Here is a 113,648-nt window from a genome sequence, read left to right as displayed (position 1 = left end):
CCGTCGCCTTGGAGTCGATTTGTCGATATCGCACGCGGTGTTGATCGTGCATTCCGACGACGTCTCCCGGCGGCGGCTGGCCATGGCCGCCGCTCGGCACGCGGCTCTGGTCGGCGTCCACGCCGACGAGGTCGTCCTGCTGGTCCGAGGAGTGGATGCCGGGGCGCTGGCCAGGTCGGTCGCTGCCGAACTGACGTCCACAGTGGACTGTCCGGTGACGGTGGGCGCGGCGGGCCCGGCGACTTCCCCGCGGGCGCTGGCCGAAGCGCACGCCGAAGCGGCGCGATGTGTCGCGTCGTTGCTGGCCCTCGGCCGGGCGGGCGAAGGCGCGAGCATGGCCGACCTCGGGTTCGTCGGGCTGCTTCTCGGCGAACACGCCGATCTCGACGCGTACGTGACGGCCACGATCGGTCCGGTGCTCGACTACGACGAACGGCGCGGCACGGATCTGATCGGCACCCTTCGGGCGTATTTCGCCTGTGGCGGTAACTTGACGCGGGCCAAGGACCTGCTTCACGTGCACGTCAACACCGTCGTGCAGCGACTGGACCGCATCGCGTCGCTGCTGGGCGAGGCGTGGCAGTCGCCCGAGCGCGCGCTGGAACTCCAGCTCGCGCTCAGGCTGCACCGTCTCACCAATGACCGAAGCGGATGACCTCGGAGAAGTCGCGGCGCCGTACCGTTGTCGCCGACGAGCCGGGCGACGGACCGGGTTCGTCACCGTGGCCGAGCGCGATGACGCCGATCGGGTCGTGATCCTCGGGCACCCCGAACTCGCTGTGGACACGCTCGACGCTTTCCGGTGCGAGCCCGAAGAACACCGCGCCAAGTCCCTCGTCCACCGCGGTCTGGAGGATCAGCATCGCCGCCATCCCGGTGTCGACGTCCCAGTAGGGTACGCGCCACCACGAGTCGTCTCCCGCGGTGAAACCCTTGTCCGGCTTGGCATAGCGGTCGAGGTAGGCGTTTTTGACCGACAGGGGCACGATCGCGACCGGGTGCCGTCGTCACCGACGAGGGCGCCCAGCTGGCCGCGAACTCCCAAAATCGCTTGAGTTCTTCCCCGGTGAGGACAAGAAATCCTTGCCCCTGCGAGAAACCGGCTGACGGTCCGCGAAGCGCGTTGCGCAGGATGCGCCGCAGGCTCTCGTCCGCGACGGGTTCGTCGGTGAACTTCCGGACCATGCGACGGCGTCGTACGACGTCCTGGAATTCCATACGATCAGCTTAGTGCGCAAGTGGTCACGAGGTCACCGTTCGTCGAACCAGCTTTCGAGTGCGGTGAAAGCAGTGCGGAACAAGGCCCGACGGGGCGTAGCTTGTCCGAATGGAGGTCGTACAGGCCGTCGACGTGGTTGCCGTCCAGGATCCGGTAGTAGCGCCGCGTTCAGGCCTGGCCCCGCTCGGCGATCCGCGAATTCCACTCGGTGAGCGCTTCACCGTCGGCGAGGACCTGTTCGCCGATCGCGCGGTCGTTCGCGTACTGGCGTCGTGGTTCCAGCCGTGTGCGGTGTTGGCCGTCGACGTGTTGGGGAAGTAGCCGCCGATCTGGACGCGGTGCCGGTGGCGGTCAGTTCGTCCAAACAGGACAGTCGTTGTTTCGCGGCCATGGGAACGCGCACGTTCGCGCATCCGCTCGCCGCCGCTTCGGCGGGGTTCGGTATCCGGTGTGACCACAGAAGACGCGCCACCGCTGTGGTGGCCGCCCACGTGGGGACCCGGCCGACGCGGTTTTAGTCTGAGGTGATGCGAAACTCCTGATCTGTGCGGTAATTTCGACAGTGTTCTTCTCTCTTCGGCTCCGGCACAGGCGGCGACGATCCGTCCCGTGACCGGGTTCGGGAGCAATCCCGGTGCGTTGCAGATGTTCGAAGTTGCGGTTCAAACTCGTTCTGCCGCAACAGGTTTCGGTGAACACATTCAGCAATGTTTCGACTGGTTCCAGGCGGGCGACAGGGAGCGCGGGGCCGGGGAGGCGGAATCGATCGCGCAGATGGTGCGGTACGCGACCGGAAGCCGGACCTGCGTGACCGGTCTGTCGGCAGGCGGCGTAACCGGAACTGTTCGCGGGCGGCGGGGTCGTCGCCGGCCTGCCGTATGGGTGCGCGGCTTCGATGGTCGACGCGTACTCGTGCATGAATCCCGGCAAGGATCTGACGCCGAAGCAGTGGGGTGACAAGGTCCGGGCCGTGAGCACGGGTTCGCGTTCGCCGGTCAGCGTCTGGCACGGGACCGCGGACTACACGGTCGCTCCCATGAACATGCGCGAGCTTTCCGAGCAGCGGACCGACGTCGGCGTGTGCGCCGCGGGAGAACTCGCGGCGAAGTGGCGGCTAGGCGAGGACGGCGTCCAGTAGTCCAGGGAACCGCTCGTGGATGTCCTCGGTCCGTAGCTCGACCCAGCGGGTCCGGCCTTCGACGAACGTCGTCGTCAGGCCGGCCTCGCGCAGGACCTTCCAGTGGTGGGAGAGCGTCGGCGCGCTGATCTCGACGTCGTACTCGGTGATGGCGCAGCTTCGCGGCGAAGGGTTGCTTCGCAGGGCGCGGATCAGCTCCAGGCGCACGGGATCCGCGAGCGCCTGGAGCACCGGCACGATCTCGATCTCGCCGGTCGCCGGTTGTGGCAGCGTGCTGCTCACTTCGCTCCAACTGTTTGACAGTCATCGAATAGACCGGCCACTATACCTCCCGTGACGATTCGACGATCATCAAATGATCGGCTCGCTCTGGGGGCTCTGCTGGTACTCGCCGTCGGGACGTTCACCGTCGGCACCGACGGATTCGTCCTGAACGGGCTGCTGTCCACCATCGCCGCCGACCTGCGCGTTTCCGAGGCCGTCGCAGGCCAGCTGACCACCGTTTTCGCAGTGACCTACGCGGTCTCGTCGCCACTCATCGCCGCTTTCACCGGACGGCTCGACCGGCGCTGGGTGCTCGGTGCCGGGATGGTGCTGTTCACGATCGGCATGGCCGGTCAGGCGATCGGCGAGTCCTTCGCCGTGGTCGCCGTCGCTCGCGTGCTGGCCGCGCTGGGCGCCGCCGCGTTCCAGTCCAACGCCTATGTCCTCGCCGGTGCCCTGGCGTCGGACGAGCGGCGCGGCCGCGCTCTGGCCACCGTTTCCGCCGGGATGAGTGTGTCGATGGTGCTCGGTGTGCCGATCGGGGTGCTAGCCGGGAACTGGTTCGGCTGGCGCGCGGTGATGTGGGGGATCGGTGCGGTGGCGGTGATCGTGACGTTGCTCGTGCCGCTGCTGCCCGCGATCCGGATGCCGACGGCGACCTTGCGCGACAGGCTCGCCATCGTCGTGCGACCGCCGATCGCGCGCGTGCTGGGCGTGAGCGTTCTCGGTACCGCAGCGGGCTTCGCGGCCTTCGTGTACCTACCGGTTTTAGTCGCTCCGGTTGCCGCGGGCGCGATGATTTCATGGCTGTCGTCGGTTTCGGGATCGGGCAGATCGTGGGCAACGCCTTCGCGGGCAGGGCGACCGACACCCTCGGCTCCGCACGGGTCCGGTCGATCTCGCTCGCCGGGTCGACGGTGACGCTCGCGCTGGTGGACGTCGCCGTGCTGAGCTTGCCCGGCGCGCTGGTCCTCGCGCTGGCTTCGGGGGTGTTCGGCGGGATGCTGATGGTGCCGCAGCAGCACCGGTTGTTCTCGCTGGCACCCGACGCGCCGACGGTCGCTTTGGGGCTCAACGGTTCCGCGATCTACGGCGGTGGTGCCCTCGGGGCCGCGCTGGGTGGCGTCGTCCTGTCCTCGGCGGGTATCTGGTGGGTCGGTCCCGTTGCCGCCTTCGTCGCTCTGCTCGCCTTCGCGCTTTCGCTGCCTTCGCGCGCCCAGGCGCCCCGGCCCGCCTGATCCAAAGCGGTAGCAAGGGACCTTTGCTATCGTTCGCTTAGGTATGCTAAGTAAGTGATAGTAGAGGCCCCTTGCTCTCTTTTCACAGGTCAGAGGACTACTTGACGGGGATTCGGGCCGACCAGCGCTCCTTGATACGCGCGAAGCACCATACGAGGAGCGCGAGGGCCCACGTGAGCACGAAGAGCGCTACGACCGCGTAGCCGACGTAGTCCAGGCTCAGCACGGTGGATCCCGATCAGGTACAGGAACACCGTCAAACGGACGTCCCGATCAACCCGGCCGCCTCGTGCTACGACGGTGAGTCGTCCTTGACGGCGCCGGCAAGCGCACGGACCCGAGCGACAACAGCAGGCACAGGACGAGGACGAGAGAGAACCAGAAACCTACCGAGAGCACGAAAGCGGTGACGCCGAGGCCGATGCCGAAAACGCCCGTGGCGCCGAACGGGGCTGTCCGCCGGTGCTCGTGACAACCCGACCTCTCAGTCGCGAATACCCGAGAGCCTCAGCAGATGAGCAGGTGACGGGCAATCGGTGATTTTCAGCTCGCGCGCACCCGCAGGGAGTCGAGAGCCTTGCGGACGTGGCCGTCACTGGCCGCCAGCGCCTTCGCCGCGTTCGCGACGTCTTCGCCGGACAGCAGATGGACCAGCGCGACCTTGAGGTCGCCTTCGGCCTCGGTGAGCGCGTCGGAGCAGTCCGCCATGCTCATCCCGGTGGCCTCGCGCAGGATTCTGATGGTCCGTCCGCGCAGCTTCGCGTTGGTCGCGCGCATGCTGACCATCAGGTTCGAGTACGTCCGGCCCAACTTGATCATCGTCGCGGTGGAGAACGCGGTGAGGATGATCTTCTGCGCCGTGCCCGCCTTCATCCGCGTCGAGCCGGCGATCGCCTCGGGGCCGGTGTCCACCGCGATGAGGACATCGACACCGGGTGGCAGCACCGCGGCCGGATTGCCCGAGACCAAAGCGGTCCTGGCGCCGCGACGGCTCGCCGCGGCCAGCGCGCCGAGAACGTAGGGCGTCCGGCCGGAGGCCGTCAGCCCGAGCACGAAGTCGCCGGGTGCGACGGCCTCGGCAACTTCGGCGGCTCCGGCCTTCGCGTCGTCCTCGGCGTCTTCGACGGCTTGGCGCAGAGCGCGCGTGCCGCCCGCGTGATGCGCGATGAACCAGTCGGAGGGCACGTTGAACGTCGGCACGAGTTCCGCCGCGTCCAACGTCGCCAGCCTGCCGGAGGTGCCTGCCCCGAAGTAATGCACGCGATGCCCCGACCGCAGCGCCTCCACGGCGAAGTCGACCGCTCGCGCCACCTGCGGCAGGACCGCGGCGACGGCTTCGGGGACCCGGCGGTCCTCGGCGTTGATGGCGCCGAGGATGCCCATGGTCGACATCAGGTCGATGTCGGTCGTCCGTGGATTGCGCTGTTCGGTTGGCGAATCGACGTGCACCACCTGGCGTGGGACGGTCATCATGCGCCTCACTTTTTCGCTCATTTGCCGGTTTCCCGCGGCCGTCGCCTGCCATCGGGCCGTACGCCCAGCCGGTGCGAACCAACCGCGTCCCTGGTCGCGTCGAGTGCGTTGACCGACGCGTCCATGTGCCGCTGCGCGACACCGATGAACAGGCAGTCGATGACGGTCAGCTGCGCGATGCGGCTCGCCGTCGCACCGGAGCGGAACGTCGTTTCCCGTGCCGCCGTGGTCAGCACGTGGTCGGAGACCTCGGTGATCGGCGAACGCGGGAAGTTCGTCACGGCGACGGTGATCGCGCCGTGCTCACGGGCCACCCGTAACGCCTCCACGGTGTCCGTGGTCGCGCCCGTGTGGGAGATGCCGATGGCGACGTCGCCAGGGCTCAGCACGGCGGCCGACGTCAGCATGATGTGCGTGTCGGACCAGGCGAAGCTGACCCGCCCGATGCGGTGCAACTTCTGCTGCAGGTCAGCGGCCACGAACGCGCTGGCGCCCACGCCGTAGACGTCCACCCGGCCCGCGTCGGCCAAGACGTCGATTACGCGCTGTAGCGATGGGACGTCGAGCTGGTCGGCGGTCTCCTCGACGGCACGGGCGTCGGCGAAGCTGACCTTGCCGATGACCGCGGCCAGGTCGTCCTCCGGCCCGATCTCGCCGCCGAGATTACGGCTCGACCGTGCCTCGGAGCGGGCGGTGTCGGCCGCCAAAGCGATCCTGAGCTGCGGATATCCGCCGACGCCGACCGCCTTGCAGAACCGCGTGACGGTGGTTTCGCTGGTGTTCGCCGCGAGCGCGACCTCGGTGATGCTGCGCCGTGCGACCGTCGCGGGGTCTTCGAGAACGACTTTCGCGACACGCTGTTCGGCCCGGGCGAGCCCAGGCAGCAGTGAGCGGATCCGGACCAGCGGGCTCGCGTCAGCGTCCCTTGTCGGCTGCGCCGACAAGGCCTCGGACGGTGCGCCCGCGATCACGGATTCGGTATCGCTCACCGTGGGAAAGTTACTAACCGTTGGCATTTGCGACAAGGCTACCCACACCCTTCGGGAAGATCGCAACCTATCCGTGTCTGCGGATTCGATTTGCGATTAATCGTTGACCAGAAAGTCGCTAACCAGGTCGAGGCCGTTAACGAGGTCGAGCTAACGACTTGGCAACTTAGTGTCGCGACGCAAGCGGCTGCGTCCCGGTCAACGGGGCAGACAGGCAGCGCAACGGAACGAGCCGGTTACCTAGCGCTCAAAACCCACCCGGACGCACTAAAAGCGGCGGGCTCTTGCTCACCGTCCAGCAGTGAACGGCCGCGTTCAGTGACTTTCACACTGTCCAAAGAAATTCCGCGTCCGGTGTAGCGGGCATCAGTCGTGTAACGCCATCGAAGGGCGATTTGTGAGCTTTGTAACACCTTGGCGGCGACTCGCCACCAAGCCCGATGACCATGCCCGCCGAGGCCGGTCTGGTCACCCGCGGGGGCGCCTGGTCCGCTTGCACGCAGAGTAATCGTTTTCCACGTGGCGCCGCCGTCGGTACTTATTTCCAGGAAAAGCGAATCAGTGGGTCCCTCGGTGTCCACGAAGGTGTCGAAGGAGACCTTCAGCGGGCCACCGCGGGTCCGTAGCGGCGGTGTCGTGAGCGTGGCCGTGGAGACGTCTCTGGCGCCGCTGAACCAGGCGTCCTGGCCGCGTACGGAACGGACCGCCATCGCCTTCGCGAGTGAGGTCGCCCAAGTCTCCCTGGCGAGGTTGATCGAGCCCCAGTTCCGCGTCGGATGCACGCGGTTGGTGAGCAGGATCGCGAACGACCTCGACAGCGGGTCGATCACCAGCGAGGTCCCGGTGAAGCCGGTGTGACCGGCGGTCGAGGGCGCCGACAGTGCGCCCATGTACCAGGGCTGGTCGAGTTCGTAGCCGAGCCCGTGGGAGTTGTCGGGGAACTTGTGGTTGTAGTTCGTCAGCATCGACCGCACGGTCTCCGGCCGCAGGATCCGCTGACCGCGGTACGCGCCGCCGTTGAGGATCGTCTGCGCCAGCACGGCCATGTCGGAGGCGGTGGAGAACACGCCAGCGTGCCCGGCGACGCCGCCCAGCGACCACGCGTTCTCGTCGTGGACCACTCCGCGTACGAGCCCTCGCGGCGGCTTCGCGGCGTACTCGGTCGCCGCGACCCTGGCGAGCTTCGACGCCGGCGGGTTGTACCCGGTGTCGATCAGGCCCAGCGGAGCCGCGATGCGGTCCTGGACCACCTTGTCCAGCGGAGCCCCGGCCAGCTTCTCGACCAGGAGGCCGAGCGTCAGCAGGTTGATGTCGGAGTAGAGGTACGTACTGCCCGGTGGGTTCTTCAGCGGGCTGTCCAGGACGGCCTTCCGGCGCGATGCGATGTCCGGATAGCCCTCCCACAGCGACGGGAGCGGCGACGCGGCGAAGCCCGACACGTGCGTGAGCAGCTGCTGGACGGTGACGGCCTCCTTGTCCTTCACCCCGAACTCCGGCAGATACCGCGCCACCGGCGCCGAGATGTCCAGTTTCCCGGCCTCGGCCAGCTGCATCACCGTGATGGAGGTGAACAGCTTCGAGATCGAGGCCAGGTCGAAGATCGTGTCCGCGCGCATCGGGACCCGCTGCTCCGGCGGCAGTTCGGTGCCGTTCGCGTCGGCGTAACGGACGGCGCCGCCGACGGCATGGCGCTCGACGACCACGCCGTCGTGCGCCAGCAGGCCGACCGCTCCGGAGAAGTGCGGATGCCCGGTGGCGTCCGGCTTCGTCCAGCTCTCGATGAACCGCTCGGCCGCCTTGATCGGCTCCGGGTCGAGACCGACGTCTGCCGGCGCTCCGTTCCGCAGGACGGTGGAGGCGGGTGCGAAGCCTTCGCGCGGCTTGTCGAACCGGCCGACCGCGTGGTCCCGCTGTTGTTCGGTACCCGGAATCGCCTGTGCTCCCGCCGTCGACAGCGTGCCCGCCGCGACCAGGACGGAAACAGCGGCGATCAGGATCTTCCTAGCATGCAAGGCCGTTCCCTTCAGCGGTAAAGGAGATGGCGACGGCGTTTCCGGTCGAACTCGGCCAGTTCCGCCTGCCAGGACCCGACGATCTCGTCGACTCCGGCACCCTTGTCGATCATCAGGCGCAGCCTGTCGGAACCCGAGAGCTTGTCGAGGAAGTTGTCGGGCCGCCACTTGAACTTGTCCGGATGCACCTGCTTCGCGGTGACGAACATGGTGACCGCGGTGCGGATGGCGTCGAACCCCCGCGGGTCCGTGATCGTCACCTGCACGCCGCCGCAAGGTTCGTTGACGAACTTGCCGAACGTCGGCACGAAGTACGCCTCACGGAACTTCACCCCGGGAAGCCGTAGTTCGCCGAGCTTCTCGCGCCAGCGCCAATCGAGGCCCGGCGCGCCGATGATCTCGAACGGCCTCGTCGTGCCGCGGCCTTCGGAGAACACGGTGCCCTCGAACATCCCGGTGCCGGGATAGACGAGCGCGGTGTCCGGCGTCGGCATGTTCGGGCTCGGCGGCACCCAGGTCAGCCCGGTGCGGTCGAAGAGCTGATCACGCCGCCAGGCACGGACTTCGACGATCTCGAGCTTGCCCGGCGTGACCCCTTCGACGGGCAGGAACTCGGCCGCGAAGAACCGCGCCAGCTCCCCCACGGTCATGCCGTGCTGCTGCACGATCGGCTTCCGGCCGATACCCGAGGCGTACGCCGGATTCAGCATCGGCCCGGCCGCCTCGCCGCCCAGCGGGTTCGGCCGGTCCAGCACGACCACCGCCGCGCCGGCCTTCGCCGCCGCGACCATCGCCGTGTACAGCGACCAGATGTAGGTGTAGAAGCGCGCGCCGACGTCCGCGATGTCGAAGACGATCGTGTCGACGCCCGCCTTCGTGAACATTCCCGCGAGCTTCGCCGCGTCGGCGCCGTACGCGTCGTACACCGGTACGCCGGTGCGGGGATCGGTGTAGTCGCCTTCGGAGCCTCCGGCCTGCGCACTACCGCGGAAGCCGTGTTCCGGGCCGAACGCGGCGAGCGGGCGGACTCCGGCGGCGACCATCGAATCGACGATGTGGTCGCCGTTCGCCAGGACGCCGGTCGGATTCGACAGCACGCCGAGCTTGCGGCCGGACAGCGGCGCCCAGCCACGGGCGGCGAGCACGTCCGCTCCGGTGCGGGTGAGCGGGGGACCTTTGCTCTCGCCGGGTGCCTCGGCCTGGGGCTGGGCCCGCGCGACCGAGGACCCCGCCGTCAGGGTGGGGACCGCGAGCGCGCCGGCGGCGAGGAAGTGGCGGCGGTTGAGACTCACCAGGTCAGCCCGTGGCCGAAGGGGTACTTCACCGTGCCCACGTCCTTGCCCGCCGGGACGTCCACCGGCAGCTTGCCTCGCGGCTGCACCTTGCCGAGGATCACCTTGGCCAGCGCCTCGACCGACGGCGTGATGTAGCCGTAGGTCGCGAGCCAGGTCTTGACCGGGTTTTCATAGCCGGCGTCGTAAGGGATCTGCGCGGCGACCGCGACGACAGGCTTCCCGGTGTCCGTCAGCGCCTTCAAAAGCTTGCCCTGCAACGGATACGTGCCGATGTTGTTGGTCAGCACCACGACGAGGTCGACGTTCTCCGCCGCCGCGACGGCCTGCGCGATCCGCGCGTCGGTCGGGGTCTGGCCGGTCTGCAGCGCGGTCGCCTGCGTGCCGTGCGCGGTGAGCTTCGAGGCCAGCATCGTCGTCGTGCTCACGCCCCAGCCGGTCACGAGCGTCTTCGCGGGCTGCTGCTTGAGCGGCAGAAGGCCGTCGTCGTTGCGGATCGCGGTGACCGACCGGTCGGCGATGCCCTGCGCGGTCGCGAGGTTGGCCGGGGTGCCGACCTTCGAAGCGACCTTGGCCGGGTCGACGAACGGCGAGGTCAGGATGCCCCGGTTCAACTTGAGCTTGAGCACCCGCAGGACGCTCTCGTCGATGCGCCGCTCGGTCAGTTCACCCTTGCGCACCGCGTCGAGCACCGAGTTGATCGCGAGGTCGAGGTTCACCGGCATGAGCAGCTGGTCGATGCCCGCCTTGAGCGCCAGTACCGGGATCTCCGCGTCGGTGTGCATCTCGCGCACGGCGTCCATCGAGAGCGAGTCGGTGACGACGACACCCCGGTAACCCAGTTCGCCGCGCAGCTTGCCGGTGAGGATCGGCTTCGACAGCGTGGCGGGCTCGCCCGACGGGTCGAGGCTGGGGAACTGGATGTGCGCGCTCATGATCGAGTCGACACCCGCCTTGATGGCGGCCTTGAACGGCGGCACGTCGGTCTCGCGCCAGCTGGCCTCGGTCCGGTCGATCCTGGGCAGTTCGAGGTGACTGTCGGTGGCCGCGTCGCCGTGCCCGGGGAAGTGCTTCGCGGCGGCGGACACCGTCTCACTGCGACGCCCGGAGTCCTGGAAGCCCTTGACCTGTGCCCCGACGAACTGACTCGCCAGCTCCGGGCGGCCCGAGAAGGAACGGACGCCGATCACCGGGTTCGCCGGGTTGGAGTTCACGTCGGCGTCGGGGGCGAAGTCCTGGTTGATGCCGACGGCGCGCAGTTCGTGGCCCAGGATCCGGGCGGCCTCCTGCGCGGCCTTGGCGTCACGGCCCGCCGAGATCGCCATCGCGTTCGGCAGTTCGGTGGCGGGAGCACCCATGCGGGTGACCGTGCCGCCCTCCTGGTCGGTCGCGATCTGCAACGGGATGTGGGCACCGCTGCGGACGGCCGCCCGCTGGAGCCCGTTCGACAGCTTGGCGACCTGCACCGGGTCGTCGAAGTTGTCGCGGCTGTCGTTGTTGAAGTAGATGACGCCGCCCAAGTGGTACTTCTCGATCACCTGCGCGGGAGTGTCCACTCCGAAATCGGCCTTGTTCTTGGTGTTGACCTCGTCGGCGGACTTCCCGTTCACCCACGTGACGAACAGCTGGCCGACCTTCTCCTCCAGGCTCAGCCCGCGCAGTGCCTTCTGTGCCTCGGCGTCCGCGGTCACCGGCTGCGCGGCGGCCGGAACGCCTGCGACGGCGAGGGTGAGCAGGCCCGCGAGGGGCAGGGCGAGCGCATGGATCCTCCGATGACGGGCGTGCGCGGTTCGGGTCGTCACCTCAAGCCTCCCAGATTCGTGCCTGACTCTCAGGTGGAAAGAAGTCCACCTGGAAGCACTGATATTCGGAAGCTACCCACGAGCACTTTGCTTGTCCATCGGCCACCCCCGCGATCGGTCCGTTCATACACAAAGGGACGCGAACGGGCCGGTCACGCCGGAGAGCGGGGGCAAAACACTGGTGGCGCCCGTCGGCCTGAAGCAGGCGGGCGCCACCAGTCGGTGCGGGCCACTCGGGCGACCAAGCGTGCAACTCTGGTCGTACCTTCATGGACTCGGCGTCCGGCGTCCCGGTACGCAGTCCCTAGACGACGAGCCTCCCGCGGCGCGCTGCGCGTGGGTACCCGGTGTCCGCACACGGAGATTCGCCGGGGTGGAACAGGCTTCTCTTCTACCTGTTCCCTGGCCGACCGAACGTCCGCACCTACTTTCTACGCCGTGAGCCGGGTCACTTCAAGTACGCAGACGGGTGCACCGGTACAGAGGCTCGATCTGGTGACACGGGCACCCTCCGCGACGGACAATTCGCCGCCCTGGCTGCGAAAACCGGTTCGGCACCGCCGTGTGGGTGCGTGCTCAGCGGGTGCGCTTGCGCCGGTTGTAGCCGTACCAGGTGGCCCCCGCGGCGACGGCGCCGAGCGCGACCAGCCCGGCCGACTTCGCCGGGATCCGGGTCCGCAGGGACATCGGGTGCTCGAACGTGAGGATCTCCCAGCCCTGTTCGGTCGCGTGCTTGCGCAGGAAGCGGTCGGGGTTGACCGCGTGCGGCCTTCCGACGACCTCGAGGAGCGGGATGTCGGTGCTCGAGTCGGTGTACGCGTGGCACTGAGTGAGGTCGTAGCCGTAGGTGGCTGCGAGTTGCTTCGCGGCGACGGCCTTGTTCTCGCCGTAGCAATAGAAATCGACTTCGCCGGAGTATCGGCCGTCCACGATCTTCATCCGCGTGGCCACGCTGCGCGTCGCGCCGAGCATTTCGGCTACCGGGGCGACGACCTCCTCACCGGTCGCCGAAAGCACCACGACGTCATGACCGTCCGCTCGGTGCGCGGTGATCAGTTCCGCGGCCTCCGCGTAGACGAGCGGGTCGACCACGTCGTGCAGTGTTTCGCGGACGATCGCGGACACCTGTGCGACGTCCCATCCGGTGCACAGCGCGGAAACCTCGGCTCGCATCCGCTCCGTTTTCGCCGCGTCCGCACCCGCGAGCGAGAAGACGAGCTGGGCATACGCGCTGCGAAGCGCGGCTCGGCGATTGATAAGGCCTTCGCGCAAAAGAGGCTTGCTGAAGGCCAGCGCGCTCGAGGACGCGATGATCGTCTTGTCGAGATCGAAGAACGCCGCGACCGGGCTCGGTGTCGTGCTGGATTGGGCCACCCGCCAAGGATAGGAGAGCCGGACGGCGGCTCGCCCGTCGGTCGACCACGATCGGGATACGGCGATGGAAAATTCATGACCGCGCACCGGATTCGGCGCGTCGTGCCGTTATCGAATTGTGGGTACCGGCGCCGACCGCAGCGGGCCGGTATCGGAGTTACAGTGAGATTGTCCGGTGTCGCACCGGGCCAGGTTCAGTCCGACCCCCCGGGGCTGAACCCCAGGCGGCCCCCGTCCCTCCCCCCTGGCGGGGGCCGCCCTTTAACTTCCCGCCCCGCCAATGGTTCAGACCTTGTCGGCTGCGGAAACCTCGCCAGGACAAGGCCGATCCGGCAGGTATTGGGAAATTTCTTTACCCTCAACCCTTTTCGTTACCGGTCGGACCGAAACGGAGAGGGCGTGTTCGTTGTGGAAAAGCTGGGGAGTGTGCCAGAGGGGGCCGACAGAAACGGCGGGGAACAGGTTTCCCGAGGCTGAGTTGTCCACAACACCCCGGTTGTCCACAGGTGGGGCGGAATGGCGTTGTGCGCGGACGGAACCGGGGCGACCGTGGAGGCACAGATCCGAGCCCGACCGAAACCAGGGGGAGACATGACCGAGGAACATCCTCTCGTCGTCGCGGGAGACGACATCCTGCTCGACGAGATCCTTCGCGTGGCCGCGGCCGCGGGCTGCGAGGTCGAACGCGCACCCGATCTGGACGCCGCTCGCGGGCGGTGGGCCCGCGCGCCGCTCGTTGTGCTTGACGAAGAGGCCGCGAGCACGCCGAACCGCCTGCTGCGGCGGAACAAGGTCCTGCTCGTCTGCAAGGGCGCGCCGACGCCGGTGACATGGGAGCGCGCCTTCAACACCGGTTCGGAGAAGGTCCTTTCGCTGCCGGACGAGGAAGGCGACCTCATCGGCGCGTTCGCCGACGTCGTGGACGGGCCGGCGCGTGACGACGGTGTCGTCATCGGGGTCATCGGCGGGCGGGGCGGCGCCGGGGCCTCCGTGCTGGCGGCCGCCGTCGCGTACCAGGCCGAGAAGTCCGGGAGCGGCGGGCTGCTCGTCGACTGCGATCCGCTCGGCGGCGGCATCGACGTCCTCCTCGCCGCCGAACGCGATCGAGGACCGCGCTGGCCGGAACTCGACCTCGGCGGCAGGGTGTCGATGACGGCGTTGAGCGAAGCCCTGCCGCGAAAACGGTGCGCGACCGGCTCACTGTCCTTTGTGTCCTATGGCAGGGAAGGCCGTGGTCCCGGGCCGGACGCGATCGAGGGCGTCTTGGGCGCCGGGAGGCGGGCGGGGCGGACGGTCGTCTGCGATCTGCCGAGATATTTCGGCGCCGAAACGTCCGCCGTCGTCGGGCTTGCCGATCTGGTCGTGGTCGTCGTCCCCGCGGAACTCCGTGCCTGCTCGGCGGCGAAACAGGTCCTCGCCAGGCTCGAACCCCACGCGGCCCGGATCGGCGTCGCCGTCCGGGGGCCGTCGCCCGCCGGGCTGGTCCCGCAGGAGATCGCCGACGCCGTCGGCGCCCCGCTCATCACGTCGATGGGCCGCGAGCGGTACCTGTCGGCTGCCCTCGACCGCGGCGAGTTCGTCCTGAAGCATCGCGGGCACCTGGCGACGGCCGCCGCCGAGGTCCTCGCGGCAGCGCGCGGGAATCTGGCCGGTGCCGCGCGATGACCGACGATCTGGTCGAGCGGGTCCGGCGGCGGCTGGCCGGATCGGCGGTTCCGGCGGATCCGGTGAGCGTGGCGCGGGCCGTCCGCGCCGAAGCCGGCGGCGCGCTCGGTCAGGACGCCGTCCTCGGCGCGGTCCGGCTGGCGCGCGACGAGTTCGTCGGTGCCGGTCCGCTCGCGCGGCTGCTCGAGAAGCCCGGCGTCACCGACGTTCTCGTCACCGCTCCGGACGAGGTCTGGACCGACAAGGGCGAGGGCCTCGAAAAGGCGGACGTCCGTTTCGCGGACGAGGAAGCCGTCCGCAGGCTGGCCCAGCGGCTCGCCCTCGCCGGCGGGCGGCGGCTGGACGACTCCCAACCGTTCGCCGACTGCTGGCTTCCCGGCGTCGGACCGCACGGCCGGATCCGGATGCACGCGGTTCTCCCGCCGATCGCGCCGGCCGGGACCTCCCTCTCGCTCCGCGTTCTGAGGCCGGCCACCCATGACCTCGCCGCGTTGCGTTTGCGTGGGGTGTTCGGCGCCGGCGGCGCGGACCTGCTCGATTCGGTCATCCGTCGACGGCTCGCGTTCCTGGTGTCCGGCGGAACCGGAGCAGGCAAGACGACCCTGCTCTCCGCGCTGCTCGGTGCGGTGCCCCCGGCCGAACGCATCATCTGCGTCGAGGACGCCGGCGAACTGCAACCGGACCATCCACAGTTCGTCAGCCTGATCGCCCGCCCGGCCAACGTCGAAGGCGCGGGCGAGATCGGGCTCGGTGACTTGGTGCGGCAGGCGTTGCGCATGCGCCCGGACCGCCTGGTCGTCGGCGAAGTGCGTGGCGCCGAGGTGTGCGCGTTGCTCAACGCGATGAACACCGGGCACGAGGGCGGAGCCTGCACCGTGCACGCGAATTCGCCGTCGGAGGTCCCGGCGCGGATGGAGGCGCTGGCCGCGCTCGGCGGGCTGAAACGGGACGCGTTGCACAGCCAGCTGACGGCGGCGGTGCGGGTGGTCCTGCACATGCGCCGCCTGCCGAGCGGGATCCGGCGGCTGGACGAGGTCGGCGTGCTGCGGTCACTGCGTGGCGAGGCCAAAGTCGTCCCGGTCTGGAGCAAGGGTCACTGGATCGGCGACGAGACACCGTTCGAGGAGATGGCGGCATGAGCCCTTGGTTCCTCTTCTCCGTCGGCGCCGGGCTGGCTTGCTGGCCGAGATCGGTAGCGGGCACTCCGAACGTCTGGCGCCTTCCTCAGGCCGCTCGTGCGGGGTGGTGGCCGCTGCCAGCGTTGCTCGTCGTGCCGGTTTTCGGGATCGGTTGGGGACTGGCGACGCTGGTGCTCACCTTGACGGTCCGCCAGGAGCACCGGTGGCGGACACGGGCGAAGGCGGCGTTGGCCGAAGCCGAACTCGCCGCGTCCGTGCTGCGGACGATGATCGGCGAACTCCGGGCGGGCGCCCATCCGGTGACGGCGGCCGAAGCCGCCGCGGAAGCGTTGCCCGCGGCGTCCGGACGGCTGCGCGGGCTGATCGCGGCGGCCAGGCTCGGTGGTGAGACGGCCGATCCGGACGCGCCACCGGCATTGGTGAACGCGTGGGCGCTCGCGAGCAGGTTCGGGCTTCCGATGGCCGACGTGCTCGACGCCGCGCGACGGGACGCCGAGGCGGAGATCGGCTTCCGCCGTCGTCTCAAAGCCAAGATGGCCGGTCCCCGGGCGAGCGCCGCCGTGCTCGCCGTTCTCCCGCTGGTGTGCCTGCTGCTCGGCGAGGCGATGGGGGCGAGCCCGCTTCGTGTCCTCACGGGGACGGGCGCCGGTCAGTTGCTGCTCGTCGTGGGCAGCGGGCTGATCTGGGCGGGAACGGCCTGGTGCCGGGCCCTCACCGGGCGGGTGGCGCCGTGCTGACCGGAGCGGCGCTGATCCTCCTGGGTGGTGCCGTCTTCTGTTGGCCACGCGTCGGTCCTGGGGCTGCCGCCCGGCCGGGACGTCTTCTCACGTGGCTTCGGGAACGGGCGGCCCAGGACAAAGGCGTCTCTGAGCTCCTCCGGTCCGCGGCCACTCTCGATCTCCTTGCCGCGTGCCTGGCAGGCGGGTTGCCGGTGCCCGTCGCGCTCGAGGCCGTCGTGCCGTCCGCGTCACCGAAGACCGCGGAGGCTCTGCGTTCGGTGGCGTCACACCTCGCCCTGGGCGTCGAACCCGCCGAAGCCTGGACGCCGGTCCGAGATCGGCCCGGTCTGACAGAACTTTCCGTCGCCGCCGTCCGCACGGCGAGGGCGGGCACCGCGCTCGCGACTCACGCGAAGGACCTCTCGCGCCGGTTGCGTGAATCGCTCTCCACCGAGGCCGAGGAACGTGCCGAACGGGCCGGAGTGCTGCTGGCCGCGCCGATCGGCCTCTGCTTCCTCCCCGCGTTCCTGTGCCTCGGCGTCCTGCCCGTCGTGCTCGGCCTGGCCGGTCGTCTCGACGGCATCCTCTGATCGAAAGGCGATCCCATGAACAAGTTCCCCCCTTTCCGCGGCGACGACGGCATGGCGACGGTCGAATACGCCATCGCCACCTTGGCCGCCGCCGCGCTGGCAGGCGTCCTTTACCTGATCGTCAACAGTGAGGCCGTCGTCGCCGGGCTCACCGCGCTCATCGAGCGGGCCTTGTCGGTGAAGTTCTGATGCCCGGCGGTGACCGCGGGTCCGTCACGGTGGAAGCCGCGCTCGGCATCGTCGCGCTGACCTTCGTCTCGGCACTGCTGCTGGCCGGGATCGGGGTCGCCGCCGATCAGCTCCGCTGCACCGACGCGGCCCGCGAGGCCGCCCGGCTCCTCGCCCGCGGCCAGCCCGCCCGCGCCGAACAGGCGGTGCGGGAGATCGCGCCGTCCGGCGCACGGCTGGACGTCGTCCGCGAAGGCGACTCCATCACCGCCGGCGTCGAGGTCGAACCGGTGGCCGGACTGCTGCCGGGCATCCGGCTGCGTTCTCACGCCTTCGCGATAGCCGAGCCAGGAGCAGGGCTGTGAGTGGGGACGATCGCGGCGTCGCGACCGTGTGGACCGCCTCGATCGTCGCCCTCCTGGTCTGCGCGGCGGCGTTCACCTTCTGGATCGGCGCCGCCGTCACGACCCGGCACCACACCGAAGCCGCGGCCGATCTGGCGGCGCTCGCCGCGGCCTCGTACGCGACGGACGGTCCCGGTGCGGCCTGCGAGCGGGCCCGCCAGGTCGCCGTCCGGATGTCGGTCACGCTGCTGACCTGCCGGTGGGAGCGAGGCGACGCCCTGGTCGAGGTCCGGTCAGAGAAGTCCGGACACCTGGCGGCCGCCGGGCGGGCGGAGGCACGGGCCAGAGCGGGGCCGGCCGACAGGCCACCGTGACGGACGTCGCACGGTGAACGGTCGTCCCGTCGGTGACCGGCCGGTACTACGCGCGGGTACCGCCGGGCGCGAGCAGCGGTCGTTGACGTGCGGCGAGCGGTCGAAGGCATGATCAGCGCTCCGCCGAACGGTCCCGCGCCGCTGGTTGTGAGCGTGGTCACCAGGGCGGGATGCCCTGTTCGGCTGCGCCGAACGGCGCCGTACCGGTCGTCGAGGCCCGTTAACCGGGCATACGCGTTCGGTCCGTCGAGTCGGACTACCGCACGTTCATCGCTGAGTAACCGCCGGTTGTCGCGTGAGGTCTTCTCCCGATGTGCAACTTGCCGTTTATTGAGATGTGCGCCACTTCGAGAAGGTCGCCGGGTGGCCACACACAGGACAGAGTTGACCTGAGGCAGGGACAGTAATGTTGGACGCGAATTGGCCGGACAGCTGGCGGGGTGCCTTCCGCATCGAGATGCGGGCGGAGGCGATCGGCCTCGCATGGCGTGGGTGGCCGGTGCTCCCGGGTGCCGAGCCCGCCGCGATCACCGCGGACGGCGACGACCTTGCCTGGCGGCGTCCCGTCCCGGCGCAGGACAACTGGCGTGAACTGACCGAAACCCACCCACACCAGGTCGCCACCTGGTTCGGCGACGACACGCACAGCCTCCTCGTGGCCACCGGCACCGTGCTAGACGCCATCGAGGTCGACGACGAGCTCGGCAAGGCGGCCGCCCGCTTGCTGCGCGCCACCGGTCACCCGGCCCCGATCGTCGCGATGCCGAACGGCCGCTGGCTGTTCCTCACCACCGTCGCCGCGAGCATCCCGCGGGAGCTGGCCGACCACGCCTCGATCCAGTGGCACGGCGCGAACGACTACATCCCGCTGCCCCCGTCGCCGTTCCAGCACGGTGTCGTGCACTGGCGGGTCAAGCCCGAGGTCTGGGGCTGGCAGCTGCCCGAGGCCGCCGACGTGCACGACGTGCTCGTTCGCGCGCTGACCGGTGACAAGGCCGCCACCCCCGTGGCGACCCTGACCACCGCCGCCTGATCAACCACAATTTCAAGCCACATCGATGTCAAACCACCAAGTGGCCTGACTGCGACCCGTGCTGACGCATCGCTCCGAGCACGGTGTCCAGAACGGCCACAGCCCCCGCCTTGTCCAGCGGATCGTTGCCGTTCCCGCACTTCGGCGACTGGACGCAGGACGGGCAGCCGGCCGGGCACTCGCAGGAAACGATCGCCTCCCGCGTTGCGGCCAGCCAAGGGACAATTGCGGCAAACCCGCGATCGGCGAATCCCGCACCCCCGGGATGGCCATCGTGCACGAACACCGTCGCCTCCCCGGTGTCCTCGTGCCACGCGGTAGAAACCCCGCCAATGTCCCAGCGGTCGCAAGTAGCGAACAGCGGTAGCAGGCCGATCGCCGCGTGCTCGGCGGCATGCAGGGCACCGGGGACGCGCGCCGGATCCAACTCGGCGCCCGTCCCCGGTGCCCCGCCAAATTCGCCGGTCCCCACCCAGGAGCCTCCGGTCCCCACCGGCTCCAGAACCCCGGCCCCCGGCCGATGGCCCCCGGTCCCCGCCACACCATCAGCAACCCCGGGGTCCCCGGAACCGCCGAGCAGCTCCGCCGAGATCGTGTACCAGACGGCACGGGTGTGCAGGCTCTGCTCCGGCAGGTCCAGCGGAGTCTGGTCCAGCACCTCGCCCGAAAGGCGTCTTCGCAGGTAGCCGACCACTTGCGAACTCACCGACACTTCGCCGAGGTTCACCGTGACCCCGCCGTGCACCCGGATCTCTTCGGTGCGCAGCACGCTGATGTCGACGATCTCGCGCGGTGACGTCGTCCAGTCCGGATCCTCCGCGTGCACCATGGCGAGCCCGGTCTCCAGATCCAGTTCGTCGACCACGTAGGACGAACCCTGGTGCAGGTACACCGCGCCGGGATGCACCGCGTAGCAGGCCGAGCTCGGATCGACCGTACCGAGCATCCGCCCGGAATCGGCCTCCACCACGGCGATCTGCTCACCGCCGGAGCCGCGGATGCCGACGTCGGCGTGCGGCCGGTCGCGTGAAGTCCAGTACCAGCCGCTCGTGCGGCGCCGGACGATCTTCTCCTTGACCAGATCGGCGAGCACGGCACGCGCCGCGTCACCGCCGAAGGCCGCGACCTCCGGTTCGGTCAGCGGGAGTTCGGCGATGGCGCAGGCCAGTTGCGGCGCCAGTACATACGGGTTCGACGGGTCGAGGACGGCGGCCTCCACCGGCCGGTCCAGGATCGCGGCCGGATGGTGCACGAGATAGGTGTCCAGCGGATCGTCGCGGGCCACGAAGACGACCAGTGCCGCGTCGCCCGCGCGCCCCGCCCTGCCCGCTTGCTGCCAGAACGACGCGAGCGTTCCCGGATAACCGGCCAGCACCACCGCGTCCAGCCCGGCGATGTCGACGCCGAGTTCCAGCGCGTTCGTCGTCGCCACACCGAGCAGCCGTCCGGACAGCAACGCCGCTTCGAGCGCGCGGCGCTCCTCTGGCAGGTATCCGGATCGATACGCGGCAACGGATTCCGCCAGTGCGCCGTCCACTTCGGACAGAATGCGCCGAGCGCCGAGCGCCGTCAGTTCGGCGCCGCGCCGCGACCGGACGAACGCCAGCGAGCGGGCGCCCTCGATGACCAGTTCGGCGAGGATCCGCGAAGCCTCCGCGCCGGCCGAGCGCCGCACCGGTGCCCCGTTCTCGCCGGAGATTTCCGACAGCAGCGGGGGTTCCCACAACGCGACCGTGCGGGCGCCACGCGGCGAGCCGTCCTCGGTGACCGGGACACAGTCCTGCCCGGACAGCTTCGAAGCGAACGCCGCCGGGTCGGCCGTCGTCGCGGACGCCAGAACGAAGACCGGCGAAGCGCCGTAGTACGCCGCGACCCGCCGCAGCCTGCGCAGCAGCAGCGCCACATGGGAACCGAAGACGCCGCGATAGCTGTGGCATTCGTCGACGACGACGAACGAGAGCCGGCGGAAGAACCGGGACCAGCGCGCGTGCGACGAGAGGATCCCGCGGTGCAGCATGTCCGGGTTCGTGAACACCCAGTTCGCGTGCGCGCGGACCCAGTCCCGCTCCTCCATCGGAGTGTCACCGTCGAATGACGCGGCCCGCGCCTTCTTGATGTCCAAAGAGGACACGGCACGCAACTGGTCGGCGCCGAGCGCCTTGGTCGGGGACAGGTACAGCGCGGAGACCCGCTCGTCCTCGACCAAGGTCGAGAGCACCGGCAACTGGTACGCGAGCGACTTGCCCGACGCGGTGCCGGTGGAGATCACGACGTGTTTGCCTTCGCGGACCAGCGACGCGGCTTCGGCCTGATGTCGCCACGGCGCCTTGACACCGCTCGCCGTCAGCGCCTCGACGACCGGAGCGGCCGCCCACTCCGGCCAGTCCACCGAATCCGCCGAACGAGCGGGCAGTTCGGCCACATGGGTGACCGGGTACAGCGAAGCCGGGATCCCCGCCGTCGCGCGGTCGAGAAGCCGCCGCCCCTTACCGAATTCCGCCGTGCCGTCCACCTTCCGAGCTTCGCACAGCACCCCGACAGAAACCGGCCGCCGTCGCACGGGCCTGCCGCCGGAAGGGGGAGCGGATGATCGATACAGTGATCAGGCTCACAAGGTAACGGAACGTGCGGTGGCGGGGACGCCTTGCCGTCCTCCATCCCTCTACCAATACACTCCCGCAATCCACACCGTCTGTGGCGAGCGTCATGTGAGACGTGCCTTGCAGTGCGACTAGCGTGACGTTCGGTTCAGATCCCCATGCCAGCGCGCGAGCCGCCGGTTCCTTCGGCGGATCGTCGTTGGTCAACGGCGACGTCTCCAGGAGGACGAATGTCCCGGCAGTTCCTCGCGGAGGGCGAACTCACGCTCTCCGGAGGTGGTTACACCATCGTCGGTGTAATCGCCGTGGTCGCCCTTGCCGCACTGGTCATCGGCTACGTTCTGCTCAAGGAGGTGCTGGCCGCGGGCCAGGGCACCACCAAGATGCAGGACATCGCGAAGGCAGTGCAGGAAGGTGCGGCTGCCTATCTGAAACGGCAGCGCAACACCCTCGTGATTTTCGGGGGAATCGTGTTCGTGCTGCTCTTCGCTTTGCCTGCCGATGACTGGAACGAGAAGATCGGCAGGTCGATCTTCTTCCTGGTCGGCGCGGGATTCTCCTTCGCGATCGGCTATCTCGGCATGTGGCTGGCGACGCAGGCGAACCTGCGGGTCGCGGCCGCTTCGCGTGAGCCCGGCGGTCGTGAGAAGGCGATGCGCCTGGCGTTCCGCACCGGTGGCGTCGTCGGCATGATCACCGTCGGCCTCGGCCTCTTCGGTGCCGCGGTGGTCGTCCTGGTCTACACCGGACAGGCCCCGAAGGTGTTGGAGGGCTTCGGTTTCGGTGCCGCGCTGATCGCGATGTTCATGCGTGTCGGCGGCGGTATCTTCACCAAGGCCGCCGACGTCGGCGCGGACCTGGTCGGCAAGGTCGAGCAGGGCATCCCCGAGGACGACCCGCGCAACGCGGCCACCATCGCCGACAACGTCGGTGACAACGTGGGTGACTGCGCCGGTATGGCGGCCGACCTCTTCGAGTCGTACGCGGTCATGCTCGTGGCGGCGCTGATCCTGGGTAGCACCGCCTTCGGCGTGCACGGCCTGATCTTCCCGCTCATCGTCCCCGCCATCGGCGTGATCACCGCGGTCATCGGCGTCTACATCACCAAGGCCAAGGTGGGCGAAGGCGGCCTGGTCACGATCAACCGCTCGTTCTACATCTCCGCGGGCATTTCCGCGGTGCTCTCGACGATCGCGGCGTTCGTCTACCTTCCCGGTTCGTTCTCCGAGTTCGGCGAGGCCTTCGCTGGCAAGTCGGGTAACCCCGCGGTCATCGCGACCCTCTCGGTGATCATCGGCATCGTGCTCGCCGCGATCATCCTCAAGCTCACCGGCTACTACACCGGCACCGAGTACAAGCCGGTCAAGGAGGTCGGCAAGTCGTCGGAAACCGGTGCCGCGACGGTGATCTTGGCCGGTATCTCAGTCGGTTTCGAATCCGCTGTGTACACCGCGCTGGTCATCGGCGCGGCCGTGTTCGGAGCCTTCCTCGTCGGTGGCGGTGTCGCGCTGTTCGCCGTGGCGCTGGCCGGTACCGGTCTGCTCACCACCGTCGGTGTCATCGTCGCCATGGACACCTTCGGCCCGATTTCGGACAACGCGCAGGGCATCGCCGAAATGTCGGGCGACGTCGACGAGGACGCGGCGCGGATCCTCACCGAGCTCGACGCGGTCGGCAACACCACCAAGGCCATCACCAAGGGCATCGCGATCGCCACGGCGGTCCTCGCGGCGACGGCGTTGTTCGGGTCCTATCAGGACGCGATCACCAAGGCGGTCGGCGACGGCAAGGAGTTCGTCGCGAACATCGTCGGCCCGGAGACGCTCGTCGGTGTGATCATCGGCGCGGCGGTCGTGTTCCTGTTCTCCGGTCTCGCGGTCAACGCGGTGTCCCGTGCCGCCGGCGCGGTCGTCTACGAAGTGCGCCGCCAGTTCCGCGACATCCCGGGGATCATGGAGGGCACCACGCGGCCCGAGTACGGCCGTGTCGTCGACATCGTCACGCGCGACTCGCTGCGTGAGCTGACCACTCCCGGTCTGCTCGCGGTCTTCGCCCCGATCGCGGTCGGTTTCGGTCTCGGCACCGGCGCGCTCGCCGGTTACCTGGGCGGTGCGATCGCGACCGGCACCCTGATGGCGATCTTCCTCGCCAACTCCGGTGGCGCCTGGGACAACGCGAAGAAGCTCGTGGAGGACGGAAGCCACGGCGGCAAGGGTTCGGACGCGCACGAGGCCACCATCATCGGTGACACCGTGGGTGACCCGTTCAAGGACACCGCCGGTCCGGCGATCAACCCGCTGATCAAGGTGATGAACCTGGTGTCGGTGCTGATCGCCCCGGCGGTCGTGCAGTTCTCGATCGGCCCGGACGCCAACGTCGGCGTCCGGATCGGGATCTCGCTGGTCGCCGTCGCGATCATCGTGGCAGCGATCGTCGTTTCCAAGCGCCGCGAGTCGGTTCTCTCCGACACGCCCGCGGAAGCGAAGGCGTAACGCCGAAAAGTATCGCGCGCCGGGCCCGTCACGGATTCTCCGTGGCGGGCCCGGCGGCTGTCCGGGGCAGGCTAATCTCTGCGCGTCACACTGAAATCCCGATCCGGGGGAGTCCCTGCCATGAGGCGTTCGATCGCCCTGCTCGCCGTCGCTTTCCTGCTGGCGGGCTGCGCCGGGACGCCGGCCGCCGCGCCTCCTTCTCCTGTGCCCGCCGCCGGAGGCTCGTGGATGGACGGCTTCTGCGGTTCGCTGATCGACTTCGCCAAGATCGGCGAATTCCGGATGCCCGACTTCGAGCAGGGTGACGTCGCGAACGCCCGGAACGCGATGGACGAAGCCTTCCGTGTGTTCGCCCCGGGTTTCGACAACGCCGTGACCGGACTGAACGGACTCGGCCCGGCGCCGAGTGCGGAAGCCGAGGCCGCGCGCGAGAGCATCGTCGACGCGCTGACGCCGATCCGGGACCAGGTCGTCGCGGCGAAGACCGAATTGGACGCCGCGCCGAAGGACGACAAAGCGGCCACGGCGCAGGCTGGGCTAGCGTTCCGGCGGATCGGGTCGGACATCAACGACATGCCCGACCCGTTCCAGCAGCTGGAAACGAACGCTTCACTGAAGGCGATGGCCGGGCAGGCACCGAACTGCAAGAAGCTGCCTTCCTGACCTTCTTGTCGTCACATTGATTTGCAATGCCCCCCGGTATCGGTACCGTCGGGGGCCAGCTGGGAAGTCGTCAGGTCGGGAGGTGTTTTCGTGCGGCCGCGGTTCACCGTTCTTGCCGCGCTGGCAACAGGTTTCGGGCTCGGCCTCGCCGGGTGCGGGCAGCAGCTCGCGGTGACTTCCCATGCCGGGCAAGAAGGCCTCGCGACGGTCAGCGCGTCGCAGGCCGACCCCGTCTCTGCCTGGGCGGAGGGATACTGCGGCGCGGCCGGAGGATTCGTGCGGACGCTGGCGACGTTGCCCAGCGTCGATCCGAGCACGCCCCAGCAGGCATCCCGGACCTCCAGTGAGCTGATGGCCTCGGTGGTCGAAGGACTGAACCGCACCTTGGCCGCGCTCGAGAACCTCGGTCCGTCTCCGGTCGCCGGTGGCGACGCCTCGCGAACGGCCGCCGTCGCCCAGCTCGACAGCATCCGCGTCCGCGCCGACGACGTCCGCCACCGTCTTGACTCCTCAACCGACGCCGAAGCGACGAAGACGGCGCTTCGCGACGCGAGGACCTCGCTCGACGAACTCGACCGTCTCGACCTCCTGAGGGGCCTTAACGACGTGCCTCAGCTCGCTTCGGCGAGCAGTCGGATCCAAGGTTGTCAGGAATTGGTCAAGCAACCTCGCTGAGTCACCGCGCTGTCACTGGCCATGACTCGAACCTGTGTTCTATTGTGTCGGGGTGGACGGGACGATCTCGCTCTTCTCGGCGGAGGCGAGCGGGCCTGGGCTCGCCGACCTCGCCGGTGTGCTGTGCGGGCCCGGGCGGATGACGGGCTTCGGGCGGACGGCCGCGCGGCTGTCCGCCGTGGTCGACGAGCCGTGGCGGGCGCGTGCCCTCGCCCGTGAATGCCGTCGGCGTGGTGCCGAGGCGCAGGTTTCGGCCGCCGAATGCGGGCGGCCACTCGTGAGAACGCCGTTCCGGGTCGATCTGCTGCCGCTGGAGCGGCGGTGGAGCCGGGGCGAGGTGAAGGTCCTGCCGGACGGGTTCCGGCTCGATGGAGCGATGCTGAGGATGTGGGCGCTGGCCGGCGGGAGCCCCCAGGGCAACGGTTACCTGCTCGCGCTTGATCCGGAGGCGCCGGAGACGCACGAGCGGCTGATCGCGGCGCTGGCCCAGCTGGGCGTGCCGGCGAAAGCGTCGAAGGGTGAAGAGGCGTTGCTGCGGGTCACCGGACGGCGGCGACTGGCGCACGTGCTGGAGCTGATCGGGGACGCGCCCGCCGGGGCGGAACCCGCTTGGCCGAGCCTGGTGCCCGTCGTGCGCGCCGGTTGAAGCTTCAAGAGGGGATGAACGGGACTTTCATTGCACTCTTGAGATAAAAGTCCCGTTCATCTCATCCGGGAGGCCACCGGTCAGGGCTTCGGCGCCTTGCAGTCCGGGTTCGTCAGGTTCAGCTCACTACGCGAAAGGCAGGAGGTCAGCTGATAGGTCTGCTCCCCGTAATTGATGCCCTTCCGTACGGTCACCTTCCCGGCCGCGTCGACCTCGCACGGGTTGTTCATCGTGCATCGCTGACCGCTTTCGTTGCCGGTGTTGTTGACGCCGACGACCTTGCCGGTCGAGGTCTCGATGATCGGCGACCCCGAGGTCCCGCCGATCGTCTTGCACGCCGGGGTGTACCTGATCGAGTCCTTCCAGACCCAGTCCGCCTCGTGCAGCTCGTGGACGAAGCCGTCGATGTCGCAGGAGTAGATTTTCTTCCAGTAGCCGGAGACCACGTCCATCGCGACACCGGCCGACGGACGAGTCGAGGAGAGCGTCAGCGGGGCGATACCGTAGGTCGTCTGGATCTTGGCGTAGCTGGTGTTGAGCTGGTAGAGCGAGACGTCCGTGTCGGTCATCGTCGCGTAGAGCAGCTTCTTCGCCTTTAGCGTGCCGAGCGACGAACGGCCGTCCTTGGACAGAAGGCTGAAGGTCCGTGACGAAGGTTGATTGACGATTACTTCTCCAGGGTCAGGAAAACCTTCTTGGAGGCAATGCCCGTTCGAAAGGACGAGGGCGGGGTCGTCGAGGCTGGCTTCGGGCGGCTTGACCACCGACCCGGAGCAGTTCGACAGCGCCACGGTTCCGGCGAACGTCGTCGCGGCCGCTTCCGCCGGGGCGGCTCCGACCAGGGCGGAGGCGGTCAGCATGGCGAACAGTGTGCCGAGGAGTCGTCGGGTCACGTGGAGTCCTTTCGGGTCGGCGTGGATATCAAGTGAAGCGTTGGCGGAAGGGGGCCACCACCGTCGAACGGAGGGTGTTCACGTCGTCACGCGGTACCCCGGGCGGACGTGTCGGACATCACGTGCTAGGTCTTGAAAGGAAACATCGGCGAGGTCAGCGGCGATGCGCTGGACACACGATCGGCGGCGTGTTGCACCACCTAGACGTGGTCCGGGTGGTGCGAGCGTGCACACTGACGGGTCGAGAGGCGGCGCGAAAGCGCCGAAGATGAGCGGAGAGCAGGACAGCGTGGCAGGAGCACGGACGAAGAAGACCGCGGCGTCGGACGACGGCGCGGGCCGTCGTCGGCTGGTGATCGTCGAGTCGCCGACCAAGGCCCGCAAAATCGCCCCGTACCTCGGCGTCAACTACGTCGTGGAGTCCTCCGTCGGACACATCCGCGACCTTCCCCGTGGCGCGGCCGACGTGCCCGCCCAGTACAAGGGCGAGTCGTGGGCGCGGCTGGGTGTCGACGTCGACAACGACTTCAAGGCGCTGTATGTCGTCACGCCGGACAAGAAGTCCAAGGTCACCGAGCTGAAGAGCCTCCTGAAGGACGTCGACGAGCTCTACCTCGCCACGGACCCCGACCGCGAGGGCGAGGCCATCGCGTGGCATCTGCTGGAGACCCTCAAGCCGAAGGTCCCGGTCCGCCGGATGGTCTTCCACGAGGTCACCGAGCAGGCGATCCGCGCCGCGGCCGACAGCACCCGTGAGCTCGACGGCGACCTGGTCGACGCGCAGGAAACCCGCCGCATCCTCGACCGGCTCTACGGCTACGAGGTCTCGCCCGTGCTGTGGAAGAAGGTCATGCCGAAGCTTTCGGCGGGCCGAGTGCAGTCCGTGGCGACCCGGATCGTGGTCGAGCGGGAGCGTGAGCGCATGCGCTTCACCTCGGCGTCGTACTGGGACATCTCGGCGACGATGGACGCCGGCGCCGAGGCATCGCCGCGGAACTTCCCGGCGCGGATGATCGCCGTCGACGGCGCGCGCCTGGCCACCGGCCGTGACTTCGGCTCGGACGGGCGGCTCAAGGCCTCGAACAACGAGATCCGCGTGCTGGCCGAGGTCGACGCGGTCCGGCTCGCCGAGGCGTTGAAGAACCGCGACTTCAAGGTCGCGAGTGTCGAAGAGAAGCCGTACACGCGGAAGCCGTACGCACCCTTCATGACCTCGACCCTGCAGCAGGAGGCGGGCCGCAAGCTGCGGTTCACCTCCGAGCGCACCATGCGGATCGCGCAGAAGCTGTACGAGAACGGTTACATCACTTATATGCGTACCGACTCCACGACGCTGTCGGAGTCGGCGATCTCGGCGGCGCGCAGCCAGGCGACGCAGCTGTACGGCAAGGAATACGTCTCGCCGTCGCCGCGCCAGTACACCCGCAAGGTGAAGAACGCGCAGGAAGCTCACGAGGCGATCCGTCCCTCCGGTGAGGTCTTCCGCACGCCGGGCCAGGTCGCGAAGGATCTGGACACCGACGAGTACCGCCTCTACGAGATGATCTGGCAGCGCACGATCGCGTCGCAGATGGCGGACGCGAAGGGCACCACGATGTCGGTGCGCATCGTCGGCACCGCCACCAGCGGTGAGGAGTGCACCTTCGCCTCTTCGGGCCGCACGATCACCTTCGCCGGGTTCCTCAAGGCGTACGTCGAGGCCGTCGACACCGAAAGCGGCGGCGAAGCGGACGACAAGCAAAGCCGACTGCCACAGCTGGTCAAGGACCAGGCGCTGACCGCGGGCGACCTGAGCCCGGACGGGCACACCACGTCGCCGCCGGCCCGCTACTCGGAGCCGAGCCTGGTCAGCAAGCTCGAAGAGCTGGGCATCGGCCGCCCGTCGACGTACGCGTCGATCATCAAGACCATCCAGGACCGCGGCTACGTGTGGAAGAAGGGTTCCGCGCTGGTGCCCTCCTGGGTCGCGTTCGCCGTGATCGGGTTGATGGAGCGGCACTTCGAGCGGCTGGTCGACTACGACTTCACCGCCGGCATGGAGGACGAACTCGACCGCATCGCCGCCGGTGACGAGCACCGCACGCAGTGGCTGTCGAAGTTCTACTTCGGCGGTGACATGGGCGTCGACGGTTCCGTCGGTCGCCTCGGCGGGCTGAAGAAGCTGGTCGGCTCGGGTGTCGAGGACATCGACGCCCGCGAGATCAACTCGATCCCGCTGTTCAGCGACCCCGACGGCCACACCGTCGTCGTGCGCGTCGGCCGCTACGGCCCGTACCTCGAGCGTGAGGTCGACGGCACGTCGCAACGGGCGAACCTGCCCGAGGACCTGCCGCCGGACGAGCTGACCCTGGAACTCGCCGAGAAGCTGTTCGCGACGCCGCAGGAAGGCCGCGTGCTCGGCACCGACCCGGTCAGCGGACATGAGATCGTGGCGAAGGAAGGCCGCTTCGGGCCGTACGTCACCGAGCTCCTGCCCGAGCCGGAGCCGCTTCCCGAGACCGCGACGGCCGCGCAGAAGAAGGCCGCGAAGGCGAAGCAGCCGAAGCCGCGTACGGGTTCGCTGTTCAAGTCCATGTCGATCGAGACGATGAACCTCGAAGACGCGCTGAAGCTGCTCTCGCTTCCGCGTGTGGTCGGCAAGGACCCGGAATCCGGCGACGAGATCACCGCCCAGAACGGGCGCTACGGGCCGTACCTGAAGAAGGGCACGGACTCACGTTCGCTCACGACCGAGGACCAGCTCTTCGAGATCACGCTCGAAGAGGCACTGAAGATCTACTCGGAGCCGAAGCAACGTGGCCGGTCCGCGACCGCGAAGCCGCCGCTCAAGGAATTGGGCGACGACCCGGTGTCGGGTAAGCCGATGGTGGTCAAGGACGGCCGCTTCGGTCCGTACGTGACCGATGGCGAGTACAACGCGACGCTGCGGAAGTCGGACAGCATCGAGGAACTGACCGCCGAGCGCGGTGCCGAACTGCTGGCGGAGAAGCGCGCGAAGGGCCCCGCGCCCAAGCGTAAGGCTCCGGCGCGGAAGCCCGCGGCCGCCAAGACGACCGCGGCCAAGAAGACCACCGCGACCAAGAAGACCACCGCGACCAAGTCGACGGCGGCGAAGACGACAGCGGCCAAGAAGCCCGCTTCGCGTTCGACGGCCACGAAGACGAAGTAGTCCCTTCGAGCGCTATGAACGGTCCGTTACTTGCAGAATTTGCAAGTAACGGACCGTTCATGGCATCCGGGGGGGTCGGTCAGGAACGAAGGCTCGCCCAGAAGCCGCACCGATGATCGGCGTTGTGGTCGACGGGCCGGATCGCGTCCGACGCCTGGCTCAGCCGAGCGAATCCGTCGGCCGGACACCGCTCACCGACCGCTCGCCGACCGGCCTCGCCCGTTCGAACAAAAGTTCTAAAAATTGTCGGTACCAGGGTGTTCAATGGTCAGGTGAGCACTTCAACGACCGCTGTCTTCGACGTCATCGACGAGGTCATCGCCCCGCTGGCCGCCGAGGTTCCGGAGCGTCCCTCGGTGATGGAGTTCTACGATCCGGAACTCGCCGTGCCACCCGTGCTGGCCGACGAGGAGCCGACTCCAGGGCTCACCCTTGCCGAGGAGGTGGAGCAGTACACCCGGTTCGTCAGCGGAATGGCGGCGATCGGACTCGCCCCCGGCGGTGAGGTCACGCCCGAGGCCGTCGGGCTTTATCGCGCGCTGCGCGGCGGGTTCATCCGCGGCGTGGTGACCGGGGTCTTCCCGGCGCGCCCGGAGCCGTGGGAGGTCCGGTTCTTCGGCGACGAGGACTACACCACGGTGCTGAACAAGCTCGGCAGGCGAGCGCGGCTGCGGTCCGGTTTCCTCAGCGCGCTGCCGGGCTGGGTGTTCGACGGGCTGCCCGACCACCCGACTGGCCCCGGCGAGACCGTGCGCATCCGGACGGACGCGGGCGGGCTGATCCCGCTGGGGGCCCGTGAGGCCGTCGAGGTGATCCGTGAGGGTGCTTCGCGGCCGCGTCACGGCACCGTCCTGGTCGATCTCGCGGTGCGGAACTCGATTCTCGCCGAGTACCCGCACGGCGCGTTCGGCCTGGTGGACAACGACCTCGGCCGGTACCAGTTCAGCGCGGCGATGGACGCCGACGGCAGCTGGACGCTCACCTGGGGTCCGGCCAGCCGGTCGATGGCCGAACAGTGGATCGTGAAGGCGGTGCAGAACCATGCGTGAGGCGACGACGGTGAAGGAACTGATGAAGCGCGCCGCCGAGCCGGTGCTGCGCGCGGTGCCCGAGCGCCGGAGTGTGTACCTGGGGTACGACCCGGAGATCACCGACGACGAGATCCGCCGCCTGTGCCCGTCCTACGACGGGCCGGCGGATCTCGTCACCCAGGCCGAGCGGTACGCGGCCAAGGCGGCGATGCTCGAAGAGGCCGGGCTGATGGAGAACGGCGAGATCCATCCCGCCGCGATCCAGATGCACGGCGTGATGCTGCGGGGTTCGGTGCGAGGCGTCCTCACCGGCGTCTTCGCGTCCGCGCCCCGCGCGGTACGGGTCGATTGCTACGGCGACGGGCACCAGGCGGTCGTCTGGCGGATGCGGTCGGGACGGCGGACCACGTTCAGCCTGAGCGACTTCGGCGAACTGGGCTCCCGCGTGTTCGGCGGGCTCCCGCACGTCCCGGCAGGTGAAGTGGCCCCGATGCGCATCCGGATCGACGAGCACGGTGTGCCGCTGCCCGGCCAGGACGAAGAAGTCGGCTTGGTCGGCGACACACTGATTAGGCCGCGAACCGGGACGGCGATCCTCGATCTGGTCGCCTTCGGCGGGCTGAACGCCGAGTACCCGGACTACGGATTCGTGATCGTCGACAACGATCTGGGGAGGTTCGTGTTGTACGCCGCCCCTTCCGAAGGGTGGCTGATGTTCGGTGGAATGGACCGCCCGGCACTGGCGGGCTGGCTGCACGAGGCGGTGGACTTGAGCCGGACGTAGCCGCAATTCATGCGATGACTCGGGGGAGGGCGGGCGATGGACCTGGACCGGCGCGCGGCGGACGCGTGGTTCCGGCGGCGAGGGCTGCCGATGGTCATCCACCGGCGAAGGCGCGGCGCGGGCATGTTGCGCCGGTCGACGCCGGGACTGGTCTTCCTGTGCCTGCTCGACCTGCTGCTGGCCGGGTTGCTGAAGCTCCTCGACGTGCCCCAGGACGTGCTCGAAGCCAGGATGCGTGACAGCGGCCTCGCCTACGTCCTCGGCGTACTGGCGTTGACGTTCGCCGTGGTCGTGGTGCCGGTGGTCGGCGGGCGCCTGATGGCGAAGCTGCTCCGGGCGCTGCACCGCACCCGGGTTCGGCTGGCCGTCATGGTCGCGACGATCGGGTTCTGGGTGTCAATGCTGCCGCTCGGCGAGCGGCTCACCGGACTGGTGCCGTGGAGCGACCCGCTATGGCGCGCCGTGCTCACCAACCTGGCCGCGCTGGCCGTGCTGATGCTGCTGGTGCGGATCGGGGTCGGCTCGATCCTGACCTGGGCGGCGCGGAGCGCGGTCGCGCAGGTCAGGGCCATCGGCACGCTCGCGTCGCGGGCGTTGCCGCTGCTCCTGCTGGTGGTGATGTTCAGCTTCTTCACCGCCGAGCTGTGGCAGGCCGTGGAACGCCTGAGCCCGGGACGGTTGTGGCTGGTGGTCGGCTTCCTCGTCGTGATCGGAGCGGTGTTCCTGGCGTCGATGCTGTCCGACGAGATGAAGGAGCTGATGTCCTGGACCCTGGAACCCGGGGCGGCCGTCCTGCGCGGCACGCCGTTCGACGACGACACTCCGCCGCCCGGCCGTCGTGTGCCGGCGAAAGCCACTCTTACGAAGACAGAGCGGCTGAACATCGGCCTGGTGCTGTTCTTCGCCCAGGCGGTGCAGATCGTGGCGTTCGGGGTACTGGTGTTCGCCTTCTTCATCGTGTTCGGGGTGCTGATCCTCCGGCCGGAGGTCGTGACGGAGTTCGCAGGCCGTGAATCGGCGCCCGGAACACTGCTGGGTGTCCCCCTCCCGGTGAGTTCCGCCCTCATCAATGTCTCCCTTTTCCTTGCGGTTTTCTCCGGTTTGTACTTTGCCGCTTCAACCGCGACAGATGCCCGGTACCGGCGTTCTTTCTTCGAACCTTTGCTGGAGGATGTGAAGATCAGCCTTGCCGCGCGTGACATTTATCTGGCCCATTGGGCGGATGTGCGCCGAACCGAGGTGGTTACCCTGGAAGCAGAGGACATTCCCTAGTGAGGTGGTCACCATGAGCGGGAAGGGCGAAGCCCCCTTCTTCGATGCCCCCGAGTTCGTGAAAGGCGACGGCACTCAGGCAGATCCTCCAGGCGACACCTTCACCGACCCGATGTCCGGGCTGGTCACGACCAATACAGTGCCGCCATCGGACCCCTCGGCCGAGGCCGGGGACGATCGCCTGCCCATCCCCGGACCGGTCCAGCACGACCCCGAAGTCGTGAGCCGGATGGTCAACGCGGCGATGCTGGCGGACGAACAACCCGCCAGGACACCCGGCGGTGAGCAGTCCGCCCTCCTTCCGCCCGTGGGGATCGTCAGCACGGTCGGTGAGCAAGGCGTTACGCCGATCGGGATCCTGCCCCAGCAGCGCACGTGGCCGTCGAGGCCGCCGCAGCTGCTTCGTCAGCCTCGCCGGATAAGGCAGGAAGAGCCGGTCGAGGTCGATGAAGAGGCCGAGGTCGAAATCCGGCGAGCCAAGCGTTCGATGCAGCTTCCGAGGCTCGGCAAGCCGTCGTCGAACACCACCGGTGTGATGATCGCGATCGCGCTCATGATCGTCTTCGCGGTCCTCGCTATTCAGCTGCTGGCCAGCCTGTTCAACAGCATCGCGGGGATCTTCGGGTAACCCGTCCGGCGGTAGCGCCGGACGGGGCCGTCCATCTCGACGTCACCCATCGGGATACCCTGGCCATACGGTCGGGGGACTCGGCGTACACCCGGGTTGTTCGGCGCCGCGTGACTAGTGGGGTGGGCGTATCAGCGAGGGCGTGCAGTCAGTGCCCGAAGCGGGCACGGGTGGATCTTCGGGCCGTGACGCCTCCACCATCCACCGCGCGCGGCGGGTGCTGGCGATCAAGCCGTTCCGCCGGCTTTGGGGTGTCAGCTATCTGTGCAGTGTCGCGGACTGGCTGAACCTGCTCACGCTGACCGGTCTGGTCACCAAGCTGACCGACAGCTATGCCGCGCAGAACTTCGCGTTCGTCGGTGTCGTGCTGACGTCGCTGCTGCCGGGCCTGCTGTTCGCCCCGCTGGGGGGGCTGCTCGCCGACCGGTTCGACCGGCGCAAGGTGATGGTGCTCTGCGACCTCGGCCGGTGCGGATTCCTGCTGTCGATCGCGTTCGTCGGCACGCCGTGGTGGGTGTTCGCCGGGAACTTCCTGGTCGGCTGCTGCGCGATGATGTGGATCCCGTCGAAGGACGCGGCGGTGCCGAACCTGCTGCGCCGCCCGGACCAGGTCGAGACGGCCAACCAGCTCGGCATGGTGATGACCTACGGCCTCGCGGTGATCACCGCGGCCGGGGCGAACGCCCTGCTCACCGGTAGCAACACCACGTTCCACTTCTTCCAGGGCGATGCCCAGCTCGGCATCGCGAAGGTCGCCGTCGTCATCACCGGCCTGCTGTACCTGACCAGCGCGATCGTGATCGCCACCCGGATTCCCGAGCTCTCGCTGCGCAACGTCCACACGGTCGAGAAACCCAAGGTCAAGGCGGCGGACGAGGAGAAGTTCGGCTTCCGCCAGATGATCTCCGACGGCGCCCGCTTCGTGCGGACGACGCCGTTGGTGCGCGGGCTGATGATCGGCGCGTTCGGCGCGTTCGCCGCCGGTGGCGCGGTGATCGGTTCGGCCAAGCCGTACTCGTCCAGCCTGCTCGGCGGTGACGCGGCGTTCAACCTCCTCGTCCTCGCCGTCTTCCTCGGGCTCGCCACCGGGATGGCCGTTGCTCCGAAGCTCGCCCGGCGGCTCGCGCACGACCGGTTGTTCGGGATCTCGATCGTCGCCGCGGGCCTGTGTCTCATCGTCGTCGCGCTGTCGCCGCACCTCGCCGTTTCGCTGGTCGCGGTCGCCGCCGTCGGGGTGTGGGCTGGGACGGCGTTCCTGACCGGTGTCACGATCATCGGTTCGCGGATCGAGGACGACATCCGTGGCCGGATCAACGCGATCTACCAGTCGTTGATGAAGATCGTGCTGTTCGGCTCGACGGTGCTGGTGCCGGTGCTGATCAGCGCGGTCCAGCAGACCGAGCTCACCTTGTGGGGCGGCACGATCACGATCGACGGCACCCGGCCGGTGATGATCGGCGGTGGTGTCCTGGCGTTGATCGCGGGCCTCGTCGCCTACCGGCAGATGGACGACAGGCGTGCCGAGCCGATCCTCGCCGATCTCCGCAACGCCTTGCGGCGCAGCCCGCGCCGCGTCAACGGGCTGCTGATCGCGCTCGAGGGCACCCGGGCCATCAACACCGAGACCCAGGCCGCGCGGCTGGCCGAATGGCTGCGCACGGGGACGCGTCCCGTTGTGCTGGCCGCCGACCCGGCCCTGGACGACCAGCGGCTCGCGAAGCTGCTCTCCGGCGCTTCGCTGACCGGTGCGCGGGCGCAGGCGCTCGCCGCCGCCGCGGTGCGGGCGGACATCGTGGAACGGGACATCCAGCCCGCGCTCGACGCCGGTTCCGTCGTGGTGATGGAACGGTTCGTGGACTCGCCGCTGGCGCATCTGTCCGCGGTCGCCGGGTTGGACAGCCAGGAACTCGAAGGGCTCGCCGACTGGGCGACCAACCGGCTGCGGCCGGACATCACCGTCCTGCTCGACGCCGATCCCGGCACGGTGATGCGGAAGTCGGAGTCGCTGGACGCGCAGTGGCGGGTGCAGCATCTGCTCACGGAAATGGCCGCCGCGGACCCGGACCGGTATGTGGTGGTCGACGCGGACGGTACCGAGGACGAAGTGAGCGACCGGGTGCGGACCGCGGTTCGCGCGGTGCTCGTCGGCAGGCTCGCCGGGCTCGCTCCGGTGGAGGAAAAGGTCGAGGCGAGATGACGGAAACCCCTGTGCTGATCGGTGTCTGGAAGCAACTCGTCGGCCAGGAACCCGCCGCGCGCATCCTTTCTTCGGCGTCGACGGCGGCCGCGCGGATCATCGAGAACCAGCCTGTCGCGCCAGGGGCGATGACCCACGCGTGGCTGGTGACCGGTCCGCCGGGTTCGGGTCGCTCAACCGCCGCGAGAGTGTTCGCGGCGGCGTTGCAGTGCAGCACCGGCCTCGGTTGCGGCGAATGCCCCGGTTGTCGCACCGTGCTCGCCGGCACGCACGCCGACGTCAAGCTCGTCGCGCCGGAAGGCCTTTCGATCTCCGTCGCCGAAATGCGTTCGCTGGTGCAGTCCGCCGCTCGCCTCCCGACCACCGGGCGGTGGCAAGTGGTGGTCATCGAGGACGCCGACAGGTTGACCGAAGGCGCGTCGAACGCGTTGCTGAAGGCCGTCGAGGAGCCGCCGGAACGCACGGTGTTCCTGCTGTGCGCGCCGTCCGATCACCCGGACGACGTCTCGGTGACGATCCGCTCGCGGTGCCGCCTGGTCACCCTGCGGACTCCGCCCGCCGAGGCGATCGCGCGGGTGCTCGTGGAACGGGACGGCATCGATCCCGAACGCGCGCGGTGGGCCGCGTCCGTCTCGAGTGGACATGTCGGCCGTGCGCGGCGGCTCGCCACCGATGAGGCGGCCCGGCAGCGGCGGGCGACGGTGCTGCGGATCCCGCTCGGCCTGCGTCGTCCGTCCGATGTGTTCACTTGTGCCGATCAGCTGATCAGCGCGGCCGAGGCCGACGCGGGTGAGGAGAGCAAGGTCCGCGACGAGGCCGAACGGTCCGAACTCCGCACCGCGATGGGCGGTGACGGCATCGGAAAGGGTGTCTCGGGCGCGAAACGTGCCGCCGAAGCCGCGGTGAAGCAGCTCGAGAAGCGCCAGAAGTCACGCGCGACCCGAACCCAGCGGGACACCCTCGACCTCGCGCTGGTGGACCTCGCCGCGTTCTATCGGGACGTGCTGGTGACCGCGAGCGGCGCGGGCGCGACGCTGAACCACCCCGACCACTCGTCGGAAATCGCGCAGGCCGCCTCCGCCTGGGCGCCGGACTCGATCCTGCGCCGACTCGAAGCCGTGCTGGAATGCCGCGACGCCATCGACCTGAACGTGAAACCGCGGATCGCCGTCGAAGCCATGGTCACCACCCTGCGCCAAGGCTGATGCGCCTACCCCACCCCCCGCCCGTCCCAAGGGGGGCGACCCCGAGTCCAGTCTACCGGGGTGGAGGGCGGAAAAGTGCTGGTGGCGGGAGTTGTCCACAGGTTGGGGTGGTTGTGGACAAGCGCTGTGGGTAAGTGAAGGAGATTCGGGTGGGGCGTGATGGGAGCCTTCGCCGCATAGGACGCGGTGAAGGGAGCTTTCGCCGCGTCGCATGCGGGGAAAGTCCCCTTCAGCCAGCATCGTGACCGCGCGCGAATGCCGAGTTTGGGACGCTCAGCGTCTCCAATGAGGCATTGGGGACATGGCCGACCTGGTCGAAGCGAAGGGGACCTTCACCGCAGCAAAGCGGCGAAGGTCCCCGTCAGCTACAGGCGCGACTGAAGGCGGTACGAACGGGCCTCCCACGCGGGGGCAAGGCGCGAAAGGACCGTTCATCGCGTTTAGTCCTCCGAGCGCGGCCGCGGCGAAGGCTTGAAGCCCGGCGAGCCCTTCGGAGAGACAGGAACCACCGAAAGCCGCCGCCGTCCCGGCATGGCCGCCACGAGGACGACACCGATCAGCAGCATCGCGGTACCCGCCCAGAACATCGGCACCGTGTCGTACGCGCCGTTGGTGTAGGCCAGGTTCTTGACCGGGCCCTTCGGCGCCGCGCCACCGTTGTTGCCCGCGGGCGGCGGGGTCACGGTGCCGCATTCGACGCCGCCGGCCGGTGCGTGCGCACGGGCGATCTGCTCGCCGAGCGAGATCTGTGCCAGCGACGACGGCAGGTTCTTCGCGGCCTCCGGCGGCAGCGCCTTCTGCAGCGCGGTGGTCGGCAGGATCTGCAGATCCAGCAGCCGCGCCGAGGCGCCCAGCTGGTAACCCTTGAACGGCGAGGTCGTGTCGCTCGACTTCTGGTTCAGCCCGGCGATCGACAGCTTCAGCACCCCGAGGTCGAGGGTGAGCCCGTTCCCGGCCTCGCCGCCCGGAAGCTGCTTCGTGGCACCGTTCAGCATCTCGGCGAGACCGCCGATGACCGGCACGTTCTTCAGCTGTTCGAAGCCCGGCACCTGCTTGAGCGACGGCAGCGGGATCCCGACCGGGATGTCCTTGGTCGGGTTGTTCGCGTCGAGGGTGAACAGCACCTTGTCGCCGCGCACGATCTGCAGCACCGGCGCGGTGTACTCGACCTTCGACGTCTTCTTGTCGCCGGTCGAGGTGACCCGCAGCGTCGGCTGGCTGGCGACCTTGATCGTCAGGCCGAGCGGTGTGCCCTTCAACAGTTCGATACTGGCCGCCTGCAGGGTCGACGTCGATTCGACGGCCTTGTTCTTCGTACCGGGAATGTCGACCAGCCGCACGGTCGACCGCGACGACAGCGTGTTCGGCAGGCTCAGCACGGCGCCCTTGCCGTCGCTGCTGGCGCTGGTTCCCGAAAGGAGCCCGCCCAGATTCGCAAGCGGGCCCGGAAGCCCCTTGAGACCGGCTTGGAGCTGCTCGCTCGCCTGGGTCAGCTGCTCGGCGCCCGGGATGTTCGGGATGGTCGGCAGCAGCGCGAGGTTCGCGATCGACGTGCTCGAGTCGGCGATCGTGCCGACGCACGGCCCGAGCGTCGGGCTCCAGCGCGCGTGCGCCTCGCCGTTCAGCAGGCCGAGGTTGAACAGCGGGTTCTTCGGCGCGTTGAGGCCGCCGCTGATCGGTTTCGGGTTGTCCGGCAGCGCCGTCTGCACGAGGCTGCCCGGCGTCTGCGGCGCGTTGCCCGCGGCCGACAGGCCGAACGGCGACGACTGCGCGATCGACTTCTCGTAGCTCAGGTAGGCCTCGGAGTTGGCCTGCGCGCTGGAAAGCCCCATCCCGGCTTCGAGCGCGGACTGCTTCGGCAGCAGCTTGTCCGCTCCGGGCAGGATGGCGCTCGTCGGCACCGCGTTGGGCAGCAGCCGGAGCACACCGAGCGCCGCACCCGCGTCACCCACCGCCTTCCCGAGCGGCTGCGGGCCGATGGGCGCCGACATCGGCGGCTGCCCTGGATGGGCCGGATCGGGGATCGGCGTGGTCGGGATGTCCTGGGCGATCGCCGGAGCCGCGGTCAGCAGAAGCAGAGCCGCGGCGGCCGGGAGCGCCAGCACACGGGGCAGTCGTCGCCGCATGAACAGGTCCTCCAGTGGGGAAGGCCGATCTTGGGGGACTGAGACCGGCGTCATAGGACCTAACGACGGTGGCCCCGGAAGGTGACGTTCAACCCCTCCGCTACACTGGTCATCGTCATCGGGTGCGAGCCCGATGTCTGCCGCCTTAGCTCAGTCGGCCAGAGCGATTCACTCGTAATGAATAGGTCAGGGGTTCGATTCCCCTAGGCGGCTCCGCAGGTCAGGGCCCCATTCGGACACTCCGGATGGGGCCCTGACCCGTTTCCGGGACAAGCCTCGAACCCGAAACGAAAATTCACCCGTTGGTGTCGTCCGCGAGGAACATCCGTGACAGCGAAGTGCCCACTCCGGTGAGGTGCTCGACGAGCGTGTCCGCGTCGGCGTCGAGAGCGCCGGAGCGCCACGCGAGCATGATCTCGACGAAGCCCCCGATGCCCAGCAGGACGTTGACCCGGAACTCCAGCCCGTTCACGTCGGGCTTCAGATGCGGCCGGGCGAGTTCGATCAGCAGATCGGTGGTCTCCTGGACGGTTTGCCGCCGTAGTTGCTCCAGCACCGCGCTGCCCGCGTGGTCGCCGAACAGGATCTGCGCTCGGGCCGGTTCCTCCTGCACGTGATGGACGACAACGTCCAGCGCGGCGCGAAGCTGTTCCAAGGCGGGTTGCTCGATCCGGGAGGCGACAGCGTCGAGGATCATGCGAAGGGTCTCGTCGCGGACCTGTTCCCAGGCGGTGGCGAGCAACGCGTCGCGGTTGGCGAAGCTCTCGTAGAAGTACCGATCGGTCAGGTTCGCCCGCGCGCAGACGCCTCGCATGGTGACCGCCGGCCAGCCCTGTTCCTGCCAGATGTCCAGTGCGGCGCCGAGCAGGGCGAGCCGTCGTTCGGCTCGGCGCTCGTCGGCGGTTTTGCCGCTGTAGCGGCGGGACGCGGTCACTTCTCCATCTTGACAGCAGGTGCCCTCGGATTCATTCTGAGGGCATGCGACCGCAGAATGGCCTGCGACCTGCCATGGCCGCCGCGCTGACGTCCGCTTTCGTGCGGCCGATCGCCAACGCGATCCCGGCCAACCGGGCCGGGATCAGGTTCTCCCGCGCCTTCATCGCCACGAGTTTGTGGCTGGCATCGCCGCCCTTGAAGGGGAGCCGCGTCGAGCCCGGTGTCCACGGCGAGTGGGTTCGTGGCCCCGAAGTGACCGACGCCGACAGCGTGGTCCTCTACCTCCACGGCAGTGGCTACGCGCTCTGCTCGGCCCGCACGCATCGCGGGCTGACCACGCGGGTTTCCGCGGGCACCGGGCTGCCGGTCTTCGCCTGCGAGTACCGGCTCGCGCCCCGGCATCGCTTCCCTGGCGCCGCAGACGACGTCCGTGCGGCGTACGACCGGCTCGTCGGCCAGGGGTATCGGCGGATCCTCGTCGCGGGCGACTCCGCGGGCGGGCATCTCGCGGTCGACCTCGCCGCGCAGCTGATCAGGGAGAACCGTGAACCGCCCGCCGCGCTGGCGCTCTTCTCGCCGCTGTTCGACGTGACGTTCTCCATGGCCGCCGAGCGGGAACGCATGCGGCGCGACCCGATGATCTCCGCCGCCGCGGCCGCTCGGCTGGTCGGTCTGTACACAGTGGACGCCGATCTCGCGTCCGCGCGGCTGCGGTTCGCTTTCGACGACCTCAACGGGTTCCCGCCGACGATCATCCAGGCCGGTGGCCTCGAAATGCTCGCGGCCGACGCCATCGAGCTGGCCAGAGCCCTGCGCCGCACCGGGGCGGACTGCGAACTGGACGTGGTCCCCGGCCAGATGCACGTCTTCCAGGCATTGACCCGGTTCATCCCGGAAGCGGCACCGGCGATGGAGCGGGCCTGCCGGTTCCTGACCGAAAATCTTCCAACGACCCTGAGGAAGGCATCGTGACGAAGCGGACTCACGGAGCGCACGCCGTCGTCACCGGAGCGGGCAGCGGGATCGGGAAGGCGATCGCGACGGAACTCGTCCGGCGGGGAAGCCGCGTCGTCTGTGCCGACATCGACCTCGCGTCCGCCGAGGAGACCGTGGGGGAGCTCAAAAGCAAGGGCGAGGCGGTCGCTGTCGCCTGCGATGTGTCCACTGTGGACGAGGTCGCCGAACTCGCGAGCCAGGCCCGCTCCTGGCTCGGCCGGGACCCGAACCTCGTCGTCAACAACGCCGGGATCGGCGCCGGCGGCAAACTCGTGGGGGAGAGCCCGCTGTCCGACTGGCAGCGGACCCTCGGCGTGAACCTCTGGGGCGTGATCCACGGCTGCCACACCTTCGTTCCCGCCATGCGGGCGGCGAAGGCGGGCGGTGTCATCAACGTCGCCTCGGCCGCGGGCTTCACCGCCGCGCCGAGAATGGCGGCCTACAACGTGAGCAAGGCCGGGGTCGTCAGTCTGTCGGAGACCCTGGCCGCAGAGTTGTCCGGCACCGGCGTCGCGGTCACGGTGCTGTGCCCGACTTTCGTCCGTACCAACATCTTCGGTGGCGAACTCATCGACCCCGGAGCGCGCGGCCTCGCGCAGCGGGTCTCCGATCTGGTCGGCTTCTCGCCGGAACGCGTCGCGCGGACGACACTCGACGCCCACGATCGCGGGCGGCTATACGTGGTGCCTCAGCCCGACGCTCAGCTTCTCTGGCACGCCAAGCGTTTCATGCCCGTCCCGTACACGCGGATCACCGGTCTCCTTGGCCGGTTCCTGCCAGCCGAAAAGGAGAAGTGATGGCCTACGACTTCGCCGCGATGCTCCAGACCATCAAGGACAAGCAGTGGTCGCTGGCCGACATCGACTGGGACGCGCCCGGCGCGGAGACGATGACCGACGAACTGCGCGCCAAGATGCGGCCGTTCATGGCCGACCTCGTGTGGATCGAGCACGTCGGCGCCCGCGGGTTCGCCTCGCTGGCCAAGAAGGCGCCGACGCCGGTGATCCAGGAGATCTATCGATATTTCCACGCTGAGGAACAGAAGCACGCCAACGCGGAACTGGCGTTGATGAAGCGCTGGGGCATGCTCGACGAGGACGGGTCGATGCCCGAGCCGAACATCAACGTCAAGCTGGCCATCAAGGTCCTCGACGACTACGGCGACTCGCTGCCGTTGACGGCGCTGGCCACCCTCATTCCGCTGCTGGAGTGCGCGTTGGACGGCGCGCTGGTGAAGTTCCTGCTGGACGAGGTCTCCGATCCGGTGTGCCATCAGGTGTTCCGGCACATCAACTCCGACGAGTCGCGGCATATCACCGCCGATTTCGAGGTGCTGGAACTGATCGGCGCCGGACCGACGCACAAACTGCTCACCGAATCCATCGGCTCGCTCAAACCCCAGATCGTGCTGGGCCTGATCGTGGTGTTCGTCCCGCTGATCAACAAGATGCGGGACAACATCGTCGCGATGGGGTTGCCGGAGAAGAAGCTGTACAACGCCGTGAAGCGGTTCTCCACCATCGGCGGCCGCGGCGAGTTCACCAAGCGCGTCCCGGCGTACCACGTGCTCAAGGCGCAGGCGGCGATGATCGTCGACCGCTCGCACGTCTACCACCGGCTGCTGGCCGACCCGATGGTGAAGGTGACCCGCCTGATCCCCGCCCGGCTGCTGGGAAAGCCGCAGTCGTGGACCGAGGAGATCACCCACGAACCGGTCGCGTCATGACGTTGGGCGCGTTCCGGGGCGAGGTCCTGCGCGGCACCGAATGGTTCGGGCACGACTTCGCCGGGCAGCGGGTCGCCGTCGTCGCTCCCGGCCGCGAGGCGGCGCAGATCGTGCCCGAGGTGGCGGCCACCGCGCGTTCGGTGAAGGTGTTCCAGGAGGAACCGGACTGGGTGGTGCCGATGGCGGTCCCCGGGCCGGACGTCCTCGGCATCGCCGTCGCCCGCGTCTTCCTGCGCTGGCAGGTGAAAGACCCCTGGATCCGCAGACTGCTGACGCCGGACCGCCGATTCGGCTCGCGGCGCGCGGCGCCGGGCCTCGGCTACTACGGGGCGCTGCGGCGGCCTGGCTGCAAGCTCATCACCTGGCCGGTCTACGCCTTCGCGCCCCACGGAATCCGCACCGCTGAAGGCATCGAGCACCAGGCCGACGTCGTCGTGCTCGGTGCCAGTTCGCTTTTCGCTCTGGAAGGAAGTCCTGGATGACCCCCGACCACGAGATCGCGATCATCGGCGGCGGCTTCTCCGGTATCGGCGCCGCGATCCTGCTTCACAAGGCCGGCTTCGACGACTTCCTGATGCTGGAAGAGGGCGACGGCGTCGGCGGCGCGTGGCACTGGAACACCTATCCCGGTGTCGCCGTCGACATCCCGTCGTTCAGCTATCAGTTCTCGTTCGAGCAGATCTCCGGCTGGTCGCGGGTCTACGCGCCGGGCCGCGAACTGAAGGCCTACGCCGACTTCTGCGTCGACAAGTACGACATCCGCCGCCGCACCCGCCTCGGGTCGAAGGTCGTCGCCGCGACCTTCGACGACGAAACGCACTTGTGGCGCCTCGAAACCGCCGACGGCTGGTCGATGACGGCGCGGTTCGTCGTGGGTGCCACCGGCGTGCTCACCCAGCCGAAACCGCCGGACATCGACGGGCTCGCCGACTTCCGCGGCACGGTCATGCACACCGCCCGTTGGGACCACACCGTCGACCTGCGCGGGAAACGCGTCGCCGTCGTCGGGACCGGGGCTTCGGCCGTGCAGGTCATCCCGTCCATCGCGCCGGAAGCCGGGCATCTGACGGTGTTCCAGCGGACGCCGATCTGGTGCCTGCCCAAACTGGACGCCGCGCTGCCGGGGCCGGTGCGGCTCGCGATGCGACGGCTGCCCGGGGCGAAACGGCTGTCCCGGCTGGCCAGCCAGACGCTGGTCGAGCTGACCTTCCCGCTGGCCGCGCACTTCCACAAGCTCCTGCCGACGGCCGGGGCAGGCGAGCGGATCGGGCTCGCGCACCTGCGCCGTGCCGTGAAAGACCCGGTGATCCGCGAGAAGCTCACCCCGCGTTATGCCCTGGGCTGCAAGCGCCCGAGCTTCTCCAACGAGTACCTGCAGACGTTCGACCGCGACGACGTCACGCTGGAGACCACGAGCATCGACGCGATCACCGAATCCGGCGTGCGCACCGCCGACGGCACCGTGCATCCGGTCGACGTCCTGGTGCTGGCGACCGGGTTCAAGGTGTTCGAGAAGGGCAACATGCCGGCCTTCCCCGTGCGCGGGGCGGGCGGGACCGACCTGGAGAAGTTCTGGGAGGAGAACCGGTTCCAGGCCTATCAGGGCGTGAGTGTCCCTGGCTTCCCGAACTACTTCACCATTCTCGGGCCGTATGGCTACAACGGTTCCTCGTACTTCAACCTGATCGAGACCCAGACCGCGCACATCGTGCGGTGCCTGCGCAACGCGCGCAAGACCGGCGCGACGCGGGTGGAGGTCACGAACGAGGCCAACGACCGGTACTTCCAGCGCATGCTGGACCGCCGCAAGCACCAGGTGTTCTTCCAGGACAGCTGTTCGCGCGCCAACAGCTACTACTTCGACGCGAACGGGGATGTGCCCTTCCGCGCGTCGCCGACGCTGGAAACGATGGTGACGAGCCGGTTCTTCGACCTCGACGACTACGCCTTCGCGGACGGCCGGTGAACACTGGCTGAAGTCCGCCTTCCCCGGCCTGGCCGAGCCTTAAGTTCGGTTCCCCGAACCGACGGAGGCTGGTCTTGGAAGGCTTTCCCTGGGACGTCCTGCTCGCGGTGATCGGGATCGCCGTCCCTGCCGCCGCGTTCTTGTGGGAGTTCGTGCTGGTCGGCCGCAAACGGCTCGGCTATCGCGTGCAGATGGACACCCCGACGGCGTCCGAGCGTGGCTTCGCGCCGACCGCCGACGCGCTGGCGCAGTTGCAGCACGAGAACGGCGAGCGGCTCGTCGACCCGTCGTTCGTGCTGCTGCGCATCGAGAACAGCGGCACCACCGACATCGACACCGACGACTACGCGGTCAACGAGAACGACCGTGTCGGCGTCCGCGTTAAATTCCCCGGCCGCACCGTCGCCGGGATGGTGGTGACCGAACTCAGCTCGCCGCATCTGCACGAATGTTTCGGCGACGACTCCGGTTTCGGCGCACGCGACGAGAATCCCGAACGGCCGGTCGGGGTGATCGACCTGCCGAGGGTGCCGTTGAACCGCGGCGCGCACTACAAGATCCTCGCCGTGCTCGACCGGATCCCGAACGGCTCGACCGACGATTTCGACGACCCCCAGGTCGTCGGCGAGATCAAGGGCGGCACCCTCCGCGAGACCAAGAGCCGTACGGGGCCGACGGGTTCGGTGATGGCGTTGATCCTTTTCCTCGTGGTGGTCAGCATCTTCCAGCTGACCCGGTCGCTGGTCTTCGACGAGAAGCCACCGCCGCTGGACTGCGCGTCCGGGAAGCTCGTGATCACCGGATCGACGGCGTTCGCGCCGGTGCTGAAGGAAGCGACGGCGTCATACGCGAAGACGTGCCCCGGAGCGTCCTTTTCGTTCGACAGCAGGGGAAGCGCGGAAGGGCTCGGCAGCCTGAACCAGGCCGGGAACGACGGAACGCTGGCGTTCTCCGACGGCGCCAAGGGGGAGGGCTTCCCGCAACTGCTGCCGCGTCCGGTCGCGTTCTCCCTGTTCACCCTCGTGATCAACTCCGAAGCCGGCGTCCAGGACCTTTCGCTCGCACAGATCCGCGACGTCTACGACGGCAAGATCGCGAACTGGAAGGAGATCGGCGGCAAGGACCGGCCGGTCCGGCTCGTCGACCGGCATTCCGACTCCGGCACGCGGCGGACGTTCGAGGTCCGGATCCTGGACGGAAAGCGTGAGCCGGGCGACAACTCCGATGACTGCCTCAAGCAGGCGCCGGGCACCCAACCGGGTGTGGTGCGCTGCGCGAAGCCGTCCACGAACGACGTCCTCGACGCGATCGCGCGGGTGCCGGGCGCGCTCGGTTACAGCGAACTGGGCGCGGCGACGAAACGTGAGGACGTGCTGCCGGTCCGGATCGACGGCCATCAGGCGACCCTGGAGGGCGCGATCCACGCGGCGTACCCCTTCTGGGAGACGGAGTACGCGTACACGTTCGGCGAGCCGAAGGCCGACTCGCTCGTCGCGAGCTTCCTGCGGTACCTGACCAACCAGGTCGGCAAGGACGTCGTCCGGTCACACGGGCACCGGCCGTGCGCCGAACTGGCGAACCCGGTGCTCTGCCGTCCGGGCGCGTGACGAGCCCCCTGTCCTGGCGTCGCGAAAGCCACTTTCGGGACATCAGACGTCGCGAAAGTGGCTTTCGCGACACGTTCGACGGGGGCGGAGGCCGGCCGTTTACGGTGCTCGTCCGCCGAGGTAAGTGAAGGCCCCCTTCATGTACCTGGAAGGGGGCCTTCACGCGCGAGCAGGGTCAGGCGGGCGGCCTCAGGGTGACGACCGTGGCGCTGGTCTCGCCGCGCGGCGTCCGGTACTTGATCTCGTCGCCCTCCTTGGCGCCCACGAGCGCGAGGCCGAGCGGGCTGTCCGAGGTGACCGTGGCGGCGTCGGCGTCCTCGCCCGGGATCGTGACGATGTGAAGCTCGTCTTCGTCGCCGTCGGAGAACCTGAGGGTGACGGTGGTGCCGTCGGGGAGCAAGCCCTTGCTGTTGCGGCCGCCGTGCTCGAGCTTCGCGGCGACGTCGGCGATGCGCCGGTCGAGGTAGGCGGCGGCCTCCGCGCGGTCCAGCACCTCCGCCTGGTCGGCCGCGTCGCCGGTTCGTTCCTGTTCGCCGACGAGCGGCGCCATCGCGTCGCGCTGCGCACGCAGATCGGCGAGTTCCTTTTCCAGCTGCCGGCGTGCCGCCGGGCTGAACCCGTTGTCCCCTGTGGTCACCATGCCGCGCATTGTCCGCTACAGATCGGCCGCTAGCCACCTCGATTTTTCACCCGCTGTGACCGGTCAGGACGATTGCCCTAAGATTCAGGGCTCCCGTCCTGACTACTTGGTGTAAGGAACTTCGTGACCGCCGTTCCCGGCCGCAGCGCGCGGCTCTCCCCCAATCAGCTGCAAAAACAGGAGCAGATCGTCGAAGCGGCGCGTGTCGTGCTCGCCAGGGACGGGCTCGCCGGTTGCACCGTCCGCGCGATCGCGGAGGCCGGGCCGCTCACGAAGAGTGCGATTCATTACTACTTCGCGGACATCGACGTCCTGATCGACCGCGCGATGGCGGCGCACATCACAACGTTCACCGCCGATTTGCGCAAAATTTCGGAGAAACACGATCACCCGGACGAGCGGCTCTTCGCGGCGCTGGAGGCCTTCCTCGCCGAGTTCTCCGGCCGCTCGAACGCGGCCTTCCTCTGGTTCGAGTACTGGATCGCCGCGGGCCGCGCGCAGCATCCGCAGGCCATCGACGTCATGCTGACGTCGATCACCGAACTGCTCGCGGAACTGCTCACGCCGCTCGACGTCGAGGACCCCCGCGCGCGGGCTCGGGCGCTGCTGTCCTACCTGCTCGGCGCGATCGTCCAGCAGCGCGTCCGGCGGCGGCCGTTCGCCGCATTGCGCGGCGACATCGAGGCTCTCTGTTTCGCGAACTACGGTTAGAAATACGCATTAGATCCGTACCGTTACGGATTGTTCGGGCTGTCCGCTCCGGCCATGGTGAGGTTCCCTTCCCTTGCCTGAGAGCTAGGAGACGACGATGCGCATAAGACGGTGCATGGCCGTGGCGATCGCGGCCGTCGCGGCGTTCACCATCCCGGTCGCCGCGAGTCCGGCGACCGCCGACCAGCAGGCCGAAGACGCGCAGGTCCAGATCTACGAGGTCTTCGGCACCGGCACGGCACAGCAGCGCACCCAGATCTCCCGGCTGGGCGTCGACGTCCTCGGCACCTCCGGCTCCACGACCACGGTGATCGGCGAAGCGCGCGACGCGGCGAAGATCCGCTCGCTCGGCTTCCGCGTCGAGCAGCGCGGCGTCGTCGACCGCTCGGAGAAAGTCGGCACGAACGCGATCAACGACTTCCCGCCGTCCGACTCCGGCTACCACAACTACGCCGAGGTCACGACGGAACTGCGCAACGCCCAGTCGAACTTCGGGTCCATCGCGCGGCTGAGCAGCGTCGGCAACTCGTACCAGAACCGCGCGCTGAACATGCTCAAGATCAGCGACAACGTCGCGACCGACGAGAACGAGCCCGAAGTCCTCTTCACCTGCAACCAGCACGCCCGCGAGCACCTCACCACCGAGATGTGCCTGCGGATCGTGAACCGGTTCACCCAGGGCTACGCGTCCGACCCGGCGATCAAGCGGTTCGTCGACAGCACCGAGATCTACCTGATCCCGAACGTCAACCCGGACGGCTCGGAGTACGACATCTCCGGCGGCAGCTACAAGTACTGGCGCAAGAACCGGCAGGGCAACGGCACCGACCCCAACCGCAACTGGGCCTACAACTGGGGCTGCTGTGGCGGTTCGTCGGGCTCGACGACCAGCGAGACCTATCGCGGTCCCTCGGCGTTCTCCGCCCCGGAAACCAGGGCGGTGTCCAACTTCGTGAACTCGCGCAAGATCGGCGGCGTCCAGCAGATCAAGGCGAGCATCGACTTCCACACCTACTCGGAACTCGTCCTGTGGCCGTTCGGCTTCACGTACAACGACACGGCGCCGGGTATGACCGCGGCCGAGGCGCAGCGTTTCCAGCAGCTGGGCAGGCAGCTGGCGGCGACCAACGGCTACACGCCGCAGCAGTCGAGCGACCTGTACATCACGGACGGGACGATCGACGACTGGATGTGGGGCACCCACAAGATCCTGAGCTTCACCTTCGAGATGTACCCGCGGGGTTCGAACCCCGGCTTCTACCCGCCCGACGAGGTGATCGTCCGGGAGACCACGCGTAACGACCGCGCCGTGGACCTCCTGCTGAACACCGCCATCGGCTGACCGACTGGAGCTGAAGGGGCCCTTCGCCGCATCTCACGCGGTGAAGGGCCCTTTCGTCGCATGAGATGCGGGCATGGTCCCCTTCGGCTCCCGCGCATAGGGTGCGGGCATGCCGCTGTTCGAATTCGAGGGGCACCGTCCCCAGGTGGATCCCGAAGCGTGGATCGCCCCCACCGCGACCCTGATCGGCGACGTCGTCGTCGAGAAGGGCGCTTCCGTCTGGTACGGCGCCGTGCTGCGCGCGGACTTCGGGAAGATCGTCATCCGTGAAGGCGCCAACATCCAGGACAACTCGGTCATCCACGTCAACGACGGGGTCACCGAGGTCGGCAAGAACGTCACCGTCGGGCACCAGTGCCTCGTGCACGACTGCACGATCGGCGAGCAGGCGCTGATCGGGAACGGCTCGACCGTGCTCGACAAGGCGCAGATCGGGGCGAAGTCCCTGGTCGCCGCCGGTGCCACGGTGACGCCGGGGATGATCGTCCCGCCCGAGACCGTCGCCATGGGCAGCCCCGCGAAGAAGCACGTCCCGCTCGACGGCAACGCGAAGCTGTGGGTCGAGCACAACGCCGCGATCTATCAGGAACTGGCGCGCCGGCACGCGGAAGGCATCAAGCCGATCGATTGACTCTCCAGTAGCTGGAGACCCTAGCTTCGGTCGTATGGCACCGAAGTCGAAGAAGAAGACGCACGAGGCGACGCTCGAGCTGACCGCCGGCAGCGCGCCGGTGGTCGTCCTCGGCAAGACGCTCGGACAGACCGGCGTGAACCTCGTCGAGGTCAAGAAGGCCTACGACGCGGCGACGGCGGCGCAGCGGGGCGAGATCATCCCGGTGGTCGTGTCGGTGTTCGAGGACCGCTCCTTCGAACTCCGGCTGAAGACCCCGCCGACGTCGTTCCTCATCAAGAAGGCCGTGGGCGGCAAGGGTTCCGGCCGTCCGGGGCATGAAGTCGCGGGAAAACTCACCCAGGACCAGCTGCGGGGGATCGCCGAGCGGAAGCTGCCGGATCTCAACACCGGGGACCTCGGCGCGGCCATGCGCACGATCGCGGGCACGGCCCGTTCCATGGGTGTCGCGATCGAAGAACCGTGACGCGCAAGCACGTGATCGTCCCGCCTTTCCGCGACCTCGACCCGGCCCTCGAGGTCGCGGAAAGGCTACTCGCGCAAGGGAATTCTCGGCTCGCCGGAGTGGCCGAGGCGTTGCCGGACGAACACGCGGCCGCCGACCGGCTCAACCGGATCCTGGCAGGCAACGGCGCCGCACCGCGTTTGGTCGAGGCCGGAAACGGTTGGCGCCTGGTAAATGTGGCGTCGTGGCCCGGTTGCGGCGACCTGGTCGCGGGCGCCTCCGGGCTGGCGGAACTGGTCGCGTTCGGCGGCTGGCGGCGGATCAAGCGGTGTGCCGTCTGCGCACGGCCGTTCTGTGATCGCACATCGGGGTGCAGCCGCCGATGGTGCGGCGAGCATCGTCCGTACGCCGAGTCCCGCTCCGGCGGAGTGCACTAGGCTCCGGGGGCACCAGCGACTGGCGCAGTTGAGGTGGAGCACCACCGGGAAGCGAAGTCAGGCCGGCACCGCGCGCCTGGGTGCAGGCCACTCCTGAGCCGGAGTACGCCATGACACACCAGCCAGAACTGTCCGCACTGGCCGCCGCCGACCCGCGGATCGCCGAGCTCGTCGAGGAAGAGGCGAAGCGCCAGCACGACAAGATCCGCCTGATCGCGTCCGAGAACTACGTCTCCCGGGCGGTGCTCGAAGCGACCGGCACCGTCCTCACCAACAAGTACTCCGAGGGCTACGCCGGCAAGCGGTACTACGAAGGCCAGCAGCTCATCGACCAGGTCGAGAACCTCGCCATCGAGCGGGCGAAGGCCGTCTTCGGCGCCGACCACGCCAACGTCCAGCCGTACTCCGGCTCCCCGGCGAACCTGGCCGTGTACCTCGCCTTCGCGCAGCCGGGTGACACCGTGCTCGGCATGGCGCTGCCCGACGGCGGTCACCTGACGCACGGCTGGAGCGTGTCCGCGACCGGCAAATGGTTCACGCCGGTCCGCTACGGCGTCCGCAAGGAGACCGGCAGGGTCGATCTCGACCAGGTGCGTGAACTCGCGCTGCAGCACCGGCCGAAGCTGATCTTCGCGGGCGGTACCGCGATCCCGCGCACCATCGACTTCCCGGCGTTCGCGGAGATCGCCCGCGAGGTCGACGCCGTCCTGGTCGCCGACATCGCGCATATCGCCGGTCTCGTCGCCGGTGGCGCGCACCCGTCGCCGGTCGGGCACGCGCAGGTCATCACCACGACCACGCACAAGACGCTCCGCGGCCCGCGCGGCGCGATGATCCTTTCCGACGCCGACCACGCGAAGGCCGTCGACAAGGCGGTGTTCCCCGGTCTGCAGGGCGGGCCGCACAACCACACGACAGCAGCGATCGCCGTCGCGCTGGGCGAGGCTCAGAAGCCGGAGTTCCGCGACTACGCGCACGCGATCGTGGCCAACGCCAAGGCGCTGGCGGAGGCTTTGGTGGAACGCGGGTACGACCTCGTGTCCGGCGGCACCGACAACCACCTGCTGCTGATCGATCTGACGAACAAGAACGTGCCGGGCAAGCCCGCCGCGCAGGCGCTGGACCGGGCAGGCATCGAACTGAACTACAACACCGTGCCGTTCGACCCGCGCAAGCCGTTCGACCCGTCCGGCATCCGGCTCGGCACCTCCGCGATCACCACCCGCGGGCTCAAGCCGGAGCACCAGGTCAAGGTGGCGGAGTGGATCGACCGCACGATCACCGCCGCGGCGGCCGAGGAACAGGCCGCTTTGGACACCATCGCCGCCGAGATCCGCGAATTCCTGGCGCCGTTCCCGATCCCGGGCTACTCGGCCTGACTTCTGGACGGTTCGCAAGTAGTCGACTACTTGCGAACCGTGACGAAGGGGCCCTTCACCGCATCGTGTGCGGGGAAGGGCCCCTTCGTCTTCGCTAAGCGACTAGTGAGCCGCGGGACCGTCGACGGCCTCTTTGGCCAGCCGGTCGGTCTCACGCTCGTACGAACGCTTGATCTCGGCCTCGGCCTCGGTCCGCCCGACCCAGCTCGAACCCTCGACGCTCTTGCCCGGCTCCAGATCCTTGTACACCTGGAAGAAGTGCTGGATCTCGAGCTTGTGGAACTCGTTCAGGTGGTGGATGTCGCGCAGGTGCTCGAGACGCGGATCGTTCGTCGGGACCGCGAGGACCTTGTCGTCCGGGCCCTTCTCATCGGTCATCCGGAACATGCCGATCGCGCGGCAGCGGATCAGGCAGCCCGGGAAGGTCGGCTCCTGGACGAGCACCAGCACGTCGAGCGGGTCGCCGTCCTGGCCGAGGGTGTCGTCGATGAAGCCGTAGTCGGCGGGGTACTGGGTGGCGGTGAACAGCGTCCGATCGAGCTTGATCCGACCGGTCTTGTGGTCCACCTCGTACTTGTTGCGCTCCCCCTTGGGGATTTCGATAGTGACGTCGAATTCCACGCCGGCCTCGCTGCTCTCGTCTTTGGTACGCCCCGCCGTCGCGGACGGCTCACCGAAATCATCGTCTTGTCTTCACTAGTGTGGACCACGGGGGCTCGGGCGGTCGCATCGATGTGGTCGTATGTGAGCTTGGCCCCTTCCCCGGACGGTGGATGAAGGAGCGTTACGTGCCGGAAAACGATGACCCGAGGTGGCCGTCGGACGACAAGGACACCTCATCCGCCGAGCCCAAGGGCACCAAGGGGGACGGCGAGGCCACCGTCTGGCTGCCCATGTCGGGTTCGGCGAACGGTAAGACCGAAGAGCTGTCAGTGCCGAAGGTCACACCTGAAAGTGGCTCCTGGTTCGAGCCGGTCGTCGAGGTCGAGGACGAACCGGACGTCCGGGAGACCCCCACTCCGCAGTGGTCCGCCTTCGCCCCGGTGACGCCGGTCGAGCCTGAGAAGGCGGAGGAGCTACCGGAGCCGAAGACGGTCTTCGTCAAACCCGTCCAGCCTCAGCACGGAGGCGGACCGGACTGGGACCAGTTCGACCGGGGCGCTCCCACCCCGTCGCGTGACGCTGGGCCGTCGAGGCCGGAGCCGCGGCAGGAACTTCTGGACCAGGAGCCGCCCCGCGAGCAGCGGCCGCGCCGTCCCGAGCAGAACCGGGTCGAGCCGCCGCGTCCCGCGCCGGTCCCTTCCGCGACCATGCACGCGCGGCCGGTCCGTATCGAGCCGACCGAAGAGCGCTTCGACACCGAGGCCACCGCCGGGGTCCAGCAGTCCGAACCGCCCTCCGAGGAGCCCCCGGCCGCGCCCGCGCCGAAGCCGAAGAGGCGCAAACGCAAGATCCTGGTGATCACGGCCGTGGTCGTCCTCCTGCTGCTCGCCGGGATGGGCGGCGCCTCCGCGATGCCGAAGGTGTCGAACCGGCTCGGCCTGCCTTGGGCGCCGAACGCACCGAAGGCCGACATCCCCAAGCCGGCTGGCATCTCCCGTGTCCTGCACGGGCCGGACATCAACGGCGCCGGGCCGACGAAGGACGGCCTCGCCGCCGCGCTGGCGGGGCCCGCCGGTTCCGCCGACCTCGGCACGCTCACCGGCACCGTCGTGGACGCGGCGACCGGGGACGTCCTCTGGGACAAGAACTCCGGCACCCCGCTGACCCCGGCGTCGACCACGAAGATCCTCGTCGTGGCGGCCGCGCTGCTGTCACTGGACCACGGGATGCAGATCCCGACGAAGATCGTCCAGGGCGCCGATCCGGGCACGGCCATCCTGGTCGCGGGCGGCGACCCGTCGCTGACCTCGCTCCCACTGGGCACCGATTCGCCGCTGTACCCGGGCGCCGCCCACGTCGACGACCTCGTCGCCCAGGTCAAGAAGGCCACCGGCGGCAAGATCACCAAGGTCCAGCTGGACGTCAGCCTGTTCAAGGGGCCGACGTCCGCGAAGGGCTGGGACCCGGAGGACACCGCCGCCGGGAACACCTACATGGCGGCTGTCCTGCCGGTGATGGCCGACGGCGGCCGCAACGACCCGAAGAGCGACCACGCGCCCCGTATTGCGAACCCGGCCGCCGCGCTGACCCAGAAGATCGCGGGGAAGCTCGAAGCCCAAGCCGGCGGTACGACGACGGCGCCGAAGGACGCGAAAGTGCTCGGCGAGGTCAAGTCGCAGCCGCTGGCCGAGTTCGCCAACTCGCTGCTGCAGCTTTCGGACAACATGCTCGCCGACGTCCTCGCCCGCCAGATCGCGATCGCCAAGGGCGGCGAAGCGTCCTTCGCCGGCGGCGCGGCCGCGACGACGGACGTGCTCAAGCAGGCCGGATTCGACCTCACCGGCGTCCAGATCAACGACGGCAGCGGACTGTCCGATCAGAACAAGATCCCGGCGAAGGTGCTCAGCGAGATCCTCGCGGTCGCGGCGGCGCCCGACGGCAAGGATTCGAGGACGGCCAAACTGCGGCCGCTGCTGGCGGGTCTCCCCGTCGCGGGTGGCAGCGGGACGCTGGAGAAGCGGTATGGCGATCCGGCTTCGGCGGCGGGCCGGGGCTGGGTGCGAGGCAAGACCGGGACGCTGTCGGGGGTGAACACCCTGGCGGGTGTGGTGCTGGACACCGACGGCCGGATGCTGGTGTTCGCGCTGATGTCGTCCGGTTCGGACCAGAACAAGGGCAGGGCCGCGCTCGACGTGGTCGCGGCGACACTGCACAAGTGCGGATGCCGCTGAGTTTTCCGTGAACGGCCGGAATCGGAGCGTGCGTAAGTCGCGCCGGAATCCGGGCTTTCAGCGGGTAGCGTCATAAGTGTGACTGAGGAAACGCCGACCAAGACACGTTCGATGGTCGACTGGTCCCTGGCCGCGTCGACGGGCGCTCTCCTGGTGCGCGGCGGCCCGGTGGTCGACCGCGACGAGGCCGAAGAAGCCGTCGCCGAGCTACGGGAACTGACCAGCGAGGCGGAGGGGCACGTCCGCGAGCTGACCGGGCTCGGGCTCGATCTGCCGCTGCTGCCGGCCGAGGTCGTCGACAGGCCAGGCTGGGTCCGCTCGGCCGCCGCCGGGCTCGACGCGCTCACCGGCCGCGCGCTGCCGCAGGCGCAGGGCGGGCCGCTCGGCCCCGTGCTTGCCGGTGGCGCCGGCGTCCAGACCGGGCTGGTGCTCGCGTTCCTGGCTTCGCGCGTGCTCGGCCAGTACGACCCGTTCGGCGGGCCGGAGCGCCGTGGCCAGCTGGTGCTCGTCGCGCCGAACGTGGTCGCCGCCCAGCGCGCGATGGACGTCCCCGGCCACGATTTCCGGCTGTGGGTCTGCCTGCACGAATGCACCCACCGGCTGCAGTTCACCGCGGTCACCTGGCTGCGCGACTACTTCGCCGACGAGGTCGAGCGCCTGATCGGCGGGCTCGCCGGCCGTGACGCGGACGGGCTGAGCGATCTGGTCGGCCGCCTGCCGGACACCATCAAGCAGATCGGCAAGGGCAGGGCGGGTGGCGCCGGTCTCGCCGAACTCCTGCAGTCGCCGGGCGAACGCGCGGTTTTCGACCGGCTCCTCGCGCTCTCCACCCTGTTGGAGGGGCACGCCGACTTCGTGATGGACGCCGTCGGGCCGCAGGTCGTGCCGAGTGTCGAGCTGATCCGGTCGCGGTTCACCGCACGGCGCAAGGGCGGCGGGCTGATCGACCGGGTGCTGCGCAGCCTGCTCGGAGTGGACGCGAAGATGCGTCAGTACGAACAAGGCGCGAAGTTCACCAAGCACGTCGTCGAGGCTGTCGGGATGGACGGCTTCAACGCGGTCTGGACGTCGCCGAACACGCTGCCGACCCGGGCCGAGATCACCGATCCGGCGGCCTGGGTGCGGCGCCTGCACGGGTGAGCGGGCCGGATCCGGCGATCGCGGCCGTACGGACGGCCGTGCGGGACTTCCTGACGTCGGTGAATCCTCGCGACGAGCTGTGTGTCGCGGTTTCCGGCGGCGCGGATTCGCTCGCGCTGGCCGAAGCGGCGGCGTTCGTCGGCTCTCGCTCGGGGCTGAAGGTGCGGGCGCTCGTCGTCGACCACGGCCTCCAGGACGGTTCCGCGGAAACCGCGGCGAAGGCGGCGGACACCGCTCGTGAACTGGGTGTCGACGCCGCGAAAGTCCTCACCGTGAAGGTCGAAGGCGCGGGCGGACCGGAAGCCGCGGCCCGCCGGGCCCGGTACCGCGCCCTGCGCTCCGCGCTCCCGGACGGCCACAGTCTCGTCCTCCTCGGCCACACCCTCGACGACCAGGCCGAAACCGTCCTGCTCGGCCTCGGCCGGGGCTCGGGACCGCGCTCGCTGGCCGGTATGCGGCCGCACGACCCGCCGTGGGGACGGCCGCTGCTCGGCGTCACCCGCGCCGCCACCCGGCAGGCGTGCCGGGCGCTCGGCGTCGAACCGTGGCAGGACCCGCACAACGAGGACCCGCGGTTCACCCGTGTCCGGTTGCGCACGGAAGTACTGCCCCTGCTGGAGGATGTGCTGTCCGGCGGTGTAGCGGCCTCGCTCGCCCGCACGGCGGCTCAACTGCGCGAGGACACCGAGGCGTTGGACACCCTCGCCGACGAGGTCCACCTGCGTGCCTTCACCGAGGAAGGGCTCGACGTCGCGGTGCTCGCCACCGAGCCGGCCGCCCTGCGGCGGCGTGTCCTTCGCAGGTGGCTACTGGACTCAGGAGTCCGTGAACTCACCGACGCCCACCTGCGTTCGGTCGACGCGCTGGTGGGGAACTGGCGGGGTCAGGGCGGGGTTTGGCTACCCGGCGACTTGGTGGCCGCGCGGGCGCATGGCAGGCTCTCGGTGTCTGCCGGGTGAACCCGCGACCGCGATCGCAGAGCGGGTTCACGCGTATGGTGACCTTCGTCGTCACACCTCGGCTCCGCCGACAGGCGCCGGCCGGAGTACCCCAGTCCACCACCTAGAGGGGATCGTCCTGTGTACGAAGGCGAGATCGCCTCCGTGCTCGTCACCGAGCAGCAGATCAACGACAAGATCGCCGAGCTGGCCGCGAAGGTAGCCGCGGACTACCCGGCCGACGGCCCCGGTTCCGGGCAGGGAGACCTCCTGCTCGTCGGGGTGCTCAAGGGCGCGGTGATGTTCATGACCGACTTCGCCAGGGCACTCCCTCTTCCTTCGCAGCTCGAGTTCATGGCGGTCTCCTCCTACGGTTCGGCGACCTCGTCGTCCGGCGTGGTGCGGATCCTCAAGGACCTCGATCGCGACATCGCCGGCCGCGACGTGCTCATCGTCGAGGACATCGTCGACTCCGGGCTCACGCTGTCCTGGCTGCTGAAGAACCTCGCCAGCCGCAACCCGGCCTCGCTCGAGGTCGTCTCGCTCCTGCGCAAACCGGAGGCGGTCAAGGTCGATGTACCGGTCAAGTACATCGGGTTCGACATTCCTAACGAATTCGTAGTCGGATACGGCCTCGACTACGCGGAGCGGTACCGGGACCTGCCCTACATCGGCACCCTGGATCCGCACGTTTACACGTCCTGAGAACCGCTTGCCCGCGGATGCGGAAATGCGGAACCCTGAGCACGGTGAACGCGTCATAGGTTGCGATCAAGTGCGTTAACCTATGCGAAGACCTTTGCCACGATGCCGTCGTGGCCTGGCCCGGGGGAAACGGAGAGAGCTCAGATGGGGAACAGCAGCTTGGCGGACGCGAACGCGTTCAAGAACGCCGCGGCCCAGGGTCAGGTCGGGATCGACCCGGACGCGGCCCAGACCGTCCTGAACAAGATCCGCACCGGCAAGGACGCCGTCGAGGCCCTGTTGCACCGCGCCGGTGACCTCGGGCAGGCCCCGAAGCTGGGCAACAACCCGGTCGGCAACGCGATCGCCGCGAAGGTGGCGAACCGTGCCGACGGCGGCGGCGACTCGTACGCGGCCGCACTCCAGAACCTTTACCAGCAGTACGAGGCCGCCGAGTCCGGCATCGTGACCGCGATGGCCAGGTACCACGAGATCGACCAGACCGCGGCCGAGCCGTTCCGGAACGTCTGAGGGGGAGTCAGAAAGCCATGCCACCGAAGCACAGCGCCGACTCTTTCGGCGAGAGCAACACCAGCAGCACCCCGGTCCAGCTCGGCGACAACTCGCACGCCGAGGGCATCGTCTCGTCCGCCCGCGGCCGTTCGGACGGGTTCGACATCGGCGCCGACCGTGCCATCACGAACCCGCCGAACTGGGAGAGCGCCCCGACCAGCCAGGACCTGTGGAATCAGGCCAACCTCGGCAACGACCCCAGCACCGCGACCTCGATCAGCCAGTCGTGGAGCTCGCACGGGACCCAGCTGAACCAGGCCTCGAACGACCTCTACACCGCGATCTCCGAACTGGGCGCCGCCTGGATCGGCCAGGGCGCGGCGAGCGCGCAGGGTTCGCTGGTCGCCATCGCGAACTCGGGCTCGCAGGCCTCCGAAGCCGCGACCACGATGTCGGACAGGCTGCAGAAGCAGGCCGATGCCGCCACCAAGGTCAAGCTGATGCCAAAGCCGACCAACTACACCCCCGAGGGTGCGATGGGCCAGGCTCTCGCGGCAGGCCCCGTCGGCATGATCACCGACCAAAAGCCCCTCGCCGACCAGGACAAGGAAGTGCGGGCGGAGCAGGCCAGGTTCCTCGAGGCCTACACCAAGGAGATGAGCGAGGTCGACAGCTCGACCCCGAGCTTCGGCCCCGAATCCCTCGGCATGAAGCCGACCGCCTCGCACAACAGCGCCTCGTTCAGCGGCGTCGGCAACGTGGGCGGCGGGGGTCTCGACTCCGGCGCCGTCTCCGGCGCCCCGGTCCTCGCGGGCACTCACGGCTACGGCGGCGCGCAGGGTGGTTCGCCCGCGCCGGTCGTCCACGCCGGTCCGGACTCCGGTGTGTTCTCGCAGGCAGGCTACAACCCCGCCACCGGGAACCTGCCGGCTTCGGGTGTCGCCCCTGGTGCCGGTGTCGCGTCCGGCGCCGGTGCGCCGATCGCCCCGCACGCCCCGGCGGCGAGCGGCGGCAACGGGCTCGGCCAGGCGCTCACCGCGGCCGCACTCGGCGGCGGTCTCGGCTACGCCGGTGCCAAGGCGCTCGGACAGGGCAACAAGTCCGGCGCCAAGGACACCGACGGCACCGGCGCCGCGGCGACCGACAACGCCCCCGCGCAGAGCGCCGCGTCCCAGGCCGTGCCGCAGCAGGGCCTCGTGTCCTCCAGCGGCACCATCGGTGGTGGCGCCACCCCGCCGATGCAGGGCATGGGCGGTGGCATGGGCATGGGCGCCCACGGCGCGCAGGCGGAGCAGGAAGAGGAGCACACGCACGCGTCGTTCCTCATCGAGCCCGACCCGGACGACGCCTTCGGCGCCAACGAGGCGACCCCGCCGCCGGTCATCGGCGCCTGGACCGAAGACGACGATCGCTAGAGCGGTTTTCACCGGGCGCGCGGCCCGATCCGGCCGCGCGCCCGCTGACTTGTGCGAGCCTGTCGGCGGAGCGCGTGAACCCGCCGATCGCGGACGCGGGTTCACCAAAGACACTAGGGGCGGACGATGGCGAACGGTGACCTGCTCACCGCGGTCGAACTGGACTTCCTGTGGGAGGTCGCGAACGCCGGAGAGCTGCCGTACCCGCTGCGACTCCGCTCACACGGGGCGACCGTCGACGAGCGCGACGCCCTGCGGAAGCGGACGCTCCAGTCGCTGAACCAGCGTCATCTCGCCGACGATCGCGGGCGTCCCGAACCCCATATCGAGGACTACTTCGGCGTCCTCGCGCGGCCGGACCTGAGCCTGGACTGCGTCCAGCTCAACAACCCCAACACCGAACCGCTGCTCGCGGTCGCGTCGCTACTCGGCGGTCAGGGCCTCCTGACGGTGCAGGACCAGCGCGGTTTCCACTTCCATCCGATCGCCCAGGACGGTCTCGCGAGCGCGATCGTCTCCCTGCTGCCGCCGGGCTCGCGCGGCACCGAGAAGTCGATCACCCTCCCGCTGGACGGGCTCGTCGGCGCTTCGGGCGCGGACTTCCTCCAGCGCCGCCAGCCGCAGGTCGACGGCACGGCGACGTCCGATGAGGACCGCAAGGCACTGGCCCGGCTCCAGGCCCAGCCGCGGCTGCGAGGCGGCCAGTTCGGTGCCAACGCGCGCAGCAGGCACGGCACGCGAAGCCGGTCTTCGGTGCTGAGCTGGTTCGACACGCAGTCGGGCCGGTACTTCACCCAGGCCACCCGCGGCTCCGATGGACGGGACTGGATCACCATCGCGCCCGCGGATCCGGCGACGCTGCGGCACCGGCTCACGGAGATGCTGGGGAAGATCGCGGCCGACGCTTCCGTCGCACGCTGAGCATCCTTCATCGCAGCTTTCCCATCGTGGCCGGCAGATCTCGGTCAAGGATCCGTGAAGGCCTCCTTGAGAGACCCAGAGTCTCTCAAGGAGGCCTTCACGGACTCCAAGCGGCCAGGTCACCAGCACTTTCGGCCATCCGGCCACCGCCTGTCGTACCCCTTCGCTATCGTGAACCCCAGGGCGTTTTGACGCACAGCGACCAGCCACGCACCGGCCCCGCAGCACGAGCCAAGGTGCCGGGAGGGCACGGAGCAATGCACCAGGAACACTTCACGCCGATGGCGTTCGACTTCCTCTGGGAGTCCGCCGAGCTCGGCGACCTGCCGTATCCGCTGCGCCTGCGCTCGCACGGCGCGACCGAGGCCGAGCGGCGGGTGCTGCGCGACCGCACCGACGTCGAACTCAAGGCCCGCGGCCTCCGCGACGGCAGGGGGAGGCTGGACCGGAGGATCGAGGACTGGCTGTACCTCCTCGCCCGGGGCTCGTTGACCATCGACGCGCTGCACATCCCCGAGTTCCAGGCCCCGACGATCGCCGTCCTCGGCGCCACCGACGGCCGCGACGCGGTGCTCGCGATCCAGGACCAGTCCGGCATCTGGCTGCGCGAGGCGCCCGCCGACGGGCTCCCCACCGCCGTCGTCGACCTGCTCCCACCGGGACAGCGCGGCTCCGAGGCGTCCGTCACGCTGCCGATCGACGACGCCCGCCGGACCGAGCCGATCCGCGCCGCGGTCAGCCCGACGAAGCAGGGCGAAGAGCCCGAAGCGGCGAAGACCCGTCGCAAAGAGAAGCCCCGCGTCTCACTCAGTGAACGCATCACCGCGGACCCGCGTGAGGCGTTCGGCAAGCTCACCGGCCAGCCGCGGCTGCGTGGCGGTCAGCTGGCAGCGAACAGCCGGTCCCACGTCGGCGCCAAACAGCGGTCCCGTGTCCTCGGCTGGTTCGACACCGTCAGCGGGCGCTACCTCAGCACGTCACAGGCCGGTCCGGACGGACGCGAATGGGTCACCGTCTCACCCGCCGACGTCAAGACACTGCGGATGAGACTGGGCGAAATGGCCGCCGGTGTGGCGGTCGACACACGCTAGGGTCACGCTCCGGGAACCCTCGCGTGGCGTCCACCGTTGACGTGCGAGAGGCTCACCGCCCTCGTCCGTCCAGGCGGGCGGTATCCTGAGGGGCGGGTGTCGGAGCACCATGGGTCGTCAAGATCGTGATGGCGGGTATCACAGGAGCCGCCCAACCAGGAAGGGTCGAGGCCACCAGGGCCGAGTCGTATGAACCGGAAGAGCGTGCTCAAGAACCCAGTGCTCTGGATTCTCGCGGCGGTACTGGCGTTTCTCGCCTACAACACGATCTTCGACAGTGATCGTGGCTACACCCAGGTGCCGATCTCGATCGCGAACCAGCAGATCACCGCGAACAACGTCAAGGAAGCCTCGCAAGAGGACAAAGAGCAGCAGATCAAGCTGCTGCTGAACAAGAAGATCGAGGTCGAAGGCCAGCAGGTCGACCAGATCATCGCCCAGTACCCGTCGAACGTCGCGGGCGTCATCTACGGTCAGCTCATCGGCCTCAAGAGCGGTGACAACCCGGTCAAGTTCACCACCAAGGTCACCACGCAGAACGTCCTCACCCAGATCCTGATCTTCGCCATTCCGCTGGCGCTGGTGCTGGGCCTGCTGATGTGGATGATGAACAACGCGCAGGGCGGCGGGAACCGCGTCCTCAACTTCGGCAAGTCGAAGGCCAAGCAGCTCAACAAGGACATGCCCAAGACGACCTTCGGGGACGTCGCGGGCGCCGACGAGGCCGTCGAAGAGCTGTACGAGATCAAGGACTTCCTGCAGAATCCGGCGCGCTACCAGGCACTCGGCGCGAAGATCCCCAAGGGCGTCCTGCTCTACGGGCCGCCCGGTACCGGTAAGACGCTGCTCGCGCGAGCCGTCGCCGGCGAGGCGGGTGTGCCGTTCTACACGATCTCCGGTTCCGACTTCGTCGAGATGTTCGTCGGTGTCGGCGCCTCGCGTGTCCGCGACCTGTTCGAGCAGGCCAAGCAGAACGCGCCCTGCATCATCTTCGTCGACGAGATCGACGCGGTCGGCCGCCAGCGCGGCGCCGGCCTCGGCGGCGGCCACGACGAACGTGAGCAGACGCTGAACCAGCTCCTCGTCGAGATGGACGGCTTCGACGCGCGCGGCGGCATCATCCTGATCGCCGCGACCAACCGTCCCGACATCCTCGACCCGGCGCTCCTGCGTCCAGGCCGGTTCGACCGCCAGATCCCGGTGTCCGCACCGGACATGCGCGGCCGTAAGGCGATCCTCGAGGTGCACGCCAAGGGCAAGCCGATCGCGCAGGGCACCGACCTGAGCAGCCTCGCCAAGCGGACCGTCGGCATGTCCGGCGCCGACCTGGCGAACGTGCTCAACGAGGCCGCGCTGCTCACCGCCCGCCAGAACGGGCACGTGATCACCGACGAGGCGCTGGAGGAGTCCGTCGACCGCGTCGTCGGCGGCCCCGCCCGCAAGAGCCGGATCATCTCCGAGAAGGAGAAGAAGATCACTGCCTACCACGAGGGCGGGCACGCGCTCGCCGCGTGGGCGATGCCGGACATCGAACCGGTCTACAAGCTGACGATCCTGCCGCGTGGGCGCACCGGCGGTCACGCCCTGCTCGTCCCGGAGGACGACAAGGAGTTGATGACCCGGTCGGAGATGCTCGGACGCCTGGTCTTCGCGATGGGCGGCCGGACGGCGGAGGAGCTCGTCTTCCACGAGCCCACCACCGGTGCCTCCTCCGACATCGAGCAGGCGACCAAGATCGCCCGCGCCATGGTCACCGAATACGGCATGAGCGCCCGGCTCGGCGCCGTCAAGTACGGCCAGGAGCAGGGCGACCCGTTCCTCGGCCGCTCGGCGGGCCGCCAGGCGGACTACTCACTCGAGGTCGCGCACGAGATCGACGAGGAGGTGCGCAAGCTCATCGAGACCGCGCACACCGAGGCGTGGCACGTGCTGAGCACCTACCGCGACGTGCTGGACGAGCTGGTCATCGAGCTTCTCGAGAAAGAGACGCTGACCCGCAAGGACCTCGAGCGGATCTTCGCGACCGTCGAGAAGCGCCCGCACATCACCATCTTCAACGAGTTCGGCGAGCGGAAGCCGTCGGACAAGCCGCCGATCAAGACCCCCGGCGAGCTGGCGATGGAGCGCGGCGAGCCGTGGCCCCCGCCGGAGGAGAAGAAGGAGCAGCCGGTGCTGCAGCCGGCGCCGACCCCGGTCGGCACCGTGCAGGGCGGCGGCGACCTTCCCGGTGGCCCGCCGTACGCGGCCCCGGTTCCGCCTGCCGACCCGAACGCCAATCCCTACGCTCCGCCGCAGCCGGGCGCCTACCCCAACGGTGGCCGCCCGAACGGTGGGCCGAACGGCACCGGCCACTGGCCCCAGGCATATGGTGGGCAGCAGCCGGGCGGTCCGGCAGGCGGTTATCAGGGTGGACCCGTTGGCGGTCCGCCGAACTACGGGGCTCCTCCCGGATGGACCCCGGCGACCCAGCCGGGCGGCCAGCCGAACCAGCCCTGGCGTCCCGCCGAAGACCGCCCGCGTGACAACTGGTTCGGTGGCGAGCCCGGCCAGCCCGGCGGTCAGCAGGACGAAGGACAGCAGCGGCGTGACGACGGACAGGACGACAGCAAGCGATAACGGCTCGGGCCCGGTCTTCGACCAAGAGCGGGCCGAGAAAGCCGTACGCGAACTCCTGCTCGCTTGTGGTGAGGACCCGGACCGGGACGGTCTCCTTGAGACCCCCGCCCGGGTCGCTCGCGCTTACCGGGAAATGTTCGCCGGGCTCTACACCGAGCCGGACCACGTACTGGACCGCACGTTCGACGAGGCGCACGAAGAACTCGTGCTCGTGACGGACATCCCGATGTTTTCGACCTGTGAACACCATCTCCTGTCATTCCACGGTGTCGCCCACGTCGGCTACATCCCGAACGGCCACGGCAAGGTCACCGGCCTGTCCAAACTGGCCCGCCTCGTCGATCTCTACGCCAAGCGCCCGCAGGTTCAGGAGCGCATCACCTCCCAGGTCGCGGACGCGCTTGTGCGCAAACTCAATCCCCGCGGCGTGATCGTCGTGATCGAGGCCGAGCATCTCTGCATGGCCATGCGCGGCATCCGCAAACCCGGCGCCAGGACGACGACGTCGGCAGTGCGTGGCCTGCTGCAGTCTTCGGCGTCCTCGCGGGCGGAGGCGCTGGACCTGATCAAGGGCCGTCGATGACCGCCCTGCCCCAGCCCGACCGGTGCGCGGTGCTGGGCGTCCTCAACGTCACCCCCGATTCCTTTTCGGACGGTGGCCGCTACCTCGGGGTCGAGCAGGCGCTGGAGCACGCGCACGAGATGTGGTCGTGCGGCGCGGATCTGATCGACGTCGGCGGGGAGTCGACCCGGCCGGGTGCGTCACGGGTGGACGCCGACACCGAGATTTCCCGGATCATGCCGGTGATCCGGTCGCTGGCGGCCGACGGTGTCGCGATGTCCGTTGACACCACCCGCGCCGAGGTCGCCCTCGCCGCCGTCGATGCGGGTGCGTCGGTCATCAACGATGTTTCGGGCGGGCTGGCCGATCCGAACATGGCGAAGGTCGCCGCGGAGACCGGGGTTCCGTGGGTGCTCATGCACTGGCGCGGGCACAGCAAGGACATGAACGCGCTGGCGACCTATGCGGACGTCGTCGCGGAAGTCCGCTCCGAGTTGCTGTCCCGAGTGGACGAAGCGGTCACCGCGGGCGTCGAGCAGAGCGCGATCGTGCTCGACCCTGGGCTCGGTTTCGCGAAGAACGCGGAGCACGATTGGGCATTGCTGAACGGCTTGGATTCCCTCCTGTCCCTGGGTTTCCCAGTTCTCGTCGGTGCCTCGCGCAAACGGTTCCTCGGACGCCTTTTGTCCGGAAAGGACGGAACACCCGCTCCGCCGGACGGCCGGGAGAACGCGACCGCGGCCGTGTCCGCACTCGCCGCCGCGGCGGGTGCGTGGGGTGTGCGGGTGCACGAGGTCGGCGCGAGTATCGACGCCGTGACCGTCGCGGCCGCTTGGCAAAGGGGGAGTCCCGTTGTCTGACCGGATCACGTTGACCGGCTTGCGGGTCTTCGGCAGGCACGGGGTCTTCGACCACGAGAAGCGCGACGGGCAGGAATTCGTCGTCGACATCGTCGTGTGGCTGGACCTCGGTCCGGCCGCCGCGTCCGACGACCTGGCCAAGACGCTGCACTACGGCGAACTCGCCGAACTCGCCGCCGGGATCGTGGCGGGCGAACCGTACGACCTCATCGAAAGCGTCGCCGGGAAGATCGCCGGCGAGGTCCTGCGCGACGAGCGGCTGACCGCCGTCGAGGTGACGGTGCACAAGCCGTCCGCGCCGATTCCGCTGAACTTCGACGACGTCGCCGTCACGGTGCGGCGGGAGCGATGAGCCGGGCGCTGCTCTCGCTCGGTTCCAACCTGGGAGACCGGCTCGCGTTCCTCCAGTCGGCCGTCGACGCCTTCCGGCCCGCGGTGGTCGCGGTGTCGTCGGTCTACGAGACGAAGGCGTGGGGTGTCGAGGACCAGCCGGACTTCCTCAACGCCGTCGTCCTCGTCGACGACGCGGCGCGCGACCATTGGGACTGGTTGCGCGCCGGGCAGGCCGCGGAACAGGCGGCGGAGCGCGTGCGCGAGGTCCGCTGGGGACCGCGCACGCTGGATGTCGACGTCGTGACCGTGGACGGGGTGCGCTCCGAGGACCCCCAGTTGCTGCTCCCTCATCCCGGCACGCCGGAGCGCGCGAGCGTGCTGATCCCGTGGCTGGAGATCGAGCCCGCCGCGGTGCTCCCCGGCCACGGCCCCGTCGCCGACCTCCTCGCCGCCCGGCCCGCCTCCGACGTCACCTCCGTGCGCCGGACCCCCCTCACCCTTTTCCTCACCCTCGCCTGACCCCGCGTTTCGTCCTCTAGTTGCGGTAGTTGGTGCCACGAACTACCGCAACTAGAGGACGAATTGCGGGAGGGGGGTGGGCGGTAGCGAAGGTCCCTCGCTATCCCAGCGCGGCGCGCAGGGCGGCGACGGTCCACTCGGCCTGCGGCATCTGCGAGGGGAACGCTGGCCAGCCGTTCATCTTCCCGAGCAGGAGCCAGTACCGCTCCGCCCGCGGATCCAGGCTGATCGCCATCCCGTCGGCCAGCTTCTTCCGCCAAGCCGGGTCGCCGGCGTCTCGCCCGTTCCGCGAAGACTCCGAAAAGATCGTCTCGGCCAGTTCCCGGCCCGTAGGCGAGTCCGGCGCGAGGCCGGCTTCGAGCGCCTCCAAAGCCTTCTCGCTCCAAGCCATCCACAGCTGCTGCTGTTTCTCCCCGAAGTCGGCCCCGTCTTCTTTCCGGAGTTTCGAGTGCCATTCGCTCATCCGGCGGATGGACGTGCGGAACTCGTCGTCCTGCACGAGTTCGGCGAACTCGATCCAGGCTTCCAGCTGTTCCGGCGTCGGGTCGTCGGGCAGTTCCGGTTTCGCCGAGCGCATCCGCTCGTAGAACTGCGGATCCAGTTCGAGCCCTTCGACCATGTCCGCCCAGAATTCGTCGAGCAGGCGTTTGCGGTCTTCGTCCGACATCGATGCGAGTTTGTTCATCAGTTCGACCTCCTCCAGTGGTGAGTCCCGTTTGGCCACCGCGCGCAGGACCGCCCGGCGCAGCTCCAGCCGCCGGATCTGCTCGTCCAGGGCCGCGACGTGCTGGACCGCGAGGTCCCCGATGGTCGCTTCCCTGGTCAGCGCCCGCTCCACGTCCGCGAGACCCAGCCCGAGTTCCCGCAACGTCCGCACCAGCTCCAGGCGCGCCATCGCGGTGGCGTCGTAGAGGCGGTAACCGGAGCCGGTGCGGTCGGTCGGCGGCAGGAGTCCTTCGTCGGAGTAAAAGCGGATGGTCTTCACCGGAAGGCCGGTCCGTTTGGCCAGCTCCCCGATGGTGAAAACCGCTGCGGTGCCCATCTGCTTCATGCTCGACTCTCCAGTTGGTGGAGAGTCAAGCTTGCCAGGTAGCGTTGGACCATGCACTTCACCCGGCCACGTGAGCTGGCGGTGGCCGGCCTCCTGGGTTTGGTCCTGGCCTATCTGCTCTTCCAGGTCGCGTACGGATCCATGCCGGCGCTCCCGCTCTTCGCCGGGATCACCCTGCTCGTCCTCGCGCTCTGCGAGACCGTACTCGCCTTCATCATCCGTTCGCGGATCAAAGAGGGCCGGGTGCTCGCCGCGATCTCTGTCGCCCGATCGGTGGCCCTCGCCAAGGCCTCGTCACTCGCCGGAGCCGTCATGACCGGGGTCTGGCTGGCGGCTTTCGCGTATCTTTTTCCGCGACGTGACGAACTCCTCGCGGCGAGCGGCGATCTCCGTTCGGCGACGGTCGGGATCGTCAGCTCGGTGGCGCTGGTAGCTGCGGCTTTGTGGCTCGAACACTGCTGCCGGGCCCCCGAAGGCGGTGATCGGGACCGCGATCCCGAGCCGACCGGTTAACGCTCGAGAGGCACCGCTCGAAGTACCGACTAGGTCTCGTTCGGATTACTAGAAGGTACGGTGTTGGGCATGACCGGGGAGGGTGACGACTCGCGCGGCCGCCTTGCGGGTAGGCCGTGGCTTGTCGTCGGCTTGGTTCTCGCCGTCTGCGCGACTCTCGCATTGGTGCTTTCCGACGACCTCCGCTACTTACGGCTGGGGATCGTCGCGGCGCTGTGGGCCGCCTTGATCGGTGCGTTCCTGGCGGTCCGCTACCGCAAGCACGTGTCACAGAGCGAGGACGCCGTCGCCGAGGCGCAGGCCGTCTACGAGCTGGAGCTGGAACGCGAGATCGCCGCGCGCCGCGAGTTCGAGCTGGAGATGGAAGCGGAGAACCGGCAGGCCGCCGAAACCCGCTCCCAGGACGAGCTCGAAGCGCTCAGGGCCGAGGTGAGCGCTCTGCGCGAAAGCCTCCAGTCGCTCTTCGGCGGCGGCGAGGTCCTCCTCGAACGCGTCGCGCTCACCGCGCAGGCCACCCGGATGCGCTCCCTCGACAACAAGCAGCTGATGAGCGCGGGGCCCGAGAACGGCAACGGCAACGGCAAACCCCAGCTGATGGCGGCCAAGAGCACCACGATCGACGTCGACGAGCGCGCACCCGGCCGGGAACGCCCGACCGAGATGATCGACCGCGTCCTCGAACCCGCCGCCGCGCGGAACGGTGCGCCGCCCGCCGCGCGCCGGAAGCCGTCGAACGGTCAGGTCAACGGCACCAACGGTTACAGCCAGAACAATCAGGTCTCGCGGCCGAAGCCAGTCGATGAATCGACTCGCCGCAGCATGCGCAAGGCCGATGCCCGCGCGTCGAAGGCGGCGGAGGCGCTCGCCGCCGAAGCCGCCCGTCGTGAGCGGCTCGAAATGTCCAACCCCGGTATGTCGCCCGCCGAGATCTCCCGGCCGATGCCGAGGGTCGACGCCAAACGCAAGACCCCGCCGCCGGTGACCCCGGCCGAGGTGTCGCGCCCGTCCATGCCCGGCGTCTCGCGCGCCGAGGTCTCGCAGCCGTCGATGCCCGCCGTCGCCCGGCAGCCTCAGCGTCCGGAGCCCCAGCGCCAAGAACTCCAGCGCCCGGAACCCCAGCGCCCGGAACCGCCACGCCAAGAACCCCAGCAAGAACCCCAGCGCCGCCCGCAGCAGCCTTCGCTGCAGCATCGTCTCGACGCCGGCAACGTGCAGCGTCCTCCCGCGCCGCGGCCGGAGGAGCAGACCCGCAAGCAGCCGCCGCCGGTGAAGCCCGCCGCGCAAGCGAAGCCGGTCAAGAAGGTCGAACCGGACCGCCCCCGGCCGAACCGTGAGCTCGGCCTGACCCGGCCCGGAATGAAGCCGGTCGACCAGCCTCGTCCGGCCGGTGGCACGCCGCCGCCCGCGAACAAGCCCGCCGCCGCGCCGGAGCCGATGGAGGCCACCGGCGAGTGGAAGCCGTCGTGGACACAGGAGCGTCCGGTCTCCGATCTGAGCGCCGCGTTCCCCAGGAAGGACGACTTCCAGGACCGGCTGCGCCCCGCGCCGCCGTCCAAGCCCCAGTCCTCCAGTCCCCAGCCGCGTCCTCAGCCCTCCGACCCGCAGCCTCGTCGCGACCCGGAACCCCCGACCCCGCTGTCGATCCCGGTCGTGTCCGAGCCCGTGCGGCCGCCGGAGCCCGAACCGGTGCGCCGTCCGGCCGCCGAGACGCCTTCGCGGCACAGTCCGCCGGTCGAGGAGCCGCCCGCGGTCAACCCGACGCTTCCCGAAGAACTCCGTGTGACGCAGAACCGGTCCGGCGGCCGCCGTCGTCGGGCGGCGGACGACTCCTCCGCTTCGCTCACGCCCGCCCCCAACGTCCCGGAGCCCACCGGTGGCGGCCGTCGCCGCCGTCCGGACGGCGAGCCTCCGGCATGGCAGGGCACCGAGTCCTCGGGTGGCCGCCACGGCGGCAGGCGGGCGAAACCGGAGGACGAGGCGCCGTCCCGCAACGGGTCGTCGCACAGCCGTCCGGAGACCCCCGACGCGGGCTCCCACGCTTCCGGCCGTTCGGTGATGGACCTCCTCGCCGCCAACGGCGCGAACGAGTCCACTCCGCGACGGAGGCGGCGTGCGGAGGATTGAGTCCGTACCGACGGTAGGGTGACCCGCTGTGAGCGAGCCTTCCTCCCCGGAGCCCGGCCTCGACCGGGCACGCCGGTCCCGGTCGGTCACCGTGCTGCTGCCGGTACTCGGGCTGATCGCCGTCGCGCTGTGCGGGTTGTTCGTTTTCGGCACGGTGACCGAGAAGGTCGGCCTGACCGCGGTGACGATCGGTGTGCTCGCGGCGCTCGTACCGGTCGCCGTGGTGGTCACCGCGTTCCTGTGGGTCGACCGCTGGGAACCGGAACCGCCGAAGCTCCTGCTGCTGTCGTTCGTCTGGGGCGCGTGTGTCGCGACGATCATCGCGCTGCTGCTCAACAGCGGCGCCGAGGCCGTCGGTGACCTGCTGCTCGGCAGCGGGAGCGGCGGGAAGATCAGTGGCCTGATCTCCGCGCCGCTGGTCGAGGAGGCAGCGAAGGCCGCCTTCATCCTGTTGCTGTGGTGGCGCCGCCCGATCGAGTTCGACGGCGTCGTGGACGGCATCGTCTACGCCGGGTTCACCGCGGCCGGGTTCGCGTTCACCGAGAACATCTATTACTTCGGCCGCGCGTTCGCCGAGAACGGTTTCGGCGACGGCACGAGCGCCGGCGTGCTCGCCGCGTTCTTCCTGCGCGGCGTGCTCTCGCCGTTCACGCATCCGCTGTTCGCCGTGATGACGGGGATCGGGCTCGGCATCGCCGCGAGCAGTAAGGTCCGCGCGCTGAGGATCCTGGCGCCGATCGGCGGCTACGTCGTCGCCGTGCTGCTGCACGCGCTGTGGAACGGCGCCGCGCTGCTCGGTGGCGCCAAGACCTTCCTGAACGTCTACTTCCTGATCATGGTGCCGCTGTTCATCGGGGTCTTCTCGGTGGTGGTCATGCAGCGGCGCCGCGAGCAGCGGATCGTCGCGGCCGTGCTGCCGATGATGGTCGACGCGCGCTGGATCGCCCCGTCCGAAGTGCCGCTGCTGGCCAGCCTGTCCGGACGGCGATCGTGGCGGAAACAGGCGCGGAAACAGTCGGGACGTGACGCGGCGAAGGCCGTCGGCCGCTACCAGGCCAGCGTGACCGAGCTCGCGTTCCTGCGGCGTGGCCCCAAGCTCACCGACGAGGGCAAACAACGGCAGCGTGAACTGCTGCAACTGCTCAAGACGTCGCGGGCCGATGCGGTGAGGCTGGCGGACGGTGCTCCGCGGGGGTGACCTCGGTCAGGTGAAGCTGGTCACGCGGGTCGTTTCGGACGCGGGCTGGAGGGTTACCCTCGCGCGGTCGTCTGGTACCCGCGACCGCCGAGCGGGACTGGAACGAGTTGAGGAGTTTTCGACCATGAGCGTCCACTGGCGCACGCCATGACGAGGCCCGCTCGCCTGGCCGTGGGAGTCGTCTCCGCGGGCCGGGTCGGCAGTGTCGTCGGCGCCGCATTGGCGAGGGCCGGTCACACCGTCGTAGGGGCCTCCGGCCTCTCCAACGCTTCGCTACGCCGGGCGGAGCTACTGCTCCCCGACGTGCCCCTCCTCCCGCCCGACGAGGTCGCCCGCCGCGCCGATCTCGTGCTGCTGGCGCTGCCTGACGACGCGCTCGCCGGGATGGTGCGCGGCTTCGTCGCGACGGGATCACTGAGGCCGGGGCAGATCGTCGTGCACACTTCCGGGGCGCACGGCATCGACGTCCTCGCGCCCGCCGCCGAAGCCGGGGCACTGCCGCTGGCCCTGCACCCCGTGATGACCTTCACCGGCCGCGCGGAGGACCTCGACAGGCTGGCCACCTGCAGCGTCGGCGTCACTGCCACAGAGGGTGACGAAGCGGCGTGGAACGTCGGTGAGGCGCTGACCGTGGAGATGGGCGCGGAGCCCGTCCGGGTCCCTGACGAAGCGCGAGCGCTCTATCACGCGGCGTTGGCGCATGGCGCGAACCACCTGATGACACTGGTCGCCGACTGCGCGGAACTGTTGCGGGAAGCGGGAATCGCCCAGCCCGAACGCCTGGTGGCTCCGTTGTTGTCGGCGGCGTTGGATAATGTTCTGCGACACGGGGACCGGGCGCTGACCGGGCCGGTGGCCCGTGGTGATCTCGGCACCGTGCGTAAACACCTCGCGGTGCTGGCCGAACGTGGCCCCGACATCGCCCCGAGCTATCGCGCGCTGGCCAGGCGCACGCTGGCGCGCGGTGACGCCGCCGGCCTCTTGGACGCCTCGGCCGCCGCCGAGCTCACCGAACTCCTCAGTGATCCCGCAGATCCCGCAGACCCCGCCGAAGGGCAGCAAAACCAGTGACCACACCCAAATTCGCCCGAGGCACGCTGCACACCTTCCAGCCGCCGGAGCAGGTGAGCCAGGTGACGCGTGCCCTGCACGGGGTCGGCCGCAAGGTCGCGCTGGTGCCCACCATGGGCGCCCTGCACGCGGGGCACCGTGAGCTGATCCGCCGGGCGAAGCGGCTGCCGAACACCGTCGTCGCGACGTCGATCTTCGTGAACCCCCTGCAGTTCGGGGAAGGCGAGGACTTCGAGGCGTACCCGCGTCCGCTGGACAAGGACCTCGAAGTGCTGAAGGAGGACGGCGTCGAACTGGGCTTCCTGCCCAAGGCGTCGGATCTGTACCCCGACGGGGCCACCGTCACGGTGCACCCCGGCGCGCTCGGTGACGAGCTCGAAGGGGCGGTGCGGCCGGGGCATTTCGCCGGCGTGCTGACCGTGGTGGCGAAACTGCTCAACATCGTGCGGCCGGATTACGCCTTCTTCGGGGAGAAGGACTACCAGCAGCTGGTGTTGATCAAGAAAATGGTGCGGGACCTGAACTTCGACACCCGGGTCATCGGGGTCCCGACGGTCAGGGAACGCGACGGGCTGGCGTTGTCCTCGCGCAACGTCTACCTGACTCCTGAACAGCGCGAGGACGCGGTCGTGTTGTCGGCGGCACTCACCGCGGGTGCCTTCGTCGGGCGCGACGGCGCGGACGCCGTGCTGGCGACCGCCAGGCAGACCCTCGCCGCGCGAACCGCGGTCGAGATCGACTATCTGGAATTGAGGGGAACCGACCTCGGGCCCGCGCCCGTCGACGGTGAAGCGCGGTTGCTGATCGCGGCCAGGGTGGGGAGTACCCGGCTGATCGACAACGTCGGCGTGGTGCTCGGCGTCGCCGCGGACCATCCGGAACACGCGCTGGACGCAGGGGAATAGGGAGAGTCCACGATGTACCGCACGATGCTGAAATCGAAGATCCACCGGGCGACGGTCACCCAGGCCGATCTCCACTACGTCGGATCGGTGACCGTCGACGAAGACCTGATGGACGCGGCGGATCTGCTGCCGGGCGAACAGGTGTCCATTGTGGACGTCACCAACGGTGCGCGGCTCGAGACCTACGTGATCGCGGGCGAACGCGGCAGCGGGGTGCTCGGCATCAACGGCGCCGCGGCGCATCTGGTGCACCCCGGGGACCTGGTGATCCTGATTTCGTACGCGCAGATGGAGAACGCCGAGGCGGCCGCGTTCCGGCCGCGGGTCATCTTCGTCGACGCGGACAACCGGATCGTCGAGAAGGGCGCCGACCCAGGGCACGCGCCGGAGGGATCCGGACTGCTCAGCGGCACCGTGACGCTGGCCGACGACGACACGATGACCTTCCCGGTCGCCGAAACCGCCGACGCCCGCCGTCTAGACGCGCTGCTGCACGCCGAAAGCTGAGCCCTTGCTGCTCACGGTCGACGTCGGCAACACCAACATCGTGCTCGGTCTCTATGACGGACCGGCGCTCGTAGGCGACTGGCGCATGCGCACCGACGCGCGGATCACCGCCGACGAGCTCGCGCTCACCATGCGCGGGCTCCTCGGCGCGCACGCGGACGCGGTGACCGGGATCAGCGCGCTGTCCACGGTTCCCGCCGTACTACGGGAACTGCGGGTCATGCTTGCGCGGTATTACGGCAGGTTGCCGAAGATCGTCATCGAGCCGGGGGTGCGCACGGGGGTGCCGCTCCTGGTCGACAACCCCAAGGAAGTGGGCGCGGACAGGCTGGTGAACACTCTGGCCGCGCACCACCTGCACCCCAGGACCGCCTGTGTGGTGGTGGATTTCGGGACTTCGACCAATGTGGACGCCATTTCCGCGAGGGGTGAGTTCCTCGGCGGCGCGTTCGCGCCCGGCATCGAGATCTCGGTCGACGCGCTGGCCGCCCGTGCCGCGGCGCTGCGCAAGGTGGAACTGGTGCCGCCGCGGTCGGTGATCGGGAAGAACACCGTGGAATGCCTGCAATCCGGCATCCTCTTCGGGTTCGCCGGTCAGGTCGATGGCCTGGTGAAGCGGATCAAGCGCGAGCTTTCGCCGGGCGGAATGGAGCCGGTCGCGGTGATCGCGACCGGTGGCCTGGCGCCTCTGGTGCTGGAGGAGTCGGAGACGATCACCGAGCACGTCCCGGACCTGACCCTGCTGGGTCTGCGCCTCGTCTACGAGCGCAACCACACCTCCGCGCGTTCGTGATCAGACGGGCATCACGCGTGATCAGACGGGCATCACGCGTGATCAGATGGACATCTCACGTGATGTCCGTCTGATCACGCGAGTTACGGGTTTGGTGAGCGGCGCGAGGCGATCAGCAGGACTCGCCGCGTGATCAGTTCCTGGTTCCGCAGCGCCTGTCGCCGTACACCTCGGCCCAGATCCCCGCCGACGCGGGTGCGCCGAACGTCGCGGTGAAAGCCGCCATCCAGTCCGTCATCGTTTACGCGCCCGGAACACGATGGTGGTGAGTGGAAGGTCGAATTCCCCCGAGGCGGTTTCCGGATTCCGGTCGAGGAATTCCCGCGCTGTGCGAAGTTTGGCCTCGCGTTCCTCCGCCGAGGCCACCAGCATGTGCGAATGGGTGGCGAGCGTTTCCACCAGGCTTTCCGCCGTCCTGGGCTGTTTGTGGCCGAAAGTCTCCCTCTCGAACGGCTCGAGGGCCTCGTGTTCCGGCAGCGATTCGTAATCGTTCAGCCAGCGCCTGCTCACCGAGGTCTTGATCAGCGCGTTCAACTCGGCCAGCCAGCCCGCCGACCCGTCATCGTCGTGGTTCCACAGCGCGGCAACGACTCCGCCCGGTTTGAGCACCCTGGCCATCTCCGGATAGGCCCGGTCGAGGTCGAACCAGTGGAAGGCCTGGCCAACGACCACGGCGTCCACGGATTCGTCCGGCAGCGGGATCTTCTCGGCCGTCCCGATGAGCGGCGTCACCCCCGGGAACGCCTTGGTGAGTTCTTCGAGCATCTTCGCGTCCGGTTCGACCGCGGTGACCGCGAGACCGAGGGCGAGCAGCCCTTCGGTGAGCTTGCCGGTCCCCGCGCCGAGGTCGAGGACCCGTTCCGGGGTTGTTCTCGCCCCCGCCAGCCCCCAGGCCAGTGCCTTCTCCGGATAGTCCGGCCGATGTGCGGCATAGGCGGCGGCCTTCGCGCCGAACGAGGCGGCGCGGCGTGCGTGCAGTTCGGGTTCGATGCCAGGAGTGGATGAGTTCACGCGAGCCAGGTTAATGGAGCGAAAACCGGCTGGGCCGGACCCGGAAAAGGTAATCCGGTTGGCGTAGGGAAGGAGCGGGTTCGTACGCTGTGCGCATGACTGAAATCCCCGCATCCGAGGGCGTGAGCCCCGACGAAGACCTGCCGGAACAGATGCGGGTGCGCCGGGACAAGCGCGACCGGATAATCGCGGAGGGTATCGATCCGTATCCGGTCGAGGTGCCCAGGACGCACTCACTGGCCGAAGTACGGGCGAAACATTCCGGCCTTCCGATCGACACGGCCACCGGCGAGACCGTCGGCATCACCGGCCGGGTCATGTTCCTGCGCAATACCGGCAAACTGTGTTTCGCGAGTCTTCGTGAAGGCGACGGCACCGAGTTGCAGGCGATGATCAGCCTGGCGAAGGTCGGTGAAGACGCGCTCGCGGCGTGGAAGTCCGATGTCGATCTTGGTGATCACGTATTCGTCGAGGGCGAGGTCATCACCTCCAAGCGCGGTGAGCTTTCCGTGCTGGCCGACTCATGGCGCCTCACGTCGAAAGCATTGCGCCCGTTGCCCGTGGCGCACAAAGACCTGGCAGAGGAAACGCGGATCCGGCAGCGTTATGTCGACCTGATCGTGCGTCCCAAGGCGCGGGACGTGGTCCGTACCCGCGCCGGTGTGCTGCGTTCCCTGCGTGACTCGTTTCACGGCCGGGGATTCCTCGAGGTCGAGACCCCGATGCTGCAGACGCTGCACGGGGGCGCGGCGGCGCGGCCATTCGTCACGCATTCGAATGCCTTCGACCTCGACCTGTACTTGAGGATCGCGCCGGAGCTGTACCTCAAGCGTTGCGTGGTCGGCGGTATCGAGAAGGTCTTCGAGATCAACCGGAACTTCCGGAACGAGGGCAGCGACTCGTCGCACTCGCCCGAGTTCGCCATGCTCGAGTACTACGAAGCGTATGCGACCTATGACTCCAATGCGGTGATGACGCGCCAGCTCATCCAGGAGGCGGCGCAGAACGTTCTCGGCACCCAGGTGGTCACTCTCGTCGACGGTTCGGAGTACGACCTGTCCGGCGAGTGGACCACACTCGGAATGTACGAGTCGTTGTCCGAGGCGTTGTCGGAGGAGATCACTCCCGAGACATCGGTGGACAAGCTGCGTTCCTATGCCGAAGGGCGAGAGCTGGAGCTCGACCCGAAGTTAGGGCACGGCAAACTCATCGAAGAACTTTGGGAAAACCTCGTCGGAGATCATCTTCACGAACCTACTTTTGTCCGTGATTTTCCGGTCGAGACATCCCCGCTGACCAGGCAACATCGCAGCAAGCCGGGGGTGGCGGAGAAGTGGGATCTGTACGTGCGCGGATTCGAACTCGCCACCGGATACTCGGAGCTGGTCGATCCCGTGGTAGAACGCCAGCGTCTGGTGGAACAGGCCCGGCTGGGTGCGCAGGGCGATAGTGAGGCCATGAACCTGGATGAGGATTTCCTCCGTGCGCTGGAGTACGGAATGCCGCCAAGCGGTGGTGTCGGAATGGGGATCGACCGGTTGCTGATGGCGCTGACCGGCCTTGGTATCCGGGAGACCATCCTGTTCCCGCTCGTGCGGCCTGAATAACCCGTCCGCGTGACAGATACCTCGATCGTTCTCGTAAACAAGATTTGCGTTATGTCTCGGTAGCGGGTATTAATGTCGCTAGACAAAGTCTTCTGTCCGGGGCATGCCCCGTACCAGATCTTTCGTGTAAGCCCCCAGCAGGAGGAAACAGATGGCACAGAAGGTGCTCGTCTCGCTTGTCGACGACCTCGACGGCACAGAGGCGGAAGAGACCGTCGAGTTCGGTTTGGACGGTGTGAGCTACCAGATCGACCTTTCCGCGGAAAACGCGGAAGAGCTTCGTGACGCGCTGGCCCAGTATGTGGAGCACGCTCGCCGCGCGGGTGGCCGTAAGCGCACCGCCATTCGTCCGGTCGCCGGCGTGAAGGCCGCCGCCCGCCCCGCGACCGTCGACCGCGAGCAGAACCAGGCCATTCGCGCCTGGGCCCGCAAGAACGGCTTCCAGGTTTCCGACCGTGGACGTATCCCGTCCGAGGTCGTGGAGGCCTACCACAAGAAGAACTGAAGGTCTTTCAGGCTCGCTGGCCGCCGGGAACTATTCCCGGCGGCTTTCTTGTTCTTGTACACGGTTCAAGCGGGCGTACTCCGTGGGCACCCATCCGGTCACGGAGCGGAAATCCCGGATGAGGTGCGCTTGGTCGCTATAGCCCAGCACCGTCGCCAGTTCCGCGTAGTCCGGCCGTTCCTCGGCTGCGATCCGTGCCGCCGCTTCGTTCAACCGGTATACCTGAATCGCCCATTTGGGGGCGGTGCCGACATGTTCGGCGAACAGGCGTTGCAGACTTCGCTGAGACAAGCCCGTTCGGCTTGACAACTCGCCGACCCGGGTAATGGCCGGTTCGGCCGCGATTGTTTCCACCGCTTCGATGGCCGTCCGGGCCGCGGCGGTGAGTGCCGGGTGTTTCGCGAGGAGCAGTTCCTCCGCCGCGCGAACCATTTCGAAGTCGTTCGTCGCATTGCGTACCGATTCCGTCACCGGTACGGCGCCGGTGAAGAGATCGGTGAGCGGAACGGAACGACCGGAGATCATCGTGACCGGACCGGTGAGGAATGCCCGGAAAGCCCCTGGCCGGAATCGCACACCGATACCGTGGTCCCTACCCGCCACGACGTAGCGAAAAGGTCGTTTCCCCGGCCCGGACGCCCCGGACGCCCCGGACGCGTCGCCGAAGAAGGTGACGTTCACCGCGAGATTGGGCAGGACCACCTGTTCATGGGGTGGACGGTCGCCCAGATCCCAGCGCAGTACCCAGTGGTGGTCGACGAACGGCCGCAGTTCCGGCGCGGGCTGGTGCCGGACGAGGCTGAACGCCGCGCTCGCCTCCCGCGCGTTGACGACCCCCGCCGGAATCCGGTGCCCGCTCACCCGCTCAACCTAACCGTGTCGCGTTTCTTCAAGACAGCGCGGCCGATCCCGGGTACTCATGGCGGTATGTCCGAACACGCTGCTTTGATCACTCCCGCCGCCGCGGAATTCGCCGGAATCCTGCGCGGGATCGGCGAGGCCGACTTCGCCGCGCGCACCCCGTGCGCCGAGTACGACGTCCGCGCGTTGCTGAACCACCTTCTCTACTGGGGTCCCTGGCTCGAAGCCGCCGGGCGCAAGGCGTCGCCGCCCGAGGTGTCCACCGGCGAGGCGGAGGCGGGCCTCGTCGGAGACGACTGGCTCGACGCGCTGGAGAAGCAGACCGCGCGGCTCGTCGAGGTCTTCGGCACGCCCGCGGCGTGGGAGGGGCAGACCACCTTCGGCGGCAATCAGATGCCCGCGTCGATGGCGGGGTACATGGTCCTGGACGAGTTCGTCTTCCACGGCTGGGACCTCGCCATGGCGACCGGCGCGGAGTTCGCCGTCCTCCCTGAAGTCGCCGAGGCCGTCTACGCCATCGCGCTGGAGATCGGAGAGCAGGCGCGGGCGATGAAGGTGTACGGCGAAGAAGTCGTTGTCGCGGAAGGCGCGACGATCTTCGAACGCGCTTTGGGCGCCACTGGACGGAATCCCGGCTGGACTCCTTAACGGATTCGCGGACAGCCGCCGCATTCCGATTCCGCGGGTAACAGATAGGAGTAACAGCAGCTTTCGCGGTTTCTCGTCCACTCGCGGCGTCCATCGGCCCCTGTGGCCAGTCGCAGCTTCGACGCCGATGTCAGCGGAGGGAATCGCGATTCGAGGACCAGCGCGGCGTCCGCGACCCCGGCACCCTCGGCGTCGGAGTTCCCTTTCAGCTGTCCCGCCGACCACAGCGCGTTGTCGAGCGAGTCCGTGGCGGCCGCCCACAGTTGCCGTCGCCCGAGCCGCGTCAACGGCCCGTAGACGTCGATGAACCGGTCCGCGTGCGCGATGAAGCGGCCGCGGAGGATCGCCGCCAGCGTGCGCTCGTCCTGGACGACGACGGCTCCCGGATGCGCCGAACCCGGATCGGTCGGCAGGCAGTGGAACCCGTCGCCGAGGACGGCGACCGAGTCGGGGTGCGGCCGGTCGCCGCCGATCCGGAAGGCCAGCGCGGACGGCGCCAGCGACGGGACGCGGCGTTCGTGGTGCAGCAGCATCGCGCCGGCGAACGCCGGGACGTGCAGGTACCAGGACAGGATCCAGCTCGCCGGGGTCCGCTCGGGAATCGCGGGCGCCGCCGGATACCGCTCGGCCAGCCAGCCGCCGAGCCGCTCCCGCCATCGCACGAGACGGTCCGGTTCGTCGAGCAGGTCGGCACAGCGGACCCAGCCCGGCTCGGCCTCCGGCACGGCTCCGAGGATCCCGGCTTCTTCCGGCATCCTCGAGAGGGAGGTTTGGAGCCCGTCTTCGGGCGCGGCGAGTGCGTGAGAGGACCGCTGATGCCGCACACCGGTCCCCTCGCGTTAGATAGCCTAACCTTATCTGTCGTCGGGGACTACTCCGGACGGGTGTCCATCCACTGGGCAGTCCTTGTTCTCCGGTCTTGTTCGCGCTCAGCGGACAAGGGGCGTCAGGCGGAATCCAAGTACGTGTTCGCACGTTGGGCTTGAGGTAAAGGTGCAGGGCAACCGGAAGATGAAAGAGCGCACGGCCGGAGAGCGGCCGAGGCGCGAACGGGCCGCAATCAGCCGTAGTGGTACGCCAGCGCGACCGCTTGGCTACTAGAGTGGTCTTACGGTGCTGAATCCATCGCGGTGAAAGCACGATGGATACGGGCCGCCGTCGCAGCAGTCGAGGGAGTGCACATGTTTGAAAGGTTCACCGACCGCGCGAGGCGGGTGGTCGTCCTGGCCCAAGAAGAAGCCAGGATGCTCAACCACAACTACATCGGCACCGAGCACATCCTCCTGGGTCTGATCCACGAGGGTGAAGGTGTCGCCGCCAAGGCGCTGGAATCGCTGGGCATCGCGCTGGAGGGCGTCCGCCAGCAGGTCGAGGAGATCATCGGCCAGGGGCAGCAGGCCCCGAGCGGGCACATCCCCTTCACTCCGCGGGCCAAGAAGGTGCTTGAGCTGTCGCTGCGCGAAGCGCTGCAGCTCGGCCACAACTACATCGGCACCGAGCACATCCTGCTCGGGCTGATCCGCGAGGGAGAAGGCGTCGCCGCACAGGTGCTCGTCAAGCTCGGCGCGGACCTCAACCGGGTGCGTCAGCAGGTCCTGCAGCTGCTGTCGGGCTACCAGGGTGGCAAGGAGTCGACCGAGACCGGCTCCGGACGCGGTGAAGGCACCCCGTCGTCGTCGCTGGTGCTCGACCAGTTCGGCCGCAACCTGACCGTGCAGGCCCGCGAAGGCAAGCTCGACCCGGTCATCGGCCGCGGTAAAGAGATCGAGCGGGTCATGCAGGTGCTGTCGCGGCGCACCAAGAACAACCCGGTCCTGATCGGTGAGCCCGGCGTCGGCAAGACCGCCGTCGTCGAAGGGCTCGCGCAGAACATCGTCAAGGGCGAGGTCCCGGAGACGCTGAAGGACAAGCAGCTCTACACCCTCGACCTCGGCTCCCTGGTCGCCGGTTCCCGGTACCGCGGTGACTTCGAAGAGCGCCTCAAGAAGGTGCTCAAGGAGATCAAGACCCGCGGCGACATCATCCTGTTCATCGACGAGCTGCACACGCTCGTCGGCGCGGGTGCCGCCGAGGGCGCGATCGACGCCGCGTCGATCCTGAAGCCGATGCTGGCCCGTGGCGAGCTGCAGACGATCGGCGCGACCACGCTCGAGGAGTACCGCAAGTACATCGAGAAGGACGCCGCGCTGGAACGCCGTTTCCAGCCGATCCAGGTCGGCGAGCCGTCGCTCGAGCACACGATCGAGATCCTCAAGGGTCTCCGCGACCGGTACGAGGCGCACCACCGCGTCTCGATCACCGACGGCGCGCTGGTGCAGGCGGCCACCCTGGCGGACCGCTACATCAACGACCGGTTCCTGCCGGACAAGGCCATCGACCTGATCGACGAGGCGGGCGCGCGGATGCGCATCCGCCGGATGACCGCGCCGCCGGACCTGCGCGAGTTCGACGAGAAGATCGCCGACGTGCGCCGGGACAAGGAGTCCGCGATAGACGCGCAGGACTTCGAGCGCGCCGCCCGCCTCCGTGACGAGGAGAAGACCCTCCTCGGCCAGAAGGGCGAGCGGGAGAAGCAGTGGAAGGACGGCGACCTCGACGTCGTCGCCGAGGTCGACGAGGAGCAGATCGCCGAGGTCCTCGCCAACTGGACCGGCATCCCGGTGTTCAAGCTCACCGAGGAGGAGACCACGCGTCTGCTCCGCATGGAGGACGAGCTGCACAAGCGGATCATCGGCCAGGAGGACGCGGTCAAGGCCGTCTCCCAGGCGATCCGCCGTACTCGCGCCGGTCTGAAGGACCCGAAGCGCCCCTCCGGCTCGTTCATCTTCGCCGGCCCGTCCGGTGTCGGTAAGACCGAGCTGTCCAAGGCGCTCGCGGCGTTCCTGTTCGGCGAGGACGACGCGCTCATCCAGATCGACATGGGCGAGTTCCACGACCGCTACACCGCTTCGCGGCTCTTCGGTGCCCCTCCGGGCTACGTCGGCTACGAAGAAGGCGGCCAGCTGACCGAGAAGGTGCGGCGCAAGCCGTTCTCGGTGGTGCTGTTCGACGAGATCGAGAAGGCCCACCAGGAGATCTACAACACGCTCCTGCAGGTCCTCGAAGACGGCCGTCTCACCGACGGCCAGGGTCGTACGGTCGACTTCAAGAACACCGTGCTCATCTTCACCTCGAACCTCGGTACCTCGGACATCTCCAAGTCCGTTTCGCTCGGTTTCTCCCAGAGCGGGGACACCGCGAACCGGTACGAGAAGATGAAGCAAAAGGTCAACGAGGAGATGAAGAAGCATTTCCGGCCGGAGTTCCTGAACCGGATCGACGACATCATCGTCTTCCACCAGCTGACCAAGGACCAGATCATCCAGATGGTCGATCTGATGGCCGCCCGGGTCGAGAAGCAGCTCAAGGCCAAGGACATGGAGCTCGAGCTCACGCCCAAGGCCAAGGCGCTGCTGGCGAAGCGCGGCTTCGACCCGGTGCTGGGCGCGCGGCCGCTGCGCCGCACGATCCAGCGCGAGATCGAGGACCAGCTGTCGGAGAAGATCCTGTTCGGCGAGATCCAGGCGGGCCAGATCATCCTGGTCGACGTCGAAGGCTGGAACGACGAAGAGGGCGAGAAGGACGACAAGGCGCACTTCGTCTTCCGTGGCGAAGCCCGTCCCTCGTCGGTCCCGGACGCCCCGCCGGTCAGCATCGGCGCCGGCTCGAGCGAAGAGAACGGTGAAGCCGAGGCGGAGTAGGTCTCGGTGGGCGGAGCGTTCTGCCCAAGTAGTACATGAAGGCCCCCTTCCTTGCGCCTGGCGCCAGGAAGGGGGCCTTCATGTACTTGTGTGGGGGAGTGGGATCGGGTTCGGGCGCGGTGCCGGGACCGGTCCCGCTGCCGGACCGCGTCCCCCACTGTGTGGATTTTGGGACGTTAGACGACCCAAAGTCCACACAGTCCCGCGCGAGGAGTCCCTGTGACCACCGGACCCGAAGGGGGTGTGTGGAAATAGGGAAACTCAACGTCCCTATTTCCACACACCCCCCATCCGATGACCTCACATATCGGTGTTGTGGTGCCGATAGAGCAGGGAAGGGTGGCGGTGACGCGCCCGACCGCCGCTTTCGATCGCGCGGCTGCGGTTCGTGAGAGCACCGGCCTACATCCACGTGTGGAAGTGCTGCGCCCCCTGGAGAACGCGAAGCCGGGCAAGGCGTCGCCGTAAGGTGCCGATCTTCGCGTGAGACGATGCCATCGGGTCCGGGAGGGGGTCAGGTGGACGTTCTGGCGATCGATTTCGGTACCTCCAGCACGGTCGGGGTGCTCTCGATCCACGGCAGGGGGACGCAGGTCGTCGAGATCGACGGGTCGGTGACGATGTCGTCCGCGATCTACGTCGACAAGGACGGCACCGTCTTAGTCGGCCGCGACGCCGAACGCCGCGCCCGCTTGGATCCGAGCCGGTTCGAAGCGAACCCGAAGCGGCGTATCGACCAGGGCGCCCTTCAGCTCGGTGACGTCACGCTCCCCATCGCCGACGCCTTCGCCGCCGTCCTTCACCGCGTCGGCGAGGAGGCCGAGCTTCTCCTCCAGCGCCCGCCCGCGCAGGTACGCGTCTCCCATCCCGCGGGCTGGGGCCCGGAGCGCAAGCAGATCCTCCGCGACGCCGCGCTCAAGGCCGGATTCGGCACCACACTGCTCATTCCCGAGCCGGTCGCCGCCGCCGCGCATTACGCCTCCCTCGACCACAACCACCGGCCGCCCGGTCCGATCGCGGTGTACGACCTCGGAGCGGGCACTTTCGACTGCGCGGTCGTCGGCGTCAGCGCCCAAGGGTTCGCCGTGCTCGCCGAGGACGGCTTGCCCGACCTCGGCAGTCTCGACATCGACCAGGCGCTGCTGGTGCACATCGGCCGCGAGGTGTCGCATTCGGAACCGGCTCAGTGGCAACGGATCCTGCGGCCGCAGTCGGTCAGTGACCGCCGGACGCGCCGATCGTTGCTGCAGGACGTCCGTGACGCCAAGGAAAGCCTGTCCCGGCACCAGCAGACCGAGATCCCGATGCCGGAGCCGTTCAGGGACGTGCGGGTCAGCCGGATGGAGCTCGAGGCGCTCGTCCGGCCGAGTTTCCTGCGCAGCGCCGAACTCCTGGCCACCACCATCCGCCGCGCCGGGCTCGCCCCGGCCCACCTCGGCGGCGTCTACCTCGTCGGCGGGCCGAGCCGGATGCCGTTGCTGGCGAGTCTGCTGGCGAATCAGCTCAGGATCACGCCGACGACGCAGGACCAGCCGGAGACGGCGGTCGCGTTCGGGTTGCACCACGTGCCGGCGGGTGGCGAGGACTCCCAGCTGACCGTACCCGCCTTCGCTCATGTCGCGCCGCCGGTGCGAAGGCAGCAGCCGTCGGTCCAGCAGCAGCCGCCTCGGCGCCCGCAACCTCCGCGCTGGACGCCGCCGCAGCCCCCGCCGGGCCGGGATTGGCGGAAGCCCACGACGTACGGTGTCATCGTGCTCGCTCTCGCGGCGATCGTGACGACGATCGTCCTGCTCAGCGCCGGTAAGGAAGAACCGGTCGCCGTGGCACCGGAAAAGCGACCGGCCTGCGACCAGGCGGGCCGGAAGGACACGCAGGGGTTCACGGACTGCCTCCGCCGGATCGCCGCCGTCATCCCGAGGCGGGACGACTGCCGGGACGCGCCGGACGCGGCCGCCGCGATGGGCGCGACGTCGGCGGTCACCTGCGTGTTCAAGAACGAGGGGGCGTCGAACGCGATCAACTACTACCAGGGCGTCGCGATGACCGCCTTGGAGGACGACGCCCGGCGCCAGATGACCAAGGGCAAACCCGTGGAGGGCACCTGGGCGGCCGACGGCCTGCGCGGGCGTTACCTGGCGGGCGTTGGCAAGCGAAGCGGCGTCGTGCTCTTCGGGACCGAAGACGCGCCAGTGAGCGCGATGCTCGTCTCGACCCGTCGCGACGGGACGGCGCGGACGACCCAGGAGATGGTCGACTTCTTCACGGCCCAGCTGAAGCCCTGATCGGGGTAGCCATGACTCCATGGAAGCCATCTGTGACCTGGCCGAACTGGAGCGGGTCGTGGGGAGCAGACAGCTGCCGGTGATGATGAAGTCCATCGACAGGCTGGCGGTGATCACCTCACGGGACGGTGACGGTCAGGCCGACGCCAGTCCCAAGGGCGACCCGCCCGGTGTCATCCGGCCGATCGGGCCGACGACCGTCGCGGTCGCCGACCGGCCCGGCAACCGCCGCACCGACACGTTCCACAATGTCCTCGAACAGCCGGACGTGGCGATCGTGGCCCTCGCGCCCGGCGACGACCGCGTCCTCGAACTCACCGGCACCGCGAGCGTCAGCGCGGATCCCGCGCTGCGCGAGCCGATGGCCGAGCGTGGCCGCACGCCCAAGGCGGTGCTGCTGGTCGAGGTGGCGCGCGCGGCTCAAGCACAGCGCGACGGTCCGCGATGCCCGTCTCTGGGACGCCGGGCAGCATGTCGACCCGGAAGGACTACCCAAACCCGCCGCGATCTGGACCGACCACGTCAAGCTCAACGAGACCACCGGCGTCGCCGCGAAGCTCCTGCGGAAGGCGGCGGGCGAGCGGATGATGCGTGCCGCGATCTCCGTGGACTACCGGCAGAACCTGTACTGAGTCAGTGCAGGGTGCCCGCGGGCGTCGAAAGATCCTCGGTGACCGAAAGCGCCGTGTCGACGATGATCCCCAGCGCCTCCGCCGCCCGATGCACGGCGAGGCTCGGCGCCGTCGTCCGCGCGGCCTGTTCCGGCGTGTAGGGAACGTGCACGAAACCGCCCCGGACGCCGGGAAAGTCGTTGTCCAGCAAGTGCGTCAGCCCGTAGAAGACCTGGTTGCACACATACGTCCCGGCCGTGTGCGAGACCGACGCCGGAAGTCCCGCGGCCTCGATCCCCGCGACGCACGCCTTCACCGGCAAGGTCGTGAAGTACGCGTTCGGCCCGCCGGGGATCACCGGGACGTCGACGGGCTGCGAGCCCGCGTTGTCCGGGACACGCGCGTCGATCAGGTTGATCGCGACCCGTTCCGGGGTGACGCCTGCCCGGCCACCCGCCTGTCCTACGCAGATCACCAGTTCAGGCCGGTACTCGTCGATCGCGTCGCGCAAGGTGACCAGCGAACGCGAGAACACACACGGCAGTTCGACGGCCACCGTGTCGTGCCGACGGCCGGTGAGCAGGGAAACCGCCTGCCACGACGGGTTCACCCGCTCACCGCCGAACGGATCGAAACCGGTGAGGAGCACTGACGTCATGCCTCTCACCCTAACGTGTGACGGAGGTCAGGCCGCCGGCTTGAGGTCCCCGGGGTAGAGGAACTCGGGCGCGGGCTTGGTGTTGCCGTAGAACCACGCGTCGAAGAAGCCTTGGAGGTTCTTGTGCGCCATGCGTTCGGCGAACCTCTGGAACTCCGGCAGGCTCGCGTTGCCGTCGCGGTGCAGTGACGGCCACGTCTTCAGGATGCGGTCGAACGGAGCCGCGCCGATGTAGTTCTTCAGCGCGTGCAGTGCCGCCGGGCCCTTCGAGTACACGTAGGTGAACTCGTTGCCGGGCCCCATGTCGTACAGCTTCCCGGCCCAGAACCGGTCCGTCGCCTTTTGCACGGCGGTCAGGTAGCGCGCCTTGAGGTCCTGGCCCGACTTCGCCTCGGACCACATCCACTCCGCGTAGGAGGCGAAGCATTCGTTGAGGCAGACGTCCTTCCACTTGTCGACGGCGACCGAGTCACCCCACCACTGGTGGGCGTTCTCGTGCACGATCGTCGGGATGTTGCCCGCCGCGCCCGAGTAGATCGGCCTGCTCAGCGTCTCCAGCGAGAACCCGATCGGCTCGGCGAGGAAGATGCCGCCCGCCGCGTCCACCGGGTACCGCCCGAACCTCGACGCCAGGAAGTCGATGATCTCCGGCAGCCGCGCCTCGGCCTGCTTGGTCGCGGCGGGGGTGCCGGGGGCATAGGCGTTGACGACCGGGGTGCCGTCGGACAGCTTCGTCCGCTCGAACTCCCATTTGTCGATCGCGACCGTCGTCATGTACGGCACGGCCGGGGTCTCCTCGGCCCAGACGTACGTGGTGTTCTCGCCGTTCTTGAACCGCCCCCGCTCGCGGCCGTTGGAGATGACGCCCCACTCCGAGGGCACGGTGACCGTGAGATGGAAGGTCGCCTTGTCGCGCGGGGTGTCGTTGACCGGGTACCAGGTCGTCGCGGACTTCGGCTCGCCCGCGACGAACGCGCCGCCGGATTTCGCGAACTGCCAGCCGTTCTCGCCGAGCAGCGGATCTTCGATCGGCCGCGGGACGCCGTGGTAGGCGATTTCGGCGGTGAACCGCTCGTGGCCGCGCAGCGGGCGGGCCGGGGTGATCACCAGTTCGTGGTCACCGGTCCGGGTGAAGGCCGCCTTCCGCCCGTTGACCTTGACCGAGTCGACGGTCAGCCCGCGCAGGTCGAGGTTGAACGAGCTCAGGGACTGCGTCGTCCGGCCGGTGATCGTCTGCAGGCCGGTGAGCTGTTTGGTGGCCGGTTCGTAGCCGATTTTCAGGTGGTAGTCGCCGACGTCGTAGCCGCCGTTGCCGTCCTGCGGGTAGTAGCTGTCGCCCGCGCCGTCGGCGCCGGGTTCGCCGGTGTCGGCGAGGGCGGTCCCACCGCCGAGGACACTCGCGGCCAGGACGGCGGCGATGACGGCCGCACTCCGGTACCTCATTCACGCTCCCAGTCGATCGGCTGTCGCTTCGGACCCGAACGTAGCCCGGTGACCGCGGCCGTCCGCCCGGAAAGCTCCTCCGTGCCCGGATAATCCCCACTTCCGTCGCCTGAACGGAGTCCGGAGTCCGACAGCGCGCTCTGAGATACCCGGCCTGGCCGGGCTGTCCGTTCGCGGGTTCTGGAAAGCTGGGGTCGTGCGTGTGACGCTGCTGGGCCCGGTCGGAGCGGAGGCCGGAGACGGCACCCCGGTCGACATCGGCGGTGTCCGCCTCCGCATGCTCTTGGCGAGGCTGGCGCTGGACCCCGGCCGGGGTGTCCCGGCGACGGTCCTCATCGACGGTCTCTGGGGCGCGGAACCGCCCGCCGACGCGGCGAACGCGCTGCAGTCCCTGGTCTCGCGGCTGCGCAAGGTCCTGCGTGCCGACGGCGTCACCCTCGACTCGGGCACTGGCGGTTACCGGCTGGACGTCGCCCGCGAGGACGTCGACGTGTACCGCTTCGAACGGCTGGCCGCGGAGGGGCGGGCCGAGTTGGCGGCGGGCCGGGACTCCGGTGCGGCCGCGATCCTCGCCGAAGCACTCGGCCTCTGGCGTGGCCAAGCGCTGTCCGACGTGCTCGAAGCCCCCTTCGCGCAGGCACCGGCGACCCGGCTGGAGGATCTGCGTCTCGAAGCCGCCGAAGATCGCTTCGAGGCCGAGATCCGGCTCGGCGGGCAAGACCGGGTCCTGGCGGACCTCAAGGAGGCGGCCGCGGGGAATCCGCTGCGCGAACGTCTCGCGGGGCTGTGGATCCGGGCGTTGTGCGCGGCGGTCCGGCAGTCCGACGCACTCGCCGTCTACGAGGAGGTCCGGGCTGCGCTGGCCGACCAGCTTGGCGTCGACCCCTCGTCCGAGCTCCAGGAGATCCACCTCGCCGCGCTGCGCGGCGAACTCGGCCCGCCACCCGCGGCCGCCGACCATCTCCCGGTCCGGCTGACCAGCTTCGTCGGCCGTGACGACGAGTTGAAGCTGGTCGCCGAACTCCTCGCCGGCGCTCGGCTGGTGACGCTGGTCGGGTCCGGCGGCGCCGGGAAGACGCGGCTGGCCACCGAGGTCGCGACGCGGCATCCGGCGCACGCGCGCGGGCGTGTCTGGTTCGTGCCGCTCGCCGGCGTCCGCGACCCTGGCGACCTGCCCGGCGCGGTCTTCGCGGCGCTGGAACTGTGGGACCTCGGCCTCTCGCACGGCGACCCGATGCGGCGCCCGGTGGACGCGCTGGCCAGGGCCGTGGAGACGCTCGGCGCCGGTGACGCGCTGCTGGTGCTGGACAACTGCGAGCATCTGGTCGACGCGGCCGCCGAGCTGGCGAACACCCTGCTGCGCCGCGTGCCGACCCTGCGGATCCTCGCGACGAGCCGCGAGGCGCTGGCCATCGACGGTGAGACACTGTGCCCGCTCGGCCCGCTCGCCGTGCCGGACGGGACGCCGACCGTGCCGCAGGCGGCCGAAGCCGGGGCGATCCGGCTGTTCGTCGACAGGGCCGTGGCCGTCCGCCCGGACTTCGTCCTCGACGAGTCCACTGTGGACGAGGTCGCGCAGATCTGCCGACGGCTGGACGGGATGCCGCTGGCACTGGAATTGGCCGCCGCGCGGCTGCGGTCGATGACCGTCGCGCAGATCTCGCAGCGCCTCGACGACCGGTTCCGCCTGCTGACCTCGGGCAGCCGGACGGCGTTGCCGAGGCAGCGCACGCTGCGTGCCGTCGTCGAATGGAGCTGGGATCTGCTCGACGACGCCGAACGCGTCCTCGCCAGACGGCTGTCGGTCTTCGGTGCGGGTGCCGAGGTCGAAGCGGTCGAAAGCGTCTGTGCCGGTGAAGGACTGCCCGCCGAAGACGCCCTGTACGTCCTTGGTTCACTGGTCGAGAAGTCCATCGTGGACGCCATGGCGGGCGATCAGGGCGAGCCCCGGTATCGCATGCTGGAGACCATCCGGGCTTACGCGGCGGAGCGCCTCGACGAGGCGGGAGAGCGTGCGAGGCTGGCGAAGGCGTACCACCGCTACTACGCCGAACTCGCCGAGCGGCTGGAGCCGTCGCTGCGGACGAGGAACCAGCTCGTCGCCATCTCGCGGTACGACGCCGAGAACGGCAACCTCGTGACGGCGCTCCGTCAGGCGATCGACGCGGACGACGTGGAGATGGCGACGCGCCTGTTCGGTGGCTCCTTCTGGTACTGGCTGATCAAAGGTGACAGTGACCGGTTGGAGGGGTTCGTCGCCGAGGTGCTCGCTTTCGGTGACCGCCTGGAGGAGGACTTCGCCGCCGCGTTCCGGGCGATCCGCGCGATGATGGCGATGGTGCCTGGAATCGGCGATCCGGAAGAGGGCGTCGCGTTGATCGACCACTGCGTGCGGACGAACGCGCAGGAACGGTTCGCCGGACTGGCTCTCGGGCTGCCGATGCTCGCGTTCTTCTGTCAGGACAAGGAACTCGCGCACCGCGAGGTGACGCGGGCGCTGCTGAGCCTGGACCCGTGGGCGCGCGCCGCCGCTTCGTGGGCGCAGAGTTTCATCCTCGGTGACGAAGGGGACCCCGAGGGGGCGGGACAGGCGAGGGACCGGGCCTTCGAAGGGTTCTCGGCCGTGGGCGACCGGTGGGGCACCGCGATGGCGGTGGGCATGAAGGCGTCCGACATCTCGATGTCCGGTGACCACGAAGCCGCGATTTCGCTGTACCGGCAAGGGATCGCCCTCGCCCTCGAACTGGGTTCGCAGGACGACGTGATCCAGCAGCGCTGGCGGCTCGCGACGGAGTACGCGCGGGCCGGTGACCTCGACACGGCGATGCGCGAGATCCGGGAGGCGGAGCGCTACGCGATCGACACGGGCAACGATCAGCTCGCGGTGATGGTGCTGGTGGGCAAGGCCGACCTGCTCAGCCGCGCCGGCCGGGTGGACGAGGCACGCGAGGTCGCCGCGCGGTTCCGGGCGCGGATGGCCCAGGTGCCGCTGCCGGGCCTGTTCGGCGAGGAGTTCGGCGGGCTCATCGACACGGAGGTGGCGCTGGCCGCCGGCGAGCTGGACGAGGCCGAGCGCGCGGCCGTCGTCGTCGTGAAGTCCACCAAGGAGCGGGGCGACATGGCCGACCTCGGCCGGATCGTCGAGATCTTCGCCCTGATCCGCTTCCGGCAGGGACGGGCCGAGAGCGCTGTCCGGCTGGTCGGCGCGGCGAAACTCCTCCGCGGCAAGCTTGACCTCGGCGAACCGTCGATCCGGGTGTTGATCGACGACCTTCGCGAGCACTTCGGGGAGGAGCGCTACGAGTCGCTGCTCGGCCAGGACGCTGGACTGCCCCGGGCCGAATTGCTCTCCTGGCTGAGTTCCGAAGCGAGTACGTGAAGCGGGCCTTCAAGGTCCGGGTCCAGGCAAAGTCGACGCCGCGGGGCTATACCGGTTGCGGAGCTTGATCAACAGGGGTTCGAGGACATGCCTCGCCCAAGAACTCCCCGCTCGGCTCTTGCGGGCACGAGCGATGTCAAGTCCCGATTACCAAGAACAGCCCTGACCAGCGGCTCTGCGACTTTGCCGGGACCCTGCCCTCGAGGTAGCGAAGGAGGCCTTAAGCGCGTTCCCCTGACCCCCGTCAGACGCGCTTCCGATAGGCCCAAGTGGCGAGCGGGAAGAAGACCGCGATCGCGGCCGCCATCCAGATCAGCGCGCCGGTGAGCGGCCCGGCGACCGGTCCGCCGTTCATCAGCCCGCGCAGCACGTCGGACATCTGCGTCACCGGACTGATGTCCGCCCACGCCTTCAGCCAGCCGGGCATGGTGCCGGTCTGCACGAACACGTTGCTGCCGAAGGTCAGCGGCATGAGCACCACGAACATCAGGCCCTGAACCGCGCCGGGGCTCTTCACCAGCATCCCGACGAACACCGACGCCCAGCAGAACGCCAGCGCGAACGCGATGACCAGCACCACGGCCAGCGCGAACTCCGCCGGGCCGGTCTGGATCCGGTAGCCCATGATCGTCGCGACGATCATCAGCACGGTGATGCACACCAGGTAGCGCACGATGTCGGCCAGCACGGCGCCGATCAGCGGGGCGGACCTGGCGATCGGCATCGCGCGGAACCGGTCGAACACGCCCTTGGTGACGTCGGTGTTGAGCTGGACCCCGACGGTCATGCTGGCCTGCAGGATGTTGAACACCATGATGCCGGGCACGATCATCTGCAGGTAGTCGTCGATGCTCGGGGCGAGCGCGCCACCGAACAGGTAGACGAACATGACCAGGAAGATGATCGGCGCGATGGTGACGTCGGCCAGCTGCTCCGGGTTCTTGCGGATCTTCAGGATTCCGCGCCAGGCAAGGGAAAGTCCGTGCTGGACGCTGCTGGACAGTGAAACGCGCGCCTGCGCGGGCGCGGCGATGGTCGTCATACCAGGCTCCCTTCCGGAGTCGTGTCCTTTGTGGACTCTTCGGGCCGCTTGCCGGTGAGTGCGAGGAAGACCTCGTCGAGGCTGGGCAGTCGCAGCGCCAGCTCGTCCGCGGTGATCCCGGCTTCGTCCAGTTTGCGGACCAAGGTGGACAGCAGGACGGGGTCGGCGACGGGCGCGGTGAGCAGTCCCGTGTCGTTGTCCCGGTTCGGCCGGACCCCGGTGAGTCCGGCCAGGATGCGCTCGACGGCGTCGAGATCGGCGAGCGCGGTCGGCCGGACCTGCAGCGTCTGGCCGCCGGTCCGCCGCTTGAGCTCGTCGGCCCGGCCGTTCGCCACGACCAGCCCGTGGTCGAACACGGTGATCGTGTCGGCCAGCTGGTCGGCCTCCTCCAGGTACTGCGTGGTGAGCAGCACCGTCGTCCCGTCCGCGACCAGCGTCCGGACCACGGCCCAGACCTCGTTGCGGGCGTGCGGGTCGAGTCCGGTGGTCGGCTCGTCCAGGTAGAGCACCTTCGGACGGCCGACAAGGCTCGCGGCGAGGTCGAGCCGTCGCCGCATCCCGCCCGAGTAGGTCTTGATCGCGCGTCCGGCGGCGTCGGTCAGCTCGAACCGCTCCAGCAGATCGGCAGCCCGCTTCTTCGCGTCGGCCCTGGAGAACTCCAGCAGCCTGCCGATCAGCACGAGGTTCTCCGTGCCGGAGAGGTCCTCGTCGACCGACGCGTACTGCCCGGTCAGCCCGATCATGCCGCGGACCTGCATCGGGTTCTTGACGACGTCGTAGCCGAAGACGCTCGCGTGGCCGCGATCCGGCCGGATCAAGGTGGCCAGGATCCGGACGGCGGTCGTCTTCCCCGCGCCGTTCGGCCCCAGCACCCCGACCACCTTGCCCGACGGGACCTCCAGATCGACCCCGTCGAGCGCCTTCGTCTCCCCATAGTGTTTGACCAGGCCTTCGGCCCTGATCGCGTGAGTCATGTTTCCTCCTGTGGATCTCGCCCCGCGGACAAAGGTGCCCTCCCCGGCTGGCAGACCGCGCACAGCGCGCTGGCAAAACCTGGCAATCCCTGATAAGCGCTGGTAGGCGCGGTGTGAGGAGGTTGTGAAGGTGTTGTGGAGGTCGCCGTCACACCGCGCATGATCGGCATACTCGACGTCATGGTGATCGAAGACCGGGTGCGCGTGAGCCCACGGGGGAAGCTGGTCAGCGGGCTGCTGATCGGCGCGCTGGTGCCGTTCGCGGTGCTGACGGTGCTGCGGCTGGTGGGGTACGACGGCAACACGTACACGATCGCGGCGCTCGCGCTGACGCCGTACGCCGGGATCGCGACGCTGGTGCTCGCCGTCCTCGCGCTGGGATCGCGGCGCTGGTGGACAGGGGCGGTCGCACTGGTGCTGACCTTCACGATCGCCGCGCTGGTGCTGCCCCGCGCGTTCGCGAACGAGCAGAAGGCGCTCGGCGGGAAACACGTCCGCGTGCTGGCGTCGAATATGCTCGGCGGGCGGGCGGACCCGGCCACGATCGTCGGCTATGTGAAGGAACACCAGGTCGACGTCCTGAGCCTCACCGAGATGACGGCCGAGGCGATCGCCGGGCTGGAACGCGCCGGGCTGTTCAAGATCTTGCCGTTCCACGTGCTGCACCCGGCGGAGTGGGCGTCCGGCTCCGGGGTGGTGTCGAAGTACCCGCTCACGCCGTTGAAGCTGAGCGGCGACTCGAACCACAAACAGCCGAGTGCGAGCATCGATCTCGGCGACGGGATCCGGATCGAGGTCGTCGCGGTCCATCCGGCGGCGCCGATGTGGGACAGGCACACGTGGGTCGACGAGGCCAAGGACCTGCCCTACGCCGACGCGGAGCACGACATCCGGATCCTGGCGGGCGACTTCAACGCCAGCCTCGACCATTCACTCTTCCGTGAGCTGCTGACCAGGGGATACGTCGACGCGGCCGATCAGCTGGGGAAGGCGCTGCAGGGGACCTGGACGAACGGGATGGTGCCGCCGGTGCCGATCGACCACGTGCTGGCGGACAAGCGGACGGCCATCGCGGACTTCAAGGTGCTGGAGACGCCCGGCAGTGATCACGACGCCGTCTACGCGGAGATCGTCCTGCCCTGAAGCGACTTTCCGCTGATGAGGACCCACGCGGCTGTTCGGGCCGGGACCTGGTCACCGCAGGCGATCGCGGTCGAGTGGAACCAGTCCGAAACGGCGGACCGCGATCTGTGCCTCAGGCGAGCAGGGCGTCCAGCGCCTTGAGGGTTTCGAGGCCGTCGCTCGCCAGCGAGACGCCGCGGTCGTGCCGGATCTGCGGCTCGCGCGGATTGACGCGGACGAGTGAACCGGTCGCGGCGCTGGCCAGCTCCGAATAGCGCCGCACCGTCGGCACGGCCTGTCCGGCGCCGAGTTCCACCACCACGAGGTCGCGATGCGCGCGACGCCACGCTGTCAGCTCGTCGAGCTGGGCCTGGCTACGCCGTTCCAGCCAGTCGTAGTCGCCGAACATCAGGATGTTGGGCCGCGCGAGACCGCCGCAGCGCGGGCACGACGGCAGCGGTTTCAGCGCGCGCATCGTTTCCTCGTCGAGGGGGACCTCGACGTCGTCCGCGGCCCAGATCTCGGTGGTGCACCGGGTGCGGCACTGGAGATGGTGAATGGACCCGTGCGCCTCGGCGACGTGCGGGTAGCCTGCCTTCTGGAACTGTCCGTCCACATTGGACGTGAAGGCCCGCGTGCCCCCGGGTTTCCGCGCTCCCCAGGACAGCAGGATCCGGAATCCCTCGTGCGGGACGGTGTCGCGGTACAGCGCGAGCCGGTGTCCGTAGAAACCCCAGGCCAGCTCGGGGTCATCGGCGAAATGCCGCGGGTCGGCGAGTTCGACGAAGCTGATGCCCAGCCGCGCGTACGGCGGATACGCCTTCCAGAACCCCTGGTCGCCCCGGAAATCGGGCAGGCCGGAGTCGACGCCCATCCCGGCACCGGCGCAGACGAGCAGCGCGCCGGCGCCGTCGATCAGTTCCGCGGCTCGTTCGAGCTCACTCACCCGGCTTCGAAGCCTGGACGACCTCGAATTCCAGCAGGTTCGCCCCGCTGGAGACCGGCTTCGCGCGCTCGCCCGCGTGCGCCTCGCGTGCCGGGCCGGACGCCCAAGCCTGGTATGCCTCTTCGGACTCCCACTTCGTGTAGACGAAGTAGCGCGTCTCGCCGGAGACCGGGCGGAGCAGTTCGAAGCCGAGGAAACCGGGCTGGTTGTCGACGGCGTGCAACCGCGCGGCGAACCTCTTCTCCAGCTCGGGGCCTGCGCCTTCGGGGACCTCGATCGCGTTGATCTTCACGACTGCCATACCGCCACCCTACGGTGAAACTCTTTCGCGCCGCGATGTGACGCGTGGGACCCAGGCGACCGTCGTAGAGCGCGCCGTTCTTGTGCCCCGGCGGCCAGGCCGTCGACCTGCGTGGACGCCGCCTTCTGTCCTTCGCCGCTCTCCGGGCACGAGCGGTCGATGCGGCTCAAGCCGATCGCCGGCCGGACTACCCGCTCCGCGGTGACCGCAACCAGAGGACTAATTGCGTGGTGCCTGAGCCTCCCGAAGCCCCCAAGACCGCAACTAGAGGACTAATTGCGGGGGCGCTTACCCCCGCAGGGTGCCTGGGAGCAGTTCGGCGTCCGGAGGAATCGCCGTGCCGTGGAACCAGGCGTCGAAGAACGGCCGCAGGTCCTGCCCCGCGAGCTTGATCGTGAACGCCTCGAAATCCGCCCAGGACGCGTTGGCGTTCCGGTAGGCCGCCGGCCACTCCTTCAGCAGCCGCGCGAACGCCCCTTCGCCGATCTTCCGCCGCAGCGCGTGGATGGCCAGGATCCCCTTGTCGTACACGCCGTGGAATTCCTGCCCCGCCCCCATGTCGACCAGTTTCGACGTCCAGAAATCCGGGCTGCCCCGCATGATCTCGAGTGCCGCGCGGTAGCGGTCATCGAGGTTCTGGCCGTCCCGCGACTCTTGCCACAGCCATTGCGCGTACGAGGCGAGGCATTCGTTGAGGCAGATGTCGGACCACGAATTCAGTGTCACCGAATCGCCGAACCACTGGTGTGCGGTTTCGTGCACCACGGTGACCAGGTCGGCCCATTTCGCGTAGGTGGGCCTGGTCTGGGTCTCCAGTGAGAAGTGGATGTCCTCGTCGAGGTAGATCCCGCCCGCCGCGTCCACCGGGTACGGCCCGAACTTCGAGGCCAGGAAGCCGATGATCTCCGGCAGCCGCCTGCCGGCGTCTCGCCGGTCCTCCGCGCCCGGCGCGTACGCGTTGACCAGCGGAGTCCCGTCGGGGAGGGACATCCGGTCGACGGTGAACTTGTCGATCGCCACCGTGGTCAGATAGGCCGCCACGGGCGTGCGTTCCTGCCAGGACGTCGTGGACCAGCCGTTCGCCGAGGTCTTCTGGATCTCGCGTCCGTTCGAGATGACGGTCCAGCCGTCCGGCACGCGGGCGGTGAGGTTGAACATCGCCTTGTCGCGTGGGGTTTCGTTGACGGGGTACCAGAACGACGCCGAATGCGGCTCGCCGACGATGAACGCGCCGCCGTCCTTCGACTTCTGCCAGCCGCTTTCGTTGCGGCCCGCCTTGGGTGTCGCCGATGGGTCGCCGCCGTAGACGACCTTCGTGCGGAAAGTGGTCCCGTTCCGGATCGGCTCGATGGGGGTCACCACCAGCTCGAATTCGCCCTCGCGGACGAACTTCGCCGGTTTTCCCTCCACTTCGACGGATTGGACCGTCAAGCCGCGTAAGTCCAGGTTGTACCGGTTGAGGTCCTGGGTCGCTTTCGCGGTCACCGTGGTGTCGCCGTCGAGTCGCCCCTTCGCGGGGTCGTAAGTGATCCCGACCTGGTATTCGCCCGCGTCGTAGCCGCCGTTCCCGTCCATCGGGTAATACGGGTCGCCCGCGCCCGAAGCGCCCGGCGTCGGGTTCGCCGGCGGAGGCGGAGGGGGAGTGGCCGGGGCATCATCGACGCTGCAACCGATAATCAGGGCGCCGACGACCCCCAGAACCAGGCCGGCGGCGGGGACACGGCTGCGCATGGAGGGGAGCTTAGTGGTGATTCACCGCGACGGGTTGATCACTTTCGGCGGCGAAGGGCCGCCGATCGTCCTCCTGCACGGGTTGATGGGCAGGGCGACGACGTGGTGGCGGGTCGCCGGACGACTCGAACGGTACGGGCGTGTCCACGGTCTCGACGCGCGCGGCCACGGACGCGGTCCACGTGGCGGGCCATGGCGCACCGAACGGTTCGCCGACGACTTGGCCGCGGTGCTGCGGACCTTCGACGAACCCGCCGTCCTGATCGGACATTCGATGGGCGGCCTGCACGCTTGGGTCACCGCGGCCACGTATCCCGGCCTCGTCCGCGCCGTGGTCTGCGAGGACTTCGCACCAGACCAGCGGGGACGGTCCGTGGACGACTGGCGCGGCTATTTCGAGTCCTGGCCGGTCCCGTTCCGGTCACTGGCCCACGTGCGTGAGTTCTTCGGGGGAACCGGCGACTACTTCATCGAATGCGTCGAGGAACGGGAAGACGGTTATCACCTGATCGCCTCGCTTCCCGATCTGTACGAGATCGCGGCGGAATGGGGACGGCGGGATTTCTGGGAGTACGTCGAACGTGTCGAATGCCCGCTGCTGGCGATCGAAGGTGAGCGGACGGCGATGCCGCACGGGCAGCAGGCCGAACTCGCGGCCCGCGTGCCCGGCGGCCTAGGCCGTCACATCGTCGTCGAGGGCGCCGGGCACGTCGTGCACGAAGAGGCCCCGGAGACCTACCTCGGTGCCGTCGAAGCCTTTCTTTCCGACGTCATCGGGTAGGTCCCGGAGCCGCACGCTCAGCCCTTGGCCAGCTGGGCGTCGATCCATGCGCGCAACCGCGCCTCACCGGGGTAGCCGATGTTCCGCGAGGACGGCAGTTCGGCGGCGTCGCGGACGCCGACCAGCGTCGGGAGGTAGCGGATGTTGTACCGGCTCGACAGGTCTCGGCTCTGGTCGACGTCGACCTCGCCGAGCAGGAACCGGCCGCCGTACTCCGCGGCGAGCCGTTCGATCACCGGTTTCATCTGGCGGCACGGCGGACACCACGTCGCGCCGAAGTCCATGATGACCAGCTTCTGCTTCGAGATGTTCATGACTTCGGCGTAGTTGGCCGACGTCACCGTGACCACGTTCTCGGCCGTTGGCGACGGTGCGGCCGATGCCGCGCCGGAGCCGACGCCGGTGACAAGCGCCAGCACACCGGCCAGCACGCAGACGAACCGTTTGAACTTGGACAAGACGTACTCCTTTCGATTCAAGTGAGTCCACTCAGGACGAAGACCACGTCGGCAATCCGCCGGAGACCCAGTCTTCGATGCCTTCGCGGTACTTGCGGACGTTCGTGTACCCGAGTTCCAGCAGCCGCCGTCCGACGAATTCACTGTTGCGGCACGGCGTGTTCGCGCAATAGACGACGATCGCGGCGGCCTTGTCCGGAAGCGCCGACGGTGCCAGGCGGTCGGTGAATTCGGCGGCCTGTTCGTACGGGAATCCCGGAATATTGCGTGCTTCCGGAAGATGCTCCTTGTCGAAATAGGCGACCGGCATCGTGTCGACCACGACCACCGTTCCGGCCTCCATCAGGGAGAGCAGTTCCGTACGAGTGATCAACGGCAGCATGGCGCCCCTTCTCAGACAACCGTGATTGACGATTCCCATCGTCGGTCGTCTTCCGGAACGCGCTCTAGTGCCGTCTCGACATGCCGGAGGGTTATCCGGCCGGTGAGGGAAAGGTGGCGTGGAGGTCTAGGGGCGGTGAGTAGAGGTCCGCTCGCCGCATGGTCTCGTAACCGAGGCAGGCTTCGCCATCCATGCCGGGTTATCCGGCGGCCAGCCTGCCGTGGCGGTGCAGCCAGGTCCGGTACGGCGCCGTCCGCTCGGCGAGCCGCCAATATCCCGCCGTCGCCTCATGGGCGAGTTCCCGGACGCCGGTCGCGCACGGACCGTCTTCGCGCCAGGCGAGCACGTGCCGCACGCACATCGGCGCACCCGCCAGCGGCCGGATGACCAGGCGATCCGACGGCGGCCGGGTCGGCTGGACCAGCCCGACGCCGTACCCGCCGCCGACCAGGTCCTCCCGTGCGGTGTCGAAGTCGACGTCGTGGGCGATCCGGGGGTCGAAACCGTGCGCGAGACACATTTCGCGGAACACCACGCGGCAGCCGTCGCCCCCGTTCGACACGATCCAGTCCTCCCCGGCCAGTTCGGCGAGTTCGATCTCCTCCTCGTCGGCCAGCGGATGCCCGGCGGGGACCGCGACGAACGACGGCTCACTGGCCAGGGTCACGGTCCGCACCTCCGGCGGCACCGGCAGGCCGCGTCCGCCGCAGATCATGATCAGCGCGAGGTCGATGCCGCGGTTCGCGACCTGCGCGAGCAGCCGGGTGCGTGAGGTGTCCGCCCGGGTGCGGAACGGTTCGCCCGGCCGCAGGTCGCGCAGCCCGTCGAGCAGCGAACTCGTGATGGCGCTGTCGTTCCAGCCGATTCTGAGCGATTCGCCCGTCTCGGGTTCCTGACGGTGGAAGTCGTGCTCCAGTTCGTCGAAGGTGAGCACGATCGCCCGCGCCCGCCGCAGGATGAGGGAGCCGAGTTCGGTGGGCCGCACCCCTTGCTGGTCGCGGTGGAACAGCGAACCGCCGACCATCCGCTCGATCCGGCGCAACTGGTGGCTGAGCGCGGGCTGCCCGAGCCCCAGGCCGGCTGCGGCACGGTTGAGGCTGCCGGAGGAAGCGATCTCACAGATCACGCGAAGATGCCGAACCTGAATCTCCATGCCCCCGTATACCGCGATTCCGCCCGTGACCGGCACCTCCGAAAGTCGAGATCCGTAATTTCCTATAACCCGATGACAATATTTGCTGGCAATACCCGGGCCGCCCGGGCCGTGGCTACGTTCGATCAACGCCTCTCCCCGCATATCCCGCGAATCAGGAGCCGTCTTGCTGCGACCACTGCCGCTCACCGAGCATTGCGCCGATCCGCTGGCGCGAGCCGAGCACGTTTGCGTCGGCGTCAGCCCGTTCAACAGCTATTTCACGGTGGAACGGATCGCCGATCTCGCCCGCTGGGCCATGTCGGCCTTTCGAGGTTTTCATTTCTTCGTCCCGGACGGGCCGTCCGCGTTCACCATGGAGGCGCTCGGTTACGACCCGATCCGCGCCGCGCGGAAGGCGCAGCGGCAAGGCAACTACACGCGCAACAAGATCGTCCGCGCCTTGCAGCAGGTGTGCCCCTCGGATCCGGACACCCTGATCCTGGACGCCTCGGTGCTCGAAACCGACCGCGCCTACCTCGGCCTGCTTTCCGAGGCGCACCAACGCTTCGCCACCGACCCGGAGTTCGCCGAGCAGTGCCTCGGCGCGACCGGCTGGGTGCTGGACCGGCGGCTTCCCGAAGGTGAACATCCCACCCGCGATCAGCTGCGCAGCGCGGTCCGGTACTTCCTGGCCGAGCTGCCGATGTTCGTCGGCACCGTGGCCGTGGCCGGGGTCGGCAGTTCCGTGTTCGCCTATCACCAGCGGGTCCCGTTCCTCGAACGGCTTTACCGCGGCGAACTCTCCTGGCGGCCACTGCCCGGACAGGGCTTCGTCGTCTTGGAGCAGGCTGTTCCGGAACGGGCGGAGTGACCGTGGAACGCGACGACTTCTCCCTGCGCCGGGTACCCGCCGAACGCCGCTACTCCTGGGTTTCCGTCGCGCTGCAACGGTTCGGGCAGGTGTCCTCGTTCCACCAGTTCCTGCTCGGCGCCGTCCTCGGCTTCGGCATGACCTTCTGGGACGCGGTACTGGCCATCACGATCGGTTCGGTGTTGCTGGAGATCATCACCATCCTGATGGGCATCGCCGGCACCCGGGAGGGGCTGTCCACGTCGGTGCTCGCGCGCTGGACCGGGTTCGGGACCGGCGGATCCTCGCTGGTCGGGCTGCTCATGACGCTGAGCCTGGCGGGCTGGTTCGGCGTGCAGAACGACGTGTTCGCCCACGGTCTCCACGCGTTGATGGGCGGCCCGCCGGTGTGGGTGTGGGCACTCGCGGGTGGCGCGCTGGTCACCGCGATCGTCGTGTTCGGCTTCCACGCGATGGCCTGGACGGCGTATCTGACGGTGCCCGCTTTCCTCGCGCTGGCCGGATATTCGATCATCACCGCGCTCGGCGACCATTCGCTGCCCGCGCTGATGGCCGAACCGCCGCCGGGGCCGTCGATGTCGCTGGCACAGGGCACCACGCTGGTGGCGGGCGCGTTCATCATGGGCGCGATCATGACCCCGGACATGACCCGGTTCAACCGGACCGCGTCCGACGTCGTGAAGCAGACCCTGGTCAGCATCACCCTCGGCCAGTACCTGATCGGCCTGATCGGGGTGCTGCTCGCGCACGCGGCGAAAAGCTCCGACGTGGTCGGGATCATCACCTCGTCGTCCGGTGTGCTCGGTACGCTGATCCTGGTCACCGCGATCCTGAAGATCAACGACTGGAACCTTTACTCCTCCTCGCTCGGGCTCGTGAACACCGTGCAGGTGCTGCTGTCCCGGCGGCTCGACCGCACCACCGCGACCCTGTTGCTCGGCGGTCTCGGCACGGTGCTCTCGGCGATCGGCATCCTCGATCACTTCACCACCTTCCTGACCTGGGTCGGCGTGCTCACGCCTCCGGTGGCGGGGGTGGTGATCGCCGAGTACTACGTGGTCCGGCGCTGGAAACCGGATCTGGAAGCCACCCGTGCGTCCGGGGAGTTGCCGCCGGAATGCCCGGCCTGGGTTCCCGTCGCGCTGATCTGCTGGGTCGCCGGGGCCGCGGTGGGAATTTGGCTGCCGTGGGGAATCCCCACGGTGAACTCCGTATTCGGCGCCTTTCTCCTGTATGTTCTTCTCGGCAGACGGACCACGGCCGGATCGGTTTCCGTGGCGATGACTTCTTCCGACGGGGCGAAAACCCGTACGTGACAGAGGAGTTCGACGTCGTACAGCTGGATGTTCACCACCTGCGGGTGATTCGGGCGATCGCGGACACGGGCAGCCTTTCCCGTGCCGCGATCGCGCTCGGCGTCACCCAGCCAGCGGTGTCCGCGCAACTCAAACGGCTGGAGAACATGCTGGGCTACCAGTTGTTCGACCGGCGCGAGGGCAGCGTGACACCGACACCGATGGGCGATTTGCTGTTGCGCCGGACAGCCGCTTTGCTGCCACAGCTGGACAAACTGCTCGACGACATCGAGCAGCGCGTCTGCCCCAGCGGCCCGCCCGACGTCGTCCGGGTGGTCGCGGTGGCCAGCGCACTGGTCGCGCACCTGCCGTCGCTGGTGACCCGGTTGTGGCCGGAGGTCTCCGAGGTTCAGGTCGTGCACGACGACCATCCCGAGCGGCTGCTGCCGCTGCTGGCACAGCGGCGCGCGGAATTGGGGCTGGTCAAAGACTATCCGGGACACGAGCTCGAAATCCCCGCGAGTGTGGACACCGCGGTGGTGGTGACCGAGCCGACCTTCGTCCTGCTGCCGGAGTTCCATCCGTTGGCGAGCAACGAGATCATCGATCTGAGCGAACTACGGGACGAATCGTGGGTGATGATGTCCGATTCGTCGGCGACCACGTTCACCAGGTACTTCGCGGAGACCTGCGCGCAGCACGGTTTCAGCCCGTCGATCACCCATCAGGTGACTTCGCAGCAGGTGGCGCTGCTGGTGGTCCGGGCGGGCGCGATCGGGCTTTCACAGCCGATCTGCGATCCGCGGAACCACGGCCTCGTGACCCGGCCACTGCGCGGGGATGTGTTGCCGCGCAGGCATATACTCGCGTGGAACCGGGAGACCTTCGTGGCGGGACGGCAGGCGGAACTGATGGCCGCCGTGGTCGAAGCGTATTGGACCGAAGCGAGGACGGCACCGGTTTACGCCCGATACCTGGACTCACGCGAGCCGTAAGCCGTAAGCCGTAAGCCGTAGTCCGTGAAGGCCTCCTTGAGGGACCCAGAGTCCCTTAAGGAGGCCTTCACGGACTTCACCATTTTAGGGTCACGTCGCCCGGGCGGAGGGTCTCATCGCGCCGGGCGTAACGGCCCGGGGTAGAGGTGCTCGTCCGGCGGCCGTACCGTGCCGTCGAGCCACGCGTGATTGAACTCGCCGAGGTCGAGCTGGGTCATCGCGGCGACGTAGAGTTCGAAGTCGTGCCAGTTCTGGTTGCCCTGCGGGTTGATCATCGGAAAACCCGCGATAATCTGGAAGAACGCGTCGTCACCGATCAGACGGCGCAGCGCGTGCACCATCAGCACCGCCTTGGCCGTCGGCGCGAATTCGGTGCCCTTGCCAGGATCGGTGAGCTTCGGCGCCCAGAATCCCGCGTCCCCGCTCACCCTGGCCACCATGTCGCGGTACCGCCGATCGAGGTCGCCGCCGTTCTTGGCCTCGTCCCACAGCCACACCGCGTACCGTGCGATGGATTCGGGCATCAGCGCGTCGCGCCACATCTTGCCGCTCACCCCGGCCCCCCACCATTGGTACGCGGTGGCGTACACCAGATCGGCGACGGTGGCCGCGCGGCCGTACATCGGCCGGGTCTGGGCGCCGTGCGTGTAACCGAGGGCGCGGTCGAGGAACAGCCCACCCGCTGCGGATTGCGGGTAGTCACCGAACTTCCCGGTGAGGAACTCCAGCACCTCGGGCAGCTTGCCGCCGATCTTCCGCTTGTCGACGGCGCACGGGTGGTAGGCGTTGATCGCCGTCCGGCCGCCGGGCAGCGCGATCCTCTCGACCTCCCAGCGTCCGATGCCGAGCATCGCCGTGCTCGGCGCGAGGGCGGTGTCCTCCGACCAGGTGACGGTGTGTCGTCCGGCGCCGGCGGAGACGTCCGAAACCTGAATACCGTTACCCATCACGGAAAATTCGTCCAGTACGGTGACGGAGACGCGCAGGGTCGCCTTGTCGACTTCGGTGCCGTTGACCGGGAACCACGTCATCGCCGAACGCGGCTGGCCGGTGGCCACGGCGGAATCGCCGGGAGTGGCGAGCCAGCCGACGCGCCCCCGCGCCGTGCCGATCGGCTCCGGCCGCCCGTCGTAACCGATCACCACGGTGAACCGCACGCCTTCCGCCAGGGGGGTCCTCGGGGTGATCACCAGCTCGTGCTCGCCCACCCGCCGGAACGTCGCGGCGACCCCGTCGACGCTGACCGATCGCACGGTGAGGCCGCGCAGGTCCAGATCGAACCGGCTGAGGTCTTGGGTGGCCGTCGCGGTGATCGTCGCCTTGCCGCTCAACAGCGCCGAGTACGGCGAGTAGTCCAGCGCGAGCGAGTACCTGTCGACGTCGTAACCGCCGTTGCCGTCCTTCGGGTAGTAAGGATCAGCGCCGAGGACGGTGCCGTCGGGCGAGACGTGCACGTACCCGTCACTGCCGGGTGCCGGCTGAGCCGCCGCCGACGTCTGGCAGGTGCCGATCATCGTGGTGGCGAGCAACGCGGTGCACAGTGGCTCCTGCCACCGAATCCGCACGGTCATGAACGGGCCTTCTCTCTACGGGGGAGGGTGCCCGGTCATCGTGCGGGCGTCCGTGCCACGCGCGGCACTGCCAGCCGGTCATGCCGTCGGGTTATCTCGTGCGTGGTAAGGACGGTCATTGGACCGAAGGTGTCGTGTCGGGTGGTGGGTCAGGGCGGGGTGCCGGCGTCACGGTCTTCCCAGCGTCACCAGGGATCACATCGGCGGGTAGTTAAGGCCTTTTTCACGTGGCTGATCCGCGTGAAGGGGTCCTTCACGGCATTGCGGTGTGTGGGTAACGCACCCTCACCGCGACCAGAATCCGGGCCCGCCGCTGATCCCCGGGAGACCTTCGGCCCTGAAGCGAGTGTCCCCAATGTGGCTTTGGGGACCCTGAGCGTCCCCAATGTGGCTTTGGGGGCAGCGGCCAACCGGCGTTGCCGCGCTGGGGTAGCGAGGGACCTTCGCTACCTCCCACCCCCCGCCCACCCCCTCCCGCAATTCGTCCTCTAGTTGCGGTAGTTCGTGGCACCAACTACCGCAACTAGAGGACGAAACGCGGGGGGTGCGGGGCTCACGAAAGCGTCAGGCGGGACGGTCGGTGAGTGGCAAGTCCTCGTGAGCCGCTCAGACCGGTGCCCCCAATGCCACATTGGGGACACTCAGCGTCTCCAATGTGGCATTGGGGGCAGCGACCCTCAGGCACGCCACCTTTGCCTTCCCCTCGATAACCCCACGGCATACCCGCCCGGGACTACCCCGCGCCACGCCGGCGGAGAGATCGTCGAGGCATGCTGCCCCTTCCGGCGCTGCTCGCGCTGACGACGACGGTCTTCCTCGGCTGCCTCACCGAAGTGCTGCCCGCCGGGTTGCTGCTGGGCATGTCCGCGGATCTGGGCGTGTCCCCGTCGGCGACCGGTCAGCTGGTGACGGTCTACGCGCTCACCACCGCGCTCACCGCCATCCCGCTCACCACCCTCACCCTCCGGGTGCCGCGCAAACGCTTGCTCCTGGCGCTGATCGCCGGGTTCCTGGTGACCAACCTGCTGATCGCGATGTCTTCCTCGTACTCGCTGATCTTGACCACGCGGGTCGTTTCCGGCGCGCTGACCGGGGTGATGTGGTCGCTCGTGGCCGGTTACGCGATGCGCCTCGCCCCGCCGGGACTCACCGGGCGCGCGCTGGCCGTTGCCATGTCGGGCACGCCGATCGGGTTCGCCCTCGGGGTGCCCGCCGGTACCGCGCTCGGCGAACTGGCCGATTGGCGCTGGGCGTTCGCCGCGATGGCGCTGGTCACCGTGCCGCTGCTGGTGTGGGTGCTCGTCGTGGTGCCCGCCGTACCCGCGGAGCCGGCGGGGCCCACCCGGCCGCTGGCCGCGTCACGGCTGCCGGGGATGCGCCCCGTGCTGGCGACGGTGGCGTTGTTCTCGTTGGGGCACAACGTGGCCTACACCTACATCGGCCCCGTCCTCGCCGGGATGGACGTGGCGGGGATGCTGGGCGCGGCGTTGCTGGTGTTCGGCTGCGCCACGGTCGGCGGGCTGGTCGCGGTCGGCACCATGCTCGACCACCACCCGCGTGCCGTTCTGGTGGTCTGCGCGGGTATGACGGGCGTGGCCATCGTCCTCATGGGACTCAGCGGCGGCATCCACGGTCTGGTGTTGACCGCCGCCGCGTTGTGGGGCTTGGCGTTCGGTGGCGCGCCCACCGCGTTCCAGGCCGTCACCGCGCTGATCGCGGGCCCCACCGCCGACGCCGCCCAGTCGCTCACGATCGCGGCCTGGAACGGCGCCGTCGCGGGGGGAGCGCTCATCGGCGGGTTGCTGCTGCCGCTCGGAACGTCCCTGCTTCCTTGGTGCGCGGCCTTCGTGGTGCTCCTGCCGTTGCTGTTCAGCCGGCGAGTCGTGCTTTCAGCGCCCGTAGATCGGTGCCGGGCCCTACGATGAGCGGCCAGACGTCGGAGCCGAGGAACCCGGTCTCGTCGGTCGCCGCGGTCGCGCCGCAGGCGTCGCGCTCCAGTCCGTTCCGGGCCGCCACCGCGGCGACGGCGTCCTTTGTGGACTCTTCGAACAGGCCGTCGGTGGGGACGGCGAACCCGCGTGCCCGCAGGAGTTCCTGAGCGGTTCGCACTCGCGGTCCGGTGTCGCCGGGCTTGAGCAGCGGCCACTCCGGCAGATCCGCCTTCGGTGACGCCGAGCCGAGCACTTTCCGGACCTCGGTGCGCAGTTCCGGAAGCCGGTTGTACAGCACGGTCCCCGGGCATTCGGTCGAGTTGAAGTCCCGGTGTCCCTTGATGAACTCCGGCGAGATCCCGTACCGCGAAGCGATGTACGCGACCATCTTCACCAGCGAGGCCCAGAGCGCGGGTGTGACGTCTTCCTTGCTGTAGAGGCCCTCGTTCTCGATCCCGATGCAGGTGCTGTTGTTGTTGCCGACGTTCGCGCCCAGCACATGCCGCGTTCCGCCGCGCAGCACTTCCAGGCTGCGATGCCGTCCTTCGGTGATGTGCCCGCCGCGGCTGTTCGTGAACTGCTGGCCGCTGTCCACCCAGCCCCGCGTGTCCATGTGGAAGTTCTGGATCGCCCGCGAGGCCCAGAAAGCGTGTTCGAGTGTGTAGTCGGTGACGTTGCCAGGCTCGACGGTGTGGTGCACGACGATGTAGGTCGGCTTGTGATTCTGCACCTCGATCGTTCCGTTCGGCGGCCGGGCGCTCCACGCGGCCGTTCCGTGAATCCGTGGTTCTGGTACCCCTGGCGCCGCGGCGGCGGCGGAAATCGTCGCCGTCCCCAGCAGCCCGGCGGCGCTTACCGTCAGGCCGCCCTTGAGCGCGGTACGTCGGTCGAAGTCGGCCACGGGCGTAACTCCCATCATGCGCGTTGGCCGGAAAACTAACCCGCCATCGCGCCGATGACAACCATTGACCAACTTTTGTCGTAATGCGTCAGTGTTCGCCGGGGAGTGCGAACAGGCCGTCCCCGGTCTGTTCGAGCAAGCCGTCGACCAGCAGGGAGTCGAGGCAGCGGTCGCGCTGCCCTGATTCGTCCCAGACGAGATCGAGGCGCGCCTTCTCGACCGGGCCTTCGGTGCCGCGCAGGACGTCGAGCAGTAGCCCGCGCACCTGGCGATCGGTCCCGGCGAACTTCTGGACCTGCTTCGCGGGACCGGCGTAGGCGGGTTTGCCCGCGTGCTGCCAGGCGCAGTCGTCGTAGATCGGGCAGTCCGCGCAGCGCGGCGACCGGGCGGTGCAGACGAGCGCGCCGAGTTCCATCAGCGCCGCCGAGAGCTTCGCGGCGGGCGCGTCCTCTCGCGGCAGCAGCGCCTCGACGTCGGCCATGTCTCGGGTGTTCGACGGCGGCCCGGCGTCGCCCGCGCCGTGCACCGCCCTGGCCACCACTCGCCGGACGTTGGTGTCCACCACCGGTGCCCGCTTGCCGTAGGCGAAGGCCGCGACCGCGCGCGCGGTGTACGCGCCGATCCCCGGCAACGCGAGCAGGGTGTCCACATCGGACGGAACGACGTCGCCGTGTTCGGCGGCGAGGACGGTCGCCGCGGCGTGCAGCCGCAGCGCGCGCCGCGGGTAGCCGAGCTTGCCCCAGGCGCGTACGACTTCGCCCTGCGAAGACGCCGCCAGCGCCGACGGCACCGGCCAGCGCGCCATCCACTCGAGCCAGATCGGCTGGACACGCGCGACCGGCGTCTGCTGCAACATGATCTCGCTGACGAGTACGCCCCAGGCGGTGCACTCCGGCTCACGCCAGGGCAGGTCGCGCCCCACTTCGCCGAACCACTCGATCAGCACATCCGCGTCGACGCCCACCCGGCCAGCTTAAAAGGTGGGCCCGCGCGTCGAACGTGGGCCCAGGACGTAGCTGAAGGGGACTTTCCCCTCGTCTTACGCGGCGAAGGGCGCTTTCCCCGCATCACATGCGGGGAAAGTCCCCTTCAGCTTCACGCGACCTCGGACAACTGCCCTGTCTTCACGTCGTAGACGAACCCGCGCACGGTGTCGGTGTGCGGCAGGAAGTCGCTGCGCCGCACCCGCTGCATCGACCGGCGCACGCTGTTCTCGACCTCGCGGAACGCCTCGACGGCCCAGGTCGGACGCAGTCCGGAGGCCTCTTCGAGTTCGTCCTTGAAGTCGTCTTCGGTGACCATGGACAGGCCGCATTCGGTGTGCTGGACGATCAGCACCTCGCGCGTGCCCAGTTTCCGCTGGCTCAGCGCGAGCGAGCGGATCATGTCGTCGGTGACGACGCCGCCGGCGTTTCGCAGCACGTGGGACTCACCCTGCAGCAGGCCGAAGATCTCGAACACCCGGATACGGGCGTCCATGCAGGTCAGAATCGACACCTGGAGCGATGGCCTCGGGGACGAGCGGTCGCCAGGAGTGACGTCGCCCAGTTCCTGGTTTCGCTTGAGAAGTACGTCGATGGAGGTCACGTGACCATTTTGAACGGACACGCTCGGTGAGAGCAACGTTTTACGGGCTACATCACGGCCCGAACCAGCGTTCTTCGGCCGTTCGTGGTGGCGCCGACGTGCGGCCGACCCGCAATTCCGTCCGCAGGGTGATCACCTTCGGCCCGACCCGGTCGGCCGAGCTGAGCAGCAGCTTGCCCGCCGCCTTGCCCTTCTCGAGCACCGGCTGGTGGACCGTGGTGAGCCCGGAGCGTTCGGCCTCGGTGATGCCGTCGAAACCGGTGACCGTCAGATCCTGCGGCACCCGCAGCCCACGGCGTTCCGCTTCCGCCAGTGCGCCGAGCGCGAGGATGTCCGAAGTGCAGATCACGGCGGTGACCTGCGGATACGCGTCGAGCAGCTGGCGTGCGGCCGACGCGCCGTCGTCCACGGTGTGGTCGAAGCGTTCGACCACCGGCACCGTCGCCCAGTCGACGCCCGCCGCCGAGAACGCGGCGGCCAGCGCCTCGAGCCGGATCCGCTGGACGTGGAAGTGCGCGGCGCTCTGCCGCTGGATGGAGACGAAGTCGTCGTTGCGCTCACGGGCCAGCCGCATGCACAGCACGCCGATCTGCCGGTGGCCCAGCGAGATGAGGTGTCCGGCCATGGCGGTGACCGCGGCCGCGTCGTCCGGGCCGACCCGGTCGACGCCGTCCACGCGCGGCTGGTCGACGATCACCGTCGGCACCGGGCGCTCCAGCACCGCGCCCAGATGCGGGTCGTCGTCGGGCACCGAATAGACGACGAAACCGTCGACGCCGGCGCGGTGCACGGCCGCGACGTCCTCACGGCCCGGGCTCGCCGGGACCAGGTGCAGGCCGACGCCCGCGTCTTCACAGGCCAGCGCGAGCCCTTCGAGTACGCCGATGGCGGCGGGGTCGCGGAAGGCGTAGGAGAGGTTCTCGGTGAGTAAAAGACCGACAGCGCCCGCCTTGCGCGTCCGCAGTGAACGGGCCACCGGGTCCGGGCCCGGGTAGCCGAGGCGGCGCGCGGTCTCGAGGACGCGTCGGCGCAACTCAGGTGACAGCTGGTCCGGTCGGTTGTAGGCGTTGGAGACGGTGGTCCTCGACACACCGAGCTCTGCGGCCAACGACGCCAGTGTCGCCTGCCTCCTGGTGCGGATAGGACGGCCCATCCGCAAACCGTAACGGTTCAGAACGTTTTGCAGAAGCATCACCCGACGTGTGGCAGGTCTCGATTCAGAGTGACCCTCGGTACAGCTCCCGCCTGGATGGCGGGCACTGTCAGCCGGATGAGGTACAGTTGAATCTGACAACGGTTTCCATTACCCGGCGCCTGGGACACCTGGCCTGGGCATCCGCAGGAGTGCAGTAAATGAATTCCCGCCGTACTAAGAGTGTTTTCGCGGCCGTCTCGGCCCTGGCCGTCCTCGCGCTCGGCGCGACGGCTTGCGCGTCCGGTGACAAGGCGTCCACGGGCTCCGGTTCGCAGAACGCGTCCGCCGCGAACCCGGGCGGCGGCGAGAAGATCAAGGTCGTCGCCTCGACCGACGTCTGGGGCAGCGTCGTGACCGCCGTCGGCGGCGACAAGGTCGAGGTCACCTCGATCATCCACGATCCCTCGGCCGACCCGCACTCCTACGAGACCACCGCGAGCGACGCCATCGCCGCGAAGAACGCGAAGCTGACGCTGTCCAACGGCGGCGGCTATGACGAGTTCTTCTCGAAGCTCGCGGATCAGGCCGCCGGCGCGCAGAAGCTGGTCGCCGTCGACATCGCCGCGACCGGCAACGAGAACGAGCACGTCTGGTACAGCCTGCCCGGCGTCGAGAAGGTCGCCGACCAGGTCGCCGCGAAGCTCGGCGAGATCCAGCCCGCGTCGAAAGACGCTTTCACCGCCAACGCGACCGCGTTCAAGGGCAAGACCCAGGACCTGCTGAAGAAGGTCACCGGGCTGGGCGCCTCGGGCGGCAGGGTCGTCGCGACCGAACCTGTCGCGCACTACCTGCTCGACAGCGCGAAGGTCACTGACGCGACTCCGCCCGCCTTCGCCGAGGCCGTGGAAGCGGAGCAGGACGTGCCCGCCGCCGCGCTCAACCAGGTCAAGCAGCTGATCTCCGGTAAGCAGGTCAAGGCGCTGGTCAACAACGCGCAGACCACCACCCCGGTCACCCAGCAGGTCGTCGGCGACGCCAAGAGCGCCGGGATCGCGGTCGTCGATGTCACCGAAACGCTTCCCCAGGGTGTGACCGACTACATTGCATGGATGACCAAGGCAGTGGACGCGCTGGCGGGAGCACTCAAGTAGTGAGCTCCGTACCTGCCGAGGCGCGTGCGGGCGTCCGTGTCCGCGGGGCGAGCCTCGCGTTCGGCACCAGGACCCTCTGGTCCGGGCTCGACCTCGACGTCGAGCCCGGCGAGTTCCTCGCGATCCTCGGGCCGAACGGCTCCGGGAAGAGCAGCCTGCTCAAGGTGCTGCTCGGTCAGCAGGGACTGCCCGAGGGCACGGTCGAGATCGCGGGACGCCGCCCCGGCGGGCAGAACCGGCGGATCGGCTACATCCCGCAGCAACGCGCCCTCGACGAGGGCCTGACGATGCGAGGGGTGGACCTGGTCGGCCTCGGCCTGGACGGGCACCGGTGGGGGACCGGGCTCTTCGGCATTTCGAAACGACGTCAGCTGGTGTCGAAGGCGATCGAGTCCGTCGGCGCCCAGGCGTACGCGAAACAGCCGGTGGGGCGGCTTTCCGGCGGCGAGCAGCAGCGGCTCCGCGTCGCGCAGGCGCTCGTCGGCGACCCCGAGGTCCTGCTGTGCGACGAGCCGTTGCTCTCGCTCGACCTCGCCCACCAGCGCGCCGTGTCCGAACTGATCGACGAGCGGCGGCGTTCGGCGGACACCGCCATCCTGTTCGTCACCCACGAAATCAACCCGATCCTGTCCTATGTGGACCGGATGCTGTATCTGGTGAACGGCCAGTTCCGGGTCGGCAAGCCGGACGAGGTGATGAACTCGGAGACGCTGTCCGAGCTGTACGGCACGCGGATCGAGGTGCTCAAGGTAGGCGGGCAGATCCACGTCGCCGGGGCGCAGAGCTCGCTGTGCGAGGACGAACCCCACCATATCGACGAACAGGCCTGCTAGCACCGTGGACAAGATGTTCGACTTCGCCCTCACCGGCGAACTTCTCGGTCTCGACTTCGTACGGACGGCGCTGCTCGCGGCCGCCGTCCTCGGGCTGGTGGCGGGCGTGCTCGGCCCGCTGGTCGTCATGCGGCGGATGTCGTTCGCCGTGCACGGCACCGCCGAGCTGGCCTTCACCGGTGCGGCGGGCGCACTGCTGCTCGGCGTCGGCGTCGAATTCGGCGGCCTCGCGGGCGCGGTCATCGCCGCCCTGCTGATCGGGATCCTCGGTGGCCGCGAGTCCGAACGCGACTCGGTGATCGGCGTGATCCTCGCCTTCGGGCTCGGCATGGGCGTCCTGCTGCTGTCTTTCTACGAAGGCCGCAGCGCCAACAAGTTCGGCATCCTCGTCGGGCAGATCATCACCATCGACTCGACCAACCTGAACCTGCTCGTCGGCGCGTCGGTCGTCGTACTGGTGGTGCTCGCGGTGATCTACCGGCCGCTGCTGTTCGCCACGGTCGATCCCTCGGTCGCGACGGCGCGCGGTGTGCCGGTCCGGCTGTTGTCGCTGATCTTCGCGGTGCTGGTCGGCATTTCGAGCGCGCTTGGCGTGCAGATCGTCGGCGCGCTGCTCGTGGTCTCCCTGATGGTGACCCCGGCCGCCGCGGCCGCTCGGGTCACGGCGAGCCCGTGGAAGGCGACCGTGCTTTCGATCGTGTTCGCGGAGGTCGCGGCGCTCGGCGGGATCATCCTTTCGCTCGCGCCCGGGAAGCCGGTGAGCGCGTTCGTCACGACGATCTCGTTCGTGATCTACCTGGTCTGCCGCCTCATCGCGTGGCTGCGCGGGCGTACTTCGCGGGTCCGCGTCGAGCCGACGGCGACGCCGCGGCCCGCCTTGCGCTAGCGGATCGGGCGTTCGGCGAGTGCCTTCTTGACCGCTTCGAGGAACCCGGGGTCGATGAACGCGAGCTGACCCCCGGCCACACTGCGCTCCACGGTTTCGAGGACCACGACGTTCGCGTTCACGAAAGCGTCGACGGCCTCGGCCTGTGACGTCTTCTGGGTGAAGTGCGCCAGCATCGTCAGGTTCGTGAACGCGCCCGAGAGATACCGCGAAGACGCCTTCGTGAACGAGTCGCCGTAGATCAGGATCTTCTCGTC

General features: G+C 68.7%; 105 protein-coding genes, 1 tRNA gene and 2 pseudogenes (2 of these 108 running past the window's edge). 74 read left to right on the top strand and 34 right to left on the bottom strand.

Translation table 11 applies throughout. The features are described from left to right. Positions 1-655: the 3' end of a helix-turn-helix domain-containing protein gene (locus tag ACM6LR_RS05330; RefSeq protein ID WP_414937009.1), read on the top strand. The gene continues 1,181 nt to the left of window position 1, outside the view; only the last 655 of its 1,836 coding nucleotides appear in the window; the start codon falls outside the window, past its left edge; its stop codon occupies positions 653-655. On the opposite strand, the pseudogene ACM6LR_RS05325 reads toward ACM6LR_RS05330, so the two are convergent. After that, positions 633-1,218 (bottom strand): annotated as a pseudogene (locus ACM6LR_RS05325) (nitroreductase family protein). The gene ACM6LR_RS05330 and the pseudogene ACM6LR_RS05325 overlap by 23 nt on opposite strands. Before the next feature lie 109 nt (positions 1,219-1,327). Between ACM6LR_RS05325 and ACM6LR_RS05320 the strand changes: the two are divergent. Further along, positions 1,328-1,540: a hypothetical protein gene (locus tag ACM6LR_RS05320; RefSeq protein WP_414943279.1), complete on the top strand. Its 213-nt coding sequence runs from the start codon at positions 1,328-1,330 to the stop codon at positions 1,538-1,540. 574 nt (positions 1,541-2,114) lie between these two features. Next, a complete protein-coding gene (locus ACM6LR_RS05315) occupies positions 2,115-2,357 on the top strand; it encodes a hypothetical protein (protein WP_414937010.1) in 243 nt (80 codons plus the stop codon). Here ACM6LR_RS05315 and ACM6LR_RS05310 read toward each other — a convergent pair. Beyond that, positions 2,334-2,639, bottom strand: a complete 306-nt coding sequence (locus ACM6LR_RS05310; protein WP_414937011.1) for an ArsR/SmtB family transcription factor — start codon at positions 2,637-2,639, stop codon at positions 2,334-2,336. The two genes, ACM6LR_RS05315 and ACM6LR_RS05310, sit on opposite strands and share 24 nt — an antisense overlap. Positions 2,640-2,690: 51 nt before the next feature. Between ACM6LR_RS05310 and ACM6LR_RS05305 the strand changes: the two genes are divergently transcribed. Both ACM6LR_RS05305 and ACM6LR_RS05300 read left to right on the top strand, forming a co-directional pair. Then, positions 2,691-3,542 carry an MFS transporter gene (locus ACM6LR_RS05305; protein ID WP_414943278.1) on the top strand — a complete coding sequence of 284 codons (852 nt, stop codon included), beginning with the start codon at positions 2,691-2,693 and terminating at the stop codon, positions 3,540-3,542. Next, complete coding sequence (locus tag ACM6LR_RS05300) at positions 3,458-3,859, top strand: hypothetical protein (protein ID WP_414943277.1); 402 nt, start codon at positions 3,458-3,460, stop codon at positions 3,857-3,859. Before ACM6LR_RS05305 ends, ACM6LR_RS05300 begins: the two co-directional genes overlap by 85 nt. A gap of 543 nt (positions 3,860-4,402) precedes the next feature. On the opposite strand, the gene ACM6LR_RS05295 is transcribed toward ACM6LR_RS05300, so the two are convergent. The 6 genes from ACM6LR_RS05295 to ACM6LR_RS05270 form a co-directional block, all read right to left on the bottom strand. Continuing rightward, the gene (locus ACM6LR_RS05295) at positions 4,403-5,332 is read right to left on the bottom strand and encodes an N-acetylmuramic acid 6-phosphate etherase (protein WP_414937133.1); all 930 of its coding nucleotides are present in this window, start codon (positions 5,330-5,332) and stop codon (positions 4,403-4,405) included. A 17-nt stretch (positions 5,333-5,349) separates the two neighbouring features. Further along, positions 5,350-6,348 (bottom strand): MurR/RpiR family transcriptional regulator, encoded by a 999-nt coding sequence (locus ACM6LR_RS05290; protein WP_414937013.1) that lies wholly within the window; start codon positions 6,346-6,348, stop codon positions 5,350-5,352. A 209-nt stretch (positions 6,349-6,557) separates the two neighbouring features. Further along, positions 6,558-8,333 (bottom strand): serine hydrolase, encoded by a 1,776-nt coding sequence (locus ACM6LR_RS05285; RefSeq protein WP_414937014.1) that lies wholly within the window; start codon positions 8,331-8,333, stop codon positions 6,558-6,560. A gap of 11 nt (positions 8,334-8,344) precedes the next feature. Continuing rightward, positions 8,345-9,625, bottom strand: coding sequence for an exo-beta-N-acetylmuramidase NamZ domain-containing protein (locus ACM6LR_RS05280; protein ID WP_414937015.1), 1,281 nt, complete (start codon positions 9,623-9,625; stop codon positions 8,345-8,347). Further along, complete coding sequence (locus ACM6LR_RS05275; protein ID WP_414943276.1) at positions 9,622-11,427, bottom strand: glycoside hydrolase family 3 protein; 1,806 nt, start codon at positions 11,425-11,427, stop codon at positions 9,622-9,624. The genes ACM6LR_RS05280 and ACM6LR_RS05275 overlap by 4 nt, the downstream gene beginning before the upstream one ends. Positions 11,428-12,003: 576 nt before the next feature. Then, positions 12,004-12,801, bottom strand: coding sequence for an HAD family hydrolase (locus tag ACM6LR_RS05270; RefSeq protein WP_414943275.1), 798 nt, complete (start codon positions 12,799-12,801; stop codon positions 12,004-12,006). A 591-nt stretch (positions 12,802-13,392) separates the two neighbouring features. On the opposite strand from ACM6LR_RS05270, the gene ssd reads away from it, so the two are divergent. The 8 genes from ssd (at position 13,393) to ACM6LR_RS05230 (ending at position 18,833) form a co-directional block, all read left to right on the top strand. Beyond that, positions 13,393-14,466 (top strand): septum site-determining protein Ssd, encoded by a 1,074-nt coding sequence (gene ssd / locus ACM6LR_RS05265; protein ID WP_414937018.1) that lies wholly within the window; start codon positions 13,393-13,395, stop codon positions 14,464-14,466. Then, a complete protein-coding gene (locus tag ACM6LR_RS05260) occupies positions 14,463-15,605 on the top strand; it encodes a TadA family conjugal transfer-associated ATPase (RefSeq protein WP_414937019.1) in 1,143 nt (380 codons plus the stop codon). Before ssd ends, ACM6LR_RS05260 begins: the two co-directional genes overlap by 4 nt. Further along, positions 15,602-16,342 carry a type II secretion system F family protein gene (locus tag ACM6LR_RS05255; protein WP_414937020.1) on the top strand — a complete coding sequence of 247 codons (741 nt, stop codon included), beginning with the start codon at positions 15,602-15,604 and terminating at the stop codon, positions 16,340-16,342. The genes ACM6LR_RS05260 and ACM6LR_RS05255 overlap by 4 nt, the downstream gene beginning before the upstream one ends. Beyond that, a complete protein-coding gene (locus tag ACM6LR_RS05250; RefSeq protein WP_414943274.1) occupies positions 16,306-16,914 on the top strand; it encodes a type II secretion system F family protein in 609 nt (202 codons plus the stop codon). The genes ACM6LR_RS05255 and ACM6LR_RS05250 overlap by 37 nt, the downstream gene beginning before the upstream one ends. Before the next feature lie 15 nt (positions 16,915-16,929). Continuing rightward, positions 16,930-17,103, top strand: a complete 174-nt coding sequence (locus tag ACM6LR_RS05245) for a DUF4244 domain-containing protein (protein ID WP_414937022.1) — start codon at positions 16,930-16,932, stop codon at positions 17,101-17,103. Next, positions 17,103-17,447: a TadE family type IV pilus minor pilin gene (locus ACM6LR_RS05240; protein WP_414937023.1), complete on the top strand. Its 345-nt coding sequence runs from the start codon at positions 17,103-17,105 to the stop codon at positions 17,445-17,447. Before ACM6LR_RS05245 ends, ACM6LR_RS05240 begins: the two co-directional genes overlap by 1 nt. Then, positions 17,444-17,800 carry an Rv3654c family TadE-like protein gene (locus ACM6LR_RS05235; protein WP_414937024.1) on the top strand — a complete coding sequence of 119 codons (357 nt, stop codon included), beginning with the start codon at positions 17,444-17,446 and terminating at the stop codon, positions 17,798-17,800. Before ACM6LR_RS05240 ends, ACM6LR_RS05235 begins: the two co-directional genes overlap by 4 nt. Before the next feature lie 406 nt (positions 17,801-18,206). After that, a complete protein-coding gene (locus ACM6LR_RS05230) occupies positions 18,207-18,833 on the top strand; it encodes a bifunctional DNA primase/polymerase (RefSeq protein ID WP_414937025.1) in 627 nt (208 codons plus the stop codon). A gap of 28 nt (positions 18,834-18,861) precedes the next feature. Here ACM6LR_RS05230 and ACM6LR_RS05225 read toward each other — a convergent pair whose 3' ends face one another. Further along, positions 18,862-21,345 (bottom strand): DEAD/DEAH box helicase, encoded by a 2,484-nt coding sequence (locus tag ACM6LR_RS05225; protein ID WP_414943273.1) that lies wholly within the window; start codon positions 21,343-21,345, stop codon positions 18,862-18,864. A 318-nt stretch (positions 21,346-21,663) separates the two neighbouring features. Here ACM6LR_RS05225 and ACM6LR_RS05220 point away from each other — a divergent pair, with 318 nt between their 5' ends. From ACM6LR_RS05220 to ACM6LR_RS05205, 4 genes are all read left to right on the top strand, one after another. Then, on the top strand, positions 21,664-23,925 hold the full coding sequence (locus ACM6LR_RS05220) for a sodium-translocating pyrophosphatase (protein ID WP_414937027.1): 2,262 nt from the start codon (positions 21,664-21,666) through the stop codon (positions 23,923-23,925). A gap of 120 nt (positions 23,926-24,045) precedes the next feature. Then, positions 24,046-24,588: a hypothetical protein gene (locus ACM6LR_RS05215; RefSeq protein WP_414937028.1), complete on the top strand. Its 543-nt coding sequence runs from the start codon at positions 24,046-24,048 to the stop codon at positions 24,586-24,588. A gap of 90 nt (positions 24,589-24,678) precedes the next feature. Further along, positions 24,679-25,263: a hypothetical protein gene (locus tag ACM6LR_RS05210; RefSeq protein WP_414937029.1), complete on the top strand. Its 585-nt coding sequence runs from the start codon at positions 24,679-24,681 to the stop codon at positions 25,261-25,263. 52 nt (positions 25,264-25,315) lie between these two features. Beyond that, on the top strand, positions 25,316-25,909 hold the full coding sequence (locus ACM6LR_RS05205) for a hypothetical protein (RefSeq protein ID WP_414937030.1): 594 nt from the start codon (positions 25,316-25,318) through the stop codon (positions 25,907-25,909). An 80-nt stretch (positions 25,910-25,989) separates the two neighbouring features. Here ACM6LR_RS05205 and ACM6LR_RS05200 read toward each other — a convergent pair whose 3' ends face one another. Next, the gene (locus tag ACM6LR_RS05200; RefSeq protein WP_414943272.1) at positions 25,990-26,802 is read right to left on the bottom strand and encodes a S1 family peptidase; all 813 of its coding nucleotides are present in this window, start codon (positions 26,800-26,802) and stop codon (positions 25,990-25,992) included. A 268-nt stretch (positions 26,803-27,070) separates the two neighbouring features. Here ACM6LR_RS05200 and topA point away from each other — a divergent pair, with 268 nt between their 5' ends. From topA to ACM6LR_RS05165, 7 genes are all read left to right on the top strand, one after another. After that, positions 27,071-29,971 carry a type I DNA topoisomerase gene (topA, locus tag ACM6LR_RS05195; protein WP_414943271.1) on the top strand — a complete coding sequence of 967 codons (2,901 nt, stop codon included), beginning with the start codon at positions 27,071-27,073 and terminating at the stop codon, positions 29,969-29,971. A gap of 257 nt (positions 29,972-30,228) precedes the next feature. Continuing rightward, positions 30,229-31,020 carry an ESX secretion-associated protein EspG gene (locus ACM6LR_RS05190; protein ID WP_414941905.1) on the top strand — a complete coding sequence of 264 codons (792 nt, stop codon included), beginning with the start codon at positions 30,229-30,231 and terminating at the stop codon, positions 31,018-31,020. Further along, positions 31,013-31,786 carry an ESX secretion-associated protein EspG gene (locus ACM6LR_RS05185; RefSeq protein WP_414941906.1) on the top strand — a complete coding sequence of 258 codons (774 nt, stop codon included), beginning with the start codon at positions 31,013-31,015 and terminating at the stop codon, positions 31,784-31,786. Before ACM6LR_RS05190 ends, ACM6LR_RS05185 begins: the two co-directional genes overlap by 8 nt. Positions 31,787-31,822: 36 nt before the next feature. Beyond that, complete coding sequence (locus tag ACM6LR_RS05180) at positions 31,823-33,058, top strand: hypothetical protein (protein WP_414943270.1); 1,236 nt, start codon at positions 31,823-31,825, stop codon at positions 33,056-33,058. Positions 33,059-33,071: 13 nt separating this feature from the next. After that, entirely contained in the window at positions 33,072-33,686 is a 615-nt protein-coding gene (locus tag ACM6LR_RS05175; RefSeq protein ID WP_414941909.1) for a hypothetical protein, read from the top strand. A 142-nt stretch (positions 33,687-33,828) separates the two neighbouring features. Next, the gene (locus ACM6LR_RS05170; protein ID WP_414943269.1) at positions 33,829-35,883 is read left to right on the top strand and encodes a bifunctional MFS transporter/dTMP kinase; all 2,055 of its coding nucleotides are present in this window, start codon (positions 33,829-33,831) and stop codon (positions 35,881-35,883) included. Beyond that, positions 35,880-37,088, top strand: coding sequence for a DNA polymerase III subunit delta' (locus ACM6LR_RS05165; RefSeq protein WP_414941912.1), 1,209 nt, complete (start codon positions 35,880-35,882; stop codon positions 37,086-37,088). The genes ACM6LR_RS05170 and ACM6LR_RS05165 overlap by 4 nt, the downstream gene beginning before the upstream one ends. 440 nt (positions 37,089-37,528) lie before the next feature. Here ACM6LR_RS05165 and ACM6LR_RS05160 read toward each other — a convergent pair whose 3' ends face one another. Continuing rightward, positions 37,529-39,214, bottom strand: a complete 1,686-nt coding sequence (locus ACM6LR_RS05160; RefSeq protein ID WP_414941913.1) for a hypothetical protein — start codon at positions 39,212-39,214, stop codon at positions 37,529-37,531. A 139-nt stretch (positions 39,215-39,353) separates the two neighbouring features. Between ACM6LR_RS05160 and ACM6LR_RS05155 the strand changes: the two genes are divergently transcribed. Next, positions 39,354-39,427, top strand: a tRNA-Thr gene (locus tag ACM6LR_RS05155). 82 nt (positions 39,428-39,509) lie between these two features. Here ACM6LR_RS05155 and ACM6LR_RS05150 read toward each other — a convergent pair. Further along, positions 39,510-40,148, bottom strand: a complete 639-nt coding sequence (locus tag ACM6LR_RS05150; RefSeq protein ID WP_414943268.1) for a TetR/AcrR family transcriptional regulator — start codon at positions 40,146-40,148, stop codon at positions 39,510-39,512. 44 nt (positions 40,149-40,192) lie between these two features. Here ACM6LR_RS05150 and ACM6LR_RS05145 point away from each other — a divergent pair, with 44 nt between their 5' ends. The 6 genes from ACM6LR_RS05145 to ACM6LR_RS05120 all read left to right on the top strand — a co-directional run bounded on the left by ACM6LR_RS05145 (position 40,193) and on the right by ACM6LR_RS05120 (position 46,445). Continuing rightward, positions 40,193-41,122 carry an alpha/beta hydrolase gene (locus tag ACM6LR_RS05145; RefSeq protein WP_414941915.1) on the top strand — a complete coding sequence of 310 codons (930 nt, stop codon included), beginning with the start codon at positions 40,193-40,195 and terminating at the stop codon, positions 41,120-41,122. After that, complete coding sequence (locus tag ACM6LR_RS05140; RefSeq protein ID WP_414943267.1) at positions 41,119-41,943, top strand: SDR family NAD(P)-dependent oxidoreductase; 825 nt, start codon at positions 41,119-41,121, stop codon at positions 41,941-41,943. Before ACM6LR_RS05145 ends, ACM6LR_RS05140 begins: the two co-directional genes overlap by 4 nt. Then, positions 41,943-42,872, top strand: coding sequence for a ferritin-like domain-containing protein (locus ACM6LR_RS05135; protein ID WP_414941917.1), 930 nt, complete (start codon positions 41,943-41,945; stop codon positions 42,870-42,872). Before ACM6LR_RS05140 ends, ACM6LR_RS05135 begins: the two co-directional genes overlap by 1 nt. Further along, positions 42,869-43,354 (top strand): FAD-dependent oxidoreductase, encoded by a 486-nt coding sequence (locus tag ACM6LR_RS05130; RefSeq protein WP_414943266.1) that lies wholly within the window; start codon positions 42,869-42,871, stop codon positions 43,352-43,354. The genes ACM6LR_RS05135 and ACM6LR_RS05130 overlap by 4 nt, the downstream gene beginning before the upstream one ends. Continuing rightward, positions 43,351-44,838, top strand: a complete 1,488-nt coding sequence (locus ACM6LR_RS05125; RefSeq protein ID WP_414943265.1) for a flavin-containing monooxygenase — start codon at positions 43,351-43,353, stop codon at positions 44,836-44,838. The genes ACM6LR_RS05130 and ACM6LR_RS05125 overlap by 4 nt, the downstream gene beginning before the upstream one ends. A gap of 74 nt (positions 44,839-44,912) precedes the next feature. Continuing rightward, positions 44,913-46,445 carry a PstS family phosphate ABC transporter substrate-binding protein gene (locus ACM6LR_RS05120; protein ID WP_414941920.1) on the top strand — a complete coding sequence of 511 codons (1,533 nt, stop codon included), beginning with the start codon at positions 44,913-44,915 and terminating at the stop codon, positions 46,443-46,445. A 175-nt stretch (positions 46,446-46,620) separates the two neighbouring features. Here ACM6LR_RS05120 and ACM6LR_RS05115 read toward each other — a convergent pair whose 3' ends face one another. Then, complete coding sequence (locus tag ACM6LR_RS05115; protein WP_414941921.1) at positions 46,621-47,085, bottom strand: GreA/GreB family elongation factor; 465 nt, start codon at positions 47,083-47,085, stop codon at positions 46,621-46,623. Between the two features lie 123 nt (positions 47,086-47,208). On the opposite strand from ACM6LR_RS05115, the gene ACM6LR_RS05110 reads away from it, so the two are divergent. From ACM6LR_RS05110 to glyA, 6 genes are all read left to right on the top strand, one after another. Further along, positions 47,209-47,796: a TetR/AcrR family transcriptional regulator gene (locus ACM6LR_RS05110; protein ID WP_414941922.1), complete on the top strand. Its 588-nt coding sequence runs from the start codon at positions 47,209-47,211 to the stop codon at positions 47,794-47,796. A gap of 115 nt (positions 47,797-47,911) precedes the next feature. Further along, entirely contained in the window at positions 47,912-49,138 is a 1,227-nt protein-coding gene (locus ACM6LR_RS05105; protein WP_414943523.1) for a M14 family metallopeptidase, read from the top strand. A 109-nt stretch (positions 49,139-49,247) separates the two neighbouring features. Further along, entirely contained in the window at positions 49,248-49,769 is a 522-nt protein-coding gene (locus ACM6LR_RS05100; RefSeq protein WP_414941923.1) for a gamma carbonic anhydrase family protein, read from the top strand. A gap of 34 nt (positions 49,770-49,803) precedes the next feature. After that, positions 49,804-50,235, top strand: a complete 432-nt coding sequence (locus ACM6LR_RS05095; protein WP_414941924.1) for an uL11 family ribosomal protein — start codon at positions 49,804-49,806, stop codon at positions 50,233-50,235. Further along, positions 50,232-50,651, top strand: a complete 420-nt coding sequence (locus ACM6LR_RS05090; protein ID WP_414941925.1) for a hypothetical protein — start codon at positions 50,232-50,234, stop codon at positions 50,649-50,651. The genes ACM6LR_RS05095 and ACM6LR_RS05090 overlap by 4 nt, the downstream gene beginning before the upstream one ends. 110 nt (positions 50,652-50,761) lie before the next feature. Next, positions 50,762-52,030 carry a serine hydroxymethyltransferase gene (glyA, locus tag ACM6LR_RS05085; RefSeq protein WP_414941926.1) on the top strand — a complete coding sequence of 423 codons (1,269 nt, stop codon included), beginning with the start codon at positions 50,762-50,764 and terminating at the stop codon, positions 52,028-52,030. Positions 52,031-52,132: 102 nt separating this feature from the next. Here glyA and ACM6LR_RS05080 read toward each other — a convergent pair whose 3' ends face one another. Next, positions 52,133-52,651, bottom strand: coding sequence for an inorganic diphosphatase (locus tag ACM6LR_RS05080; RefSeq protein ID WP_414941927.1), 519 nt, complete (start codon positions 52,649-52,651; stop codon positions 52,133-52,135). A 152-nt stretch (positions 52,652-52,803) separates the two neighbouring features. Here ACM6LR_RS05080 and dacB point away from each other — a divergent pair, with 152 nt between their 5' ends. The 13 genes from dacB to folK all read left to right on the top strand — a co-directional run bounded on the left by dacB (position 52,804) and on the right by folK (position 66,456). Beyond that, positions 52,804-54,864 carry a D-alanyl-D-alanine carboxypeptidase/D-alanyl-D-alanine-endopeptidase gene (gene dacB / locus ACM6LR_RS05075; RefSeq protein ID WP_414943264.1) on the top strand — a complete coding sequence of 687 codons (2,061 nt, stop codon included), beginning with the start codon at positions 52,804-52,806 and terminating at the stop codon, positions 54,862-54,864. A gap of 111 nt (positions 54,865-54,975) precedes the next feature. After that, positions 54,976-56,004: a zinc-dependent metalloprotease gene (locus ACM6LR_RS05070; protein WP_414942033.1), complete on the top strand. Its 1,029-nt coding sequence runs from the start codon at positions 54,976-54,978 to the stop codon at positions 56,002-56,004. After that, complete coding sequence (gene tilS / locus ACM6LR_RS05065) at positions 56,001-56,963, top strand: tRNA lysidine(34) synthetase TilS (protein ID WP_414941929.1); 963 nt, start codon at positions 56,001-56,003, stop codon at positions 56,961-56,963. The genes ACM6LR_RS05070 and tilS overlap by 4 nt, the downstream gene beginning before the upstream one ends. A gap of 120 nt (positions 56,964-57,083) precedes the next feature. Further along, complete coding sequence (gene hpt / locus ACM6LR_RS05060; protein ID WP_093933323.1) at positions 57,084-57,647, top strand: hypoxanthine phosphoribosyltransferase; 564 nt, start codon at positions 57,084-57,086, stop codon at positions 57,645-57,647. Positions 57,648-57,791: 144 nt separating this feature from the next. Next, positions 57,792-58,157 carry a hypothetical protein gene (locus tag ACM6LR_RS05055; protein ID WP_414941930.1) on the top strand — a complete coding sequence of 122 codons (366 nt, stop codon included), beginning with the start codon at positions 57,792-57,794 and terminating at the stop codon, positions 58,155-58,157. Between the two features lie 17 nt (positions 58,158-58,174). After that, positions 58,175-59,554: a WXG100 family type VII secretion target gene (locus tag ACM6LR_RS05050; protein WP_414941931.1), complete on the top strand. Its 1,380-nt coding sequence runs from the start codon at positions 58,175-58,177 to the stop codon at positions 59,552-59,554. A 126-nt stretch (positions 59,555-59,680) separates the two neighbouring features. Then, positions 59,681-60,475 carry an ESX secretion-associated protein EspG gene (locus ACM6LR_RS05045; RefSeq protein ID WP_414941932.1) on the top strand — a complete coding sequence of 265 codons (795 nt, stop codon included), beginning with the start codon at positions 59,681-59,683 and terminating at the stop codon, positions 60,473-60,475. Positions 60,476-60,732: 257 nt separating this feature from the next. Then, complete coding sequence (locus ACM6LR_RS05040) at positions 60,733-61,566, top strand: ESX secretion-associated protein EspG (RefSeq protein WP_414941933.1); 834 nt, start codon at positions 60,733-60,735, stop codon at positions 61,564-61,566. Between the two features lie 189 nt (positions 61,567-61,755). Beyond that, a complete protein-coding gene (ftsH, locus tag ACM6LR_RS05035; protein ID WP_414941934.1) occupies positions 61,756-64,182 on the top strand; it encodes an ATP-dependent zinc metalloprotease FtsH in 2,427 nt (808 codons plus the stop codon). Then, on the top strand, positions 64,151-64,765 hold the full coding sequence (folE, locus tag ACM6LR_RS05030; RefSeq protein WP_414941935.1) for a GTP cyclohydrolase I FolE: 615 nt from the start codon (positions 64,151-64,153) through the stop codon (positions 64,763-64,765). Before ftsH ends, folE begins: the two co-directional genes overlap by 32 nt. Continuing rightward, on the top strand, positions 64,762-65,604 hold the full coding sequence (gene folP / locus ACM6LR_RS05025) for a dihydropteroate synthase (RefSeq protein ID WP_414943263.1): 843 nt from the start codon (positions 64,762-64,764) through the stop codon (positions 65,602-65,604). The genes folE and folP overlap by 4 nt, the downstream gene beginning before the upstream one ends. After that, complete coding sequence (gene folB / locus ACM6LR_RS05020) at positions 65,597-65,956, top strand: dihydroneopterin aldolase (protein ID WP_414941937.1); 360 nt, start codon at positions 65,597-65,599, stop codon at positions 65,954-65,956. The genes folP and folB overlap by 8 nt, the downstream gene beginning before the upstream one ends. Then, a complete protein-coding gene (folK, locus tag ACM6LR_RS05015) occupies positions 65,953-66,456 on the top strand; it encodes a 2-amino-4-hydroxy-6-hydroxymethyldihydropteridine diphosphokinase (RefSeq protein ID WP_414941938.1) in 504 nt (167 codons plus the stop codon). The genes folB and folK overlap by 4 nt, the downstream gene beginning before the upstream one ends. 100 nt (positions 66,457-66,556) lie before the next feature. Here the strand turns inward: folK and ACM6LR_RS05010 are convergent, their stop codons facing one another. After that, positions 66,557-67,498: a MerR family transcriptional regulator gene (locus ACM6LR_RS05010; RefSeq protein ID WP_414941939.1), complete on the bottom strand. Its 942-nt coding sequence runs from the start codon at positions 67,496-67,498 to the stop codon at positions 66,557-66,559. A 60-nt stretch (positions 67,499-67,558) separates the two neighbouring features. On the opposite strand from ACM6LR_RS05010, the gene ACM6LR_RS05005 reads away from it, so the two are divergent. From ACM6LR_RS05005 to ACM6LR_RS04975, 7 genes are all read left to right on the top strand, one after another. Further along, positions 67,559-68,020 carry a DUF3180 domain-containing protein gene (locus ACM6LR_RS05005; protein WP_414941940.1) on the top strand — a complete coding sequence of 154 codons (462 nt, stop codon included), beginning with the start codon at positions 67,559-67,561 and terminating at the stop codon, positions 68,018-68,020. A 69-nt stretch (positions 68,021-68,089) separates the two neighbouring features. After that, on the top strand, positions 68,090-70,144 hold the full coding sequence (locus ACM6LR_RS05000; RefSeq protein WP_414943262.1) for a DUF6779 domain-containing protein: 2,055 nt from the start codon (positions 68,090-68,092) through the stop codon (positions 70,142-70,144). Positions 70,145-70,172: 28 nt separating this feature from the next. Then, a complete protein-coding gene (locus ACM6LR_RS04995) occupies positions 70,173-71,342 on the top strand; it encodes a PrsW family intramembrane metalloprotease (RefSeq protein WP_414941942.1) in 1,170 nt (389 codons plus the stop codon). Between the two features lie 147 nt (positions 71,343-71,489). Next, positions 71,490-72,413: a Rossmann-like and DUF2520 domain-containing protein gene (locus tag ACM6LR_RS04990; protein WP_414941943.1), complete on the top strand. Its 924-nt coding sequence runs from the start codon at positions 71,490-71,492 to the stop codon at positions 72,411-72,413. Next, positions 72,410-73,318 carry a pantoate--beta-alanine ligase gene (gene panC / locus ACM6LR_RS04985; RefSeq protein WP_414941944.1) on the top strand — a complete coding sequence of 303 codons (909 nt, stop codon included), beginning with the start codon at positions 72,410-72,412 and terminating at the stop codon, positions 73,316-73,318. Before ACM6LR_RS04990 ends, panC begins: the two co-directional genes overlap by 4 nt. 12 nt (positions 73,319-73,330) lie before the next feature. After that, positions 73,331-73,825: an aspartate 1-decarboxylase gene (gene panD, locus ACM6LR_RS04980; protein WP_414941945.1), complete on the top strand. Its 495-nt coding sequence runs from the start codon at positions 73,331-73,333 to the stop codon at positions 73,823-73,825. 4 nt (positions 73,826-73,829) lie between these two features. Then, complete coding sequence (locus ACM6LR_RS04975) at positions 73,830-74,618, top strand: type III pantothenate kinase (RefSeq protein ID WP_414941946.1); 789 nt, start codon at positions 73,830-73,832, stop codon at positions 74,616-74,618. Between the two features lie 234 nt (positions 74,619-74,852). Here ACM6LR_RS04975 and ACM6LR_RS04970 read toward each other — a convergent pair whose 3' ends face one another. Further along, positions 74,853-75,629, bottom strand: a complete 777-nt coding sequence (locus tag ACM6LR_RS04970) for a class I SAM-dependent methyltransferase (RefSeq protein ID WP_414941947.1) — start codon at positions 75,627-75,629, stop codon at positions 74,853-74,855. A gap of 95 nt (positions 75,630-75,724) precedes the next feature. Between ACM6LR_RS04970 and lysS the strand changes: the two genes are divergently transcribed. Continuing rightward, on the top strand, positions 75,725-77,236 hold the full coding sequence (gene lysS / locus ACM6LR_RS04965) for a lysine--tRNA ligase (protein WP_414941948.1): 1,512 nt from the start codon (positions 75,725-75,727) through the stop codon (positions 77,234-77,236). Between the two features lie 151 nt (positions 77,237-77,387). Further along, on the top strand, positions 77,388-77,741 hold the full coding sequence (locus ACM6LR_RS04960) for a histone-like nucleoid-structuring protein Lsr2 (RefSeq protein WP_005165380.1): 354 nt from the start codon (positions 77,388-77,390) through the stop codon (positions 77,739-77,741). A gap of 30 nt (positions 77,742-77,771) precedes the next feature. On the opposite strand, the gene ACM6LR_RS04955 is transcribed toward ACM6LR_RS04960, so the two are convergent. Further along, positions 77,772-78,602 (bottom strand): AraC family transcriptional regulator, encoded by an 831-nt coding sequence (locus ACM6LR_RS04955; RefSeq protein ID WP_414941949.1) that lies wholly within the window; start codon positions 78,600-78,602, stop codon positions 77,772-77,774. Between the two features lie 66 nt (positions 78,603-78,668). Between ACM6LR_RS04955 and ACM6LR_RS04950 the strand changes: the two genes are divergently transcribed. Further along, the gene (locus tag ACM6LR_RS04950; RefSeq protein WP_414941950.1) at positions 78,669-79,250 is read left to right on the top strand and encodes a TIGR03086 family metal-binding protein; all 582 of its coding nucleotides are present in this window, start codon (positions 78,669-78,671) and stop codon (positions 79,248-79,250) included. Here the strand turns inward: ACM6LR_RS04950 and ACM6LR_RS04945 are convergent. After that, positions 79,247-80,005: a (2Fe-2S)-binding protein gene (locus ACM6LR_RS04945; RefSeq protein ID WP_414941951.1), complete on the bottom strand. Its 759-nt coding sequence runs from the start codon at positions 80,003-80,005 to the stop codon at positions 79,247-79,249. The two genes, ACM6LR_RS04950 and ACM6LR_RS04945, sit on opposite strands and share 4 nt — an antisense overlap. Before the next feature lie 426 nt (positions 80,006-80,431). On the opposite strand from ACM6LR_RS04945, the gene ACM6LR_RS04940 reads away from it, so the two are divergent. From ACM6LR_RS04940 to ACM6LR_RS04925, 4 genes and pseudogenes are all read left to right on the top strand, one after another. Continuing rightward, entirely contained in the window at positions 80,432-82,990 is a 2,559-nt protein-coding gene (locus ACM6LR_RS04940) for an ATP-dependent Clp protease ATP-binding subunit (protein WP_414941952.1), read from the top strand. A 518-nt stretch (positions 82,991-83,508) separates the two neighbouring features. Next, positions 83,509-85,272, top strand: a complete 1,764-nt coding sequence (locus tag ACM6LR_RS04935) for an Hsp70 family protein (RefSeq protein WP_414943261.1) — start codon at positions 83,509-83,511, stop codon at positions 85,270-85,272. Positions 85,273-85,291: 19 nt separating this feature from the next. After that, positions 85,292-85,558, top strand: a pseudogene (locus ACM6LR_RS04930) (pyridoxamine 5'-phosphate oxidase family protein); the annotation flags it as partial. Between the two features lie 85 nt (positions 85,559-85,643). Then, positions 85,644-85,904, top strand: coding sequence for a hypothetical protein (locus ACM6LR_RS04925; RefSeq protein ID WP_414942040.1), 261 nt, complete (start codon positions 85,644-85,646; stop codon positions 85,902-85,904). A 1-nt stretch (position 85,905) separates the two neighbouring features. On the opposite strand, the gene pcp is transcribed toward ACM6LR_RS04925, so the two are convergent. Continuing rightward, a complete protein-coding gene (pcp, locus tag ACM6LR_RS04920) occupies positions 85,906-86,541 on the bottom strand; it encodes a pyroglutamyl-peptidase I (RefSeq protein ID WP_414943260.1) in 636 nt (211 codons plus the stop codon). A 27-nt stretch (positions 86,542-86,568) separates the two neighbouring features. Beyond that, positions 86,569-87,984 (bottom strand): M1 family metallopeptidase, encoded by a 1,416-nt coding sequence (locus ACM6LR_RS04915; RefSeq protein WP_414941955.1) that lies wholly within the window; start codon positions 87,982-87,984, stop codon positions 86,569-86,571. A gap of 196 nt (positions 87,985-88,180) precedes the next feature. Here ACM6LR_RS04915 and ACM6LR_RS04910 point away from each other — a divergent pair, with 196 nt between their 5' ends. Beyond that, entirely contained in the window at positions 88,181-91,363 is a 3,183-nt protein-coding gene (locus ACM6LR_RS04910) for a BTAD domain-containing putative transcriptional regulator (protein WP_414943259.1), read from the top strand. Between the two features lie 244 nt (positions 91,364-91,607). Here ACM6LR_RS04910 and ACM6LR_RS04905 read toward each other — a convergent pair whose 3' ends face one another. Together ACM6LR_RS04905 and ACM6LR_RS04900 are read right to left on the bottom strand one after the other, a co-directional pair. Further along, positions 91,608-92,405, bottom strand: coding sequence for an ABC transporter permease (locus tag ACM6LR_RS04905; RefSeq protein WP_414941957.1), 798 nt, complete (start codon positions 92,403-92,405; stop codon positions 91,608-91,610). Further along, positions 92,402-93,379 carry an ATP-binding cassette domain-containing protein gene (locus ACM6LR_RS04900; RefSeq protein WP_414941958.1) on the bottom strand — a complete coding sequence of 326 codons (978 nt, stop codon included), beginning with the start codon at positions 93,377-93,379 and terminating at the stop codon, positions 92,402-92,404. The genes ACM6LR_RS04905 and ACM6LR_RS04900 overlap by 4 nt, the downstream gene beginning before the upstream one ends. Before the next feature lie 180 nt (positions 93,380-93,559). On the opposite strand from ACM6LR_RS04900, the gene ACM6LR_RS04895 reads away from it, so the two are divergent. Then, positions 93,560-94,522: an endonuclease/exonuclease/phosphatase family protein gene (locus tag ACM6LR_RS04895; RefSeq protein WP_414943258.1), complete on the top strand. Its 963-nt coding sequence runs from the start codon at positions 93,560-93,562 to the stop codon at positions 94,520-94,522. A 112-nt stretch (positions 94,523-94,634) separates the two neighbouring features. Here ACM6LR_RS04895 and ACM6LR_RS04890 read toward each other — a convergent pair whose 3' ends face one another. From ACM6LR_RS04890 to ACM6LR_RS04880, 3 genes are all read right to left on the bottom strand, one after another. Next, on the bottom strand, positions 94,635-95,447 hold the full coding sequence (locus ACM6LR_RS04890; RefSeq protein WP_414941961.1) for an SIR2 family NAD-dependent protein deacylase: 813 nt from the start codon (positions 95,445-95,447) through the stop codon (positions 94,635-94,637). Next, positions 95,440-95,748, bottom strand: coding sequence for an antibiotic biosynthesis monooxygenase family protein (locus ACM6LR_RS04885; protein WP_076155856.1), 309 nt, complete (start codon positions 95,746-95,748; stop codon positions 95,440-95,442). Before ACM6LR_RS04885 ends, ACM6LR_RS04890 begins: the two co-directional genes overlap by 8 nt. 288 nt (positions 95,749-96,036) lie before the next feature. Further along, on the bottom strand, positions 96,037-97,479 hold the full coding sequence (locus tag ACM6LR_RS04880; protein ID WP_414941962.1) for a M1 family metallopeptidase: 1,443 nt from the start codon (positions 97,477-97,479) through the stop codon (positions 96,037-96,039). Here ACM6LR_RS04880 and ACM6LR_RS04875 point away from each other — a divergent pair. Beyond that, positions 97,478-98,260, top strand: coding sequence for an alpha/beta fold hydrolase (locus ACM6LR_RS04875; RefSeq protein WP_414941963.1), 783 nt, complete (start codon positions 97,478-97,480; stop codon positions 98,258-98,260). The two genes, ACM6LR_RS04880 and ACM6LR_RS04875, sit on opposite strands and share 2 nt — an antisense overlap. Positions 98,261-98,277: 17 nt before the next feature. On the opposite strand, the gene ACM6LR_RS04870 is transcribed toward ACM6LR_RS04875, so the two are convergent. The 3 genes from ACM6LR_RS04870 to ACM6LR_RS04860 form a co-directional block, all read right to left on the bottom strand. Then, positions 98,278-98,718: a thioredoxin family protein gene (locus ACM6LR_RS04870; protein WP_414941964.1), complete on the bottom strand. Its 441-nt coding sequence runs from the start codon at positions 98,716-98,718 to the stop codon at positions 98,278-98,280. Between the two features lie 31 nt (positions 98,719-98,749). Beyond that, positions 98,750-99,100, bottom strand: a complete 351-nt coding sequence (locus ACM6LR_RS04865) for a rhodanese-like domain-containing protein (protein ID WP_414941965.1) — start codon at positions 99,098-99,100, stop codon at positions 98,750-98,752. Positions 99,101-99,299: 199 nt separating this feature from the next. After that, positions 99,300-100,253: a LysR family transcriptional regulator gene (locus ACM6LR_RS04860; protein WP_414941966.1), complete on the bottom strand. Its 954-nt coding sequence runs from the start codon at positions 100,251-100,253 to the stop codon at positions 99,300-99,302. A gap of 166 nt (positions 100,254-100,419) precedes the next feature. Between ACM6LR_RS04860 and ACM6LR_RS04855 the strand changes: the two genes are divergently transcribed. From ACM6LR_RS04855 to ACM6LR_RS04845, 3 genes are read left to right on the top strand one after another with little or no spacing between them, the layout of a single operon-like run. Then, positions 100,420-101,106 carry a tRNA-dependent cyclodipeptide synthase gene (locus ACM6LR_RS04855; RefSeq protein ID WP_414941967.1) on the top strand — a complete coding sequence of 229 codons (687 nt, stop codon included), beginning with the start codon at positions 100,420-100,422 and terminating at the stop codon, positions 101,104-101,106. A 2-nt stretch (positions 101,107-101,108) separates the two neighbouring features. Further along, complete coding sequence (locus ACM6LR_RS04850; RefSeq protein WP_414943257.1) at positions 101,109-102,422, top strand: purine-cytosine permease family protein; 1,314 nt, start codon at positions 101,109-101,111, stop codon at positions 102,420-102,422. Then, the gene (locus ACM6LR_RS04845; protein ID WP_414943256.1) at positions 102,419-103,396 is read left to right on the top strand and encodes a LysR family transcriptional regulator; all 978 of its coding nucleotides are present in this window, start codon (positions 102,419-102,421) and stop codon (positions 103,394-103,396) included. The genes ACM6LR_RS04850 and ACM6LR_RS04845 overlap by 4 nt, the downstream gene beginning before the upstream one ends. Positions 103,397-103,509: 113 nt before the next feature. Here the strand turns inward: ACM6LR_RS04845 and ACM6LR_RS04840 are convergent, their stop codons facing one another. Continuing rightward, positions 103,510-104,967, bottom strand: a complete 1,458-nt coding sequence (locus ACM6LR_RS04840; RefSeq protein WP_414941970.1) for a M1 family metallopeptidase — start codon at positions 104,965-104,967, stop codon at positions 103,510-103,512. Between the two features lie 770 nt (positions 104,968-105,737). Here ACM6LR_RS04840 and ACM6LR_RS04835 point away from each other — a divergent pair. Continuing rightward, positions 105,738-106,892: an MFS transporter gene (locus ACM6LR_RS04835; protein WP_414943255.1), complete on the top strand. Its 1,155-nt coding sequence runs from the start codon at positions 105,738-105,740 to the stop codon at positions 106,890-106,892. Here the strand turns inward: ACM6LR_RS04835 and ACM6LR_RS04830 are convergent. The 4 genes from ACM6LR_RS04830 to ACM6LR_RS04815 all read right to left on the bottom strand — a co-directional run bounded on the left by ACM6LR_RS04830 (position 106,837) and on the right by ACM6LR_RS04815 (position 110,539). Further along, positions 106,837-107,799, bottom strand: a complete 963-nt coding sequence (locus tag ACM6LR_RS04830) for an N-acetylmuramoyl-L-alanine amidase (RefSeq protein WP_414943254.1) — start codon at positions 107,797-107,799, stop codon at positions 106,837-106,839. The genes ACM6LR_RS04835 and ACM6LR_RS04830 overlap by 56 nt on opposite strands. 88 nt (positions 107,800-107,887) lie before the next feature. Next, positions 107,888-108,763, bottom strand: coding sequence for an A/G-specific adenine glycosylase (locus tag ACM6LR_RS04825; RefSeq protein WP_414941973.1), 876 nt, complete (start codon positions 108,761-108,763; stop codon positions 107,888-107,890). A gap of 131 nt (positions 108,764-108,894) precedes the next feature. Continuing rightward, positions 108,895-109,386, bottom strand: a complete 492-nt coding sequence (locus tag ACM6LR_RS04820) for a beta-class carbonic anhydrase (RefSeq protein ID WP_414941975.1) — start codon at positions 109,384-109,386, stop codon at positions 108,895-108,897. A gap of 52 nt (positions 109,387-109,438) precedes the next feature. Beyond that, positions 109,439-110,539, bottom strand: coding sequence for a LacI family DNA-binding transcriptional regulator (locus ACM6LR_RS04815; RefSeq protein WP_414941976.1), 1,101 nt, complete (start codon positions 110,537-110,539; stop codon positions 109,439-109,441). A gap of 200 nt (positions 110,540-110,739) precedes the next feature. Here ACM6LR_RS04815 and ACM6LR_RS04810 point away from each other — a divergent pair, with 200 nt between their 5' ends. Genes ACM6LR_RS04810 through ACM6LR_RS04800 form a run of 3 tightly spaced genes read left to right on the top strand, consistent with a single transcriptional unit; the run spans position 110,740 to position 113,391 of the window. Next, positions 110,740-111,672 carry a metal ABC transporter solute-binding protein, Zn/Mn family gene (locus ACM6LR_RS04810; RefSeq protein WP_414941977.1) on the top strand — a complete coding sequence of 311 codons (933 nt, stop codon included), beginning with the start codon at positions 110,740-110,742 and terminating at the stop codon, positions 111,670-111,672. Beyond that, positions 111,672-112,505 (top strand): metal ABC transporter ATP-binding protein, encoded by an 834-nt coding sequence (locus ACM6LR_RS04805; RefSeq protein ID WP_414943253.1) that lies wholly within the window; start codon positions 111,672-111,674, stop codon positions 112,503-112,505. Before ACM6LR_RS04810 ends, ACM6LR_RS04805 begins: the two co-directional genes overlap by 1 nt. A 4-nt stretch (positions 112,506-112,509) precedes the next feature. Then, positions 112,510-113,391 (top strand): metal ABC transporter permease, encoded by an 882-nt coding sequence (locus ACM6LR_RS04800; protein ID WP_414943252.1) that lies wholly within the window; start codon positions 112,510-112,512, stop codon positions 113,389-113,391. Here ACM6LR_RS04800 and ACM6LR_RS04795 read toward each other — a convergent pair. Further along, on the bottom strand, positions 113,388-113,648 hold the 3' portion of the coding sequence (locus ACM6LR_RS04795; protein ID WP_414941981.1) for an alginate O-acetyltransferase AlgX-related protein. It continues 1,053 nt past the right edge of the window; 261 of the gene's 1,314 nt are visible here — the last part of the coding sequence; its start codon lies off the right edge, out of view; its stop codon occupies positions 113,388-113,390. The two genes, ACM6LR_RS04800 and ACM6LR_RS04795, sit on opposite strands and share 4 nt — an antisense overlap.

This window comes from Amycolatopsis sp. cmx-11-32 (assembly GCF_047608695.1).
Classification (GTDB): Bacteria; Actinomycetota; Actinomycetes; order Mycobacteriales; family Pseudonocardiaceae; genus Amycolatopsis.
Note: the sequence above shows the minus strand (reverse complement) of the source record. Positions and strands in the feature narration are given on the sequence as shown.

Coding starts and splice junctions, on each gene's coding strand:
- ACM6LR_RS05320 (WP_414943279.1), top strand. CDS start 1,328: ATGGAGGTCGTACAGGCCGTCGACGTGGTTGCCGTCCAGGATCCGGTA.
- ACM6LR_RS05315 (WP_414937010.1), top strand. CDS start 2,115: ATGGTCGACGCGTACTCGTGCATGAATCCCGGCAAGGATCTGACGCCG.
- ACM6LR_RS05295 (WP_414937133.1), bottom strand. CDS start 5,332: ATGATGACCGTCCCACGCCAGGTGGTGCACGTCGATTCGCCAACCGAA.
- ACM6LR_RS05290 (WP_414937013.1), bottom strand. CDS start 6,348: ATGCCAACGGTTAGTAACTTTCCCACGGTGAGCGATACCGAATCCGTG.
- ssd (WP_414937018.1), top strand. CDS start 13,393: ATGACCGAGGAACATCCTCTCGTCGTCGCGGGAGACGACATCCTGCTC.
- ACM6LR_RS05260 (WP_414937019.1), top strand. CDS start 14,463: ATGACCGACGATCTGGTCGAGCGGGTCCGGCGGCGGCTGGCCGGATCG.
- ACM6LR_RS05255 (WP_414937020.1), top strand. CDS start 15,602: ATGAGCCCTTGGTTCCTCTTCTCCGTCGGCGCCGGGCTGGCTTGCTGG.
- ACM6LR_RS05245 (WP_414937022.1), top strand. CDS start 16,930: ATGAACAAGTTCCCCCCTTTCCGCGGCGACGACGGCATGGCGACGGTC.
- ACM6LR_RS05240 (WP_414937023.1), top strand. CDS start 17,103: ATGCCCGGCGGTGACCGCGGGTCCGTCACGGTGGAAGCCGCGCTCGGC.
- ACM6LR_RS05230 (WP_414937025.1), top strand. CDS start 18,207: ATGTTGGACGCGAATTGGCCGGACAGCTGGCGGGGTGCCTTCCGCATC.
- ACM6LR_RS05220 (WP_414937027.1), top strand. CDS start 21,664: ATGTCCCGGCAGTTCCTCGCGGAGGGCGAACTCACGCTCTCCGGAGGT.
- ACM6LR_RS05215 (WP_414937028.1), top strand. CDS start 24,046: ATGAGGCGTTCGATCGCCCTGCTCGCCGTCGCTTTCCTGCTGGCGGGC.
- topA (WP_414943271.1), top strand. CDS start 27,071: ATGAGCGGAGAGCAGGACAGCGTGGCAGGAGCACGGACGAAGAAGACC.
- ACM6LR_RS05185 (WP_414941906.1), top strand. CDS start 31,013: ATGCGTGAGGCGACGACGGTGAAGGAACTGATGAAGCGCGCCGCCGAG.
- ACM6LR_RS05180 (WP_414943270.1), top strand. CDS start 31,823: ATGGACCTGGACCGGCGCGCGGCGGACGCGTGGTTCCGGCGGCGAGGG.
- ACM6LR_RS05175 (WP_414941909.1), top strand. CDS start 33,072: ATGAGCGGGAAGGGCGAAGCCCCCTTCTTCGATGCCCCCGAGTTCGTG.
- ACM6LR_RS05165 (WP_414941912.1), top strand. CDS start 35,880: ATGACGGAAACCCCTGTGCTGATCGGTGTCTGGAAGCAACTCGTCGGC.
- ACM6LR_RS05160 (WP_414941913.1), bottom strand. CDS start 39,214: ATGCGGCGACGACTGCCCCGTGTGCTGGCGCTCCCGGCCGCCGCGGCT.
- ACM6LR_RS05145 (WP_414941915.1), top strand. CDS start 40,193: ATGCGACCGCAGAATGGCCTGCGACCTGCCATGGCCGCCGCGCTGACG.
- ACM6LR_RS05135 (WP_414941917.1), top strand. CDS start 41,943: ATGGCCTACGACTTCGCCGCGATGCTCCAGACCATCAAGGACAAGCAG.
- ACM6LR_RS05130 (WP_414943266.1), top strand. CDS start 42,869: ATGACGTTGGGCGCGTTCCGGGGCGAGGTCCTGCGCGGCACCGAATGG.
- ACM6LR_RS05125 (WP_414943265.1), top strand. CDS start 43,351: ATGACCCCCGACCACGAGATCGCGATCATCGGCGGCGGCTTCTCCGGT.
- ACM6LR_RS05115 (WP_414941921.1), bottom strand. CDS start 47,085: ATGGTGACCACAGGGGACAACGGGTTCAGCCCGGCGGCACGCCGGCAG.
- ACM6LR_RS05105 (WP_414943523.1), top strand. CDS start 47,912: ATGGCCGTGGCGATCGCGGCCGTCGCGGCGTTCACCATCCCGGTCGCC.
- ACM6LR_RS05100 (WP_414941923.1), top strand. CDS start 49,248: ATGCCGCTGTTCGAATTCGAGGGGCACCGTCCCCAGGTGGATCCCGAA.
- ACM6LR_RS05095 (WP_414941924.1), top strand. CDS start 49,804: ATGGCACCGAAGTCGAAGAAGAAGACGCACGAGGCGACGCTCGAGCTG.
- glyA (WP_414941926.1), top strand. CDS start 50,762: ATGACACACCAGCCAGAACTGTCCGCACTGGCCGCCGCCGACCCGCGG.
- dacB (WP_414943264.1), top strand. CDS start 52,804: ATGAAGGAGCGTTACGTGCCGGAAAACGATGACCCGAGGTGGCCGTCG.
- ACM6LR_RS05070 (WP_414942033.1), top strand. CDS start 54,976: ATGGTCGACTGGTCCCTGGCCGCGTCGACGGGCGCTCTCCTGGTGCGC.
- ACM6LR_RS05055 (WP_414941930.1), top strand. CDS start 57,792: ATGGGGAACAGCAGCTTGGCGGACGCGAACGCGTTCAAGAACGCCGCG.
- ACM6LR_RS05050 (WP_414941931.1), top strand. CDS start 58,175: ATGCCACCGAAGCACAGCGCCGACTCTTTCGGCGAGAGCAACACCAGC.
- ACM6LR_RS05045 (WP_414941932.1), top strand. CDS start 59,681: ATGGCGAACGGTGACCTGCTCACCGCGGTCGAACTGGACTTCCTGTGG.
- ACM6LR_RS05040 (WP_414941933.1), top strand. CDS start 60,733: ATGCACCAGGAACACTTCACGCCGATGGCGTTCGACTTCCTCTGGGAG.
- ftsH (WP_414941934.1), top strand. CDS start 61,756: ATGAACCGGAAGAGCGTGCTCAAGAACCCAGTGCTCTGGATTCTCGCG.
- folP (WP_414943263.1), top strand. CDS start 64,762: ATGACCGCCCTGCCCCAGCCCGACCGGTGCGCGGTGCTGGGCGTCCTC.
- folK (WP_414941938.1), top strand. CDS start 65,953: ATGAGCCGGGCGCTGCTCTCGCTCGGTTCCAACCTGGGAGACCGGCTC.
- ACM6LR_RS05010 (WP_414941939.1), bottom strand. CDS start 67,498: ATGGGCACCGCAGCGGTTTTCACCATCGGGGAGCTGGCCAAACGGACC.
- ACM6LR_RS05005 (WP_414941940.1), top strand. CDS start 67,559: ATGCACTTCACCCGGCCACGTGAGCTGGCGGTGGCCGGCCTCCTGGGT.
- ACM6LR_RS05000 (WP_414943262.1), top strand. CDS start 68,090: ATGACCGGGGAGGGTGACGACTCGCGCGGCCGCCTTGCGGGTAGGCCG.
- ACM6LR_RS04990 (WP_414941943.1), top strand. CDS start 71,490: ATGACGAGGCCCGCTCGCCTGGCCGTGGGAGTCGTCTCCGCGGGCCGG.
- panD (WP_414941945.1), top strand. CDS start 73,331: ATGTACCGCACGATGCTGAAATCGAAGATCCACCGGGCGACGGTCACC.
- lysS (WP_414941948.1), top strand. CDS start 75,725: ATGACTGAAATCCCCGCATCCGAGGGCGTGAGCCCCGACGAAGACCTG.
- ACM6LR_RS04960 (WP_005165380.1), top strand. CDS start 77,388: ATGGCACAGAAGGTGCTCGTCTCGCTTGTCGACGACCTCGACGGCACA.
- ACM6LR_RS04950 (WP_414941950.1), top strand. CDS start 78,669: ATGTCCGAACACGCTGCTTTGATCACTCCCGCCGCCGCGGAATTCGCC.
- ACM6LR_RS04945 (WP_414941951.1), bottom strand. CDS start 80,005: ATGCCGGAAGAAGCCGGGATCCTCGGAGCCGTGCCGGAGGCCGAGCCG.
- ACM6LR_RS04940 (WP_414941952.1), top strand. CDS start 80,432: ATGTTTGAAAGGTTCACCGACCGCGCGAGGCGGGTGGTCGTCCTGGCC.
- pcp (WP_414943260.1), bottom strand. CDS start 86,541: ATGACGTCAGTGCTCCTCACCGGTTTCGATCCGTTCGGCGGTGAGCGG.
- ACM6LR_RS04915 (WP_414941955.1), bottom strand. CDS start 87,984: ATGAGGTACCGGAGTGCGGCCGTCATCGCCGCCGTCCTGGCCGCGAGT.
- ACM6LR_RS04905 (WP_414941957.1), bottom strand. CDS start 92,405: ATGACGACCATCGCCGCGCCCGCGCAGGCGCGCGTTTCACTGTCCAGC.
- ACM6LR_RS04900 (WP_414941958.1), bottom strand. CDS start 93,379: ATGACTCACGCGATCAGGGCCGAAGGCCTGGTCAAACACTATGGGGAG.
- ACM6LR_RS04895 (WP_414943258.1), top strand. CDS start 93,560: ATGGTGATCGAAGACCGGGTGCGCGTGAGCCCACGGGGGAAGCTGGTC.
- ACM6LR_RS04885 (WP_076155856.1), bottom strand. CDS start 95,748: ATGGCAGTCGTGAAGATCAACGCGATCGAGGTCCCCGAAGGCGCAGGC.
- ACM6LR_RS04875 (WP_414941963.1), top strand. CDS start 97,478: ATGGAGGGGAGCTTAGTGGTGATTCACCGCGACGGGTTGATCACTTTC.
- ACM6LR_RS04880 (WP_414941962.1), bottom strand. CDS start 97,479: ATGCGCAGCCGTGTCCCCGCCGCCGGCCTGGTTCTGGGGGTCGTCGGC.
- ACM6LR_RS04865 (WP_414941965.1), bottom strand. CDS start 99,100: ATGCTGCCGTTGATCACTCGTACGGAACTGCTCTCCCTGATGGAGGCC.
- ACM6LR_RS04860 (WP_414941966.1), bottom strand. CDS start 100,253: ATGGAGATTCAGGTTCGGCATCTTCGCGTGATCTGTGAGATCGCTTCC.
- ACM6LR_RS04840 (WP_414941970.1), bottom strand. CDS start 104,967: ATGACCGTGCGGATTCGGTGGCAGGAGCCACTGTGCACCGCGTTGCTC.
- ACM6LR_RS04835 (WP_414943255.1), top strand. CDS start 105,738: ATGCTGCCCCTTCCGGCGCTGCTCGCGCTGACGACGACGGTCTTCCTC.
- ACM6LR_RS04815 (WP_414941976.1), bottom strand. CDS start 110,539: ATGGGCCGTCCTATCCGCACCAGGAGGCAGGCGACACTGGCGTCGTTG.
- ACM6LR_RS04810 (WP_414941977.1), top strand. CDS start 110,740: ATGAATTCCCGCCGTACTAAGAGTGTTTTCGCGGCCGTCTCGGCCCTG.